Consider the following 115,343-nt stretch of genomic DNA (forward strand, 5'->3'; position numbering starts at 1 on the left):
TTTCCCGTTAATAAAGTAGCTCTACTCGGTCCACAGATCGAATTCGTTACATAAGCCTTGTTAAAACGGATACCTGCTGTTGCGATTCTGTCAATATTTGGCGTATGTCCCAAGGTAGAACCATAGGCACCAATTGTCTGGTACGAATGATCGTCCGAAATGATAATAACAATATTTGGCTTTTGTTGAGCAAAAGCGAGCACCTTCGCTACACAGAGAACTATTAATAATGCGGTCTTCTTCATGAATTGTAAAAGAATTAGTTTTGGTTGAATTTCAAATATACAGAAACGATTTAAAACAGCAATTTGAAGAAATGCTGTAACGAAAAAATCACAGCAACAAACTTTACCCCTTAAAAGAATTTAGAAAATGCATAATTTCGCAGTTCATAGAAAAAACAATGAAAAGTAAACACTTTCAAACACTTATCCTGCTATTAATTTTTGTTAATATCTCCAATGCACAGGAGAAAATGTATAAAATTCAATTTGCTCTCCATATGGGCGGAGTTGCAGAGGCAGAATCTGTAGCAGATCTTTATTCCACTCGCGACTTCCTACGAGTAGAAAATAAATTTATGGATAAAACAGTTCAGATATCTGACTTTAACAAACACAAAGCCTATACATTAGATTACGATAATGAAAACTATTATGAGGAGGAGCTGTTATCAGGAAAATTAACTGTCACTGATACTGAAGACCCCATCTCAACAGCTGATCTACAGGTTGAATTTATAACAGGAGAATCCAAATCAATTGCAGGCTACAACTGTAACAAAGCCATCATCACACTTCCAATTGAAACAGAAGAAGGAAATCCAATTATTGAAGTCTGGTATACGAAAGCTCTCCCAAAAATGTACTGGGGAGAATATGGTTATTTAGAGAAGATCCCCGGCGCGGCATTATCCATATCAGCCTATGAAATGGGAATTCAAGCTTTTAAAGTTACAGCATCAGAAATAAATCCTTCATTATTTGAAATCCCTGCTGATTTTGAACTTATCGAAAAAGCTGAAGAACAATTCACATTTGAACCTACTCAATTAGATGAAAACAGAGTATCCTATTTTGACGAAAACACCGGATACATTGGTATCTCCGATGAGGATGGCAATCAAGTTACACCTGCTAAATATAGCATTATTCACGAATACATTGCAGGATATGCCGTAGCTGTAGATTCTAATAATAGCTATGGTCTATTAAATCTTGAAGGCAAAGAAGTTATCCCATGTCAATATGAACACTTAGCAAGAACGGAAGATGGTCCATTATTATTTTCAAAAAATGACCAATACGGATTTATGGATACGAATGCTCATATCATTATTCCTGCATTATACAGCTATGCCCGTGAATTCGACAATGAACATGCCATCGTAACAACAAAAACTGGATCAGGTGTCATTGACAGGACTGGGAAGATAATCATTCCTACTAAATTTGAACTCATTCACGAATTTCAAAATGGAACAGCTGTCATATCAGAAGAAGAACTATATTACCTAGTTGACCATCAGGAGAAAAAACTTAGTGCAGCTTTCGAATTTATAACAAACGGTGGGGAGAATCTCTGGCTTTGTATGCAGACCGAAAAATATGGATTCATTGATTTAAAAGGCAAACCTGTCACGCCCATTAAATATCAGTACGCAGCTCCGTTCGATTCTGGGTTATCTTTAGTCTCAGAAAATGGAGAAGATTTTTTTTATATCGACCATAAAGGAAAATTCGTCCAAAAGATGGAAACAGAATAATAATAATAAAATGAGGCAATTACTTGTCTCATTTTTGTTTTAGCTCAGGTTTCTGTTTCTTTGCATTAAAAATATAACATGGAAAAATTGAGCTTTAAGATTGCAACATTACACCGGGGCAGATATATGTTGCTCATGATGCTATTTGTCCTAGCTCTTGTTTACATCGTATCGAGACTGCCTTTATCCGAAGTAGTAAAAATAATGGGCTCCTTATTTTCATTGCCTCTTGTCTTGTATATTGCCGTAAAATGCTCAAGAAAACCAACAGTTTGGACTATTGATAATGAATCTCTAACAATAGAAGATCCCACTTCTCATAAAATCATACCGCTCAATACCATAGACTATGTGCGTAATTTAAGACGATCGGGAGGCAATCTTATCATCATTAAATTAAAAACCGGAGCGCACGTCAGAGCTTGGAGAAATAAGTTATTCGAATCGGAAGATGATCTCAAGAATCTCTGTCAATCACTAAAAGACATTAAAATAGAATATTACGACATGTAACAAATACATAAAAAGAGAAAGATTGTAACTAAAGTTACAATCTTTCTCTTTTTTCTTCCTTTACTTTGTGTCACATTAGGATTGATTATTATGTATGAAATTATTCAAAAACCATGGCCTTGGTATATATCAGGTCCATTGATTGCCCTTATCATGTTTTTATTACTAAAACAGGGCAAAGATTTTGGGATGTCCAATAATTTAAGAACAATGTGTTCAATAGCAGGGGCAGGTAAAACAAGCTCTTTTTTCCGGTTTGACTGGAAATCACAGATTTGGAATCTATTAGTAGTACTAGGCACTATAATCGGGGGATTCATAGCGCATTTCTATCTAAGTGATGGGAGCACACCTGATATTAACAGCAAAAGTGTCCTTGACCTTCAATCGTTAGGTATTATAGAAAATCTACAAGGATATATGCCCGACCGTCTGTTTCTATTTGATGGCTCACTTTTTCAATTTTTACTCTTAAGCATTGGTGGCTTATTAATCGGTTTTGGGACCCGTTATGCTGGAGGATGCTCGTCAGGACATGCCATCTCCGGATTGAGCAACTTTCAATTGCCCTCATTGATTGCCGTTATCGGTTTTTTTATTGGCGGGATCATCATGGTTCAATTTATATTCCCACTTATTTTCTAAATCCTTATGAAACAGTTAAAATTTATATTAATTGGAATACTCTTTGGTATCATCATGTATAAGTCAGAGGCCGCTTCCTGGTACCGCATATATGAAATGTTCCAATTCAGATCATTTCACATGTATGGAATAATTGGTACAGCTTTAACCACAGCAATTATAATTGTACAAATAATCAAACGTAAGAATATCAAAGATACGAGTGGCCAAGATATTCAATTCATAGATAAAAACAGGAGTATCACACGCTACCTTCTTGGAGGAACAATCTTTGGGTTAGGCTGGGCGCTCACCGGCGCATGTCCCGGACCAATGTTTACACTCCTAGGAGCAGGATATTGGACGATGGGAATTGTACTGGTATTTGCACTCCTGGGAACGTGGTTATATGGCCTTTTAAGAAATAAGTTACCTCATTAAACACTAACAAATGATCACAGTTCAACAAGCATTTTCTGGAATTTTTGAGAAAGAATTGATCGTAGAAATCGAACAAGTTGCCATCGTCAAAAAATTTAAAGCAGGCGAAGTAATCATAGACATTGGTCAGTATATTAAATTTATGCCACTTCTATTAGATGGCGTCATCAAGATTATTCGAGAAGACAAAAAAGAAGGTGAACTGTTATTATACTTTTTAGAAAAAGGAGATACTTGCGCCATGTCTATAGCTTGTTGTGTTGGGGCAAAAAAAAGTGAAATCAGAGCAATTGCTGATACCGACACTATAGTTGCTATGATACCCAATCAATATCTAGATGGCTGGATGGGGCATTATAAATCCTGGAGAAATTTTATTTTGGAGAGCTACTCCAATCGACTCAATGAGATGCTAACAACCGTCGACAACATCGCTTTTTTGCAAATGGACGTTCGGATCATGAACTACTTAAAAGAAAAAGCAACAATCATTCAATCACAAGACATTGACATCACACACCAAGTAATTGCCAATGACCTCAATACATCTCGTGTAGTGGTATCGCGCATATTAAAATCATTAGAAAACCAAGGGAGGATTCTATTGCAAAGGAATAATATCCGGCTACTTTAATGAATAAAATAAAACACTCAAAGGTAACTTATGTTACCTTTTATGATTTAATAAGGCCATACCTTTGAAAAAAAAGGAATAATATGATGGAATTATCACTCATTCTCGGATACACATTAGCAATAGCTGTAGGTCTCACAATGGGTATTATGGGCAGTGGCGGCAGTATTTTAACACTACCTATATTTGTTTACTTATTTCATATAGAGCCCATCCAGGCACTTGATTATTCTTTATTTACCATTAGCATAATATCACTAATAGGCTCCATTGGACACGTGTACAAAAAAGAAATTGATTTTAAAACAACAACATTATTTATTCTTCCATCGCTGCTAGCGGTGTACATTACGAAGCAATATATACTTCCAAATATTCCCAATAGTATCCCTATCAATCAGAGTACTATCTCGAAAGATCAGATTATTATGAGTTTCTTTTCAGTACTGATTTTAGTCTCGGCATTTGTAATGCTTAAAAGAAATAATAATAATAATAATAATAATAATTCTGGAAGAGTACGCAATACTATAGCTCATTTAATAACCATCGGATTTATCACTGGATTATTAACTGGATTGGTGGGGGCCGGAGGAGGATTTATCATCGTACCCGCACTCGTATTATTAATGAAAATTAACATTAAACAAGCCACGGCGGCATCCCTATTCATTATTACCATTAACGCCACATTCGGTCTACTCAGCAATTTCAGACACTTAGATCAAATCAATTGGGCAATATTAATTATCTTTACAGGAATCACACTGATTGGATTGATGATTGGATTCCAATTGAAAACGAAATTAAAGCCAGAAAATTTAAAAGTAGTATTTGGATACTTTCTTGGAGCAATAGGCATTGCCATAGCAGGTACCGAAATCAGTCAGTTTATAAATTTATAAAGAAATAAATTATGTTTTTCCAACACATTTTCGAATCATCATTAGCACATGCAAGTTACCTTATTGGCTGTCAAGCCAAAGGCGTAGCAATTGTGATAGATCCTAAAAGAGATGTAGACACATACCTATCAATTGCAGAAAAAAACAATTTAAAAATAACTCATATCGCAGAAACCCACATTCATGCCGACTATCTTTCGGGATCATTAGAATTAGCATCGCTAACAGGAGCTCAACTCTATCTATCTGATGAAGGAGGGCCAGAGTGGCAGTATGATTTTGATCATATCGGGTTAAAGCATCAAGATGAAATAAAATTAGGGAATCTTATTTTCAAAGTACTACATACACCAGGACATACGCCTGAAAGTATCAGTTTCCTATTAACCGATACTCCAGCAACGAGCGAACCCGTCATGTTATTTACAGGAGATTTTGTCTTCGTTGGCGATGTGGGTCGTCCAGATCTATTAGAAAATGCGGCAGGACTTATTGGCACAAAAGAAATTGGAGCACATCAAATGTTCGAATCCTTGAAAATATTTGCCAACCTTCCCGAATTCGTCCAAGTATGGCCTGCACATGGAGCAGGATCAGCGTGTGGAAAAGCTTTAGGCGCAGTCCCAAGTACAACTATCGGATATGAAAAAGTAAGAAACTGGGCATTACAATTTGGAAATAATGAAGTGGGGTTTGTAGAAGAACTGTTAAGTGGGCAGCCAGAACCACCAAAGTATTTTGCAATGATGAAAAAACTCAACAAAATCAAGCGTCCATTATTAACATCCGTACCCAATTACAAAGAATTAGAGACGAATGAATTTGTATCGCATTATCAAAATAATGTAACAGTTATTGATACACGCCATAAAATAGAGTTTGCAAAAGGATTTATCCCAAATAGCATTAACATTCAAAATAACAAAGCATTCAGCAATTGGGCTGGCTGGATATTAGATTATAATAACCCTTTTATACTCATTGTTTCAAAAGACCAATTAGAAGACGTTACACGAAAACTAATGCGCATAGGTATTGATCAGGCGATTGGTTTTATCACTCCCGAAACAATAACGACACTTGGCTTACCTCTTGAAAAGCAGAAAATTATTGATTTCGAAGAAATGAATAATGCTTTAAATAATCCTAATGCACAAATTCTAGATGTTCGCAATGAGAATGAATTTAAAACTGCACATCTTCCAAATGCAACACATTTATTCGTGGGAACTTTAACCGAAAATCTTCATAAAATTGACACCAACAAAGAACTTTATTTACACTGTCAGTCAGGAGATCGTGCTACTATAGCCACTTCACTCCTTTATAGAGCAGGGATAAAAAAGATTAAAAATTATAGTGGTTCCATGAAAGATTGGAAAGAAAAGAATGGCCAGCTTATTAAATAGAAAAAGCGGATTAATCCGCTTTTTCTATTTTTAAAGACTACGTTCAGGGATCTTGAAGTATGTAAGGACATTCGTCTTATTATCAACAATATCGCCCTTTTTATTTGTGCCCAATTTATGATTAACCACTGAAATATATTGATAATTATCAGCGTCAGATTCATAAATCGTGACAGTTGCAAACGTAGCACCCAAATCATCACTTTGAAGATACGTTTGTAGGCTTGTAAAATCTTTTTTTTGCAAATTCTGTTCGAGTATCTGCTTATCTTGGATATAAGCAATTTGTTTTTCCAGTTCCCTTTTTCTCATCCATTCATTACCCCTCTCAGAAAAAGGTTCAGTTGTCTTACCCGAAAAGGCTAATACCATAGGATAGATAATAATGGTAGCCGCCTCAATACCCCATAAAATCCACAAAGGCCAGCCACTCACAACATTTTTCTGTAGAGAAAAAGTTCCAACTGCATTTAATTCTTGAATCCCGCTAAAGGTATCCGTTGGGTGAAATAGAAAGTATAAAAAACCATCCAAATTAAAGGAAGACTTCACCCATATATCGCCTCCCATTGTACCTTCCGCATTAAACATCAAAGAAACAAATAAGCACCATTGCGCATAACAGGCAACTAAAGTACAGACCAAAGTAAGCAAAAGTGCAATCATCCTGTTCCTAACTTTTCCTATCTTTAGAAGAACATCAATGACATAAAATAAACCATATGCTAATCCAAATGTGATTAAAAAATTGAAATACACAAGTGGTATAAACCATTGCAAAGCAATATAAACAATAGCTAAAATAACAGAAGCACATAATCCAGCAACAATAGCAAATAGGACTCCCCCAATCGGAGCTTTTCCTGAAGATTTATAATAGGTTTCCTCCATATAAATTTGATTATATATATATCTAAAATAACAATTGAAAGATGTAAAAACAACCCTTTATCAAACAAATATTACAAAACAGCACTTCTTTAAGTTCCACAAATTCCTAATCATTTTTGTAAATTTGGACCATGAATTTGAAATACCTCTACACATTAATCGTAGGATTGTTCGTCTTTCAGACAGCAACAGCACAACGAAAAGGCTATTGGCAACAGACCGTAGATTATAAAATGAACATTGATGTGAATGAGAAGACATATCAATATGACGGAAATATGCAATTGAAATACAGTAATAATTCAGGACAATCACTCAAAAAAGTGTATTTCCACCTGTATTTCAACGCCTTTCAACCAGGATCAATGATGGACAACAGACTGGCAAACATTGCCGATCCAGACAAAAGAATGACCACTAATCTTGGAACAAAAGATAAACCCAAATACCAGAGCCGTATTGCTACATTAACAGCAAAACAAATTGGTTATCAAAAAATAAAATCATTAACGATGAATGGTAACAACACCAATTTCAAAGTTGATGGTACCATTTTAGAAGTGACCCTTCCTAATGAAATTGAAGACGGCGAAACCGCAATATTTGAGATGAACTGGGAAGCCCAAGTCCCTGAACAAATCAGAAGATCGGGACGCAATTCTAAAGAAGGAGTCGCCTTATCCATGGCGCAATGGTATCCTAAAATGGCACATTTTGATGAATTTGGATGGCACTTAGATGAGTATATTGGACGCGAATTTATCGCCCCATTTGGAGACTTTGATATCACCATCAATATCAACAAAAATTATATTCTAGGCGCATCCGGTGTTTTACAAAACCCTACAGAAGTAAAAGGCTATGTTGGAAAACCAAGGATTAAAGCAAAAGATAATAAAGTCCAATGGCACTATGTTGCTAAAAACATCCATGACTTTGTTTGGGCTGCAGATCCAAAATTTGTTGTTGACTCCGCGAAGAGCAACCAAGGAGTGCATGTTTATACAGTATATATTCCAGAAAGCGATTCTGTCAAAACAAATTGGAAAACAGCACTTGGATTAGCAACAGAGTTTTTTGATTTCAATTCTAAGACATTTGGAGCTTACCCTTGGCCAAATTATACCATTATCCAAGGAGGAGATGGAGGAATGGAATATGGAACTGCAACGTTGGTTACAGGTGGCCGTAATTTAAAAAGCCTAGTTGGTGTCATCTTCCACGAAGCAGCCCACTCGTGGTACCAGCACTTATTTGGCATTAATGAAACCGTAGACGAATGGTTTGACGAAGGTTTCACTTCTTATGTAGAAGAACTTGCCATGCAAAATCTATTTGAAAAACGTGGAGCCATTGAAGCTAACCCATCAATAGAAGCTTATCGTGCATATTACAAACTAGCTTTATCAGGAAAAGAAGAACCTGCAAGCCTACTTGCCGATTATTACAACACCAACTATGCATACAGTAATGAAGCTTACAACAAAGGCCAGGTACTAGCAGTACAGTTGGGTTATATTATCGGTAAAGATAACTTGGACAAAACATTTTTAGAATTCTATAAACAATGGAAATTCAAACATCCAACACCGAATGATTTTAAAAGAATTGCAGAAAATATATCAGGAATCAATCTGAAATGGTACTTCAACCTCTTTATAAACACAACTCGTAAGATTGATTATGCAATCAAAACGGTTACCGATAAAGAAATTATCTTACAGAACAAATCCGACTTTGCAATGCCTATTGATCTATTAGTAACATATGAAGATGGCACAAAAGAACTTTTCTATATCCCATTACGTGAAATGAGAGGCGAAAAGCCATCGGAAAACTTCAAGATATACGAAGGTATTAAAAGAACAACATTGGAAGACTGGAACTGGACACAGCCATCCTATGAGATCAATTTAACAAAAAAACCAGCAAAAGTAATCATTGATCCATCGCTACGCTTAGCAGATATTGAATCCAACGACAATATCTGGGAAAAGAAATAACATAAAAATAAGAGGCCGGTTAATAAACCGGCCTCTTATTTTTATGTTAATCTTCCCGACTTCCATCATCAGCCATGCGCACAATCTTCGGAGAGAAACTCGCGATAATATCTACCAGATCTTCTTGCGCAGCCATCACCTCGTGAATATTTTTATAAGCCATTGGTGCTTCATCCAATCCGGCACCGATTAAAGTGATACCATTATCCGACAACATGGATTTTAGATCTTTACGGGCTATGGTTTTTATAGCTTTCGTACGACTCATCAAACGTCCAGCACCATGAGAAGCCGAATGAATTGCCTCCTCTTTTCCTTTCCCTCGTACTAAGAAACCTGGAGTGGCCATCGATCCAGGAATAATACCCAGCACCCCTTTCGCGGCAGGAGTTGCTCCCTTCCGATGCACAATCACCTCCTCGCCTTGGTGTAACTCCTTCCATGCAAAATTATGATGATTTTCGATCATCGCCAATCGCTCTGCACCTAATGCCCTACCGATTTTCTCATGTATTACCTCGTGGCAAGCCGAAGCATAATCACCAGCAAGATTCATCGCTAACCAATACTCTTGCCCTTCCGCAGTATCTAAACTCATATAAGCCAAATTCTGAGCTTCATAAGGTAAAGAACAAAGCTTTTTAGCCAATTTAGTATAATGATCGGCAATAGTTGCGCCCAATCCCCTAGATCCCGAGTGCGTCAATAAAGCCACATATCGACCTTTCTCAATACCAAGTGTACGATCTGTTTCTTTAAACTCCATGACCCCAAATTCAACAAAGTGATTTCCCCCACCAGAAGAGCCTAACTGCGTCCAAGCCTTATCCTTTAATTGACGAATAAAATCATTCGCTTCAAAAGCTTTATTCGCTAATACAGCGTGGTCAACACGTTCATGTTTTAAATAACCATGTCCAGCACCAAATTTGGTATTATCCATAATCACTTTCTTATATAAATCATGATGCAGATAAAGATGCTCTTCGGGTACATCAAAAATTGACAATGCCATTCGACAACCGATATCAACACCCACACCATAAGGAATGACAGCATGATGAGTAGCCAATACCCCACCAATTGGCAAACCATATCCTTGATGCGCATCGGGCATTAATGCTCCTGCAACTGCAACAGGAAGCTTCATCGCTAGATCCATCTGGCGCAATGCCCCCTCTTCAATCTGTGACTCACCATAAATAGTGTATTGTTGTTTCCCCTCCTTTAAAGAAATCGTAGCTTTAGCTACTTCATCAACATTTAAAAGTGCTGACGCTAGCGACTTGAATAGCCCATCCTCCAAATAGCTATCCGGAGTGGCCAATACTTCTGCAAACTTCAACAACATCTCTTCACGGGTAAACCCTAATCTCTTTTTATTAATTTTCAATGCTTCACCTAAAGCAAAATTCTCTTCATAGCCTAAAGCAATTAAGTCATTGCCATTTATTCTTTTATTTTCCATCATGATCTTACTCAAATCCATTGTACTGAAACCATTGCTTACAGATTGACAATCTTTCACATCGGTTATTCATTTCTCTTAAGCAAGGAACAGCACCTCTTTACCGCTGTCCCCTGCACCTCTTTATTTATACCTCCGTTTTACGCTAAAATAAAACGATAACTCTATCATTTCACAAACAGCTGCTTCAGCTGATCCACAATCTGACCATTACCCGAAACCGAAATATTGTTTATTTTTTCTGCAATCTTCTCCACATATTCCATCTCTTTCAATTTAAACAACATCGCGTTATCTTCCATTAATTTCGCTGTATTCAACAAGCTTCTTGTAGAAGCAGTTTCTTCACGCCGCGTGATGATATTGGCTTGAGCTTTTTTTTCCGCGACCAGTACCTGATTCATTATCTCTCGGATATCGCCTGGCAAGATGATATCTTTAACACCGGCATGAAATACCTTGACACCCAGCAATTCAACCTGTGAAGCAGTCTCCTCTAGCACATGTGCGTTGATTGCAGATTTATTGTCCATCAGTTCATCCAAAGTCATTCGACCTATATAAGAACGTAATGCCAATTGCATCAACATATACAACTGCTTCTCAAAATCTTTGTTTTCAAGCATTGCTTTCAGTACATCCACAACTTGGTACTGTATCGAAAAATTAATCCTAATCTGCGCCTTGTCTTTAGTCAAAATCTCTTGACCAGCAATATCCATAGTCGTCAATCGTATATCTACTTTTGAAATACTGATGGATGTCGCATTTTTCCACCAGTAATATGTACCCGCTTCCAATATCTTTGAAAATGCTCCATTAAGAAATAGTAAACCTTTTTCCGAAGGCTCCAACTTAAACTGCCGTACGTAGTAAGCCAGCGTCTGCTTCTCCAACAGTTGCTTATGTACTGTCGTTCCTATTTCTATATCAGTAATATCCTCCTTTTGAAAATGATAGGTTAATAAACCCTTCCAGAAAACATGCCTGCCCGCTGCTAGTACCTGCTTATAGTTGTTGTTAACAAAAACCAGACAGATCTCATTATCGGAAACTTCCACCAATTCCACATGCTCCGAAAAACCTGCAAGCTGCATCAATACATCGACATCCAAGCTACCTGGAAAAGGCTTCGACAAATCATATAATTCCAGTTTTTCACCAAAACCTAGCCAGTATTTTCCAGCAGGCACTACGCGGATATAACGATTTTTTTTAACAACTAATCCCAATTGATTGATATCTATACTTACTCTTTTCATTTCTAATTTTATTTTTTATTATACTCTTCCCCAACACAAAACACTGTGTTTTATCAGAATATACTATTGTTCTAACATTTTCTCGCGATCAAAAAGATCATCCTATTATTTATAAACGCTTCGATTCCTGTTTATTGAATATGACCGGAATATAAAAGTGGGCTAAAAGAAAAATAAAATGATGACAGCTTATCCCTAAATAAAATACAGCCCATTCCTGTATTACTTTTAAGTATTCCACTATCCTCAACCCTATTGTTGCCTTTAGAACCTATTTTATACTACAAAGACCCCATTCAATTGTCTGCCCTTTTCACAAAAAGAGAAAACCAAACGAGAGACGAAGCGCTTATTAAGTGGAAACTTTTTTAAAGAAAGTTTAAACTTGAACATGGAACTTTCGTTCCTCCAACCGATGGACACACTTTTGAGATGTGCGTGGGATTCGAACCCACCTTTTTGTTGTACTCTACCCCCTGAGTTACTCCGTTCGAGATGGAGGTAGGATTCGAACCTACGACCCCAACATGAGACAATAGTAGTTTTTTAAGTCAGCATATTATTTTCAACTGAAATAATACTACCCTGCTATACAGAAACAGGAGACGAGGACTTTAAAATAATCCACTATGTCATACACCTTTTCAGGTATATATCTTAAAAGCTATTCGCTTAATTTCTCAAAGAACTATTTGTCTTGATCGACATTACAAATGTGCACACCTAATCACGCAACCTTACTGCGTAGCAAAAAATACTTTTAAAAAACAATACAAAAAATACATATATAACTGAAAATCAAATTTATAAATTTGAATATATATAAAAAAAATCTTAACAAAAAACTTCATGCGCAAATACATTGCGCAGTAAAAATGAATTTTGTACATTTAACTTTGTAAAATTTCATCAAAAAGAAGATGTCCACCAATAAACTTGCATTAATACGCTACAAAACCATAGACAGTTGTTTATGTCAACGTCATCGCAAATGGACGTTAGAAGATCTCATTGAAAAAGTATCCAATGCCCTTTACGAACTGGAAGGTATCCATAATGGGATAAGTAAAAGAACGATTCAAGGAGACATACAGCTTATGCGTAGCAATAAGTTAGGATATAATGCTCCAATCATTGTGACAGATCGGAAATTTTACAGCTATAGTGATCCAAAATATAGCATCAGTAATTCACCCATCACCTCCTTAGATATGAAGAAGATGAAAGAAGCCGTGGATTTACTCAAGCATCTTAATGGATTTTCTTATTTTGACGAGATGAGTGATATGATCTTACGTTTAGAAAATACACTCATTAAATCCGTAGGAATTCAAAAACCTGTCGTGCAAATGGAAAGTAATAAGCTACTGAAAGGTTTGAACTGGATCAGTACCTTACATCATGCCATCCTCGAAGAAATACCTTTACTTATCACCTACAAATCATTTAAGTCGCTTGCACCAACGCAAGATGTTTATTACCCATACCTTTTAAAAGAATACCGAAATAGGTGGTTTTTAATCTGTAAACCAAAAAAAGGAAAATTATTACTCAACCTTGCCCTTGATCGTATTGTAGATATTGATGAAATGGCAAAAAATGGTTTCATAGCCTATGATGGAATTGATTTCGATCGTTACTTTGCCGATACAATCGGCGTAACAAAAAGCCACAAAGACCGAGGGCAAAAAGTAATTTTAAAAATTGACAGTTTCAATGCTCCTTATGTAGAGACCAAACCATTACACAGCTCTCAACAGATCATCGATAAAAATAATGATGGTAGTATCATGATTCGTCTTGATGTCGTTTTAAACTTTGAACTGGAACGAGAAATATTGGGCTTTGGCGAGAATATAGAGGTTATTGCTCCCCGTAATCTACGCGATCGGATCAAAAGAAGAGTTCATAAAAACATGCAACAGTATACCAAAGAAATAGAATAAATCCATTTAAATATGGATTTTCCTTTACCTTTGCCTTCATATAAAACGTACCCATGATCTACTTTCACATTCCATTCTGTAAGCAAGCCTGTCATTACTGTGACTTTCACTTCAGCACGTCACTGAAATATAAAGACGAAATGCTCAGCATGCTATACAAGGAAGTGGAACTTAGAGCTGATTATCTGGAATACAAAAATATTCAGTCCATTTACTTTGGCGGTGGCACCCCCTCTATACTAGAAGCGGAAGATATCTCCAGACTGATTGACAAAGTATCGCAGCATTTCGAGATTGACACCAATGTTGAGATTACCTTAGAAGCTAATCCCGACGATCTTAAGCGAGAAAAAGTAGCGAAACTGCGGCAAACAGAAATCAATCGTTTTAGTATCGGCATTCAATCATTTTTTGAAGAAGATCTAAGATGGATGAACCGGGCACACAATCAAGAAGAAGCCGAATCCTGTATTATGCGGGTTCAAGATGCTGGATTCGAAAATATAACCTGTGACCTGATCTATGGCTTTCCATTATTAACCGATGAAAAGTGGAAAATGAATATGCAAAAGCTACTGGATTTTCAGATTCCACATATCTCATCCTACTCGATGACTGTAGAAAAGAAAACAGCGCTCGATCATATGATCAAAACAGGAAAAGCAACAGCAATAGATAGCGATCAAGCGGCTGATCAAATGTTGATGCTGATTGATCGATTAACAACTGCAGGATTTGAACAATATGAAATTTCCAATTTTGCTAAAAATGGGATGTATGCAAAGCATAATACGAACTATTGGAAAGGAAAGCATTATTTAGGTATAGGTCCATCTGCACATTCATTTAATGGTACATCACGTTCATGGAATATCGCGAATAATGCCAAATATATACACGATATCTCCCAAGGAGTACTTCCTTTGGAAACTGAAGAATTATCAGCCTTAGATCGTATCAATGAATATACGATGACCTCACTAAGGACGATGTGGGGTATTAATCTCACAATAGTGGAAGATAAATTCGGAGCAGAGGTCAAAAAACAATTATTGAACAATGCTGAAGAGTTCATCTACAACAAGCAGTTAACTCAAGTGGAAAATCAACTGACCCTTACAGATACAGGAAAACTCATGGCCGATCACATTATGTCAGAACTGTTTATTGTAGACTAGATGATCAAAGTTCGATCATATTTCTCATAATCACCTTACTTCAATAATTTAGAAGAATAAAGATATTTCATAATAATTGCAGTAGCACCAGCATGCTGCTGCACAAAACATTTTGCTTGTTTCCCGGAATATTCTCTTTTTACACTATCCTGCAGACATGTAAACACTTTATACAGTTCTTCCCGATTTTGAATTGAAAACCCAGCGCCTTGCTCAATCAGATCTTTAGCCTCTTGAAATTTATGATATTTAGGACCAAATATAACGGGAATACCATAAGTAGCAGCCTCTAATGTATTATGAATACCAATTCCAAAGCCTCCGCCGATATAACTCATCTTTCCATAACCATATAGCGACGACAACATGCCAATATTATCAATAATCAACACTTGAGCATGTGCTACTCTTTCATCAGCATACGAAACATATTTAGAGAATTGTAAAGCATCAGGAAATAACGCTAAAATTGCCCTTATATGAGTATCATGAATTTCATGTGGAGCCAATATCAGCTTCCACTTCGGAAATTCCAACATTAAATCTTTTAATAACTGCTCATCTTCTTGCCAAGTACTACCCGCAACCAAAACTGGATATTCTGCGACAAATTGCGTAACCTCATCGATCTGTTTTCTCTGCTTAGGCAATTCAACTACACGATCAAATCGCGTATCCCCTGTTAACCCAACATTTCTAAATCCATGCTCTTTCAATAAATGAACACTTTCTTCATTCTGCATGAAAAAATAAGTCACAGCACTCAATATCTCTCGAAAAAAACCGCCATAAGGCTGGAAGAAAATTTGATCAGGCCTGAAAATGGCAGAAATCATCAATAATGGTATCTGTCTATTTTTCAGCTCAGAAAAATAATGATACCAATACTCATATTTTGTAAAAACTACAAACTCAGGATTAATCAGATCAATAAACAGTTTTGCATTTTTTGCTATATCCTCAGGTAAATAAAAAACGTAATCTGCTAAATTTGTATTTTTACGAACTTCATATCCCGAGGGAGAATAAAAAGTAATAACAATTTTTTTTAAGGGGAAATCTTTTTTTATCCCTTCCAAAACAGCCCTTCCCTGCTCAAATTCACCCAAAGAAGCAAAATGAAACCAGATGTGATTTTGACCCGTTTCAACCGTTTGATTCATGCGTGCATACCAGTCCCTACGCCCCTCTACCCAAAGCTTTGCTTTCGGATGAAAAGGCGCTATTAAGCGTAATAAAAGCCCATAAAGATGGATTCCTAAAGAATAAAGAAGACGCATGTTCGTAAAATAATACTTATATTCGTCAAAGATATTAAACCCGTTTCTAATTGTTGGAAATAAGTAGAAAATAAGGCTGGGAAACGAATTTTAATAACCGAAGTGGTGAGATTAAAAAAACGATGACATATTATCGATAGGTATCAACTGAGCATTTAGATCACAAAGACTTTACATATTATAACTATAAACAATGAGCAAAATACTTGTAACAGGCGGAACAGGATATATTGGTTCGCATACAGTTGTTGAATTACATAATGCAGGCTATACACCGGTTATCGTTGACAACTTATCTAATTCTAGCATCAAAATGTTAGATCAAATTGAAAAAATCATCGGTATAAAGCCTGAGTTTCATCAGTTTGATCTATGTGATGACACCAAAGTTTTAGAATTTGTTAAAAACAATCCAGATATCAACGGTATCATTCATTTTGCGGCATCTAAAGCAGTAGGTGAGTCCGTTCAGAATCCATTAAAATATTATCACAACAACTTCTTTTCCCTAATCAATCTTTTAGAAGCTTATCGTGAAAAGCCGATAAACTTTGTCTTCTCTTCCAGTTGTACAGTTTATGGAGAACCTGATTACTTACCTGTTGACGAGGCTGCCCCAGTAAAAAAAGCAACTTCTCCATATGGTAACACCAAACAGATTGCAGAAGAAATATTAGAAGAAACTGCAAATGCATATGACAATTTTAATATTATTGCATTACGTTATTTCAATCCTGTAGGAGCACATGAGTCAGCATTAATTGGCGAATTACCATTAGGAGTTCCTCAAAATCTTCTCCCATTCATTACCCAAACAGCTATAGGAAAACGCGATAAATTGACTGTTTTTGGAAATGACTTCGATACAAAGGACGGTTTCTGTGTACGTGACTTTATCCATGTTGTAGATTTAGCAAAAGCACACGTTGCAGCAATCAAATTATTGGAAAAAGGAAATCCTAAAGGAAAGTACGATGTATTTAATGTAGGCACAGGAAATGGATATTCTGTTTTAGAAGCTATAAAAGCTTTTGAAGAAGCTTCAGGCCAAAAACTAAACTATGTCGTAGGACCACGTCGTGAAGGCGATATCGTCAAGGTATATGGCGATGTCACAAAATCAACCAATGAGTTAAATTGGAAAGCACAATTAGGCATCTTCGAAATGATGGATAGCGCTTGGAAGTGGGAGAAATACCTGCAGGAAAATCCAATCGATTAAAAAAATAAAAGGAGTTAACGTTTAGTGTTAACTCCTTTTATTTTTTATCCATAAACAGATATTTGACTTTGAAAGTGGAGATCACCTATGACAGCGCTACGATTTTAAATTCGAAGACAATACGGTGTAACGGTCTTCCCCTATTTTCTTCTTCAATCTCTGTTTAGCTTTCTTCACAGCATCCTCAGTCACGCCCAATAAATTAGATATCTCGTTATTTTTTAAGCCTAACTTACCTAAAAATATGAATCTCAGATTTGATTCAGTCAATTCTGGAAATTTTCTAAGGATATCATTGTAAAAAAGCGGATACTCCTTCACAAAAGCTTCCTTAAATAAACTCCATTTATCTTCAGTCATTAAATGGGATTCCAACAATGCTTGTAGTTGCCCCCTTTCATTCTCAATAACAGAAAAAGAAGTTTGTTTTACAGTTTCTATTTCATCTTTCAAATTAGCGATATACTCATTCTTCTCTTTTAGATATATAGTAAAAGAAGATAAATTATTATTTGCTTCCATTAGCTTTTGGTCAGACAAATACTTTTCCATCTGCAGGCCTAATACACGCCTCTCATAGATAATTCTACGCACCTTCAGTTTTCTGTTAAAAAGAAAATACAAACTTATCGATAACGCCAATAATAATACAACAACAATACTATACGCTCTCTTTTTAAACAATTCTTTCTCGAATTGTTCTTTGCCCAGTTCTATTCTATGAATATATTTCTGTTTATCCGCCAGCCATTTTAATTGTTGCAGTTTCTCATCGCTATTCCACAGCTGTAAGCTATCATTAATCTGAATCAGTCTCCTCCTGGCTAAAAGTTCGCTATGGTCATCCTGCCGCTTTACAGCAATTTGTAAACTAACTTCCGTAATCTCCTTTTCAGATTTTTTCAGATACACTTTTTGAGTAGCGTAATTACTAGCTCGCTTGATCGCGTTCTCAGCGAGGTCTAATTTACCCTGATCGACATAAATCCGAGCCAATAAGATATAAGCGTACATGGTATTCTGATTACTACTATTGCGCTCAGAATAAACAAGGTCTTCCAATACTAAATCGACTGCTTTTCCGAAATCCCCTTTCCCCCGATAAATGAGTGCCTGATTACCAAGTGCCTTACCCAATCGAACTTCGTCACCATTAAGTTTAGACAGTGACTCCACTTCTTTAAAATAACGAAATGCTGTTACAGTATCTGCCAATTTCAGATATGCCGTACCTAATGCATCAAGGATACTTCCCATTTCTCTGGATTGAGGTGCTGCATGTTTACGGGCAAGATTTAGATATTCCATATTAGCCTCAGCATCACCGATACTACCAAAAAAATAAGCCATATTACGTAGGGAAATATCAGGATTAGGAAGTTTTTTCAGAGATATCTGAGGCAGTAAGTCGCGTAGACCTAAGAAAACTGGAAATGCGTCCGTATAATTATGCAAATCATACAGATAAAACCCATAATTGACTTTTGTCCAAAATTCAAGTTCTTTATCTTTGCTATTTTTTGCTTTTTTTATCGCAGTTAAATACAGATTTGTACTTCTAGCATTGGCCGAATCATAAACATTGGCAAATCCTCTTGCAAGCATATTATCGTATGCAATGAGCAAGGACTCATCATCATATATCTTCGAATAAGAAATGATAGGCTTTAAAAAATTTTTTAAAGCAATAGTATCAGTCCCAAAATCCCGCTCTTGTTTGATTAAATATTCAATCCGACTCTTACTGGAAAACAAATCCTCAAGCTTAATAGAATCCGCAAAAGCCGTATTCGCAAAAACTAACGTACAGAAAAATATATTTAGCAGTTTCAAATCAATGGAAGATTATTAGGATGTAGGTATTTATCTACAAATATAAATAATTTTAGATGTAGTACGTCAAGAAGGTCTATTAAAATAATGTTATTAAAATTTTGATTTTATAGTAACATCAGGATGAACAATTAACCAACCGCTTTTTAAGGAAGGGCATACATCGTCGTTACTAATTTTAAAAATCATTAATTTTCACCTATCTTTAAATCATGTCAATTCATCAAGATCCCGAATTAAAAAAAGCTGTACTTAACCTTCCCTTAAAGGAAAAAGACAAGTTATTACTCCGATTGATTAGTAAAGATAAAATGCTAATCAAACAACTACATTTTCAGCTTTTAGAAGATGAATCTGACTTAGAACAGCGCATTGAACATCTGAGAAAACAGCTACAGAAACTTTTTGACATAGGTGAATCACAAGTGTACAATACGCCAAGTATGAGTAATTTCGTAGGATTAAGCAAATTGGTAAAACAAGCCAGCGGCATGGTTAACGAGCACGAAAAAATTACAAAAGATAAATTGAGTGAAGTAGAATTTCGTATTTACATTTTAGAAAGAGCCATCATGATGTACCCATCGTTATTTGGTTCATCTTACCAATCTGCCGCACATAAACTTCAAAAATATATAGCTGGCAGAATAAAACATGCTGTGTCAAAATATGAAAAAATTCATGAGGACCATCAGTTTGACTATAGAGAGCATTTCCAAGAAATACTTGATGCAGCAAATGCTACAGCATTAAAAGACTATATAAAAGTATTAAATGTAAATACAAACTTATAATACAGTTTTACAACACCGTCCAGTACCAATGACAATGTGACCTTACTAATTTTTTTGGTTATTTATAGCAGATAGCAAAAGCTTATTTTGTAACAACCCATCATTTTAACTAAATTCGCAATATTCCAAATTAGTGAACGCGTGGGAATTAAAGAAATTATAGAAAAATACGGTCAAAGTGAGTTGACACAAACTTTGACAAAAGCGATACAAGCTAAAAATCCAAAAGTCCATTTAAGAGGCCTTATCGGTTCATCTGATGCCGTTGTTGCAGTAGCGAGTTATACCCTACAAGAACGCCCCTACCTCTTTATCCTTCCAACACATGAAGATGCATCTTATTTCTTAAGTGATCTGGAAAGCCTTCTGGATAAACAGGTATTATTTTTTCCCGCCTCCTACCGTAAACCTTTTGATTTTACACAACTTGATGCAACACATGTTTTACAACGCGCAGAAACATTAAATGTACTAAATCATACTTCCGAATTACCAAAAATGGTTGTTACATACCCAGAAGCAATTGCTGAAAAGGTAATTAATAGAAGTGATCTGGAGAAAAACACGTTAGAAATAACCGAAAACACCAAATTAAGTATAGACTTTATCAATGAGTTTCTATTTGAATACGATTTCGACCGTGTAGATTTTGTTTACGAGCCTGGACAGTACGCCATTCGAGGAGGAATTGTCGATATATTCTCTTTCTCTAATGATCTTCCCTACCGAATAGAATTTTTTGGAGATGACATTGAAAGCATTCGAACATTTGAGATTGAATCCCAACTGTCTGTATCAAAAATTCATAAAGTAACCATCGTCCCCAATGTGCAGGCTAAATTCTTAAGTGCGCAAAATATTTCCCTTTTGGAGTATATTGACAAAGATGCAGTTGTTTGGATAAAAGATGTTCAGTTCACATTGGATACGATAAAAGATGGAAATAAAAAAGCAACCGAGTTTTGGAATGCTTTATCAGAAAAAGAAAAGAAAGACAATTCAGAGTGGATAAATCCCGCCTATGGATTCTCTGACGAAAAGAATTTCAATGCACTCCTTTTTGATTTCCCAATCGTCGAATTCGGAAAACAATTCTTCTATAAAGCCGAAACGACAATCAAATTTGATATCCACCCACAACCCTCATTCAATAAAGATTTCAATCTATTGATCCATAATTTTAAAGAGAATGAGAAAAATAAAATCGAAAATTTAATCTTCTCAGATTCGCCTAAACAAATAGAGCGGATATATAAAATCTTAGAAGATCTCGACAAAACAGTTACCTTTATTCCTGTCCATAAAGGATTCAGAGAAGGATTTAGGGACGATGATGTCAAATTAGCCTGCTATACAGATCATCAAATTTTTGATCGATATTATAAGTACAAGCGAAAAAAAGGTTATGAAAAAAGTCAGGCCATCACGTTAAAAGATCTGCGAGATCTTAAACCAGGTGATTATATTACCCATATCGACCATGGTGTCGGAAAGTATGCTGGACTTGAGAAAGTGGAAGTCAATGGCAAATCTCAGGAAATGATCCGATTGAGTTATGCTGACAATGACCTTCTGTACGTAAACATCAACTCCTTAAATCGGATTTCCAAGTATTCAGGAAAAGAAGGTTCTATTCCAAAAATGAATAAACTGGGAACAGATGTATGGGACAAGCTAAAGAAAACCACAAAGAAAAAAGTCAAGGACATTGCCCGAGACTTGATCATGCTCTATGCGAAACGTAAAGCACAGACCGGTACGGCCTTTAGTCCGGATTCTTATTTACAGAATGAGCTGGAAGCTTCTTTTATTTATGAAGACACACCAGATCAAGAAAAAGCTACTGCAGATGTAAAACGTGATATGGAATCGCCACATCCGATGGACCGTCTAGTATGTGGTGATGTTGGTTTTGGAAAAACGGAAATTGCTATACGAGCAGCATTTAAAGCTGTTGCAGACAGCAAGCAGGTTGCAGTACTTGTACCAACAACGATTCTTGCACATCAGCATTACCGAACTTTTACTGAACGCCTCAAAGATCTACCGTGTACCATAGATTATATCAATAGATTTAAAACAGCAAAACAAATTAAAGAAACATTGGCAAAATTAGCTGAGGGGAAAATTGATATTATCATCGGTACTCATCGCCTAGTAAGTAAGGATGTTAAATTTAAAGATCTGGGCTTGATGATCATTGATGAAGAACAAAAATTTGGAGTCTCCGTTAAAGAAAAATTAAAACTATTACGTGCCAATGTCGATTCACTGACATTAACCGCAACCCCTATACCCCGTACATTACACTTTTCGCTGATGGGGGCGCGAGATTTGAGTTTAATCAACACGCCACCCCCCAATCGTCAACCTGTTCAAACAGAATTGCATGTATTCAATGAAACATTGATACAGGAAGCAGTATCCTTTGAACTGGAACGCGGTGGACAAGTGTTCTTTATTCACAACCGTGTTGCCGATCTTAAGCAACTAGGTGCTATGATTCAAAAATTAGTCCCTAATGCACGCGTAGGTATAGCGCATGGACAGCTTGAAGGTGATGATCTCGAAGATGTTATGCTTAAGTTTATCAATCACGATTTTGATGTATTGGTTGCCACAACCATTATCGAAGCCGGATTGGATATTCCCAATGCCAATACCATCATCATTAACCATGCGCATATGTTTGGTCTAAGCGATCTTCATCAGATGCGTGGACGTGTAGGTCGCTCAAATAAAAAATCATTCTGTTACCTACTTAGCCCTCCATTATCGACACTTACTCCAGAGGCTTATAAACGATTATCAGCAATCGAAGAGTTTTCAGAATTAGGGGCAGGATTTAATGTCGCTATGCGCGATCTTGATATTCGTGGCTCAGGAAATTTATTAGGTGGAGAACAATCTGGGTTTATTGCCGAAATTGGTTTTGAGATGTATCATAAAATTCTTGATGAAGCAATTCAGGAATTAAAAGAAGACGAATTCTCAGATGTCTTTGCCGATGATAAAGACCACAAATATGTCTCCTTTACGCAGATCGACACCGATATGGAAGTATTGATACCTGATGAATATGTAACCAATATTAGTGAGCGATATAACCTATATACGGAAATATCGAAACTCGAAAATGAAGACCAACTGACAGATTTCGCAGTATCATTAGAAGACCGATTCGGTCCGATACCACATGAAGTCTTTGAATTGTTTAATACTTTACGCCTACAATGGTTTGGAAAGCAGATTGGATTTGAAAAAATATCCTACAAGAAAAACACTTTAAAAGGATATTTCGTTAACAATCCAAAATCAACTTATTTCGAATCGGATCAATTTGGAAGAGTGCTTGCTTTTGTTCAGCAGCACCCAGAGATTAGTAATTTAAAAGAAATCAAAAAGCAACTTAGGCTGGCTTTAAGTAATGTGAATAGTATTAGTTATGCTTTAAAGCTTTTAAAAGAAATGGTATAATAGCATTTGCCATATGAGTACACGATCTAAAAAAAGGTATCTATCATTAAATAGAAACCTTTTTTTTGATTATTGATTACAAAACAGATGTACCATCATCTGTTTTCACCTGTATTACGGTCAATTCCTTACCAAATTTCGCGAAATATTCTGGTGAGATCTTCTCGATAAGTGCGGCAACAAAATTATTTTTCACAAGATTAATCGTGCAGCCACCAAAACCACCCCCCATTTGTCTTGCCCCCAGCACCTCAGGAAACTGTTTGATAAAATCCACCAAATAATCTGACTCAGCACAGCTCACTTCATATTCTTGACTCAAACCATGATGTGACTCCAATAGATTTTGTCCTAATGCTTTTAAATTACCAGCTTTCAGATGCTCACATGCCTCATGCACGCGTTCGCTTTCTTCAACGACAAAACGTGTTTTTGTATATACTTCAGCATCTCTATCTTTCACCATTTCATCCAACATCGAAACCGACACATCACGCATATTGACAACCTCAGGATATTTTTCCTTAACCCAATCAATAGCTTGCTTGCATTGTTCCACACGCTTGTTATACGCAGTATCTCCTAATGCATGTTTTACATTTGTATTCAGTAAAATGATTGTATAACCATCCAATATCAGAGGAACATATTCATATTCTAAAGAACGGCAATCGAGCTTTAATACCTGATCCTTTTTACCAAACGTAGAAGCAAACTGATCCATAATACCGCATTTTACTCCTGCATAAGTATGCTCGGCTAATTGTCCAATTTTTGGAATCTCCAAACGTGGAATATTTAACTCAAAAAGCTCACTTAAAGCTAAAGTCGTAGCACATTCTACAGCGGCAGAAGAAGATAGACCTGCTCCTAAGGGAACATCACCATCGATATAAAGATTAAATCCACCAACCAATAAACCCCTTTTCTGGATTTGATCAACAACCCCCAAGATATAGTTGGGCCAATGTAAATCTGTTGGTGCAATAGCATTTAAACTGATCTCGTAGACGGCCTTGTAATCTTCGGCATATAAAGAGATCAACTCATCATCTCTTTTAGATACAGCAATATATACCGCTTTATCGATAGCCGCTGGCAGCACAAACCCGTCATTATAATCGGTATGCTCTCCTATGATATTAATTCTACCTGGGGACCGTACAATAATAGGCTCAGCTTGAAAAATGGATGTAAATTTATTCTGTATAGATTCTTTAGTAATCATAAATTAAACGTTTTTATAATGAGTCGTTGAGCAGTTTCTTAATTGTTGAGCTGCAAATTCAGGCGTAATATCACGCTGTGGATTTGCCAGCATTTCATAACCTACCATAAATTTCTTAACCGTAGCAGAACGTAACAATGGTGGGTAAAAATGCATATGCCAGTGCCATTCCGGAAAGTCTCCACTATTCACCGGAGCTTGATGCATACCCGCAGAATAAGGAAATGATGTATTAAATAAGTTGTCGTAGCGTGTTGTCAACAATTTCAAAATTGAGGCCAGCTGTTCTTTCTCCTGATCTGTGAAAGCTAATATATTCTGTACAGGTCTTTTACTTACGATCATCGTCTCATACGGCCATGATGCCCAAAATGGAACTAACGCAACAAAACTGTCATTCTCTTCTATAATACGTTCATTTTTTCTCAATTCTGCTTGAACATATGCACTTAGCATGGTAACACCATGATTGTCAAAATATGTCTTTTGATTTTTCGACTCCTTCTGAAGTTCCACAGGAACATGATTTTGTGACCATATCTGACCATGTGGATGCGGGTTGCTACACCCCATTATAGCACCCTTATTTTCAAATATTTGAATATACTTTATCCACTCATGTTCAGCCAAAGCAGCAAACTCCTTTTGCCAAACATCTACTACCGCTTTGATTGCCGGAACTGACATTTCTGGAAGTGTCAGATCATGTCGTGGAGAAAAGGCGATAACTTTACAAATACCTTTTTCAGATTCCGCAATAAAAAGCTCATCTTCATTGATATCTGCCGTAGGCGTATCCTTCAAAAGTGCAGAAAAATCATTTACAAATACAAAACTCTCTTTATAATCGGGATTAACATCTCCATCAGCCCGTTCGTTCGTCGGACACAAATAACACTTCGGGTCGTATGATGGTCGTTGTTCTTGATTGTCATCTTCGACTTGTCCTTGCCATGGCCTTTTACTTCGATGTGGAGAAACGAGCACACGTTCACCAGTAAGTATATTCAACCGGGTATGAGGATCCGAATTAATTTCGAATGTTTGTTGCATGGTCTAATTTTTATTTCATAATTTTTGATCGTTAAAGATAGTAATTAGACTGTTAAGAAAATGACAATGACAATAAAAAAATAAGCACTCGATTGAGTGCTTATTTTTTTATTGTCATCAGCTAACATGTAGGAGAAGCATATTTAAATACCACATCCCTTATAAATGTTATTCTTTAATTATACGCGTGCTTTCGGATCATTCCCTTTTATAAGTTCAAAAATGGTGATCTCAGGCAATATTCCTACTCGACCCGGGTAACCTAAGAATCCATAGCCCACATTTACATAAAGTTGCTTATTGTTTTTTTCTCTATATAACCCGGCCCATTCTTTATACACATACTTTGCAGGACTCCATTGAACATTCTTAAGCCGAACACCAAACTGCATACCGTGTGTGTGCCCCGCGAACATGACGTCGATATCTGTATCTAGCACCTGAGCCCGCCAGTGCGAAGGATCGTGGGAAAGAAGTAATTTAACAGACTGTTCTTCTGTACCCAACAAAGCTTTTTGCAAATCGCCGTGCTTAGGGAATCGGCCGGTACCCCAGTTCTGTACACCAACAATAGCCAATTCTTCATTGTTAACTTTCAAAATCCGATTCTCATCATTCAAAAGATCCCAGCCCATTACTTTATGTGTCTCAATCAAGTCCTGAAGATTTTTTCTTTTAGCCGCTGAATCCTCTTTCCCAAAATAATAATCACCATAATCATGATTTCCTAAACTTGAGAACACACCTAAATCAGCCTTTACCCTTGAAAATATATCTTGATAATCGCGCATTTCTGAAGCGACATTATTAACTAAATCACCAGTAAAAAAAATAGCATCTGGTTTTTCATTCAGTAATAAGTCAACTCCACCATTTACGGCTTTTCTATTATAAAAAGAACCCGAATGCACATCAGAAATTTGTCCAATCTTCATCCCGTGAAAAGCTGCCGGCAAATTTGGCAAGTATAACTTTTGACGACGCACACGATAATCATACGCTCCCGAAATAATTCCCCAGCTTAAAGGCACCAATGGCGACGCACCAACCAAAATCCCCGCCTTTGTTAAGAAATCTGACCTTGTGATCCCTTTAACTGGCTCTTCAGCTATTGGCATTTCCAACACATTGACCGCTTGTTTGATCGTTTTTTTCGGGGTCAACAGTCTCGTTAGCCAAAGTCCTCCTCTCCTCAAATCATCCAGAATGAGAACAAAGAAAAAGAAGAATTTAGAAGCTGCTGTGAGAAAAAAAGCTACTAAAAAAACGGAACGAACTAGTAGTGGAATATTAAATTTAAAGGAAATGATAACTCCTAGAGAAAGCAAAATTGAATAACCCCACCAAAGAATCCCAAAAGTTTTAGTCTTTGCAAACTTGATCTTTGTTGCCTTTAATGCAAAAAAGATATAAAAGTCCAATAGAAGAAGTACAATTACATTTACTATTAACATCGTATTTTTAAGTTAGTATTAAGCATTCAAAGCCAAGTGCTTCAATGCTTCAATCCACTTAGGATCACCGTTTAGACTTTCAACCAATTGAACCTCTTCACCTCCCAAATGCTTAAACTCATTAGCATATTCCACGCCAATTTCATCTATTGTTTCAATACAATCGGCAACAAATGCTGGACTAAATACCAATAATTTCTTCTTGCCTTTTTGTGCCAAGTCCTCTAATAAACTTGACGTATAAGGTTGAATCCAAGGTTCTTTGCCTAATCTCGATTGAAAACAGATGCTATATTGTTCCTTTTCAAGACCTAATTCTTGCGCAATTGCTCTTGTAGTTGCATGACATTGTGACAGATAACAAAAAGAATTGACCGTATTTTTACACGAATCACAACCATCTTCCGGACAACTTAACTGCCTGGTTGGATCAACTTTCCCCAATTGACGTACAGGAAGCCCGTGATAACTAAATACAATATGGTCAAAATGAGCAATATCATGCTGTCTTGCATGATCTGCAAAGGTTTCAATCATGAGTGGCTCTTGACAATAACTACTTACAAAACTCATATTCGGTAAATAATTCCATTTACGAATCAGTTCCATCACGCGGTCAATAACAGATCCACTGGTCGCAGATGCATATTGCGGAAATAAAGGAATAACACGAATCGAATCCAGAAGCATTCCCTCCATATTTTTCAAAGCATTTTCAATAGAAGGATTCTGGTAACGCATGGCCAATTCGACATGATAATCCTCCCCTAAAGACTTCTGCAAGAGATCACGCTGTATAATGCTGTAATGCATCAAAGGAGAACCTGTTTCCTTATCCCAGATTGTTTCATAAATTTTAGCAGACTTCGGAGCGCGCGTAGGAGCTATGATTCCCCTAACTAAAAGTGTTCTATTGATATATGGAATATCAATTACCCTTCCGTCCATTAAAAATTCTGTTAAATATTTTCTTACATCTGATGTGGCAGGACTATCCGGAGTCCCCAGTTGAACTAATAAAATTCCTTTGGTAGCTTTCTTACTCATTTGAAACAAAAGTATGAAAATTAGATCGTAGATATTGCTATCTACGACAATATGAAATATTTATGACGCGTAATTGTGAGGTTATATTGCTTCTAAGTAAGCTTTGACTTCTTTCATCAGCCACATAGGTGTTGAGGTCGCTCCACAAATACCCACACGATCGCCTTCTTTGAAAACTGTTACATCAATCTCTCCAACTTCTGAAACAAAATAAGTATCAGGATTTTCTTTTAAGCAAACTTCAAAAAGAACTTTACCATTGGAAGATTTTTTACCCGAAACAAAAACAATTTTGTCATACATCTTGGCGAAGTGTACCAGATCTTCGTAACGATTAGAAACTTGGCGACAAATTGTATCGTTTGCTTTTACTTCATAGCCTCTCTTAATCAACTCATCTTTGATCTGATAAAACTTATCTACACTCTTCGTCGTTTGGCTATAAAGTGTAAAGGATGCTGGCAAGTCGGCATCATCCAGCTCAGCAATATCCTGAAAAACTAAAGCTTCATCATTAGTTTGTCCCTGCAAACCAACAACCTCAGCATGGCCATGCTTCCCAAAGATGAGGATCTTCTCATCCTGATCAAAAGAAGTTTTAATTCTATTTTGCAACTTAAGAACAACGGGGCACGATGCATCAATTAGCGTAATATTATTCTCTAGAGCGATCTTATAAGTTTCTGGAGCTTCACCATGTGCACGGATAAGGACTTTTTCATGTTGTAAAGTGGGAAGAACATCATGAGCAATGATCCGCAAACCCTTTGCTTTTAGTCGAGCAACTTCTTCATCATTATGTACAATATCGCCTAGACAGTACAAATAACCATCTTCCTCAAGAATTTCCTCAGCCATGTCTATTGCATAGACTACACCAAAGCAAAAACCGGAATCCTTATCAATATCAACTGTTAGATTTAATGCCATAATAGTACAAAGTTAATCATTTCTAGACACGCAAAGAAAATACTTTTTATCAAAGAAAAAGTTACATAAAAATAGTCGTAATGATAATATAATATGCTTATCTTTCAGTTATTGGTGGAAATCATTACTTTTGCAAAAAAAATAACATTAATGGCAACTAACAGAACTTTTACGATGATCAAACCAGATGCAGTAGCAAATGGTCACATCGGCGCTATTTTGAATGATATTATTGCTGGTGGTTTCAAAATCGTAGCAATGAAATATATTCAATTGACTACAGAAACAGCGGGTGCTTTTTACGCAGTACACAGCGCGCGTCCTTTCTACGGAGAATTAGTAAACTTTATGACTTCAGGTCCTATTGTTGCTGTTATCTTGGAGAAAGAAAATGCAATTGAAGATTTCCGTACTTTAATCGGTGCTACTAACCCTGCTGAAGCTGCAGAAGGTACCATCCGTAACAAATATGCAAAATCTATCGATGCTAATGCGGTTCATGGTTCTGATTCAGATGAAAACGCTCAAATCGAAGGTGCATTTTTCTTTTCTCAATTCGAGAGATTTTAGTCTTAATCAAATCATATAAAAAAGGCTTGCAATAGTATTATTGCAAGCCTTTTTTATATCTAAAAATCTCGTTTCCCAAGATACTCATTCTCTTTAGCCGTCATCAACGTTTTATCTTCGGGTTTTTTATCATGGTATCCACATAAATGTAATACGCCATGCATAATCACGCGCTGTAACTCATCTCTACTATCAACTTTAAATTTAGCAGCATTTTCTGTAATACGCTCAACACTGATAAATATATCACCAGCAATCACATCATCATCTTCCGAGGAGTCAAAAGTAACAACATCTGTATAAGTATCATGATTCAAATACTGCTTATTAATTTCCAATAAATAAGCATCTGAACATAAGATAAAGCTTAGTTCACCAACACGCTTAAATCCTTCAGCCTTGATTGTATCCACAATCCACTGACGAATTTTTGCCTTTTCCTTTAATTTAAAATCAATATCTTCTACAAAGAATAGAATATCTTTTAATGCCATATTAAAATGCTTTAGTTTCCATATATGTCTGCAAGATCAAGGTTGCTGATATGGTATCCACAATACCCTTTTCTTGTCTTTTATTTTTTTTCTTACAGCTTTGAGCGATAACAGCAGCGGCCATTTTTGACGTAAACCGTTCGTCTATTTCAATAATAGGGATCAAAGGGTATGTTTTCTTTAACCGTCTTGCAAATCCTAAAATATGAATCGCAGACTCCGAATTCGTCCCGTCCATTTGCAAAGGCTTGCCCAATACAAACGTCTCCACCTGCTCTGTTTTAAAATAATCTTCTAAGAACTCCCAAATTTTATCCGGATGCACCGTCGTTAATGCTGTTGCAATTATTTGCATCGGATCTGTCACTGCAATACCGATCCTTTTTGTTCCATAATCAAAAGCCATTAATCTCATAACGATGCCTATTTTAAATATTTTGACAAAAATACGATTCTGTTTCTGTAAAATAGATTCCCTATTGATCAAAAAAAATCTATAAATTTGCTAGACTTTAAATTAAAATGAATGAAATACACCATATTAATTGGGCTTTTCTTAATTACTGTAAGTATAAAAGCAAATGCTCAAGATTACCAGGCGCTTATTCTAAAAGATCGCCAAGAAAAAGCTTTGAGTCTCTCCAAGTCAAAATTCGGTCCTTTACCGGCAGACCAGGTACAGTTTTTAGATTATTTCCCAGTAGATAAAGCATACCAAGTGACGGCGGACGTTACCTTATTAATAGGAGAAGAAACGTTCAAAATGCCCACTTACGATGGAACTAGCAACCCCTATAAACGTTATGCTATTTTAAATTTCACTTTAAACAATAAACCCTATCAACTGACAGTTTATCAAAGTGCGGCGCTATTTCAAAATCCACAATACAAAAACCACCTCTTTCTACCCTTTTTAGATTTAACAAACGGTCAGGAAAGCTATAGTGGTGGACGTTATATTGATTTATCAACGGAGGACATCATAAATGGCAAAGCAACTATAGATTTTAATACCGCTTACAACCCTTACTGTGCGTACAGCAATGGCTATCGCTGCCCTGTACCACCTCAAGAAAACATTTTAGAGACAAAGATTATGGCAGGAGAAAAAGCTTTTCATAAACAAAAAAACGAAAGACCAGTAGATATTCAGGCAGGACAAAATTTTAGCGCAGATGATCTTAAGATCATCAATAATGGTACAGAAACAGAAAAATTACGTGTGCTACAAATTACAAATGAGAAAGATCTGACTGTATTAACGACCACTTCTGTTGACCTTAAATTTGATGACCCATCGATCGCAATCTTAGAAAAAAGAATGTTTAGCACAGTCCAAGATCCAGAGCATGCTGGCGTTGGCATCGCGGCCCCGCAAATAGGAATAAATAAAAACTTAATTGTTGTACAACGATTTGATAAAGTAGGTGAACCTTTTGAAAGTTACATTAACCCTAAAATTATTTGGCGATCAAAATTCATCAGAAAGGGAGTTGAAGGATGCTTATCAATACCTGATCGTCGGGAAGAGGTACTTCGCAGTAATACCATCCGCTTACAATATATTAGTAAAGAAGGCAAAATAAAGGAGGAAAATATTGAGGGGTTTACTGCCGTTATTTTTCAGCATGAAGTAGACCATTTATATGGAATACTTTACCCAGACCGTGTGGAAGAGGCTCAAAAAGAAGAATTTGAACCCCTAAGTGATAAAATGCAGTTTTATATTAAGCCAAATACGTTACGCCCTTAATAAAAAAATGGATCGCTATGGATGTTATTAAAAATATCCATAGCGATCCATTGTTACTTGAGCATCACCGATTGGCATACAATCATAAATTTCTCCTTTACCATCGAGATCTGCTTGATAAAAGAAAAATATTTTGCAAAATGAATTAATTCAATAGCTATGACTTATTATCCCTAGCTATTAATTCAAACGATCTAAGTCCTGTTAGAAAAGGCAATGACCCTATAGCAACAAATACATTTCCTACCACCTGTATTTGGTAAAGCGTAAACAAATGACCTCCCTTCATGGCAGTTGAAACAACTTACTATCTAATAGGGATCATCTTATAATTTCCTTAAGTTTTTATAGTGTGATAATAGAGGGTTTGTAGAGGGTTCATAGAGGTAAAGCTCTATAAATCCTCTACAAACCCTGCCTTTAGGCTATTAAATATTCCTACTAAAATCTAACAAGATTCAAAGGTGTCTCTCATAAGATTCCCAGCAAATCTATATGTCTATCTAAGGGAGGTAATGCGTCCAAAACTTAAGACAAAAAAAAAGAGCATAAAATCTATTTATGCTCTTTTTTCAATCTTCATCGCATCAAAGCTACTGATTGAAAATAGATATTTTTTAATGTGACAAGGTAGGTAGCCTAACGGGCGATCATCTTGATTTCAAATAAAGTATTCCAAAGTTTTCCAGTGACAAACAATCTTTTACCTGCTTGATCATAGGCGATACCATTCAACTCATTATCGTATTGTGCATGCTGATAGATCCCAACTAAATTAATTCGACCTTCTACGATTCCAGTTTCAGGATTTATAATAGCAATAATATCCTTTTCATATACATTCGCATACACTTTACCATCAATATACTCCAGTTCATTTAGAAAATTCACCTGACCATTTTCGTCATAAACATCAACAGAACTCATTTCTTGCTGTGTATTCGGATCTAAAAAATATAATTTATTGGATCCATCAGACTTAATTAATCTTTTGCCATCGTAGGTTAAGCCCCAACCTTCTTTACTATCCTTATAAGGAAAAGTTTTCTCCAGTTCAAAACTTGATTTATTAAGAACAAAACCTTCCATATTTTTCCATGTCAACATCACGATTTTATCTCCCATGATGGTCATTCCTTCACCAAAATATTTTTCTGAATCAAACTCTTTTTTCTGTAGCACTTTACCCGTTTTTAAGTCAACGCGTCTCAAGGAGGTAAGTGTACCTCCGCCACTACCTGTTGACTCATACAAAAACCCATTTTCATATTGTAACCCTTGGGTAAATGCTGTCGTATCATGTGGAAATTTATTGACAATTTCGAACCCATATTCTTTTGGAGCTGGTGGTACAATAGTGATGTATGCGTTTGCACTATCAATACTTGTTCCTTGATATACCTTTGCAGAAATATTGCGTGTACCCAAGGCTAAGTTCTTACTGTCTACCTGCACTGCAGAAGTATCTTTTCCAGAAGCAACCATCTTATCATCGATATAATATACAACCGAGTCCAGATCAGGTGAATTAAATTTGAGCTGAAATTGAATTGGATCACCTAGCTGAATTGATTGGCTAGCATCGGGTTTAGCAAACTCCAGTTTACCTGACTTCTTCGTTTTACAGGCACTTAAACCAAGTACTAAACCTAAGAGGATATAGGTTGTTTTTTTCATATTAAATCTACTTTTATTCATTCCAAAACGCATCTTTGATGTGTTCTAATTGTATGTTATCTTTATCTGTGATGAGAACTGATATAATGTCAAAGCGAATTTCTCCAGTCACATCATATTTTTTCAAATATACATCTGCAGCTCTTGTCAATTTTCGTTTCTTCTGCCAGTCAACAAACTCAAACGGTTCTCCGTAATCAAGCTTACGACGAGTTTTTACCTCAACAAAAACTAAAATACCGGCATCTCTGACTATCAAATCTACTTCTAAATTCTTATATCGCCAATTTCTTAACAAAATTTCACACCCTAAATCCTGCAGAAATTTTTCCGCATAAGACTCTCCTAATTTGCCGAATTCAAGATGCTTGGCCATACTTTACTTGACTACGGTATTTCCGAGTAATCCTCCTAACATCTTCTCGGCATCTTTAAGTTTTTGATATTTGAAAATTAAAACTTCGACATTCGCGTCATCCTTTTCCGTCTTTAGCTCTTCACGGATCTTGACCATTTCACGGGTTATTTTACGTTTTTTGATACGGTAAATCGAAGTGACAACAAGCACTTTTAAATGCTCATATTCTTGAGTTACATAGATTTTACGTTTATCATCATTCCAGTTTTCACTCAGATTGTACTTGGACGCAACACAGTTAATAGCAAGCTCAGCAACAGCAGCGTCTTGATTAGAGTAAAACTGCTTAGCCTCCGGTATTTCAAATTTTTCAACCGCCTCACGATAAACATTTAAGATAAAAGCTGCGGCCTTGTCCTCAAAATTGACATCAGCGATATTACTTAGTAAAACCCCTGCTACTGGTATATCTCCGTCCCCTTCCCAGGTCGCCAGATAGTCGCCATAATTGATAAGAATCCGTATAATTTCACGTTCTTGAAGTATTTCTGAAGTAATCTGCTGCGCAGATGTCTCTGGTGCCAGCGGCGCGGCACCACCTCTTTCTTCATCGGTCATGAAAAAATCTGCAGGAGGTCCATCCATTGGTGGAGCCCCTGCCCCCATAACCGGAGTACTCTTCTTACCGAAATCCTTATCTGCTTTCTTAGATTTTGAAATTCGGATCTTATTTAATTCTGAAAGTAAGATTCGCTCTTCAATATCCAATAAATTACTGCACTCCCGTATAAAAACTGAAACTTTAATTTCATCCGGAATCAATGCGATACTCTCAACGACATCACGGATCACCTCTGCCCTTTTTATCGGATCATTATTGGTATCGCGAAGTAAAATTCTAGTTTTATAAAAAATAAAATCTTGTTGATTCTCTTTGATATAGGACTTAAATACGGAAGAACCATAAGTCTTTACATACGAATCGGGATCATTACCATCTGGGAAAAGCAAAATCTTAACATTCAAACCTTCCTCCAGCAACATATCCGTTCCCCGAAGAGAAGCTTTAATTCCAGCTTCATCTCCATCATAAAGAATTGTTACATTTTTTGTGAAGCGCGCAATAAGTCGAATCTGTGCTGTCGTCAATGATGTACCTGATGAAGATACCACATTTTCTACACCTGCTTGATGGGTAGATATTACATCTGCATATCCTTCTACCAAATAGCAGTTATCCTCCTCCATGATTGCTTTTTTCGCAAAATTGAGTCCATAAAGCACATCTGACTTATGGTAGATATCGCTCTCTGGTGAGTTTACATATTTGGGAACTTTCTTATCTGTCTTTAATGTCCTTCCTCCGAAACCGATTACTCTTCCAGTCAAATTATGGATAGGAAACATAACACGTCCGCGGAAACGATCGTATAAGCTTTTATCATCGCGCTCGATCGCGAGCCCAATTTCCTTCAGATAGTCAGGATGAAAACCCGCTTTGGTCGCTGCATCAACAAGTGCAGTCCAATTATCGGGGGAATAGCCCAATTCAAATTTTTTAATGATATCTTCCCGATAGCCACGTTCCTTAAAGTAGTGCAGGCCAATAACCTGCCCCATCTCTGTGGTCCACATTTCATCTTTGAAAAATTTACTGGCCCATGCACTCAACACATATAAACTTTCTCTCTTATCTTGAGCCGCTAACTGTGCTGGCGAGCGTTCAACCTCTTCAACCTCTATACTGTATTTATTAGCGAGGTATTTAATGCCTTCCGGATAAGAAAATTTCTCCAGTTCCATCACGAACTTCAACGAATCTCCTCCAACCCCGCATCCAAAACATTTATAGATTCCTTTGGAAACAGAAACGTGAAAAGATGGCGTCTTCTCATGATGAAAAGGACAGTTACCAATAAGCGATGTACCCCTCTTTTTCAAGTCTACAAAATCACCTACAACCTCCTCTATTCGAGCAGCATCCAACACCTTATCTATTATCTCTTGCTTGATCAATTTCGTATCCTTTTATAATCAGTAAATTTAATAAATATATAAGCAATTACAACATCAAATTCATCGGCATTCCTGCTATCCAAACTAAATATTTTACTATTTTTGCAATACCATAAGAATGCTGAAATAGAAAGCTATGTCATTTAATATCAAAAAAATCTGTTGTATCGGTGCTGGATATGTAGGCGGACCGACGATGTCTGTTGTTGCTCAACAATGTCCTCATATCCAAATCACCATTGTTGATGTCAATGTCGAACGTATTGCGGCCTGGAATGACGAAAATTTGGATAACCTTCCGGTCTACGAACCAGGGCTAACACAGATTGTCGCTGAGGCAAGAGGTCGTAATCTATTTTTCTCTACTGATGTCGATAAAGCTGTAGATGAAGCAGATATGATTTTTATTTCTGTCAATACCCCTACCAAAAACTACGGAAAAGGAAAAGGGATGGCTGCTGATCTCAAATACATTGAATTATGTGCGAGACAAATTGCTTCTGTTGCAAAAACAGATAAGATTATTGTCGAAAAATCTACTTTACCTGTGCGTACTGCAGCAGCATTAAAAAGTATTCTCGACCATACAGGCAATGGTGTTAATTTTCATATCCTATCCAATCCAGAATTTTTAGCCGAAGGTACTGCTATTCAAGACTTATTAGCCCCGGACCGCGTGTTAATTGGTGGAGAAAATCAAGAAGCAATTGATACGCTCGTAAAAATTTACCAAAATTGGGTTCCTGACACTAACATTTTGACGACTAACTTATGGTCTTCGGAATTATCTAAATTGACGGCAAATGCCTTTTTGGCACAACGCGTTTCATCGATAAATTCGATCTCTGAACTCTGCGAAAAAACAGGTGCCAATGTGGATGAAGTTTCTAAAGCAATTGGCATGGATACCCGTATTGGTTCAAAATTTTTAAAGGCATCTGTTGGGTTTGGCGGTTCCTGTTTTCAAAAGGATATTTTAAACCTTGTGTATATTGCAAGAAGTTATGGTCTGAATGAAGTCGCAGATTATTGGGATCAGGTCATCATCATGAATGATCACCAAAAACAGCGCTTTGCAGATAATATCATCCAAACTTTGTACAATACAGTATCAGGAAAGAAAATTACATTCTTGGGATGGGCTTTTAAAAAGGATACAAATGACACTAGAGAATCTGCAGCTATTTACGTTGCTGATTACTTATTAAGTGAACAAGCTGAAATCACGATATACGACCCTAAAGTCACAGCCGAACGTATCTACGCTGATCTCGATTATTTAAATACAAGAAGTCCTGAAGAAAATAGAGCACTTGTAAAGGTCGTAAATGATCCCATTCAGGCATGCCAAGACGCCCATGCTATTGCTGTGTTAACGGAATGGGATAAGTTTAAAAACTATGACTGGTACACCATAAAACACCAAATGAAACGACCCGCTTTTATATTTGATGGCAGAAAACTGTTAAACAGAAAGTACCTGGAAGATCTAGGATTTAAATATTATGCTATCGGCGAATAAGTCTATGCATTTCTGTAATAAAAAAAGGGTTGTTTTCAAACAACCCTTTTTTATTTACCAATTTTTTATGTATTGGGTTCGAGAGAAGTCCGAATATTATTTATTTGATTCGTATATAAATGAACATCGGACTTTAATAGTGCCTGTAAAGCCTTTTAAAAGAATAGAAGAAGAAAGTGGAAAAGGCCTACAGGACTTTTTATCTTTAGCTGGACATCATCTGATATATTTCGCTCATGTAAGTGGATTCTGACAGTGCATCCGAAAAATCATTCCATTCGGTTTCATTAAAAACAAAAACAATTTCTGGACAAGGTGTATCAATCAATACGCGCATATCACCATCAGGAAAGCTAAAATAGTTCCCTTTCACATTACTTCTCATCGTTGCGGAAACAAAGGACTCAAACTGAAGATAACCTAAACTTAATAGGAAAGAGTCTTGCCAGATATAAAATGTTTTACACTTCGTGCAATAACTGATATGAGATTTGCCTTTATGGCTGAGAACGACTGATTGACACATATGATTCGCTTTTATTTAAAACATGATACCTTGTGTGTATTTAGACTAATTATAAATAATAATCAAATGTAAAGATTAATTCCGAATCTGACGAATAAAAAAACAAAAAAAGGAGCAAAAATAATTTTGCTCCTTTTTTTTGTTTTTTTATGTGTTTAATTCAAGCCACGCTTAATTAACAAATATTTCGGATCTGGCTCCGCTCCTCTGAATATTTTGTACATCTGAGCAGGATCTCCTGTACCACCTTTTTCTAAGATATTACGGCGGAATGAATCTGCTGTTGGCTGATCATACAATGACTTTTCTTTAAAAGCTGCAAAAGCATCCGAATCCAATACTTCGGACCAGATATACGCATAATATCCTGCAGAATATCCTCCTTCAAAAATATGTTTAAAATAAGTACTTCTATAACGCGGAATAATAGCATCAATCAAACCTATTTTCTTCATTGATTCCTTTTCAAAGGCATTGATATCACCTTTTATAGGAGTAGTCGCAGCATGATAATTCATATCTAACAAAGAAGCTGCAAGGTATTCAACAGTTGCAAAGCCTTGATTAAACGTACCTGCTTTCTCCATTTTAGCAATTAAAGAATCTGGAATTGCTTCTTTAGTTTTATAATGCTTAGCATATTCTTTCAATACCGCGGCGTCTGCTGCCCAGTTTTCCATAATCTGAGATGGAAGCTCTACAAAATCTCTAGAAACGGACGTTCCGGCTAAGCTTTTATATTTTACATTTGATAATAAACCATGTAAGGCATGTCCAAATTCATGAAACAAAGTACTCGCTTCATCAAAAGTTAATAATGCCGGTTGGTCACCAACAGGTTTTGTGAAATTACAAACGATCGAGATTACAGGTGCATTACGTTTTCCCTCTTTCTTACTTTGATTACGGTAAGATGTCATCCAAGCACCGCTACTTTTCGAAGCGCGAGGAAAGAAATCGGCATATAATAATCCTAAGTGAGAACCATCTTTGTCCTTAACTTCATATACCTCAACATCCTTATGGTATACTGGCACATTATTTAAAGCAACAAAAGTTAATCCATATAATTTATTAGCAACAGCAAATGCGCCTTCTCGCACAGTCGGTAAACTAAAGTACGGTTTGATTTCATCCTCGTTTAATGCAAATCTATTCTTACGGATAATTTCAGTATAGTAACTCCAGTCATAAGGCGCTACTTCAAAATTTCCACCTTCAGCTTTAATTTCTTTATTAATATCAGTCGCTTCGCCTTTTGCTTTATTAAGAGCAGGTGTCCATAGTTTGTTTAATAATGCATATACATTAGTAGGATTTTTGGCCATTGACTCTTCCAATACATAAGCTGCGTATGACGGATATCCTAGTAACTTAGCTTTTTCTAAACGTAGGTTAGCTATTTTTCTAAGGACTTCCTTATTATCATTTGCGTTATCGTTATTACCACGCATTTGATATGCTTCCCAAATTTGCTTTCTTAAATCTCTGTTTTTAGCATATTGCAAGAATGGCATAACAGAAGGATTCTGCAAAGTAAATAACCATTTCCCATCTTTTCCTTTAGCTTTTGCTTCTTCCGCGGCCGCAGATTTCAATGATTCTGGTAAACCATCTAATTGGTTTGCACTATCAATAATCAATTCAAATGCGTTAGTTTCGGCCAATACATTCTGTCCAAAATCAACAGTTAACCCTGCTAATTCGGAATTGATTTTTTTTAATTTAGTTTTATCAACATCTTTTAAATTTGCCCCTGAACGCACAAAATTCTTATAAGTATCCTCTAATAGTTTAAGATCCTCAGCATCCAATCCCAATGATGATTTCTTATCCCAAACTGTTTTAATACGATTGAATAATTTGCTATTCATTGAGATCTCATCGTAATGACCCGTTAATATAGGAGCCATTTCTTTATCTAATGCATTAATACTATCATTTGTATTAGCCTTGCTTAAATTATCAAATACACGCGAAACGTTACCTAGTAAACTTCCTGCATTTTCGATTGCTAAAATTGTATTCTCAAAAGTAGGTTCTTCTGTATTATTTACAATTGTATCAATTTCTAAATTATGAACTTTAATAGCTTCTTCATAAGCTGGTTTGAAATGTTCGTCTTTGATTTTATCAAATGGAGGAACATTAAATGGAGTATCATATGCTAATAATAGCGGATTATCTGTCATTTGTTTCTTTTCCTCGCAACCAACAAAGGCAGTTGCCACAATTAAAAAAAATGGCAAAAGTCGTTTTTTCTTCATTATATATCTTTTTATTCTCGCAATAATTTGGGCAAAGTTACAAATATTTGTGTAAGTAATACTTTTTAGAAAGATCAAAATAAGTATTGTATATTTATCACAATATTGTAATAACCAGAAAAGTACTGAAACTATTTTATAATTTTGTTGTCTCATAGCATAAATCTTCATTAATGAATAATATCAATCATTTTTTCTTGTACTGCGCAGGTGTACATGAAGAGACATTAAAAAAATATCCGCAAGAACATAATAAGTATGTGGCTATTGGTGCTACTATTTTCTTCACGGGTCTTTTTGCCTCCCTTTCTGGTGGCTATGCTATGTATTTTGTTTTTAGTGGAACCTATCTGGATTGGCTTTTAGCAATTGTATTTGGTATCATATGGGGTCTAATGATCTTCAATATGGACCGTTATATTGTATTGAGTATTAATAAATCGAAAACAGGTGGCTTTCAATTCTTACAGGCTTTACCGCGGATATTACTTGCCATATTAATTGGTATCGTTATTTCAAGACCTTTGGAGCTTAAAATTTTCGACAAAGAAATAAGAGAAAATTTAAAGACAACCTATATTGCCAATGAACGGGCTAAGATAGACAGTCTAAATATTATTTTTAACAAAAAATATACCCTTGATCTTACTCAACTTAAATCACTTACCACAGAAAGGGATTCCCTTGATGCAAGAATCAAAGCCGATCGACAAAAGCTCAACTTTGAAATCTTCGGTAATAAAACAACCGAAACATCTGGTGTAGTAGGATACGGACCATATGCAAAACGAAAAGAACTTGAATTAGAAAAATCAACAGTATATCTTGACAGTTTACGTAGCTCAATTATAGCTAAAGAGCGCTTAATACTTGACAAACAAAAAGCGGAAGGTATATTAAATCAAAAAGGGCTTTCAAATGCCAGTTTGGATAGCGCTGTTAATCTGGCTGGATTTGCTGATCGAAATTCAGCCCTTGGAAACCTTAAGTTTAAAGCTAACGGACAAGTGGATGAAGCAACTGCAAATGCGGTTACTTTCATCGGATTACTTTTTATTTTCCTTGAGTGTTTACCGGTATTCGTTAAGCTTCTTTCAGGAAGAGATGCTTATGATAAGGCGATCTACAATCAACGCATAATCGATGAATATGAATCGGATGCTTATACCGTTACGGAGAAAGCTGCTATAGACCATTTAAAGGATGCTTCTATCGATATATCGATCAATAAAAGGCTTAAGAAAATGAACGAAGAAATAGAAGAAGAGGTTTAATCCTCTTCTTCTATTTCTTCATCCAAATATTTGGAATCAATTTGCTTATTTGCCTTAGCACCTAATTTCTTCAGATTCTCCACGCGCTTAATCACATTACCAGCGCCGAAAGATAGTTTTTTAGAAGCATCTTCATGGCTTTTCAATGCTTTTTGCAATTGTGCCTGTACTTGATCCATATCTGTTAAAAATCCGTGGAATTTGTCATAAAGTGCTCCGGCTTCCTTGGCAATTTCAATAACATTACGTGTCTGTCTTTCTTGTTTCCAGATACTAGCTATGGTACGTAAGGTTGCTAAAAGCGTAGATGGGCTTACAATTACGACCTTTCTATCCCATGCATCACTAAAAAGATCTGGTTTTTCGGAAACCGACATACTCAAAGCAGATTCTATCGGCATAAAGAGTAAGACAAAATCTGGAGATTCAATACCATACAATTCATGATAATTTTTTGCAGAAAGGTCTTTGACATGATTTTCCACAGATAAAATATGCTGTCTTGCGAACACTGCACGATCGATATCATCTTCTGCATTTACCCAACGCTCGTAAGCTATCAAAGAAACTTTTGAATCGACAATTAGATGTTTATTTTCGGGCAAATCAATAATGGCATCGGGTTGCATTCGTCTCCCATCAATATCTGTAAATGATGCCTGCAATCTAAATTCACGATCCTTCACAAGCCCCGAGCGTTCCAGAACACGTTCTAAGATTACCTCGCCCCAATTTCCCTGTTTCTTTGCGTCACCTTTAAGAGCACGCGTCAAGTTGGTCGCTTCATCCTTAATCCGCAAACTTTGCTCCATCAGCTGTTGCACCACACCTTTCAAAGAGTTTCTTTCTGCGGCTTCCTGCGAATAAGTTTTATCCACTTTCTCTTCAAAAAGTTTGATTTTTTCTTTTAAAGGATCTAAGATCAATCCAATGGACTTCGAATTGGTTTCTGTAAATCGAAGTGTCTTTTCTTCTAAAATTTTATTGGCAATGACCTGAAACTCGGTATTAAATTGGCTTTTAATAGCAGCAATCTCCACTTTCTGCTCCTGAAACTTATCTTGCTGCGCCTCATAAAAAGAACGTGTGCTCTCTAAAGAACGTTCAACGATCAGTACATGCTCCCGTTCTTTTTCCAGTTCATCACGCAACATCGCCCGCTCTTGCAATAAACTCTGTTCACGTTGCTGCACTTTTGCCAGTTCTATTGCCATTAATTCCTTCTCCTGTCTCCACTGATTATCATCTTGATGTGAATCCTTCTTTTTCAAAGAAATTACAATTAGAACAACTAATAAAATGATAACGATAATAATATACACTGTTTCCATAAATTCACTTAACTAAATAAAAAATGGTCTTTTCAGACCATTAAAACTACTGTAACTTTTGATGAGTTCGCCACCAAAGGTCAGGCATTTCACCTGTAACAGCCATCTGATAGTCCTCATATCGACAAGGAACTAGATGATACCTTTCATTAACAGAACGTGACCCAAAATATGGAACTTGCATCCACCAGCGATCTGATTTTTTACTTTTAACAAATACCAATTCATGTTCCTCATTTTCCAGGGTCGTTCTATAGATAATATAAGACGATTTTGGTAATAAAGGGGTATCTTGCTTACGGTTATAAAAGCCATCTATAAAGCACCAGATCATCTGGGATACCAACATGGCTGTTTGCTGCATGGGATCATAAGATGGGTTAAATTCATAGAACCCGATTGAAGAACATTTATCTGACATCCCTGCGTAACGTGCAATCTGGCAGGCTTCATCGCCAAATAAACCATTTGGCATTGCATTCGCATTGCCCGAAGCTTCAGAAGCACGGATAGCTCCAATATCAAAACTAACCATATCAGCGGCTCGCACCAGCGGTTCAGATTGATCCATTCGACCGGCTATTGCCCCGAGCCTAGTAGCATTGAAGAATAACTTATCGTACATATTCAGCGATTCTTTACTTACCAAATAGGTCTGATATGCAATATTATTTAAATTAAATAAGTAATCGGGTTCGTGCAGAATAATATGGTTCAAATATGATCTTGAATCCAGTGCAACCTGTTCACCACTTTCCTGGTTCAGATCAAATCGACCATCTATTACGGCCACTTCCACCTTTTGCCCCAGATTTTGATAGCCTAAGTATTGTGCGTAGGTCAGATCCTGACCACCACCAATTATTATAGGAAGGATATCATCGGCTAATAATTCTTCAACAACTGCTCTAAGTGCTGCGTAAGTATCTTTTATCGTTGCCCCCTCTTTAATATTACCGAGATCAACAGCGTTGATTGCATAATCCCCTTGGTAAAGCTGATACAAATGTTTTCTTATCGCATCAGGAGATTTTGCACAGCCCTGATTATTAACAGCAGCACGATCTTCTTCTACGCCAATTATAGCCAATTGTGGCTTATCGTCTTTATCCCAAGTCGGAAATTGATTGTCATAAAAACGAACAACATTGCCAAGTTGCGAACGAAAAAATCCTTCTTCAGGAAATAGCTTTAGGGTAACAATCGGACTAAAAAAAACGGATAATGACATATGATGAATTTGTATTGACGGTAATCAAAAATTAAAACCTTGCCTTAGACAAATATCCATTTATTAACTTACTTTTGAAAACATTATTTTTAACGTTATCTTTAACATGTGATATTAATAACAGGAGGAACCGGATTTTTAGGGGCTACATTGATCAAGCAATTGATCGATTTAGGAATTGATGTGATAGCTACGAAACGCTCAAACTCGATAATTCCAGAACAGCTATTATCATCGTCTTTAATCCAATGGATTGACGCTGATATTTGTAACTACTTTGATCTTGAAGAAGCATTCCAAAATATCACTGAGGTGTACCACTGTGCCGCTGTCGTATCTTACCAAAAACAAGATGCGGCGAACATGAAAAAAGTAAATGTTGAAGGGACCGCTTATGTTGTCAACCTTTGTCTAGCACATCAGGCCAGACTTGTTCATGTCAGTTCTGTTGCTGCATTAGGATCCAGTAAAAATCAAGCTCCTGTTAGTGAAAAAGACTATTGGGAATATGAGTCTTCGTTATCCAACTACGCAATTTCAAAATATGAAAGTGAAATGGAAGTTTGGAGAGGTATTGCAGAAGGTTTAAATGCTGTTATCGTAAATCCATCTGTTATCATTGGAGCTTCCTCTGGTGCAAAAGGTTCCGGTGCGATATTTTCATTAATCAAAAAAGGATTAAAATATTACCCAACAGGTACAGTTGGTGTGGTTGATGTCGAAGATGTGGCTTCCATTATGCGCAATCTAATGGCACTAAAAAATATATCAGGAGAACGTTTTATTATCAATAATGTGAACCTCAGCAATAAAGAACTACTGGAGAAGGCAAGTGCCTTGATGGGTAAAGCAGCTCCTAAAATAGCAGTCCCCCCTGCTGTACTCATGATCGCAGCTACGCTAGCGACTGCAGTTGCATCAATAAAAAAGGAAAAATCGACACTTACAAAAGATAGTGCTAGGGCGTCTAGCGAGAAGCTAGCCTATACAGATGCAAAATTACAACAAGCATTAGCTTTTGAATATAAATCTTTAGAAACGACCTTAAAAGAGATAGCTGTACGCTATAATTGACAATAAATAATCTAATCCTAAACTCAAACTAAACCGTGAAAAATTATTACATCATTGATTTTGACAGTACCTTTACGCAAGTAGAGGCTTTGGACGAATTAGCAAAAATTTCGCTAGAACATCATCCTGACAGGGAAAAGATATATCTTGAAATTGAACGCTACACCAATCTTGCAATGGAGGGTAAACTTTCATTTCGTGAAGCATTAGCTGGTCGTGTCCAATTACTACAAGCAAATAAAAGTCATCTCGACAAACTTATTACACACCTGAAAAAGAAAGTCTCTACTTCATTCTCAAGAAATAGAGAGTTTTTCAAAAAAAATTCGGACACCGCTTGGATTGTATCTGGAGGATTTAAAGAGTTCATTACGCCAGTTGTTATTCCTTACAATATCAAAAAGGAAAATATCTACGCGAACACCTTTATATTTGATGAGCATGATAATATCATCGGATTTGACGAATCAAATCCTTTATCAGATGAAGGCGGTAAAGTAAAATTACTACAGGAATTAAAAATAGATGGTACTATTTACGGCATTGGTGATGGGTATTCTGATTTTCAATTAAAAGAATCTGGGCTTATTGAGAAATTCTTTGCATTTACTGAAAATATTTCCAGAAAAACAGTCACTGAAAAAGCGGATTTTATTACACCTAGTTTTGATGAATTTCTATATGTCAATAATTTACCCCGCGCTATTTCCTACCCTAAAAATCGGATTCTTTGTCTGATCGTCGGAGAGGTTCCTGAAATTGCTTCTCATATATTAAAAAGAGATGGATTTTCTGTGCGCACGAAAGACACTTTTGAAGAAAAGTATACAAAAGACGTCGGCATGCTTTTACTTGGAAAAGATATCTCTGTTTCTGAAGATCAATTATCCCGTGCCGATAAGCTCAAAACGATTGGCGTTTTAGGTGATGCAAAAAATCATCTTAACAAAGATATTTGCAATGCAAAAGGCATTGTTGTTTTTGATGACAAAAAAGACAAAAAGAGAAACGCCGAATTTATTCCGAGAAGAATGGCCGACTTCATTAATAATGGAGATACCTACATGAGTCGCAATTTTCCAAATCTATTGCTTCCTAAAGTAAAAGATGTTACACGTTTACTTCATATTCATAAAAATGTACCTGGTATCATGGCGCAGATTAATCTTGTCTATGCTCAAAATGATATCAATATCATTTCTCAATTTCTGATGACTAAGGCTGATATAGGTTATGCTGTCACGGATATCAAAGGTGAATATGACCGGGATTTAATCAAACAACTTAAAAAAGTTCAGAATACCATAAAATTTCGAATTTTATATTAAAATAAAAGCGGGAACTTATACTTCCCGCTTTTATTTTAATAATAATATATTGTTTTTGGTGTCACACAGACATCCAAAGGAATATCGTGAGGATCGATATCCTCGATTATCGCTATAGGTTCAAAAAATGAAAGACCGACCTTTTGAACATCAGGTCTGCATAAAGATAAAAAGCGATCGTAATAACCTTTTCCATATCCAATCCGATTCCCAGCCTTATCTGAAATTAATAAGGGAACCATTACCATGTCAATACTCTTTTCGTCAACATAAACTCCTTCTACAGGTTCGAGTATGCCCCATTGATTATGAGCTAATGCCAACTTATCATCATAAAGATAATGACTCATCACATTAGACTGTAAATTCGATTTGGAGATAACAATCTGAATCTCCGGAAACTTATCCTGCAAATATGAAATGAGTAGCAGCGTATTAGGTTCATGAAATTTCAGTATTGGCAAAAAGACATGACAAAATTTCACGTTTTGCCATTCCAAACGCTTTAAATTTTCTAACAGACCCAAATTTAGATCAATCTCTTCCGACGGAGCTAATTGCGATCTTAAATGCCGATAATATGTCCTGAGTTCATTTTTGGTCATCATAATAGAAAAAAAAACGGCCTTGCAGCTGGGTGCTAACAAGACCGAATAATCAACCTAAACCTAAATCTTAATATTATTTAACACGCTCGATGTAATCACCTGTTTGCGTATCAATTCTTACTTTATCTCCTTGATTAATAAAAAGAGGTACTTTAATTTCAACTCCAGTTTCCACTGTTGCATTTTTTAATGCATTTGTTGAAGTATCTCCCTTTACTGCAGGCTCTGTGTATGTTATTTCTAATTCAACACTTTTAGGAGCATGCGCCATAATTGCTTCATCACTTTCAAATGCTACAATTACGTTCATACCCTCTTTCAAGAATCGTGCCGAAGTTCCAAACAAGAACTTAGGGATATTAAACTGTTCGTAAGTGGTATTGTCCATTACAACGAAAAAGTCTCCCTCCTCATATAAATATTGATAATCGTTTGTTTCAACACGAGCAATCTCAACACTTTCGTCAACTCGAAAACGGTATTCTACTAATTTACCAGTTTTCACATTACGCATTCTCGCTTGATAGAAAGCACGTAAATTACCTGGTGTACGATGTATAAATTCCTCAACAGCGACTAACTCACCGTTGAATCTTAAAACATTTCCTGACTTAACGTCTGATGCTTTTGCCATGATTTAAACTTTTATAATTATTTTCTGAGTCACAAAACTACAAAATCTAATCTTTTAATAAAAATCTAATAATTATCAACTTTTATAATCGGAAATAGACAGGGTCTGGTCACAAAAATTATGTTCCTTCTCTTGGTTGGAGCAAATGATAAACAATCGATCTGCACGCTTTGTTTTATCAACCAATTCTAAGTACCATCCTTCACCAGCGGTATCCAAATTACTAGTTGGTTCATCCAATAACACGAAAGCAGAATCACTGCAACAAGCTAAAGCCAATTTGACACGTTGCTTCATTCCTGATGAAAAAAATTTCAGTTCTTTGTCTATTGCATTTTCCAGACCTAATAATTGTACAACCTCAGGTTCACTATATCCGCTTAGATAATTCTTAAATTTAAAATGAAATTGTATTTGCTCTCGTAACGTAAATTCTTCTATTAATTCTACATAGGGCGTAGCGAGCGAAAGATATTGAAAAACAGACTCAACATCCACTGCTTTATCACTCATTTCATAATAAATACTTCCAGCAGAAGGCGCTAAACTTCCCGAAAGCACTTTTAACAAAGTGGACTTTCCTGAACCATTAGGTCCAAGTATGGCGTATGACTTTCCGGATTCAAACTCATATGTAATGTGTTTAAAAATCCATTCCCGATTATAACGCCGACCTACATCTGTTAAAATAATTTTCAAATGATCTAAAATTAGACAGCCCTTTGATTAAATCCTTTAATAACACCTCGATTAGAGTTGCGGATAAAACCTAATATCTCGTCACGAATTTCAGTTGCCTGAAATTCAGCCTCAATGATCGCCGCCGCTTTTGTTAAATTTCTATTTTGAACAAATAGAACACGATAAATATTTTGAATTTCAGCAATTTGCTCTTCTGAGAAACCTCTTCTCCTTAATCCAACAGAGTTTATACCTGCATAAGAAATAGGCTCACGTGCCGCTTTGATAAACGGAGGTACATCTTTTCTTACTAATGTACCACCTGTCACGAAAGCATGTGATCCAATGGTACAGAATTGGTGAACTGCTACCATACCTGCCAAAACTACATAATCTCCTACGGTAATATGTCCCGCTAGTGTACTGCTATTTGAAAATATGCAGTAATCACCGATTGTACAATCGTGTGCAATATGACTATACGCCTGAATAAGGCAATTTTTTCCAATTACTGTTTTAAATTTATCTTTTGTTCCTCTATTGATAGTAACGCATTCGCGAATAGTAGTATTATCCCCAATCTCAGCAGTTGTAATTTCACCGTCGAACTTCAAATCTTGAGGTTCACCTGAAATAACTGCTCCTGGATAAATTTTACAATTTTTACCAATACGTGCCCCATCCATAATTGTCACATTGGAACCGATCCACGTTCCCTCCCCAATAACTACATCCCTATGGATAGTAGCAAATGGTTCTACAACAACATTTTGAGCAATCTTTGCTTCTGGATGTATATAAGCTAACGGCTGTATCATCTCTACTATTATTTTACTTTCACAATCTGAGCCATTAACTCAGCTTCGCAAACAACTTTTTCACCTACCATAGCTACACCTTTCATTTTAGCAATACCTCTGCGGATAGGTTCCGTCAAATCGCATCTAAAAATAATCGTGTCACCTGGACTTACCTGCACTTTAAATCGTGCGTTTTCAATTTTTAAAAATAACGTCAACCAGTTCTCCGGGTCAGGAACAGTATTCAATACTAGAATACCTCCGGTCTGTGCCATCGCTTCAATTTGCAATACCCCAGGGAAAATTGGCGCCCCAGGAAAATGCCCCATGAACAAGTCTTCATTCATTGTAACATTTTTCAGGCCAACTACATGATTTTCTGTTAATTCTAATATTTTATCAACCATTAACATCGGTTGACGGTGAGGTAAAATCTTCATAATCTGCACTGTATCATACACAGGAGTCATATTCGGATCGTACACCTTAATCTTTTTTGTATTTTTATCCTTGCGGATTTGCTCTTTGATTTTCTTTGCAAAAGCAACGTTAGCGGCATGACCTGGTCTTGCTGCCATAACATGTCCTTTCAGTGGTCGACCTACTAAAGCTAAGTCACCAACCATATCTAATAACTTGTGACGTGCAGGCTCATTTTGATGACGAAGCTGAATATTGCTCAAGATACCTTCTTTTGCAACAGTAACATCATCACGGTTGAACAAATGTGATAATTTCTTCAATTCCTCAGGAGATGTTTCTTTATCAACGATAACGATCGCATTGCTTAAATCGCCACCTTTGATCAAACCATTATCAACCAACATTTCTAATTCATGTAAAAAACAGAAAGTTCTTGACGAAGATATTTCTTTTGAAAAATCTTCAATGGTATTAATAGCAGCATGCTGACTTCCTAATACAGGCGAATTAAAATCAATCATACACGTTAAACGGTAACCATCTAGTGGCATTGCCATGATTTCTACCTTACGTTCAGACTCTATATAATGTATGGCATGCTGAATTTCAAAATAATCACGATCAGCTTCTAACTCTTCGAAACCAGCTTCCTCAAATTTATCAATAAATATTGCTGAACTACCATCTAAAATAGGTACTTCGGGTCCATCAATTTCAATTAATACGTTATCAATCTGTAAACCTACCAGAGCAGCCATTAAGTGTTCAATAGTACTCACACTTGCCCCATTTTGAGAAATCGTTGTACCTCTCGATGTATCTGTGACATTATCAGCATCAACCAGTATTTCTGGCTGACCTTCCAAATCAATTCTTTTAAACTTATACCAATGATTTTCAGGAGCTTGCTTTATTGTCATAGATACAGTTTTACCTGTATGTAAACCGACTCCAGATATGACCACATCTTGCTTGATGGTTCTTTGTTTTACATTCATTTCTAACATATATTTAATCAAAAACGACCAAAAGGTTCTTTTAAGATTTCAAATTTTCCTTTAATAATCGCTCCAACTCCCTGACACGTTTTTCAAGATCAGGTAATTTCGCATAAATGACTTGCGATCTCATATTGGATTGAAAACCCAATACAGGGCTCCCCGCCCACTTTTTATTCGCTTCGGTAATCGATCTATTGATTCCGGCTTGAGCCTGTACCTGACTTTTGTCAGCAACAGTAATATGGCCTACAATACCAACCTGGCCACCCAAAATTACGTTTTCACCGATCTTACTACTTCCAGAAACACCCGTTTGAGCGGCAATTACAGTATTCTTTCCTAATTCTACATTATGGGCTATTTGAATCAAGTTGTCCAGTTTAACACCTTTATGTAATATTGTAGATCCCATTGTAGCACGGTCAATAACCGTATTGGCACCAATTTCGATATCGTCTTCAATAATCACATTACCAATTTGAGGAACCTTAGCATAGGTACCATCATCCTGCGGAGCAAATCCAAAACCATCAGAACCAATTACAGTTCCAGAATGCACAGTAACATTATTTCCCAGCACACAATCTTGGTATATCTTAACGCCAGGAAATAAGGTCGTATTGTCACCTATAATCACATCATCACCAATATAAACCTGCGGGTAAATTTTAACATTTTTACCGATTTTTCCACCTTTGCCAATATAGACAAAAGCTCCGATATAACCATCCTCACCGATGGTAGTAGTATCATGTATATATGACGGTTCTTCTCTGCCTTTTCTATCCAGGCGAACTTCATTATAGATGTTCAATAATGTAGAAAATGCCGTATAAGCATTTTTTACGCGGATCAACGTTAAAGTTGATTTGGGGGCTGATAATAATTGTTGATCTTCATTAACAATTACAATAGAGGCATTAGTCTCATATAAAAATTGCTCATATTTAGGGTTCGATAGAAATGAAAGATCCCCTAAAGAAGCTTCTTCTATTTTCGCTAAATTTGAAACTTCTACATCAGGATTCCCCTCTATCGATCCATTTAATAAGGATGCTATTTGTTGAGCAGTAAATTGCATGCTACAAAGCTATGTTTTTTTATTATATTTTAATTATTTTTTAGCTGGAATTGCTATATATCCAAGCTCTTTGGGATAACACAGTACAAACTTCTGCACTTTTTTTGCTAACGCCTCTAAATTCGACAAATCTGATGCTTCAGCAATATCGCTAATCTCACCTGTCTTCATCAATATCTTAATCGGGTCATTGTGGCTATCATAAGCACTGTTCTGAATCTCCTGGGTGAAAACGTAATATTGCAATTCGTCATCACTTACCTGAAAATATTCTTTAACGCGACGATAAACCTCATCCATCAATTCTTTTGAGAAAGGCATATTACTCATAATGGTCCGATACAATTCACGGCTCATCAATTTCTGACACATCATACGCAAAATAGAATCTTCATGATGGGCCCATGTCTTAATACCAGACATAATATCAGTATCATCCAAAAGTGTAAACCAGTCCAAGTGTAAAGCATCTTCTAAAAAATTGTTCTTATCAATTTTTTGAGTCAAAAACCAGTTAAATGCTGGTGTCGCAAACAATGTGTTGCCACTACTTGCTAATTGCTTTGCCCGTTGCAGTATTTTGATTAATAACTGTTCTGCTCCCACTACGGTTTTATGGAGATATACCTGCCAATACATTAATCGACGCGCTATTAAAAACTTTTCAACCGAGTAAATTCCTTTTTCTTCTATAACGATCTGATCATCAACCACAGCTAACATAGCTATAATTCGATCATATGAAATAACGCCTTCTGATACTCCTGTGAAAAAGCTGTCTCTATTTAGATAATCCATTCTGTCAGCATCCAATTGACTGGAAACTAACTGATGGAAAAATTTTCGGTGATATTTATTATTAAAAATAGTAATGGCCAGATCAAGCTTTCCTCCGAACTCATTATTGATACGGTCCATTAAAAGAGAAGATAGTAATTCATGCGAAACCCCATCTATAATCGTATGTTCTAAAGAATGAGAAAAGGGACCATGGCCAATATCATGCAGCAAAATAGCCGCAAGTGCCGCCTCTTTCTCTTCCTCACTAATATCGACACCTTTACCTTTTAGCGTATCAATCGCCAACGACATCAAGTGCATAGCCCCTATCGCATGTTGAAAGCGGGTATGCAGCGCTCCAGGATACACCAAATGGGTCATACTGACTTGCTTAATATAGCGAAGTCGTTGCAGATAAGGATGCTGTATAAGCTCAAAAATCAATCCCGATGGAATGGAAACAAATCCATAGACAGGATCATTTAATATTTTTTTCTTATTCAATTTATGAATGCATTTCTTCTAACATATAGCGCTAAAACAATAGCTAACTTTAATTGTTCATCAAATGAGTTAAAGATGAGCCAGTTTATTTTCCTGTCCTAGGAGTTAAATTATAAATACAAATATAATTAGTTTAAGTGGTTAACAAGTGTTAAAAATAATAGGTAAAGCTCCTTTTTTATTTAAGTTCGTATAGTTTAAATGAAAATATCAAAAAAAGTGATTATTACTCCAGCTACCTAAACACTAAAACAATTGGAATTTAATCGATTTTGATTATAGCAAATATTACAATATGCAAAAAACACATATACTTTGGGCTGATGATGAAATTGATTTTTTAAAACCTCATATACTCTTATTAGAAGAAAGAGGCTATAAAGTCAAAACAGTAAATAATGGAAATGATGCGGTGGATGCTTTTAAAGAAGGTGTTTTCGACCTAGTATTTTTAGATGAAAATATGCCGGGTTTAACAGGTTTAGAGACATTAGCAATCTTAAAATCCATTAATCCTACCGTACCTACTGTACTGGTCACAAAAAATGAAGAAGAACATGTCATGGAGGATGCCATAGGCTCTAAAATTGACGATTATCTTATAAAACCCGTTAACCCGAAGCAAATTCTCCTGACTATCAAAAAACTGACGGAAAACAAGAGACTTGTTAACGAGAAAACATCGATGGCATATCAACAGGACTTTAGAAACCTTGGTATGGTATTAAATGATGATCTGAATTATCAACAATGGTCCGAGGCATATAAAAAGCTGATCTATTGGGAGCTTTCGCTCGAGAAACTCGAAGATGCGGGCATGCATGAAATCTTGACAATGCAAAAATCGGAAGCAAATGTTCAATTCTGCAAATTTATCGAAAAGAATTACTTGAATTGGATGAAAGCTCCAGATCAAGCTCCAATACTTTCGCATCAATTATTTAAGAAAAAGGTATTTCCGCAATTAACGGAAGATAAACCTACATTTTTCTTTTTAATTGACAATTTGCGTTACGATCAATGGAAAGTGATCAACGAAGTAATCACCGATTATTTTAGACTAGAGGAAGAAGATACTTACTACAGTATTTTACCGACCGCGACTCAATATGCCCGAAATGCGATTTTCAGTGGACTGACGCCTTTAGAAATGGAAAAGCGATTTCCAAAAATGTGGCAGAACGATGAAGATGAAGGTGGTAAAAATTTATATGAAGACAAATTTTTAGAAGACCAAATCCAGCGTGTCTACCGGAAGCCTATAAAACACTCCTACACAAAGGTCTTAACCTTAGATCAGGGGAAAGATGTCGTGGACAATCTGAGCAATTTAATCCAGAACAATCTGAATATATTAGTCTACAACTTTGTCGATATGCTTTCGCATGCAAGAACAGATATGGCTATGATTCGCGAGTTGGCAAACAATGAAGCGGCTTATCGTTCTTTAACCCTTTCTTGGTTTGAACACTCGCCCTTATTTGAAGCCTTGAAATGGCTGTCCCAGCGTAATGTTCGCGTGATCATCACAACAGATCATGGAACAATTAAAGTAAAAAAACCGAGCAAGATTGTTGGGGATCGTAATACAAATACCAATTTACGCTATAAACAGGGTAAGAATCTAAATTTTATTGACAAGGACGTCTTCTTAATTAAGAATCCACATGACGCTCAATTACCAAAGTTGCACATGAGCTCCTGCTTTGTCTTTGCAAAAGAGGATTCATACTTCGTATACCCGAACAATTACAATCAATTTGTCAATTATTTTAATGAAACTTTTCAGCATGGGGGTATTTCATTGGAAGAAATGATTATTCCTTTCGCTACTTATACTTCCAAATAAGTAATTTTGCAGCATGATAATCGAAGTCAATCAACTTTCAGAATTAGATCATGCTGCAGAACTACTTTTAAAGTCTTTTCCTGATGATCGTGTATTTCTCTTTTACGGTCATATGGGTGCGGGAAAAACAACCTTTATAAAAGCACTTTGCAAAGCATTGCAAGTACAAGACAACACCTCAAGTCCCACATTTTCAATTGTAAATGAATATAGCGCACCACAGGGCACAATTTTTCATTTCGACTTTTACAGAATAAAAGAAGAAGAAGAGGCCTATGACTTTGGCTATGAGGATTATTTTTATTCTGGAAATTATTGTTTTATCGAATGGCCGAATAAAATCCCAAACTTACTGCCTGATGATGCAAAAACAATTAAAATTGAGATTACATCACCTACAAGTCGAAAAATAATTATAAAATAGTTGCGCCCCATGCAACCTTTCCTAAATATCTTACGTCTTCCTAATATAAACTGATTAAATTTTGGAAAACGTAAGTATAGATTCAACATGGAAAAAATGTCTCACTGGAGATAGAAAAGCTCAGTACCATCTATATCAATTTTTTTCTAAAAAAATGTTTGTTGTTTGCTTACGCTATGCAAAAGACAGCTTAGAAGCGGAGGATATACTGCAAATCGGATTTGTAAAAGTCTTCACTAAAGGACACCTGTTTTCAGAAAATGGGTCTCTCGAAGGCTGGATACGAAGAATTATGGTCAATACGGCTATTGAAATACAGCGAAAAAACAAAATTGCTTATGTAGAGTCTCTCGATAACGACATTATTCATGAAATTCCGAATAACAACGCTACCGATCAGATACATTACAAAGATTTAATGTCAATCGTTCATCAATTACCCATTGGTTATCGTACAGTCTTTAATCTCTATGCTGTAGAAGGCTATACACACAAAGAAATTGCCGAAATGCTCAATATAAGTGAGGGAAATTCAAAATCGCAGTTATCAAGAGCAAGGCAGTGGCTGAAAACAAGATTATTAAAAATTGAGGCATTTACGTTATGAAAAATGAAGAAATCGACAAATTATTCCGCGATCATATTGACAAACTTGATATACAGCCTAGCGCTGATATCTGGAATAAAATAGAAGCGGATCTTGATGAACAGAAAATTGTACCAATCAAGAAAAAAATAAAGTGGTTAAAACCGCTTGTTAGCATCGCCGCGACCCTCATTTGTATTGGGATTTTTAGTCTATTGGTCATGAAGCAGTCAGCAAGCACCGTGGAAACCACAAACATTGTTAATCGGAAAAAAGATACAGCTACCCAAAAAGAACAAAAGGAGCCAGTAGAAGATTTGATAGAAACTAAAGAAGAGCCTGTCCAATTTGCCGTCAAAACTGTAGCCGAAAAAACTCAGGATACGCAAACTGATTATCAAATAAAATCAATGCCACCGAAAATTGCACAGATCAATGAAGCGGTAGCGCTTAAAAAACTAAAAATAACAGCAGAACAACCGATGCTAGTAGTTGTGGATTCACAAGCACAAATAGCACATGCAATGGAATACATCCCGATCAAACCCATTATTGAAAACCCGGACGAAGAAGAAAGTATGATGGCTTCAACCAGCGAAAGCAAACAGAATGTTGTTACTAAGGTGCTCAACATTTTGAGCAAAACCATCAATCAAGGGAATAGTTCAGAAGTTCAGTTCAGCAATGATGACGAGGGAACATTACAGATTGATCTACTTAATAGTCTCGTTAAAAATAAAAAAAGAAAAAAGTAAAACCTAAATAAACTCTTTCCATATGAAAAAATATTTTCTATCGTTCGCAATCATCGGTATCCTAACATCCTGCCTTCTAGTAAAAGCATATGCACAACAGGACAGCACTAAAAAAATTAATATTTCAACAAGCATTTTAGGCAAAGAAGACAGTGATAAAATTGATGACAAAAACACACCTGCTGTTTCAAAGTATCCAAAAATATTTGGTGGTATTACTTTTTCTCGCATAGATTGGGGATTTTCAAGGTTAATTAATGATGGTAGCTTTACATTAAATGAGAATAACGAATTTTTAGAATATAAAAAAGCCTCAAACTTTGGTTTTGATATTGCTCAATTTGGCCTTAGGTTCAATGATCGATTCAAAACGTATATATCGACAGGTTTTGAATGGAACTATCTGAGATTGAAACATAATGTTTTGCTGGATCAGGACGCTACTCCTTTGGACTATTCCTACCCGGATGACATCACTTACAAGAAGAATGTATTTACATCAACCTACCTACGCGTTCCGTTAACATTTGAATTCAGAAGTAAAAGGTTTAAAAATGGTGAGCGTGCGAAACTTGCTGTCGGCGCAATGACCGGAATTTTAATAAAAGGTAGTCAACGTTTAAAAAGTAATGAACAGGGCAGCCAAAAATTTAAAGATAATTACAATTTGGCCAGCTTCCAGTATGGTGCCTTTGCGCGACTCGGATATGATTCAATGGGCGTTTTTGTCAAATATTATTTCAATGATATGTTCGAAAATAGTCCTGATCAACAGGGTTTAAATAATTTTACTTTTGGCCTGACGCTAGGTTTTTAGGGTAGAATAATATTAAAATGCTTAATTTTAAGCCGAATTATAACATTCGGCTTTTTTTATTTTGCAAAATATGTCACAATCTTCTTGTCAGTATGTTCCCTTTGATAAAGAGGTCCTTGGACTTCCTTACATCCATCTTGAAAATCTTAGTTTTTCATTTTTAGAAAATTCGGAAAGTTTAGCCGTACAGCAAGCAAATATAGGAATCCAAGAAGGTAAAATCACGGCTATTATCGGAGAATCTGGCAGTGGGAAAAGTACATTACTTCGTCTCATCTATGGTCTATTAGAGCCATTAACCGGTGAAGTTCGTTACAAAGGCTGGTTAGTTCCAACAAGAAAAGATAAACTTATCCCAGGGCATCAAGACATGAAGCTGGTTTCCCAGGGTTTTGATGACTTAAACACATTTGCAAATGTTTGGGATAATGTCGCTTCCCAATTGCCAAATACAAATATCGAAGCCAAACAAACTAAAACTGCTGCAATCCTGAAAAGACTGCGGATTGATCATCTTGCAAAGAAAAGAATTGCTGACATCAGCGGTGGAGAAAAACAACGTGTTGCGATCTGCAGAGCATTGGTAAATGATCCACAAGTACTATTGATGGACGAACCCTTCAATCAGGTTGATGCCTCTTTCCGAGACACATTGCAACAAGACATCAAACAAATTGTGGTCGAGACGGGCCTTACGATCATACTTGTTTCCCATGATCCGACAGAAGTATTGGCACTGGCCGACGATCTTATTGTAATGAAAGATGGTAAGATATTGGATCAAGGCCATCCACGGGAACTTTACGAAAGACCAACTAATCCATACACAGCACTTTTATTAGCTAAAAGCAATATTCTGAGTAGCACAGATGCGAAATTGCTTCAAATACAAAGTGATACAACCGTCATCATTCATCAAGAATGGGTATCTATAACGGCATCGGAGACAACGCATGATTTCACATTAACCGATATCCGCTTTAGAGGTTTTTATTATGAATTAGTAATTACAAATAATGCCTTACAACTACATGCCATCAGTACGACTCCTGTTTCAATCCAAATAGGACAACCTGTAACCGTCAAGATCGCGCAATATATCAGTCTTTAAGTAAAAGACGATCAATAAGAGCAATCAATTGATCAAACTCTTTTTTCTCATACCCAAGGGACTGGTAAATAACATTGCCCTGGGCATCGAGTACGACATTGCGTGGAATACCTTGGTCTGCAAATAAACCAAATACATTTCTTTTCAAGTCCGGATAAAATGGTAGGGAATATTTGTGTTCGGCAACAAAGGGATCAATTTTATTCCAATCCTGCTCACGCGCCAGTACCATTAATTCAAATTTGGGGTTATCTTTATATTTTTCCCATATTTCCTTCTGCAAGCGAGGCAATTCCTCTCGACATGGAGGGCACCAGGTTGCGAAGAAATTAAGCAACACTACTTTTCCTTTCAGATCGGAACTGGCAATAGAAGTTCCATCTTTCTTAGGAACTGCAAATGCAGGACTTGCTGCATTTAGAGGCACTTTCCACCCTCCATCAGAGGTTTGTGCTTCGGCTATTAAAAACAAAAAACTAAAAATAAGTCCTAAAATATGTTTCATTTCAATAATATATTATAAATGATTTACCCAATCTACAAAACTATCTAACCAAGCTACTGAACTTGTCTTATTAATCAAACCAAAACCGTGCCCCCCCTCCTCATAAGTCAATAGCTTATTTTTAACATGAGCTTTATCCAGTGCTTTGATCATCACATAACTGTTTTCAATCGGAACCGCTTTATCATCCTTTGCGTGAACAAAAAATACAGGACAAAGATCTGAGGTCACATGCTGTTCAGATGAAAATTTGGCAATCTGCTCTGGAGATGGATTCTCTCCGAGAAGGTTGATTCTAGAACCATTGTGCGTAATAGCGTCAGTCATGGAGATAACGGGATAAATCAATCCGGCAAAATCGGGCGCTAAAGATAACTGTGACGGATTAGAAATGAAACCACGTTTTGAACTGATAAGCAAAGTAGATGCAAGGTGCCCTCCTGCTGAAAAACCGATAACTCCGACTTTATGCAATAAAGGAAAACCACTACGGATGAACTGCATAACACGCTGCGCATCTTGTATTGGTCCAATGCTCTTATCGACCATGATATTGGGCGAAGGTAATCGATATTTAAGAACAAAAGCCGTAAAACCAGCTTTGTTCAACTCTTTTGCAACATCGTGTCCTTCATGATCCATAGCAATATGTGCATAACCACCGCCTGGAATAATCAACACACCCATACTCTTATCTAAAGCTGCATTTGGCTTGTAAACAAATATTTCTGGAATATTTCGATTGTATCTGGCCGTATCTGTATTGATAGAATTTGGGATCTTGTCATTATATAAGGCAAACTTTTCTTGCGCTGTTGCTTGAAAAACAACTGAAAAAAGAATAATCATTAAAGTAAGTTTCATGAATTACAAATTGGTCACTATAATTAAATCCAGATCTTTGGCTGTCATTTCAAATTTTGAAGCAATATCCTTATTGGTCAATATTCCCTGGTATAAGTAGGTTGCACTTCTAATTCCTGCACTTTTCCAAATGACATTTTTGACACCTCCCTGCTCAGCAATATCAAGTAGTATTGGTGTAAAAATATTTGTTAATGCATAGGTTGCAGATCTCGCCACCCGAGAAGCAATATTAGGGACACAATAATGAATGACATCATATTTTCTAAAGGTCGGTGTATCATGTGATGTGATATTTGAAGTTTCAAAACATCCCCCTTGATCAATGCTTACATCTATAATAACAGAATTAGGTTTCATTTCTGAAACCGTTTCTTCAGAAATGACACAAGGAGTTCTCCCATTTTTTGAGCGTAAAGCACCGATGACCACGTCGCAGGTTTTCACAGCTTTGTTCAAAATTGTAGGTTGGATAATAGAAGTGTATACCCGACTTCCTAGATTATTCTGGAGACGTCTTAATTTATAAATGGAATTATCAAAAACTTTCACTTGTGCACCCAGTGCAATAGCTGTCCTTGCCGCATATTCTCCAACTGTTCCGGCACCAATAATGACCATTTCTGTCGGCGGAACACCTGTAATACCTCCCAACATTAAACCTTTACCACCAAAACTATTGCTTAAATATTCAGAAGCGATTAAAGTTGAAGTAGCACCAACAATTTCTCCCATTGCTCGGACTACTGCCAAACAGCCCCCCTCATCGCGCAGATATTCGAAAGATAAAGCAGTAATTTTTTTTTGAATAAGTGCTCTCAGAACAGGTAGCTCTAATAATGAAGGCTGTAGTGAAGACATCAATATCTGATTTTGCTTCATCATTCCAACTTCCTCAAAAGTGGGTGCGCATATTTTCACAATACAATCCGCTTGATAAACTTCCTCAGCAGATGAGACAATACGAGCACCTTGTTCACTGTAATGATGATCCAAAAAATTAGATCCTAAACCGGCACCGGTTTCCATAATAACTTCATGGCCATTTTCTACCAAAAGACCGACTGACAGTGGTGTCAAACAAATCCTTCTCTCCTGAAATGCAATTTCCTTGGGTATACCAATAAACAATCTTTTTTCCCTAGAAGCAGTCGCTGATAAAGTCTCTTGTGGCTGTATCATTGCTTGACTTGCCAATTTACTTAAGTCACTCATTTATTTTCATGCATTACTTTTTAAATTTACTACTTTTATTTAAGCTAAGCAAAAGAAATTAAGCACTTATATGCCTACCTGTTTAGAAAAAAAGTTACATTTGTCCAACTAAGCACTAAAACAAAACTATGTTTAATAAACTTAATATTGTTCCACGTTGGATTATTTTTGTATTAGATATCTTTACGGCAATATTTGCCTTTACCTTGGCAAATATCATCTATTACAGTTTTGATTTTGCTTTCATAAATACATCTGAATTTGCGATCAGACTGATTTATGCAATGGGTGTCACAGCAACTTCCTTTTATTTATTTAAGATGCACACGGGCATTATACGCTATACCAGTGCTGTTGATTCCATTCGAATTCTTACAGCAATTGTATTTGCAGTACTTGTTTTCTTCGTTATCAAAACGGTATTACTCGCAACTGGAGATCAACACACTCTACCTGGCTCACTCATTATTTTATATGCCTTATTTTGTTTCTTATTGCTCACGACATACAGAACATTTATTAAAATATTCTTTGTTTATACAAAAAATATAAGAAGTGACAGACGCAATACGTTGATCTACGGCGCTGGCGACCTTGGTATTGCCGTTAAAAGAACGTTAGATCACGATACCCGTTCCAAAAATGCCATTGTCGGTTATCTAGATGACAATGAACAAAAAATAGGAAAAGTAATTGATGGAATTAAAATTTTTGACCCGAAGAAACTAGGACAGGTTATTATCAATCTGAACATTGAAGAGGTCATCATTGCTTCTCACAATATCCCCTTAGAATCTAAAAATGATATCATTGACATCTGCCTTGAGAAGAAGGTGACCATATTGACTTTACCTTCTGTCAAGAAAATCATGAATGGGGAGTTAAATCCAAATCAGATTCAAAAAATAAAAATTGAAGACCTCCTTGAACGAGCTCCAATAAAGATAAGCAATGACAACATTTTATATCAGTTAAAAGGCAAGCGTGTTCTGGTAACTGGTGCTGCTGGTTCTATTGGAAGTGAAATCGCGAGGCAGTTGGGCAAATTTGAACCACAGATGATTATTTTGTGCGATCAAGCAGAATCACCTTTGCATAACTTACAGCTGGATTTACAGGACGAGTTTCCATTACAGGTTTATCATTCATTTATTGGTGACGTACGTAGTATTGACCGTATGAAGCTCATGTTTGAAACTTTCAAACCGCATTATGTTTATCATGCTGCAGCTTACAAGCATGTTCCGATGATGGAGAACCATCCTTTAGAGGCAGTACACACAAATGTTGTTGGCACTAAAAATATCGCAAATCTTGCGGTTGAATATGGTGCGGAAAAATTCGTGTTTGTGTCAACAGACAAAGCGGTAAACCCGACAAATATAATGGGTGCAACGAAAAGGATTGCTGAGATATATGTTCAATCCTTCAACCACTTTTTACAAAGTAATGAGCATGTCAATGCTAAAACCAAGTTTATTACGACGCGCTTTGGTAATGTATTAGGCTCAAATGGCTCTGTTATACCCCGTTTTCGAGATCAAATTGAAAAAGGAGGTCCCGTAACCGTTACACATCCCGAAATAACGAGGTATTTTATGACAATTCCAGAGGCCTGCCAATTGGTATTAGAGGCTGGATCGATGGGAGAAGGTGGTGAGATTTTCGTTTTTGACATGGGCAAATCTGTTAAAATCATCGAATTAGCGAATAAAATGATCAAACTTTCTGGTTTTATTCCAAATCAAGATATCGAAATTAAGTTCACAGGCTTACGTCCCGGAGAAAAACTTTACGAGGAGCTTCTGAATGATTTAGAGAACACAATGCCAACGCATCATAAAAAAATTATGATTGCAAAAGTTCGGGAAAACGATTTTCAACAGGTTAATCATCACCTTGAGAACTTAGTAACCGGTATTAAACAGCAAAATAAGCATAATGTTGTTTTAGAAATGAAAAGGATTGTGCCAGAATTTAAAAGCCAAAATTCAATCTACGAACAGATAGATAAAGAAATTGAGGCAGAGAAAGACTTAATTAATAGAGTTTAACGTTTATTATAATTACAAAAGCTTGCATATTTACCGTAAAATTGTATTTTTGCAATCTATATTTTTTCATTGAATCATAATGTCTAAAAATCAAAACCAAAATAACGCTGGACAAGCGAATAAACCTTCACAAGGTTCATCTTTTCAGGACAATCAAAAAAGCATCACTTTTATCGTCGGTGGTATTTTTGTGTTAATTATATTGTATTTTGGATATCAAAAACTTTATCTACAACCGAGAGCTGAGAAAGCAGCGAACGAAATATTTAAAGCTGAAGAATATGCTGCAATAGATTCATTACAAAATCGTGCTATTGAAGGAGACGGTTCTTTTGCAGGATTTAAAGAAATTGCAGATGAATATTCAAATACAAAATCTGCAAACATTGCGAATGCATACCTAGGTGGCTTATATTTACGTCAAGGAAAGTATAATGAAGCGATCGAAGCTTTAGAAAATTATTCGGCAACCGGAAGTCCAATTCTAGACCCATTGGTTACTGGATTGAAAGGTGACGTACATTCAGAATTGAAAGATTATAAAAAAGCAGCTGGATTTTACAAAGAAGCAGCTGATAAATCGGCTAACTCGTATACGACTCCATTATTTTTGAAAAAATTAGGTTTAGTTTACGAAGCTCAGAATGAGTTCAAGCAAGCTGAAGAAACGTATAAAAAAATAAAGACTGATTTCCCTGAAAGTCAAGAAGCAGCTATGATCGATGGTCTTATCGGTCGTGTTCAAGCGCATTTGTAGAATTGACTCAAAGCATAAAAAAAGGTTGCCCAAAGGCAGCCTTTTTTTATGCTATATATTTCTCATATGAGCTATTATTACAGCTAAAATACGTTGCAATAACGTCACTCCAATTATAATTGAAATAACTACAAAGCATTTCCTGGAAACAATTCCCAATGCATAAATTTACGTTGATATGAGCGCAATTATATTGTGTTTCTAAGCAAATTTATCTAAGTTTGTTCTACATATGGCAAGTAGTATTAAAAATTTATCGGACTTTTCACACATTACAGTTGCAAACGCAAATCCTTTTAAATTTGGAATTGTTGTTGCACAATGGAATGCGGAAATAACTGGGGCTCTTTTAAATGGTGCAATTTCTGGTCTAGAAAAGCATGGAGCACAAGAAGAAAATATAAAAATCATCGAAGTACCGGGTAGTTTTGAATTAATAACGGGTGCAGATATTTTGTTACGCGATGATTCATTTGATGCAATCATTTGCTTAGGCTGTGTGATTCAAGGAGAAACACGTCATTTTGATTTCATCTGTGACGCGGTTGCCAATGGCATCAGTAACGTCGCATTAAAATACAACAAGCCTGTTATTTTTGGGGTATTGACAACTGACAATCAACAGCAAGCATTGGACAGAGCGGGTGGCAAGCATGGGAATAAAGGTGAAGAAGCAGCAATCACTGCTATTCAGATGGCACATATTAGTGCGCAGTATTAATATGTCTTTTTTTTAATTTAAAAAAATAAGAGCTCTAAACACGAGAGCCAGACAAAAGCTATTCAGATCAAAACTTGGCTAGCGAAAAGCAAACAAGAATAAGATAATATTGTTATCACTATAGTATTTAATCGACTTCAGTGTCTTGTATAAGATATTGAAGTCGATTTTATCTTTTATAAAGATCTATATTTTATATAATGAAGACTATACTAAAAATTGCTTTCTTATACATCATCATGCAAATGAATGCTGTCTTGGGAATAGCACAAGAAAGTAATATACAAATGAAGCTGGAATCCTCCATAGGAGGAATTGAAAACTGGCAGAATACTAAATTTCTCTTATTCTCCTGCACAGGGAATGATAATGCGAATCTGCTTAACAGCTCTTCCGACAGATCACTATTATGGAATAGAGAAACTGGAGAATGCCGCTTTGAAGGACAATCAACAAAAAATGAGAAGCTGGTTTATTTATTCAATTTCAAACGCAAGCAGCCCCTTAAACTCTTTGTTAATGCTGTTGAGATTAAAACCATAGAGACGGCTCTGCAACGCGACATTCAGCAACAGGTCAATGAAGACCTAAAGCTCTTGTTATTGCCGTTAATAACAGAATTAAAAGGTATAAACTTCACTGATATAAAAGTAAAACTTTTGAATAATGAGAAATTGTTGAGCACGTTTGTTAGCTATGATGGGAGTTTCTATGACGGTCCTATAAAAGGAAATTTACTCATCAATGAAAATACAGGTGAAATAAAAGCTTTTGAAAACACAATAAGTTTAGTCAATTATCAGGTTGATCAATATAAAGACGCAGGTTCTGGCCTAAAGCTTCCAACTTCGTTTATCGCACTAAACAATAAAAAGAAAAGCTGTACATTTACAACTGTTTCTACATTCGAACACGTAGAAGCTTCAAAATTTACTGAATTATAATATGATTAACTGGATTCCTCTTAATAGTTTAGACCAACTACAGGAAATATTGGGTAGTGAGCAGGTCACTGCAATTTTTAAACACAGTACTACCTGTGGCATTAGCGGCATGGCTAAGAAAAACTTTGAACGCTTTGCTAATTTAACAGATAAGTCTTACGATGTTTATTATTTAGATTTATTAGCTTTCCGAGAAATTTCGAATCAGATCGCTTCCATTTGGCATATCGAACATCAGTCGCCGCAGCTTTTGATTATAAAAGGCAAAGCATGTCTTTTCAATGCATCGCACGGAGATATTGATTTCGATGATCTTGTCACTTATATAAAATAGAAAAAGCTACTAAGTAGCTTTTTCTATTTTATATGTATTTATTTACTTTGTCCATCATCTTCCCACCAATCTTCTTTCAAATCATCAATCTCACGACGGTCTCTTTTAGTGGGTCTGCCAGCTCCCCGATCTCGTGTTAAAATTGGAGCATGGAATGCCGATTTATAAGCGGTTGTCTCCTCTTCCGGAGTTTGATCTTCATAAAACTGTACGGCCGTCTTCGCATCAACTCTTCTTTCAAGAAGTCCTAGAACTTTTACGATCTTACGTTCGATTCCTTTTTGAACCTGATAGATATCCCCTACTTTAACAACGTAGGAAGGCTTAATATTCTGCCCGTTCAATTTTACCCGCCCAGCCTTACAGGCCTCAGTAGCCAGACTACGTGTTTTAAAAAGACGTATTGACCACAAATATTTATCGATTCGAAGTTTTTCAGTTTCTGTTGCCATTTGTACAAAAATAGTCATATTGACTTAAAATCTGCTCATTATCCATTATAAATTGAACAAATTTTAACATATTTGTCTTCAATAAAAAGAACTGATAATTTTTGAATTATAAAAGATGCCTGAACAATTAAAAAAACTTATCGAAGATGCCTGGGAGGATAGACAACTTCTAGAATATAAAGAATATGCGGAAGCAATTCGTACTGTGATCTTAAAACTTGATGCTGGTGAATTGAGAGTCGCTGAGCCAATCGGTACAAGATGGCATGTTAATGACTGGATAAAAAAAGCTGTAATCTTATATTTCCCGATCCGTGAAATGAGTGAGTCTTCTGCAGGTCCATTCGTTTACTACGATAAAATGAAATTAAAGACGAACTACAAAGAAATTGGTGTTCGTGTTGTACCTGGAGCATCTGCTCGTTTAGGTGCATATCTAGCTAAAGGTGTAATTTTGATGCCTTCGTATGTCAATATCGGAGCATATGTTGGTGAAGGCACTATGGTCGATACTTGGGCTACTGTGGGTTCATGCGCACAGATTGGCAAAAATGTTCACTTAAGTGGCGGTGTAGGTATTGGTGGTGTATTAGAGCCGGTACAAGCTGCTCCGGTTATTATCGAAGACAATGTTTTTGTTGGTTCTAGAGCAATCGTTGTAGAAGGTATCCGTGTTGAAACTGAGGCTGTTTTAGGTGCTAATGTGGTATTAACGGCATCCACTAAAATTATTGATGTATCGGGCCCTGAGCCAGTAGAATACAAAGGTTATGTACCTGCTCGTTCGGTTGTTATTCCTGGTTCTTACACAAAAAAATTCCCTGCTGGTGAATATCAAGTTCCTTGTGCACTTATCATTGGTAAACGTAAAGAGTCTACAGACAAGAAAACATCTTTAAATGATGCTTTACGTGATCACAACGTAGCTGTATAATTTTCTAATTAAAATAAAAAATGAGTCAATTTGTAGATAGAAACGATATTAATCAAGCTTTAGAAGTTCTCAAAAATGGCGGTTTGATTTTATACCCAACAGATACGATCTGGGGTATTGGTTGCGATGCCACAAATCCTGAGGCTGTGGAGAAGGTTTTTCAGTTAAAAGGAAGAGCAAAGGAAAAAAGCCTTATTATTCTACTACATAATGACAATCAATTGGCAAGTTACGTTACTGAAATTCCAGAAGTAGCTTACCAATTGATTGAATACACAGAGAAACCACTAACTATCGTGTACTCTGGAGCTAAAAACTTAGCTCCAAATGTTATTGCAGAAGATGGTTCAATCGGAATTCGTATTGTTAATCACGACTTTTGTCAACAGCTTTTACAACGTTTTAGAAAACCGTTGGTATCTACTTCTGCGAATATTAGTGGCGAAGATTCACCAAAATGTTTTGATGATATCTCTGAAGAGATTAAAAATCAAGTGGATTATGTTGTTCAGTTTGGACAACATACTAAAAGTGACGGGAAGTCATCAAGTGTGATGAAGTTAGATTCTAGCGGGAAGTTTGAATTTCTACGAAAATAAGATCATTATGAAAAAATTACTATTACTTGTTGCTTTAGCCTTTGGTATTTCTTGGAACGGTCAAGCTCAACAAAAAGAAATTATTCCTGCAGAAATTGGTGTACAATATGGTAAAAAAGTGGATAAGTCCAATGCTATTACAGTTGACAAACTGGAAAAATCATTAGAAAAATCACCTAAATTCACCGGTAAAGTCACTGGAAAAGTTGTTCAGGTCTGCACAAAAAAAGGGTGCTTCTTGACACTTCAAAGAACGGGTGACAAAGAGCCAATTACAGTACGCTTTACCGATTACAGCTATTTTGTACCTGCTGATTTGGTTGGTAAAAATGTGATTGTAGATGGTTATGCAAAAGTAAAAGATACGACAAACGAAATCACTTTTGTTGCTGATGGCGTATTAGTTGTTAAATAGATCGTTTAATAAATTAGAGGAGGTCATTTTCATTAACGAAAATTGACCTCTTTTTAATTTTAGCATTTATTAAATAAGCTTGATACATTTGTACAAGATGAAAATGATCAAAACTACCCCTGCGCAATCCATCAATTTAAAAGGTCGCATCATGACATTTGACCGTCCCGTCATCATGGGAATTTTAAATGTTACTCCGGACTCCTTTTTTGATGGTGGGCAAAATAATAAGAATATTGAACAAATACTGATCAAGACTCAGGCCCTTTTAAATGCTGGAGCCGACATCATTGATATCGGTGCATATTCCTCTCGACCTGGAGCCACGTTAATTACTTCACAGGAGGAACTAGATCGAGCACTACCTGCTGTCCACGCTATTTCAAACACATTTCCTGATGCGATACTTTCAATAGATACATTCCGTGCCGATGTTGCTGCGGCCTGCGTACATGCCGGCGTACATATGATCAATGACGTCTCGGGAGGTACAATTGATCCGGAAATGTTCCCGACAGTTGCAAAATTGCAAGTGCCTTATATCTTGATGCACATGCGTGGCATTCCCGAAAATATGCAACAATTAACTGCTTATCAGGATATCGTCACAGATGTCGCTACATATTTTGGTGAGAAGATTGCTACATTAAGAAAATTGGGCGTCAAAGATATTATACTGGATCCGGGTTATGGTTTTGCAAAAACAATTGAACAAAACTACGAGTTGCTTTATCGGGTAGATGAACTTCACTATTATGGGCTTCCTATACTTGGTGGTATATCCCGAAAGTCAATGATCTATAAAAAACTTGGTCTAACTCCACAAGAAGCGCTAAATGGAACAACAGTTCTCAATACACTTCTCCTGACTAAGGGTGTACAGTTACTTCGTGTGCATGATGTCAAAGAAGCCAAACAGATTGTCGATCTATTATTTCAATAGTAAATTGATTAGAAAATAAAAAGGAGCCGATCAGCTCCTTTTTATTTTCTAATATCTTTTCAAAAATCTATAAAACATCCATCAGCTTTTCAAAAGCCATTCCACGGGATGCTTTCAGTAATATTGTTGCATGCGAAATCGGATTGCTCAATAAAGCGGCTTTCGCATCACTTGTTGTTTCGAAAAATTCTCCACCTACATCTTGATGCTCATAAAATGCTTTACCGACAAAGATCAAACGCGCTCCAGAAATGGTTTTCGCCAATTCCACCACTTTTTTATGCTCATGAGAAGATTCTTCACCTAATTCAAACATATCTCCCAGTATAACAACTTTATGAGTAGCCTCAATGATACGCATATTTGTTAATGCCGCTTCCATACTCGTTGCATTAGCATTATAATAATCACAGATCACTGTATTACGATCTGTCTTTGTTATCTGAGAACGGTTATTTGTTGGTTTATATTCTGAAATAGCGTTATTGATAAGGGCAAGAGGCACATGAAAATAATGTCCAAGAGCTATCGCCGCCAAAAAATTCTCCGTATTATAAGAACCTGCTAACTGCGTATCGGCATGAAAGATCTCTTCAGATTGTTGAAGATGCCATTCAATCTGTAATAATGGATCAGCTTTAATCAGGCTTCCAATAATAGCGTTTGACTCGGAAAAACCATATTTAACCACTTTATCAATATGCCGTTGCTCAGCCATTTCTTTAAGAAAAGGATTATCTCCCTGTAAAAATAACGTTCCTTGATTAGCTTCCAACCAGTCATAGAGTTCACCTTTTGTTTTCTTTACCCCTTCAAAGGAACCAAATCCCTCTAAATGTGCTTTACCTACATTTGAAATCAGACCATGAGTGGGTTCGGCAATCCTACATAAAAAATCAATTTCACCAATATGATTAGCACCCATTTCGATGATTGCCATTTCAATACTATGGTCTATCGCCAACAAAGTCAATGGAACACCAATATGATTATTTAAATTTCCTTTTGTAGCATAAGTTTTATATTTTTTGGACAAAACGGCATGCAGCAACTCTTTCGTCGTTGTCTTACCATTAGTGCCCGTTACACCAATAAAAGGAATATTCAATTGTTTACGGTGAACATGTGCTAACGCTTGGAGAGTTTCTAAAGCATCTTCTACAAGTATAAATCGATCATCTTTTTTATACTTCTCTTCGTCAATGACGACATAAGCAGCACCCGAAATCAAGGCTTGCTCCGCAAATTCATTGCCATTGAAATTTGATCCCTTTAAAGCAAAAAAAATCGAATCAGGTAGAATATTTCGTGTATCCGTGGATACACTGGGGTGTTGTTTGAATAAGTTATACAGTGCTTGCAGTTCCATTCTTAAAAACTTTTACTTGATTACCTCAATAGTAGCAATCATCAAACAAATATAATAATTTAGAGTTCTATAAATCAGCACAAAAATTTCAAATAATCCGTAATCCCAATCAACGTAGACTATTGAGTTTATTACAGCATAAACATGCGCATACTCAAAAGAATGGAGATCCAAATAATTACATGTATGATGTATTGTGGGACTACTTTGTAAATATATGGGAATGTCAACTGATTCCTTGTAATTTATGCTGATATAACAGTGAAAATGAGGATGTCGAAAAGATCCAGATGAATTGACACAATTATAGTACGCAACCGCAAGACAATAGCTGATCATGCTTTCTGTTTTTACCATTAGGCACAAAATGCTAGTATAAATCTAATCAATCTCTGAAAACGTTTGCGTAAAAATAAGATGCTGATTTTGCTCTACCTATTATTATAAGCATTAACTTTAAAATATATCTATTATAATTCTTCGACACATACAGCACTGATCCAGTTGCATAAAGATGATCATATAGATTCATAAAGTTACAGTAACAACAAACTTATATTTCTATTATCAAAATAGAAAGAATAGAGTAAACCAAATATGAACAATAATAAACCAACAAAGTACCGCTGGAGTGTTTGTGCTCTCCTATTTTTTGCCACCACTATAAATTATTTAGATAGACAAGTCTTATCCTTAACATGGAAAGATTTTATAAGCCCTGAATTTCATTGGACAAACAATGACTACGGTAATATAACAGCACTTTTCTCAATCTTTTATGCCGTAAGTATGCTTTTTGCAGGTCGGTTTGTCGATTGGATGGATACAAAAAAAGGCTTTCTTTGGGCGATCGGCATTTGGTCAGTTGGTGCTATTATTCATGCTTTTTGTGGTATCGCTACTGCGGGCCAGTTAACAGGTAACTGGTTTCTAAATTTTGAGGAGTCTAAAGCAGTAATTGGAACAATTAATGATGTCGGTTTAGTAATCAGTACGAGTGTTACCCTATTTATTTTTGCCCGCTTTGTATTAGCAATAGGTGAAGCTGGAAACTTTCCTGCCGCCATAAAGGCAACTGCAGAGTACTTTCCGAAAAAGGACCGGGCTTTAGCGACCAGTATATTTAATGCCGGTGCAACTATTGGTGCACTGGTGGCCCCCATCACGATCCCAACAATTGCAAAGTATTATGGATGGGAAATGTCTTTTATTATTATTGGTGCTTTGGGTTTTGTGTGGATGGGATTTTGGGTATTCATGTACAAAAAACCAGAAGAGCACCCTAAGGTTAATGAAAGTGAGCTACGCTATATTCTGCAGGATTCAGCTCATCATACCGAAGAACAAAAATCTAATGAGAAATTAAAAGTATCTTTTTTGGAGTGTTTTAAACATAGACAAACTTGGGCTTTTGCCTTTGGAAAATTTATGACAGACGGTGTCTGGTGGTTTTTCCTATTTTGGATGCCAGCCTATTTAAGTGCTGTTTATAATATAAAATCATCTGATACAGAAGGACAATTAGCAATTTTTGTTTTATACATCATTACTTTATTCTCAATCTACGGAGGTTATCTTCCAACCCTATTTGTCGAAAAAAAGGGCATGAATCCATATGAAGGTCGAATGAAAGCGATGTTAATTTTCGCATTTATTCCTTTGATCGTTTTATTTGCACAGCCCTTAGGTTATATCTCCTATTGGGTTCCTGTCATTTTTATTGGAATTGCTGGTGCTGCACACCAATCCTGGTCTGCAAATATCTTTTCTACTGTTGGAGACATGTTTCCGAAAAAAGCTATTGCCACTATTACCGGTATCGGAGGATTGGCAGGAGGCTTAGGAGCCTTTATTATTAATAAAATATCAGGTGTTCTTTTTGACTATGCTAAAGAAACTCAGCTGAAATTCATGGGATTTGAAGGTGAACCAGCTGGATATTTCATTATCTTCTCATTTTGTGCGGTCGCTTATCTTATTGCGTGGGCAGGAATGAAAGCGTTAGTTCCTAAAATGAAAATTGTAGAATTATAATAAATAACACAAACAGTGGAATCAACATCGAAGGAAACTCCGTAACTTCAACGTTAGAATATTATTTACAGGAAGGGATATTCTATCCCTCCTGTATTTTTTTCGGTCTGGAATAAGTCTACCAACACGAACTCCATACAGATCTTAAATTGACCATGTATCAAGCACACAGCTGCTCATTAATTTTCTCTCAAAATAGCAGCAAGCCATCTTATATTTAATAGCGAGATAAAATAGTGAGATTATCCGAATACTGTTGTAAACAAGTATGATCTGAGTGATGATATTGCAAAAAAACCGCAAGTATTTTCATACTTACGGTCAACATATTACATAAACATTGAAACTATCTATTATTGGGCACGCTGTTTTTCTTCATTATCCGTGCTCTTTTTCTTAGCCACATTTTTCAAATTTCCAAACTTATAAGAGTAGGTTAAACGTGCCACTCTTCGGTCCTGATTCTGTCGGATCTTTGTATTGAAAGATGAGAAATTAGTTGATAGGTTTTGATTACTGGTATTAAATACATCGGAGACTGCGAGTTTAAGCGAACTTCTTTTGTCTTTAAAGTTTTTAGTAAAGCCAATTTGTGCATCCCAACGACTTTCCAATTTATAAATGTTATAAGTAAAAGGTGAAAAGTAGCGCAGATTCATCTCTGCAGACAATGAAGGTGACAGCTTAAATGTACTCATTGAATTCACCTGAAAAAGGAAACTTGAATTGTTAACCACCGCTCCTGCAATAGCTCCGTCAAAATTCATGTATACAGCCGTGATATTGTTGTAGGAAGACCAGAACTTTGCAATCTGAACTGGCATACTTAAATTCAAAAATGCCGAATTATTTTTTCCTAGATTTTCACGCGTTACCCAAGTTGTTTTCTTAATTGAATCTTGGCCCATACTTTCCACGATAGCATCGGTCTGCGCATTGTAACCTAATGTAACCGTATATTTCTTATATAAAGTATAATTCAAATTCAACTCATTTGCATACTGTGGATTTAAGTAAGGATTACCACGCTCAGAAGTGTACTTATCGATAAAGTAATCAAAAGGATTGAGTTGTCGATAATTAGGTCTTGTAATCTTACGTGAATATCCCAAAGAGAAAATATGATTTTCATGCGCATCGTAACTCAAATTAGCTGATGGGAATAGATCAAAGTAATTACGTTTAACCTGTTTATTTTCTGTAATGGAGTGTCCATCAGACAGTGTATATTCCCCTCTTAAACCGGCCTTAATACCCCATTTACCAATCTGGTTATCATAATCAAAGTAACCTGCGGCAATTTGCTCTTTATAAACAAAATGATTTGATCTATTGACGATATTTGTCCAGACATTATCCAGTTGCTCTTCAAACAGAAGATTATTATCAGATTTCACATTTGAATACTTCACGCCGGTTTCTATATTCGAGGTTTTATTCAGCGGTTGATTATAATCCAGTTTTGCGACGTAGATATCGATCCCTATTGGCATCTCACTTCGCAATAGTTCTGGATCACGTATCAATTGATCGTTTTGATTAAACAATCTATTATCATAATCAGCCTTTTTACTATTTTTGAATTTACTCCAATCTAAATCCAGTACCAATTTTTTACCTGTCGAGTCGATCTTAAACTCATTATTGAAATTAAGTGAATAACGATTAAAACCCTCTTTGAACTGTGTCATAGAGATCAACGTCGAATCAATTGTCGTTAAAGGTCCAATGAGAGATTTACTATCATTATCATTAAGCTCCACATTATTGCTTCCGTTAAATTGTAAAGACATCACATTCCGATCGGAAGTTTTCTGCTCTATGCCAAATTTGTATGTATGCGTACGATCTTTAATATGCAGATTTGATTTTTGATCAAATAAAGTCTCGATGCCGTCATTAGAAATGATACGCTCTATATTTAGTCTGTTGACATATTTATCATCACTATAAGAATAAGATCCAAAATAGGTTGTATTATTCTTTTTGTAATTTAAAGATAAGGCCGAATTACCTCTAAACTTCTGTCCTAATCCTGCTGTGGCAGAGAAATTACCATTAAATCCCTCCATCTTATTTTTTTTCATCACGATATTGATCGTTCCCACGGCACCTTCTGCATCGTCCCTCGCACTACGTGATTTGATTACTTCAACAGATTTGATCTGATTTCCATCAGTACTTTTCAAAAGCGTGGTCAATTGTTCTCCAGTCATATAAGTTTGTCGGCCGTCAATAGTAACCTTTACTCCAGACTGCCCCATTAACTGCAGATTATTGTCGTTGTCCAAGCTAACCCCAGGAGCACGCTGTACGATATCGAGTCCATTATTACCCGCAGCTAAAGGCGAATTCTCGACATTTAAAATCAATTTCCCCTGTTTATTTTCGACTAATGGCCTTTTGCCTTCGATCGTCACCTCAGCTAAGGCATTTGTACTGGGACTCAATTTCAAATCTGCAATCTGTTGCTGTGTTTTATTAAAAGCAATTACTGCAGATCGGGATACACTGTACCCGATCATTCTTGCTTCCACATAATAAGATCCTGCAGCAACATTTTCAAAAGCATATTGCCCATCTTCTTTCGTAATTGCTGTTTTTAAGATAATATCATTAGTACTATTGATCAGATAGGCTGTAACTGCGCCCATGGGTTCATTTTTTTCATTTACGATCTTACCCGATATTCCAATAGCAGCCCAAAGCAGTTGGCTACTGATTGCAAATAAGATTGTTAATAATAGTTTCATTTTCATTGTATTGTTTAGGTTGTTATATTCAAAATAGGTGTAATGAATAATTAGTATGCGGTTATCGTATAATGTTACAGTTTGCGAGTTTTATTAAAATAATAGGTGCTAAGCACCTATTATTTATTTTTTCTTTCCTTTTGTTTCAACCACCACACCAGTAGGAGAAATACTGATAATGGTATCTTTTCTGCTCACTACAGTATCTACAGTTACCACATTTTCATCCGTCTCATCTTCCGCTTCAGGTGCAAATTCAGATTTTTCAGGTAGAGCACATTTCAAACCCAGATTTGTCATTACCCATTCCGTTTCTTTAATGTCATCATTTTCATAACGCTCATAGCATTCCCAGTAAGATATATCTGCATAATTGCGCTCTAAATCCCTGTTCAGCATTACTTTTCCACCAACTGGAAGGTAGATCGTAACATTCACTTTTTGATCTCTATACAATTCTTTCTCACCTAATTTAAAGTGACTATCAAAAATAATGTTCGCGCTATCCTGAACGGCTTTATAATTAATTGCAGACGCACGTTTAGTCGCCAAATTATAATTAGCTCCTTTTGCCGAATACTCATATTTGATATAAGGCATTTGCGTTGAATCTATCCTTTCAAATCGAATTCGGATATCATCCTGAAGATATTCGGATAAGTTAGTACCTCTGATTTTTAGATTTGAGCGGCCGTGATCTCCATTTATTTTAATGACACGCACATCACGGGCATTGATACGATAGATAGATCTTGGAGCTAAAGGTTTTTCTTCTACGATCATACTTTCTTCTCTAAAATCTTTAGCCACCGAACCTGCATAATAGATAATACTACCTAAAGAAATTAACCATACTAGAAATAAAGAAGTCGTTAAGTAATTATTCATCGGCTTGCGGTCAAACAACAAGCGAATAATGAGGTAAAATAAACCTGCAAATGGAATTGCAATAGCCAAGAATGCTGCCGTTAATGCCCATGGAGCCTGCAGAGGATCGATTAAATTTAATGGTTCAATAATCCCGCGGTCCGTTACGCCTGCTATACCCAAGCTAAAAAAGATCAAGGCAATTAACAGCGATATTAAACTTAAGCCTATTGAAAAAGCAACGATCAGACCGATCACTTTTGCAAAGATTTTAATGATCTCTCCAAATGCTGTTCCAGCATTTTCTACACCTCTATTGAATGTATTGCCGGCACCAGAAAAATTCTCTTTTAGACCGCTCAATTCCTCTTCAAAACTTCGTTTAAAATTCTGGATATTAGGCGACTCTCCGCGCATTTCCATACGATCTGCTCTGGTAATTGCGATTGGCATTACAATCCACAAGATAATATACACCAGAAATCCTGAACCGAAGATTACAACGAATAACACAAATAAAAGTCTAATCCATCGAGCCTCTATGCCAAAATAATGTCCCAGACCACTACACACACCACTGATTACCTTATCTTCTGGATCACGCATCAACTTTTTACCCGTACGAAAAGTGCTGTATGCCTGATTTGTTTTTTGATCTGAATACTGTTGATCCGTATCGTTGATCTCAAAATCACTCACACTTCCCATCTGTGCGATGACGGCATTGACATCATCCATATTCAGTACTTCTTTGATTCCGAGTTGAATCTTCTCTGTAAACATCTCTGCAATACGATTTTCGATATCTTCCAAAATCTCTTTGCTGTCTTCCGAACTTCCGAAATGCTTTTTAATATCAATCATATAATTGCGCAACACATCATATGCGTCCTCTTCTATATGAAAAACGATACTATTTATATTGATAATTATAGTCTTGTTCATGGTATTTATAGGTTATATTGATTTGTCAATTGTATTAATTCTGTCCGCTAGAGATGTCTCCACTGCAAAAACCAGTTCTTTCCATGTAACATCCAATCGCTCAAGAACCTGGATTCCTTCTGCTGTGATTTCATAATATTTACGTGGAGGACCAGAAGTTGATTCCTTCCATATATAACTCAGCAAACCGTTATTTTTAAGCCTCGTCAACAAAGGATATAAAGTTCCCTCTACAACCAAGAGCTGTGCTTTTTTCAGTTCGCTGATGATATCCGATGCATATATTTCCCCTCGGGAAATAATAGAAAGAATACAATATTCCAGTATTCCTTTCCGCATCTGTATTTGTGTATTTTCAGCTATCATAACAATACAAAGATATATGTTTTATTATGTACTATGCAATACATAGTACTATATAAATTTCAAAAATAAAATTAAAACACTGTAAATCAGGTAAATAATTTTTATATACGTCTAAATACATTATTTCACTTTTCTTATATTTATCACTATTTTAGCACGAAAATTGATTATAAGGAGTGCATGATAAGATTATTATTAGATTATAAGTGGGTAATGCTTTGGGCTGTAGTGGTTATAGCACTGTGTTGTATGCCAGGACAAAGTTTTGAAAAAGTTCCTTCCTATCCAGGGATGGACAAGCTCGTTCACGCAGGTATGTTTTTCGTATTTTGTACGTTAATTTATAATGGTGTATTGGTTCAGTTCAAAGGTCGCCCTACAAAATGGCTTCCCGTTATTGTTGTAAGTATTTTAGGTATCCTTTTCGCATTACTGACTGAAGCATTGCAATTATATATATTCACCTATAGATCTGGCGATTGGTGGGATCTCTTTGCAGATAGTGTAGGCATTGGTATGTCGGGTTTTGCTTACTTGCTTTTTTACGTGAGACGTAAAAAGTAACAGATCAAATATTTAACATTCTAGATCAGATACTGTTTAGAAATTAACTGTGAAGTAGTTATCTGAAGTATGCTAAGCCCTCGCTAAGGTCAGAACAGAAATCCGGCAACCCGCCGCAATAAGTTTTTCCGCGGCGGCGGTTAATGTAGCTCCTGTGGTCAGTACATCATCTACCAAGAGCACATGTTTATCTGCTAAAATAGTTTCATCTGGACAAAAAAACACATCTTGAACGTTGTCGTATCGTTCCAATCTTGATTTTTTAGTTTGACTTGTCCCTTCGCCAACTCGCGTTAATCCATGTTCCAAAACGGGTTTTGACAATGCAATACCAAGACCTTTTGCTAAATAAAAGGATTGATTATACCCCCTTTTCTTCAACTTCTTTTTATGCAAAGGAACGGGCACAATGACATCAACATCCTGAAAAGTATGACTGTTAGACAGCGTCTCACCATATTTCCTTCCAAGGAAATATGCAAGTTGAGGTTGATTGGCATATTTGATTTGATAAAGTATCCGCTCTACCCGCGAGTCCTGCCGTAACAGAAATAGAGCCGATGCATGTTCAAAATGAAATTTTCCCCACAATTGGCGCGCAACTTGATTATTAAGATCTAAATGAAAATCTGTGATAGGTAAATGAAATAGACAAGAAGTACAGATATACCTTTCTTGACTAACTAAAACATGGCCACAGCCTGCACAAATTTTTGGGAAAAATAAGGCTACAAAGTCTGATAAATAAAGAAATAATTGGTTTCTCATTTTTGATTATGCCTATACTAACTTAAGTAAATTTGTTCTATTTACAATTAAAATTATAAATAAAACAAATTTATCACAGTCTCTATCATCAATTAGTATATTGAGAAGAGGTATAGTCTAATCCCTTATTATTAAGCTTCTTGAGCTTCTTTATCTTTAATTGCTAACTGACCACAAGCGGCGTCAATATCTTTACCACGGCTTCTACGAACATTTGTTATAATACCTTGATTTTTCAGATAATTGGCAAATACCTCAATCTTATCGGCATCGGCATTGACAAAACTTGCTAAAGAAATAGGATTGTATTCAATAATATTAACCTTACAAGGAACATTTTTACAAAATCTTGCTAACTCTTTAGCATCCTCGAGCTCATCATTAAAATTATCAAAAACGATGTATTCAAAGGTTATTGGGCTTTTTGTCTTCGCATAAAAATACTTCAATGCATCTGCTAATGCTTCTAATGTATTTTGCTCATTGATGGGCATAATCTCATTACGCTTCTTATCATTTGCGGCATGTAAAGACAATGCTAAATTAAATCGGACTTCGTCATCCCCTAATTTTTTAATCATTTTAGCAATACCAGCGGTAGAAACTGTGATCCGTTTTGCCGCCATATTCAATCCATCTGGCGAGGTAATACGCTCTACCGACTTCATCATATTCGCATAGTTCAAGAGTGGTTCACCCATCCCCATATAAACAATGTTGGTCAATGGTTGCTGATATTTCTCTTCGGCTTGTTTTGCGATCAAAACAACTTGATCATAAATTTCATCTGCATTCAGATTACGTTTACGATCCATATAACCCGTGGCACAAAATTTACAGGTCAAACTACATCCAACTTGAGAGCTCACACAAGCAGTCATACGTTCTGGAGCAGGGATTAATACACCCTCAATCACATTTCCATCATACAAAGTAAAACTACTTTTGATCGTTCTATCAGAACTGACCTGTGATTGTTTGACTTTAACAGCACGAATAACAAAATTCTCTTTTAGCTTTTCCCGTAAAGGTTTACTTAGGTTGCTCATCAAATCAAAATCCACACAGGATTTTGCCCAAATCCATTCGTAAATTTGCTTTGCACGGAACCCTTGCTCACCCATTTCAGTAAGCTTCTCTTTAATCTGATCTATAGACAGACTACGAATATCAATTATTTTACTTTTCTCAGTCACAGCGCAAAGGTAAGGTTATTTCTACAAAAAACTTATTTTTATAATGTCATAAAAATCAGAACTCGCTGAATTATAAATTATTACTTGCGATCAAAGGGATACAAATGCTAACGGAGCCAACATCGTTCTTGACCAACTTTTAAAAAAATTCTTCTTAACTAAATGAAAAACAAGTTTATAATGCGTTCATACGAGATTTAGATAACAGATAAAATATACATTCCCGCTCGAATGGATGCAAAACTTTTCCTAGTTTTGAATCATCAGTTTTGATCAACTTCAAAAGAAGTATCAGAATATAATACCTTAAGCTCACGCTACAGATGGAAATACAGAAACTCGAACAGAAGCATTATCCCGATGTTGCCCGCATTTACCAGCAGGCAATCGATGCAGGAAACATCACTTTAGCGACAAAAACTAGTTCTTGGAAAGATTGGGATAAAGATCATCTCGAAAATATGCGCTTTGTTGCCATTGAGAACAATACTATAATCGGTTGGGTAGCATTATCTCCTGTACTACAGCGAACAGGCTATCATGGTGTAACCGAATTAAGTATTTATATCGATCAGGATCATCAAGGCAAAGGAATTGGCAAAGTATTGATGCAACATATTATTGACACTTCTGAAAACGCGGGCATTTGGACGATCATGTCCTTTATTTTTCCTGAAAATGATAAAAGTATCTTGTTGCACAAAAAATTCGGATTTAAATTATTAGGCACGCAGCAAAAAGTTGCCCAGCTAAACGGAATTTGGATGGACAACTGCATTTTAGAGCGGCGGTCAGCACTAGTATAAACGTAGAGCCCCATTTTTCTAATAAAAATGGGGCTCTTGCACAATAGATTACTATTTATTATCCATGTATGGCTTCTTTCGTTCCATACGATTGGATCAAATTTCCTTCAAATTCCAACCACTCTTTCCAACGCTTATCGACATCGACATCCGTTGAGAATTGACGTGCGAAATTAAGAAACGTTGTATAGTGATTTGCCTCAGAAACCATTAGATCATGATAAAACTTCGCTAATTCCTCATCCTTTATATTTTGAGACAATACTCTAAAGCGTTCACAGCTTCGAGCTTCAATCATGGCTGCAAATAACAAACGATCTATAAAAGCCATGTTACGGGAACCGTCCTTTTTATTGAATTTCATCAGTTGTCCCACGTAATCATCTTTACGTTCTTTACCCAACGTATAGCCTCTTTCTTTAATAATATCAATGACCATTTGGAAATGTTGCATTTCTTCAATAGCAATCGCTGTCAATTCATGCACCAATTCTTCATGTTCCGAATTGTACATAATTAATGAAATAGCATTTGAAGCTGCCTTTTGCTCGCACCAAGCATGATCAGTCAGAATCTCTTCTAAATTTCCTTCTGCAATATTTGCCCACCTCGGATCCGTTAACAATTTCAATCCTAACATTTTGTCCTCTCTATTTTTAAAACACAAAGTTAAGCATATCTCTCCGATATAAAAATGTTGAATACTACTTTAACCAAGGTCTTATTATCCCTTATTAAGGGCAGCTCTAACCTGAGGAGCGATCTTTGTTCCAAAAACCTCAATTGCTTTCATCATATCAATATGATTTGGTGCACCAACATCCATATGTGCAGAAAAGCGCGTCAAACCTAAAGATTCCTGTATTTTTAAGATTTTATCTACAGCATAGTCCGCATCTCCAATAATTAAATGACCATGTGATGAACGTCCAAAGTCATATTGAGTCCGTTGGTATGGTGGCCATCCACGATCGCCGCCTATGCGGTTCATTTGTGCTGCATAAATAGGATAGTAAGCATCTGCAACTTGTTGTGAATGATCCCCAAAAAGAGCATGCATATGTACACCTACCTGAAAATTAGCCATATCATGACCGTTATCGGCATAAGCTTGTTGGTACATTTCTACCAGTGGCTTAAAAGCTTCGTACGTTCCTCCAATAATAGCAAACATAACGGGTAAACCTAATTTCCCAGCGCGAATAACAGATGAAGTTGTACCTCCTACCGCAACCCAAATTGGTAATTTAGGTTGAACAGGTCTTGGAAAGATCTGTTGATTTACTAATGTAGGACGAAATTTACCTGTCCAATTAATCGTATCCTGATTATTTAGTTTGACCAATAGGTCCAATTTTTCTTCAAATAATGCTCCATAATCATTTAAATTATAACCAAACAAAGGGAATGATTCAATAAATGATCCTCTTCCTGCCATAATCTCCGCACGTCCATTTGATAAAACATCAACTGTCGCGAAGTCTTGAAAAAGTTTAACAGGATCTGCAGAACTTAACACGGAAACTGCACTCCCTAATTTTATATTTTTAGTAACAGAAGCGGCTGCCGCTAATATAATTTCTGGAGCTGAAACAGCATAGTCCGGACGGTGATGCTCACCCATTCCAAAAAAATCCAGCCCTACTTCATCCATCAATTTTATTTGTTCAATAATCTGATGTAACTTTTCCTGTGAAGATTGTATTTGCCCTGTTTTGGGATCAATATGCAAATCGCCAAACATTCCTATTCCTAATTCCATATTATTCTTTTTTTAAGATTAAACAAACTTATCGATTTTCTATCTCTTAAAAATTGATCTACAACAAGAAAAAACTAGAAAATACTTTTTTGAAAACATGATGACAGTACAGCCATCAAACTAAAAGAAAATGAGCGTACATGTTCAACAATCAACTACAAATAAATCCAGAAGCTAACTGAATAATACTACCATGCCTTTAAAGAAGATCGCAGAACAATCTTTGTGGATCCATCTAAGCGACAACACTTAAAAAAATGAATAAGCATAGCCATTGTATAAGTCATTTTTTAGACAGATTACTTTAATGCAAAATGCTTTACTGTTGCTTTTACGACATCTGCCACATGACCATCAAAATGATGATTCCCCTTCATATAAATAGTTTCTAAATTTTTTAACCGAATATTCTTAATCGGGAAACTCACTCCATCTTCACCAAGCAAAATAGCCGTTCTAACATTGACCATTTTATTGATCTCGGCAACAACATCCATACTTCTTTTAACCTCGCTCCTCCCAAACAGGTCTGAAACATGAATCTCCAAATCAGTAGAAGTTGATGGTTCCAGAAGTGCCACAGCCTGCAATCGCTCCTTCCATTCTGCGGTTAATTTATTAACCAAAAAAGGAATAACATCCGCACCAAAGGAATATCCGACAAAATAAACGAGGTGATTCTTTTTACCTACCAATAATTTTTCAAGAGTGCTGCTTAGTTCCTTCGCAATCTGATCTGCGGATTTCTTATCCCAAAAAAAGCTCTTCGAGTTTACAGCACCTACTGTATATCCCTGTTTCCCCAAGAGCTCGCAGTAACTTGTTGAAAAACTATTAAGACCACCATCACCACTTAGATAAAGGACAATAGGGCTATTTGCATTACTGTTCCAAATCTTAAGCGGGATATCTTTCTGCTGTCCCATTACTGTTAATTTTAACAAAAACAAGAGGATAAATAACCCTAATTTATTGCGTACCATCTGTATCCTATTCATTATCTGGCTTCATTATTTTAGACAAAGCTTGAGGCAACTGTAATAGGTCAAAATCATTGCCAAAAATTAAATACTTATTTTCCCAGATCGTCGCATACTTTTCTTTAAAATCTCTCAAACTCTGATAGTGTTTAAAAGAGCCCACTTTGTCGGCTGCAAATTTCATAATCTGCTCTGCAGGGTTATCTGGAGATTCAATACCGCTCATCGGTACCATTCCCAGATTGATATATTTAGCACCTTTTTTCCGGGCATAATCAACCAGATTTATAATTAGAGCATCCATACATCCTCCGGGAGCATGCTCCACTTTACGGATAAGATCATACGTACACTCCCCTTCAGTAAAATCTGGTATAATATTCAAAAAGGCGACAATCTTATTTTGATCATCTTTTACCGCTATAACATCTTGTTCAGCAATTGTTGCTGCCTCAAACTGTCCTTGCGAAAAGATCATTTCTTTCTTATCGAACACCGTAAGCCATTCATCAGAAACAGCCTTCAGTTCAGCTACAATCGCATCCGAATGCGGGGCGGTTAGCAAAACAGTCGCATACCCTTTTTTTTCTAAGCTATTTAAAGAGTTTCGAAGCGATTTTCTATTCTTACCTTCTAAAGAAAATGATGCAACATCCATCAAGGCCTCCTGCCCTATAATGATCTTCCGTTTTCGAAGCTCCAGAAAATAAGGCAAGCTGTTTTCATCAACGCGGTAATACACGGACTTTAACCCCAAAGAGGTACAATAAAGTTCGAACTCTGCAATTACTTCATCTTTATCGTCAAATGCACATACAGGTTCATCTAAAACAATCGCGAAAGCCTGACTGATACGGTAAGAGACAAAACCATCTGTCCGCTCAGAAAAATACAATTGTTTATCTGGAGCAATTTTGAAATAATCCATCGGCGACCCTCCATACAATTTGAGTAAACGCTTCGCCTTATCCAGCACGTTCTGCTCATGATCTTCTTCATGAATAATCCTAGGACACAAGAAAGTATAGATCAACAACATCCATGAAAATAGACCCAGAAAGTGTGTAATATTCAAAAACTCCTGACCAAAAGTTGTTAACGGGTTGAGTTCGTCATTAAATAACAAAAAACTCTGCATGGTATGATATATAGACTGCTGCCAGGTAAAATCAACGCCAAAATGCTTTTTGTCAATCACATAAAAACAGACAAACCCAAACAAACACACCCCTGTCAAGGCAATGAAAAAGGTCGCAAATCCGATACGCATCCAATTTTTATTGGTCTTAATCCGGTACTGCTTTTGGTTCGTAACCAGTAAAACAATAATAAACAAGGACACCAATGCTTCTTCATAATCTAGTGCCTTACCAATATGTCCCAGTAAGGATAGAAAAGAAAATATGAGAGCAATCCAAAAAGCCGATCTGTAGCCCTTAATCAGATAAGCGGCACTGACCATCAACCCAAGTCCTAAAACCAATACCATCAACTTAGATGCATGCATCGCTTCGATAGGAAGGTAATATTTTTCAAGCCGCATCCGCTCCACCAATGGCGGGGTTGCTACCGAGATGAGGTTGATGATCCCTAAAAAGAAAATGGCAATGGCGGGTAAAATTCGTGCAATGATCTGCCTTCCACGCCAGATAAAAGAAAAAACTCCAAAAATTAAGGGCAACCAAAATTCAAATGACCGATAGATAATTGTCAGCCCTAAGCCTTCTTCTTTACTATAACCATAAGAAGTAAAGATATATAACATCGTAAATTCTACAGCGCCTAAGCCTCTCAAAAAGGGAGAGACCATCATCAGGACGACTGTAATGGTATAGGCCACAGCTGCAGCTTCAAACGAAACATGTGTCTGCAGCGCATACATGCTAATAAATGCATGGGCAATACCACAGAACTCAATAGCGACAGAAACCAGAATGGTCATCCATAGATATCCTTTGTGAATATGTGCCGAAAACAGCTCATGAATATTACCGATCAGCTTCGGAAATTTAATCTCCAGCCATCTATACAATCCATTTTTTACTCTAATCGACCAGAAAAACAGAAAGGATAAACCGAGTAACAAACCAAGTACCACCAAAGATATCCAGGCATTATCAAAGTTTTTATGATCAAAAACAGTATACAGAATAATAGGGACGCCAATAATAAAAACAGTCAATAACCCGACATACCCATATATGGCGCCTGATTGATGAATTTTGGTCGAGTTAAGTTGTTTCTTTCGTAACTGCGAAGTGGTATAGGCCAATGAACTGACCCCTCCGGCCGGAAGGAATACACTCAGTAGATTCCTTTTTAAAAAGAGTTCAACCGCATCCCATAGATTCAGTTTCAATCCGATAGATCGGAAACTAAAAATATACATCACTCCTTGTAACAAAATATATAATAAAGTGATTCCAAACCCAACTATTAACCAATTAAAATCTGCTGAAGCCAGCTGGGGACCTATGGAGGCTATTTCTTTACGTTCGCTTCTAAAAAAAACAAAGGCCAACAATACAATAAAAATAGCCAATAGCTCCTTCCAGTACGTTTTTGGAGACAGCTTTTGGATACCACTTAGCAATGATTTCTTCATATGAGTATGCTATTTTACCTATGATAAATATAACGAGTATTTACTCTCTTTAAATAAATAAATTGTGACCATTGTTTTAAACGTAGATAAATTTATCTCCATATCACAACAGATAGCCTGATAACGGCAAGAATCAAATTGTAGAAAAAAATGTATTCAACACCATGCTTTTATTATCCTTTTGAGCTAAGTTTCTTTTTGTAAATAATATTACAAGATGAAAAACAAGCAATTGAAAATATAATGAATAGAGTATTGTGCTTTTTGCGTAAATTTCCATCGATGGAAAAACAAGAAATTCTTTTTATAGGTTTAGTCTGGCCGGAACCAAGTTCTTCTGCGGCTGGATTTCGTATGGTACAGCTACTAAAAAGTTTTCAAAAAAATGATAACACCATCACCTTTGCAAGTGCCGCATCTAAATCTCCATATAGTGCCGATCTAGTCGCTATGGGTATTAATGAAGTGGAGATCAAACTCAATGATGCTAGCTTCAATGATTTCGTTCGAGATCTTAAACCTCATATTGTTGTTTTTGATCGCTTTATGACCGAGGAGCAATACAGCTGGCGAGTAGCACAAGAGTGTCCAGATGCTGTCAGAATACTCGATACCGAAGATTTACACTTCTTAAGACACGCCCGCCAGTCCAATGCTAAAAATGGCGAACAGTTTGATCAAACCTTATTGTATTCCGATATTGCGAAACGGGAAGTTGCCGCAATCTTACGCTCGGATATCTCGCTCATTATCTCCGAACTTGAGATGCAATTATTGACGAATCAGTTTGCGATCAATCCATCCATCCTCTATTACCTACCCTTTTTGGAAGAAGAAATTGATGAAGCATGTATAGCGAGCTGGAAGACTTATGAAAACCGTGCTGACTTTATGTTTATCGGCAACTTTATACATGAGCCGAATTGGAACACCGTCCAGTATTTAAAAACCGAAATTTGGCCCTTGCTCAGGAAGCAGCTTCCTAAAGTAAGTCTGAATATCTACGGTGCCTATCCAAGTCAAAAGGTACTTCAACTTAACAACCCTAAGGAACGATTCTTTGTTCATGGAAGAGCAGACCATGCTCAAGATACCATGTCCAGACACCGTGTCCTATTAGCTCCTATTCAATTTGGTGCCGGTGTTAAAGGTAAATTTATAGATGCTATGCAAACAGGAACCCCCTCCGTTACAACAACTATTGGAGCTGAAGCAATGTCGGGAGACCTGCCATGGAACGGGTTTATCGCAAATGAACCGCAACTATTTGTTGAAAAAGCAATCGAACTATATAACAATAAAACAATCTGGTTAGAAGCACAGCAAAGCGGTATCACCATCATTAATCAGCGCTATTCACGCACGAGGTTTGAAGACGATTTTCTAATGACCATCCGTTTCATCAAAGCACAGCTTCAGGCCCATCGACAACAGAATTTTATGGGACAGCTGCTGCTCCACCATTCTTTATTAAGCACGAAATACTTATCCTTGTGGATCGCTGAAAAGAATAAGAAATAAGCTTATTTAAGCCCTTCCCACCATTTATCATATCGTTTATCTAGCTGTTGCAAATAAACAATCTCCCCCATTTTGGGTGTTAACACAGGAATATCTGCTTCTTCCGCATACTTACTGACTAGAGAAAGCGGTTCCTTCCAGTCGTGCAGTGCCAATGCAAACTTGCCAGAATGTACTGGTAGAAAATGTTTAGCCTGAAGATCAACAACCTCCTTTAAAAGTTCGTCGGGCATGGAATGGATATAACGCCATGTTTCATTATACTGACCGTTTTCCAGGATCGCTAAATCAAAAGGGCCATATTTATCGCCGATAGTCTTAAAATGTTTCCCATAGCCGCTGTCTCCACCTAAAAACAGCTTATACTTTTCTGTTTGTAAAACAAATGATGCCCAAAGTGTTGTATTACGCTTAAACTTTCTTCCTGAAAAATGACGTGCAGGTGTCGCTACTATTTTAAACTCCTTTTCAAAAGATGTCTCATCATACCAGTCCAATTCCGTAACCTTATTTTCAGCAAATCCCCATCGCTCGAAATGGGCGCCAACGCCAAGACCACAGATCACATTTTTAATTTTTGAACGTAACTGTATCATGGTTTTATAGTCCAGATGATCATAATGATCATGGCTAATTAACAAAAGATCAATCGGCGGAAAATCATCAGCCTGATAAACATAAGATAGATTGAAAGGCTTATTGCTCCCTGGAACAGGAGAAGCATTATCCGAAAAGACGGGATCTACAACAATGATCTTACCGTCAATCTTCAGGAGATAAGAAGAGTGTCCAAACCAGATAAGCAAATCAGCATCGGGTAAATTTTTAAGATCCTGCTTCATAACCGGAAGTGGCATCTTAGGGCTTCGAATAGCACGATCTTTAAATAAAAAAGCATACATCGCTCCGATAAAGCTCTCGCCCTCTTTCAATGATGGAGTATGTTCCAAATTTTGAAATTGCGAATCCCTAAAATTCGGAGACTTCATAACACGTTCCAGACGTGTTCCGGTGATTTTTCCTCCAAAAAGAGGCCTCATTAAATAAACATTACCCATTACAATTAATATAATTACACTAGCAAGAACTATCTTTAAACGTTTACCGATCTTCATTTCAACCAAACTTAGATAAATTTGTATTATTTACTGTTATTATTAAATGACACGATACAAATTCATTTACTGGAAACTTCCTTATTTGAAGTCATGATCGTGATCCACTTATAAATCCAGCTACCACGATCTAGAATGATGATAAAGCGGAAATATAGAATCTGAAATTCAATCTTTGACTTGATATCATGAATAAAATCCCACAGCATATTAAACGGATAACCCTACATTATACTTTATCTCGAAATCATAAGATTATTTTTTTACAAAAAGCTGACAGTTAAAAAGTGTTAATATGGTGTAACATGTCGTTCTTGATACTACTTTTACTGCAAATATGAGAGCGCTGTATTTACTGGTCCTGATCTTCAATTTATTCCTATTACAGGGAGATGGAATTGTTTTGACCAACAGTCATTTTCATAGTGGCACAGGCTCTGTTTCTTCCTTCCTAGGTAAGTCTCCTGAAACAAAAATAAAAAGTTCACATATCCATTCTATCTTCAGTAAAGCGTTAAATGAACGCACATATGAAATGACAGAAGATGATGTCGAAGATGAACTTGTTTTTGAATCGCATACGATTACTGTTTTCAAAAACATTGCTTTGCTCAGTTATGCACTGGCACTAATTTTTGTTCTTAAAAATTTAAAGAACCTCCTATCGGTTTTTAAGACACAGCATTTTACTTCTACAAACAAATACATTTTACAGCGCGTCCTTCGCCTGTGATATCTCCCACTCTTCAGCATTAAAAAAATAGCTTAAATAGGCATGATAGCATGGTATATTTTCCAATCGCTATCTGTACTGTTGTTTAGCATTGTGTTCTGAAGAGCCTCTTCCGTCCTGGAATATTACCCAATTTATTACAATATATTAATAACTATTTCATCCATGAAAAGAATTAGCACAGGCATGCTTATAGGTCTGTATGCCTTATTGGTCCTAACAAGCTGTTCCCAAAAAAAAGAAGAAAAGATTGAGAACGTCCAGTATCAAGTAACCAATCCAATATTAATTGATACCACCCTCTCTAAAAACTATGTCTCACAGATTCAATCTATCCGTAATATCGAGATCCGAGGTCTCGAAAAAGGATACTTACAACAGATTTATGTCGATGAAGGCCAGACAGTAAAAGCGGGTCAGCTTTTATTTAAAATAATGCCTAAATTCTACGAAGCTGAGTATCTCAAAACGCAGGCACAAGTTAAAGCGGAAGAAATAGAACTTGAAAATACGAAAGCATTAGCAGATAAGAACATCGTTTCTAAAAATGAATTGGTGCTGGCACAAGCGAAAGTTGATCAGGCCAAAGCAGAAATGTCATTGGCAAAACTTCATGTAACGGCAACCGAGATTCGGGCTCCTTTCGCAGGAACTATCAACCGGATTCCCTTGAAACTTGGTAGTTTGGTCGATGAAGGTGAACTTCTTACCAGTTTATCCGACAACAGTCAGGTGTATGCTTATTTTAATGTATCGGAATCTGAATACCTCGACTACCAGACGAATACGGAAAATAGAGCCAACAATGAAGTGAATTTACTTCTTGCAAACAATCAGTTACTGAAATACAAAGGAAAAGTAGAAACCATAGAGAGTGAATTTAATAATGAAACAGGAAGTATTGCTTTTAGGGCACGCTTTCCTAATCCAGATAAACTTCTTAGAAACGGTGAGACAGGGCGCGTACAAATGCTTGTACCGCTGAAACATGCCTTGATAATCCCACAAAAAGCTACTTACGAGATTCAGGATAAAACCTATGTCTTTGTCATTGACAAAAATGGAGTTGTTAAATCTAGAAACATCACCATTAGCAATGACCTTCCTGATCTGTATGTTATCTCTTCGGGACTAGCGCCCACAGATAAAATATTGATTGATGGCGTTCAGAAGGTTAAAGATGACGATAAGATAAAATTCGAATTTGTATCGCCACAGGAGGTTATGTCCCATTTGCAAATACACGCTCAATAATTCACCTCTAAAAAATTAACGATGTTTAATAAATTCATTCATAGACCAGTTCTGTCCATCGTCATTTCCTTGATTATTGTGTTTCTTGGAATATTGTCGATGCTCAAACTGCCCATCACGCAATTTCCGTCCATCTCTCCACCTAAAGTAAACATAACGGCGGAGTATCCCGGAGCAAATGGCGAGCTGATGGTAAAATCGGTATTGATCCCCCTAGAGCGTGCGATCAATGGTGTACCCGGCATGAAATACATTACCTCAGATGCAGGTAATGACGGAGAGGCTTCTATTCAGGTTATTTTCAACCTGGGAACAGATCCCAATCTCGCTGCGGTCAATGTACAAAATAGGGTTTCCTCTGTTATCAATAAATTACCGCCTTTAGTCGTTCGAGAAGGTGTAAAAATAACCCGTGAAGAGTCTAACATGCTCGTCTACGTCAATTTATTCAGTAAGGACCCCAAAGCCGATCAAAACTTCCTCTTCAACTACGGTGATATCAATATCCTATCCGAGCTGAAACGGATTGATGGTGTTGGAGTTGCCGACATTCTAGGTAACAGAGAATATGCCATGCGTATCTGGTTAAAACCAGATCGCATGCTCGCTTACAAAATATCTGCTGATGAAGTATTAAAAGCACTTGATGAACAAAGTTTAGAAGCTTCTCCTGGTAAAACGGGCGAAAGCTCTGGAAAGAGATCACAAGCTTTTGAATATGTACTCAAATATCCAGGTCGATTCAATACCAAAGAGGGTTATGAAAACATCATTCTGAAATCAAATCCTAGCGGTGAAGTACTGCGTGTAAAAGATGTTGCTGATGTCGAATTTGGAAGCTCGATGTATGATATCTATTCTACGCTAAATGGTAGACCTTCCGCAGCTATTGTTATTAAACAGTCTTATGGAAGTAATGCGAATGATGTTATTAAAAACATAAAAAGCAAATTAGCAGAAATTAAAGAAACGAGCTTTCCAAAAGGCATGGATTACGAGATCAGTTATGATGTTTCCAAATTTCTTGATGCATCAATTGAAAAGGTCATCCATACCCTTCTTGAGGCCTTCGTCCTCGTTGGTATTGTGGTATTTCTCTTTTTAGGAGATTGGAGGTCTACCCTTATTCCTGCCATGGCAGTTCCAGTTTCTTTGATCGGCACATTTGCGTTTATGTCCATGTTTGGAATTACCCTCAATCTCATTACCCTATTTGCACTGGTCATGGCTATTGGGGTTGTGGTCGATGATGCCATTGTTGTCATTGAGGCTGTACACGCCAAGATGGAGGAAAAAAATCTGTCACCTCTCAAAGCGACGGAAGAAGCGATGCATGAGATAAGCGGGGCTATCGTAGCGATCACACTTGTTATGGCGGCAGTATTTATTCCAGTAGCATTCATGTCAGGACCTGTTGGTATCTTTTACAAGCAGTTCTCCATTACCATGGCCACAGCCATTATTTTATCTGGTGTGGTTGCGCTAACACTTACACCTGCGCTTTGCGCCATGATCCTAAAAAATGAACATGGACATCCAAAGAAAAAAACGCCATTAAATAGGTTCTTGACAAGCTTCAATAATCTTTTCACAAAAGGAGCTAATCGTTACCAAGATCTACTTCGTAAGATCGTTAATAAAAGATTGGTCACATTCGTACTCTTGGCAGCATTTTGTTCTGCGATCTTCTTTTTAAACAATAGCCTACCTTCTGGCTTCATTCCAAATGAAGATCAAGGCATGTTTTATGCCATTATTCAAACTCCTCCGGGGTCTACTCTAGAACGTACCAATCAAATTGCCGAAAAACTTCAGGCAATAGGTATGGGGATTGAAGGTGTAAAATCGATTTCTTCTCTGGCGGGTTATGAAATTCTAACTGAAGGTACCGGAGCTAATACTGGAACCTGTCTGATCAACTTAAAGAGTTGGGAAGACCGTAAAAACTCTGTTCAGGACGTGATGCACGAACTCGAAGAAAAGTCAAAAGATATTACCGGAGCTACGATTGAATTTTTTGGACCTCCGGCAGTACCCGGATACGGTGCCGCAGGTGGATTTGAATTGCGCCTTTTGGATAAAGCAGGTTCTGGTGACTTCAAAAAAATGGAAACCGTAAGTAAAGATCTTGTAAAAGAATTGAGTAAACGCCCCGCTCTGGCATCTGTCTTTACCTTTTACAGCGCTAGTTTCCCTCAGTTTATGTTGCATATCGACAACGAAAAAGCCGAACAAAAAGGAGTTACGATCGACAATGCGATGAGTACACTGTCCACATTGGTAGGAAGTAATTACGAAACCAGTTTTATCAAATATGATCGGCAGTATAAGGTCATGGTACAGGCATTGCCGCAATATCGCGCACAGCCGGATGATATCCTGAAACTGTATGTGAAAAATAATCGGGATGAGATGGTTCCATATGCGGCATTTATGACATTGGAAAAAGTATATGGTCTTTCCGAAATTACAAGACACAACATGTACAACTCTTCAGAGATCAGCGGTTCTGCGGCCCCTGGATATAGCAGTGGTGAGGCGATTAAGGCTGTTACTGAAGTAGCCAAAGCATCCCTTCCAAGAGGATACGGTATCGAATGGGCAGGGATTTCAAAAGATGAAGTTTCCCGCGGAAACGAAGCGGTCTATATCTTTCTGATCTGTCTTACTTTCGTTTACATGATCTTAGCAGCGCAGTACGAAAGCTTTGTCTTGCCACTTGCAGTTGTACTTTCTTTACCTGCCGGTATTTTTGGCGCATACTTCTTACTGAAAGTATTAGGTCTTGAAAACAACATTTATGCGCAGGTAGCCATGGTTATGCTCATTGGTTTGCTCGGTAAGAATGCGGTACTGATCATTGAATTTGCGGTACAAAAGCACAATGCCGGCAGTTCGGTTCTTGCTGCGGCAATCGAGGGAGCTGGGGTGCGATTCCGTCCGATCTTGATGACATCCTTTGCATTTATTGCGGGTCTTATTCCGCTGGTATTTGCTACAGGACCTGGAGCTATTGGAAATAAAACCATAGGAAGTGCTGCCGCCGGCGGTATGCTCATAGGAACCGTATTTGGTCTACTCATCATACCTGGACTATACTATATTTTCGGAAAAATTGCGTCGAAAAGTAAATTAACGTCTTACGAAGACGAGAATCCATTATCAGAAGAAATCGATCACAATGTATAATATTAAGATAAGAAAGTGGATCGGAATAGCCGTTATGTGCTTTATAGTCGCAAGCTGTAAAGTACCCGCTATTCCAATTGTAAAAGAGAACAAGGTACTTCCTGTAGCGTTTAATGACTCGACAGCTTCATCTCAAGACAGTTCAAACATGATTGTTACGCCATGGCGTGACTTCTTTTCAGATCATTACCTGAGCAGTCTGATTGATACAGCTTTGAAAAACAATCAGGAGCTTATGATCACTTTGCAAGAGATAGAAATTTCGAAGAGCGAAGTTCGGTTTAAACAGGGACAATTACTTCCTACTGTTGAAGCGAGAATCGGAAGCGGTGTCGAAAAAGTTGGACGCTATACAAGTCAGGGTGCAGGGGATGCGAGTACTGATATCGCACCCGGAAAGAAATTCCCTGATCCGCTCATGAATTATGAAGCTGCTCTTACCGGAAACTGGGAAATAGACATCTGGGGTAAATTGCATGATCAAAAAAAGGCCGCCATAGCCCGCTACCTCTCCACGATGGAAGGGAAAAACTTTGTTTTGACAAATTTAGTTGCTGAAGTGGCCAACAGCTACTACGAGTTACTTGCTTTAGATAACCAACTCGACGTCGTACAAGAAACTATCAAGCTCCAAAAAAGTGCATTAGAGGTTATCCAAGCACAAAAAGAGGCCGCAAGATCAACCGAACTTGCGGTTCAGAAATTCAAAGCTGAAATGCTCAATTCGCAAAGCTTAGCGTACGAGATCAAGCAGGATATTCAGGAAACTGAAAATAGGGTTAATCTTTTATTGGGACGATTTGCGCAAAAGATCCCACGGGATAAGAACAGCTTTCTAACGATGATATCACCTGCAGTTCATAGTGGTATTCCTTCCCAGTTATTAGCCAATAGAGCAGATATCAGAAAAGCAGAATTGGATCTAGCGGCTGCAAAATTGGATGTTAAAGTTGCCCGTGCAGAATTCTATCCATCGTTTAACATTTCTGCAACATTAGGTTTAGAGGCCTTTAAACCCTCCTATTTTGTAAAAATGCCGGAGTCTATGTTATACTCGCTTGCTGGAGAACTTGCCATGCCTTTGATCAATAAAAATGGTATTAAAGCTGAATTTAGCAAGGCTAGTGCACTGCAGCTACAAGCGATGTATAACTATCAGCAGACGATATTAAGTGCTTATGCCGAGGTTTCGAACCATCTTTCCAAGATCAGCAATCTGCAAAAAAGCTATGATCTTAAATCACAGCAGGTAGACGCTTTAACAAAATCAAACGATATCTCTAATGATTTGTTTAAGTCTGCCCGAGTTGATTATTTCGAAGTACTGATGACCCAGAGAGATGCATTAGAAGCAAAGTTAGAGCTGATTAAAACAAAAAAAGATCAGTTGAATACTGTCGCAAATACCTACCGTGACCTTGGCGGGGGGTGGAAATAAGAAGAATACTTAAGGTAAAAAAGCAGACATTAAGGGGCTTACAGTTAATCTGTAGGCCCTTTTGCTTTATAGTTTTTTATCATGAAATTAAGAGCCACTTCTCTTCTCCAACTACGACGCTGTTTTATTGTGCTTCAGCCATAATTTTTAAAACTTTAAAAGCAAAAAACAGTTTATAGTAGAAACTATTGATTAAATTCAATAAAGGTTTAGAAAAAGTTAATTTACTAATACTAACGCTATGTGGAAGAAATACAATATAAACATCATCTTTTTTGCTTTGATCTTTACAGGTTGTAAAAGCACTAAGAATGATGCGGACATCCTCTATTACGGAGGTCCCATCTTAACGATGGAAGACGGTAATCCTCAAGTGGAAGCACTTGCTATTAAGGATGGGAAAATTCTTTTTGCAGGTACGAAGAAAGAAGCCATGAATTATGCTGGTTCTAAAACCGCTGAAGTAGACTTAGAAAACAAAACGTTAATGCCCGGATTTATTGATGCACATAGTCATGTTACTTCGCGAGCAGGCATGTCTCAGGCTGTTGACCTTTCTCCAACTCCTTACGGTACTGTAAACAGTATTGCAGAACTGCAGACCACACTTAAAGATTATATCAAAAAACATCAGCTGGATCCAACTACTCCAGTGATGGGGAATGGATATGACGACGCGATTATTAGTGAGCATAGACATCCGACACGTGCTGAACTGGATGCTGTAAGTACAACAAATCCCATAATCGTGATTCACACTTCAGGGCATGCCAGCGTTATCAATACGGCTATGTTCAAGTTACTACAGATTCCTGAAGATGCTAAAGATCCGCAGGGAGGACATTACGGACGCGATCCAAAAACCCATCGTCTAAATGGGAAATTGGAAGAAAATGCCAGTTTCACGGCACTAATAAAGTTAACTTCAATGCTACCAAAACCGACCGAAACAGATGGTTTATCACAGTCCCTTAAAGATTTTTTAGCGGCACAGGATGAATGGTTTAGTTATGGACAAACCACGATATGTGATGGTCGAACTATGGGTGTAGGACTTACCTTACTTCGAGAAGCAGCGGCCAAGAAGCTAATAAAGGCAGATATCGTTTATTTTCCTGATTTTGAAGCCAACAAAAAGGAGTGGGAATCATTTTTACCACATTACATGAAATATGAAAATAACCTCAAATTTGGAGGTTTCAAATTTTCGGATGACGGCTCTCCACAAGGTAAAACAGCTTGGTTGACACAACCCTACTTAGTTCCTCCTGAAGGACAAAACAAAGATTATAAAGGCTTCCCAATTTTTACGGATGAAGTTCTTTATGAAGATTTAAAAACGATTTTCTCAAAAAACATCACCGCTCAGCTACATGTGAACGGCGATGCCGCTATTGATCAGGCACTGCGTGTAATAGGAAAATTAAAAGAAGAAGGTATTTATAAACCGGAAATCCGTGCCACGCTCATTCATGTGCAAAATAGCAGACCTGACCATATTGCCAAAATTAAAGAAGTGGGTGTCATACCTTCATACTTCTCTGGGCATGTTTATTTATGGGGTGATTGGCATTATAGCAGTGTCTTCGGGCCTGAAAGAGCTGCTTTTATAAGTCCTGCAAACGCTGCAAAAAATGCTGGGATCACATTTACCATCCACCACGATGCTCCTGTCACGCCACCGGATCTGATAACAGGTGTGTATTCTGCTGTCAATAGAATAACACGATCGGGTATGGTACTGGGTGCAGATCAACGTATTCCGGTTATCGATGCGCTAAAAGCGATCACCATCAATGCCGCTTATCAATACCATGAAGAGGATATAAAGGGTTCATTAAAAGAAGGAAAACTTGCAGATCTTGTGATATTAAATAAAGATCCATTAACCATTGATCCGAAAGAATTACGCTCTGTTCAGGTCTTAGAAACAATCAAGGAAGGTAAGACGGTTTATAAAAGATAAACATTCAGTAAGGATCTGTATAAAAAAGATAAAGAGAATATGTAAGGTAAAAAATCTCTTTAGCTTTTATCTTACATAACCTAAAACTCCAATGTTTTATCTCCATACTCATTTTAAAAATGACGTTAAATATCCAACGCGAACTATAATCGTAAACGGAACCCGCAACTATAAAACCTACCAGTAAATTTATTGCGAAATAATAATAAAATAAACATTTTGATCAGTTCTCTGTTTTCTCTAAATAAAACATAAACCAACAAATTATGCCTGATTTCAACCTGAACCGTAGAAAATTTATTCAAGGTGCTACTGCTGTTTTAACTTTATCTGCTCTTCAAGCAAAAGGGGTTTCCTCTACAAGTACACTTAAAAATATGCGGGTCGGATTGATTGGAGCCGGTTGGTACGGGAAAAGCGATCTATTTAGACTCATGCAGGTACGAGATATTGATGTTGTAGCAGTCTGTGATGTGGACAGCAAACATCTGGCAGAAGCTGGAAAATTGATCAGTGAACGCCAAATATCCAGAAAAGTACCAAAACTTTACAGTGATTACAGAGCAATGCTCGACGCACATAAACTGGATCTGGTACTCATCGGAACTCCCGATCACTGGCATGCGCAACAAGCTATCGACACCATAAGTTCTGGTGCACATCTTTATCTCCAAAAACCCATTAGTATTGATGTTCTTGAAGGCGAAGCGATACTGAGCACAGCAAGAAAACACAATAAAAAAGTACAGGTAGGTACACAGAGAAGAAGTACAGCCCACCTTATAGATGCTAAAAACAGAATCATAGATCAAGGACTGCTTGGTAAAATATCACATGTCGAGATGTGCTGTTATTATCATATGCGTAAAAATGGAAATCCTCCAGTAGAACCTGTCCCTGACTTTCTGGATTATGAAATGTGGACAGGCCCGGCTCCATTGCGTCCTTATGATGGTTTACCACATGGTGGCTGGTGGCGCACTTTCATGGAGTATGGTAATGGCATTACCGGCGATATGGGTATGCATATGTTCGACACTGTTCGTTGGCTTTTAGGACTTAAATGGCCAGAAAAGATTACTTCAACAGGCGGTATATTTGTGCAAAAAGGCGGAAAATCCAATATTGCGGATACACAGACTGCTATATTTGAATATCCTGACTTAAATTGCGTTTGGCAGATGCGGTCCTGGGGAACTCCTGCAGATCCAGAATACCCTTGGGCATTTGTTATCTATGGAGAAAAAGGTACTTTAAAAGGCAGTGTCATGAAATATGAGTTTATTCCGGTTGGTAAAGGAGAGCGTATTGCGATGGATGTGATTTATGAGAAAGAAAAATTTCCAGCAGATCTCAATGAACCCAGAATCGAACTGCACACCGCTCCTGCTACCCGCCAACATATGCTGAATCTTTTATCTGCGATTGAAAATGACCATCTCCCTATTGCTGATATTGAAGAAGGACATATCTCAACGGCAAGTTGTATTCTGGCCAATCTATCCATGTTATTGAACAGACCATTGGTCTACGACCCTATTAAAAAAATATGCATTGATGATCCTGAAGCAACCAAATTATTAAGAAGACCTTATCGGGCACCTTGGAAACATCCGTTTTTGGGATAATTAGAGAAATCTAATCACTGGAGGTCTATAGATTTTTTGATCTGTTTGTTAGATTCTATTAAAATTGAATCTACGTTCGTATAATTGTTTTCTTTGAAAAATTTGTTATTATTTATCAAATCTTTTTGAATTAATTCGTAATATTCAACAGGAATTCCTTTAGCTACAAACTCTTTTTCACTTAAGTTGAAAACCATTTTGTTGTCTTTTACAGCAAGATTTTCATAAAGCACAATCGAAAGCTTTTTTAGCAAAGCATTTTGTTCTGGAGTTCTTAAACTATCAGGCGTCTGTTGAGCATAATGGTAATCAGGTCTAAAATATGGCTCTTTCTCTTTAGTGATTTCTTTACTTTTTACTGTATTATTACTATTCCGACAAGAAAATAATATGAATACCATAATAGGAACAATAATAAATCTCTTCATCTTAACAAGATAGCAATTTTATATAGCATTGATCATTAACTCCTCCAAATCACTAGCAATAGTTTCAAAGGTAATTAAGTATCTGATAAATAAGATTATAAGAAAAACAGGCGAAAAAAATATCCTTGCCTTCTATATTGGTTTTAAAAATATAGAAAGCAAGGATTACTAAGGTAATCGGTTCCTGATTAACTTAAAAGATGTAGGATACCCCTGTTCTGATATATAGCGATGGGTTGTGTCCGGTAAAGTCTTTCATTGCCAGAGATGGTCCTGCAAGAAAATTCACCTGAAAACCGCTTTCTTTGATCTGCTGACGGATTCCCCAAAATACAGCACCCCCAAAAAGAAAGTTTTCGTTACTCGACTGCTCCAAATTATTAAGAGGAAAAAGGTCAGAAAAAGCAGTCGCTCCGATAAAGGAAGCACTATTGCCCTTTATATTTTTACCTTTTTCGTTTCTACGGTCAATATTATAGTAAAATTTATAATCTACCGATATTCCAGCTCTAAATTGCAAGGCAAAGTCATCTACATAATAAGTAGAAGATATTCCTACTGCCCCCTCTATTGTTGATTTATTAGCAATGGGCATTTCTTTTGAATAGTTTATTCCTGTCGTAAACACATTTAGATTTACCCTGTCCAAAGACTGTACAAGTTTACTCTGAGCATTAGTTACTATAAAAGTGAACAACGATACAACTGTCAATATATAAATCTTCATAAATATTAATTTTTCGCTATTTTTTATTTTTAACAAGTACTCCTGTTTTCCATTGACCATTTAATTTCCCAGCGCCAAAAATGGCACCTGATATTATCTTTGGATTTTTTGATGGTGCACCACCAACACTTGTATTATTACCATTTGATTTGATACTAACAATTGCAGTCTGAACCTCTTTCAATTCAATAATTGCTCCTCGGGATGTTTTTCTCTTTTCTAGAAGTGGAACAGTAACTAAGCTATTATTTTGCGGTATAACAAAGCTAAAATTATTTTTACTAACCATCGGATCTATTTTAGTTTTCATATAATTAGTAATTTTGCTCACTAATTGGTTTTTCTGCTGATTCAGAATATTAGAATAAAAAGATTCTGGACTTTCAAGCAGATTTTCTATTTGACCTCTTAAGTTGAAAGGGAGATCAGGTAATCTTAAAACATCAGTAAGTCTGTACAGATCAAAGTAATCATCATCCAGACTAACATTGCCAATAGTTTTTAAATATGGATTTACCCCATTATCAATAGGATCTGGAGCTTTCCCTTGATTAAGGAACGCATCATTTAAGTGAGGAAGATCAAAATCTAATACGAGATTAACAAAACCAGCCCTTAGATCATCGTAATTTTGTAATGTTCTCCAACCAAACCATAAGCTCTTTTTATGGTCGATCCTTACTACTGTTTTCATGTACGAGAAAATAACGAAATTCTTTGATTTTATCTGTACCACTAATCGATCTTTTTTACCAAAATTATTTAAGACTTCACCATTTTTATCTGTGAATTCTTTTGTAATAGCATTTGAAAAACTTACCCCATCAAATACATCTGGAATATTATAATTATTTGCACTTGATCTAAACATTGGAGTTGCCCCTCCCGACAACATACTATTTTTATCAGCATCTAACTCGTTTTCTTCCGTATCTTCTATACCATCTTTAAAAAAAACTCCTTCAGCCAGACGATAGATATTCAACTTTTCATTTACTAACACTGCTTTGCTCAAATCCGGTTTATTGACATAAAGGATCTCAGGGACTGCTGCATCATCTTCCTGTTGTAATTTATTACGAAGTGTAATGTCTTTTTCGATAAAATGAGCTACTTTTTGAAAATCTTCATTTTTAGCATAAAAAGTACCAACGTTAGTGATTTTATATGTGATGTCGGCAACTGTTACCTCTCCATTTTCATTGAATATTGATGCTCCTGCAGCATCTTCAACCAACGTCATTACTGGAGTATTAAAATCAGCATCATCGCTACTTCTAAATTTAATAGAATCTCTTTTAAAAGTGTCAAAATAATTATTAAGTTCAACTGCAGAAGAAAATATCTTTCTTTTCTCATTTAGCGTCAACTCTTCTTGCTTTTCCCCAGACAAGAATTTTTCCTTCCCACAAGACCCCAGGGTAATAGCCAAAGCCAATAACGCAAACTTTATCTTCATAATATCTTTATTTAATTGTAAGTTTGCGCAAAGTAAACTATATTCTTTCATATATGCAAAAATTAATCTTATTTATAATTTTATTCCTCTGTATAACTTCTTGTGATAAATCAGAAGATGCACAACCGCAAATAGAAAAAGTAGTGATTACCTACATGGCTGGGAATAACAGTTTACGACAAGATATTGAAAATGCAATCATTCGGATGGAAGAAGGGTATACAAAAAAGGAGAATCAGAAGCTACTTGTTTATGTCAAAACAGATCGACATAAGTCGCATTTAATAGATATAAATAGTAAAGGGGATGGTAAAAGTGATACCTTAAAAACTTATTATGATATGAATTCGTCTTCTCCAAATACTTTAAAAAACGTTATCAATGAAGTAAAAAAATTACACAAAGCAAAAACATATTCACTCGTAATGTCTTCTCATGGCACATCTTGGTTTCCCGAAAATGATATAAAATTTAGGTCATTCGGACAGGATGAAGGAAAAGAACTTTCAATAAAAGATCTACGAATTGCTCTATCAGATATTAAATTAGATTTTATATTATTCGATGCATGCTACATGTCAAGTATAGAAGTACTTTATGAATTGAAAAATAGCGCAAAATATATAATTGCCTCACCATCAGAAGTTATTTCTTTCGGATTTCCTTATGAAAAGGTAGCAAATCTATTCTTTGAAAATGAAGAAGGGCTTATTAAGATCTGTAAAGAATATATATCCTTTTATGATAAACAGCATGGTAGGTTTCAATCCGCAAATGTTGCAATGATCAAAACCGAAGCTCTTAACCAAGTCATTGATGATCTTAAAAGAATTTTAATAAAAAATTCTAATAAAGATCTAAGAATAGATAACGTTCAGCAGTTAGTCTTTGACGATAATGTCGACTACGAGGCCTATGATCTATTAAGCTTTATAAAAACTAATTTTAATGCAGATGAAGTAAAGTCATTCAAAAAAAAACTAGATGAAAGTCTCTCCTATATAGGCAATACACCCTCATTTAATGGTAAAACTGTCAATGATTTTTGCGGTATAAGTATTTACTATCCACAAAAGAACAGAACCAATCTGTTATACAATTCATATTATACTACTTATTCTTTTTACAGAGACAGTGGTATAAAAATATTATATGGGAAATTAATAGGTTTGTAAGGAATAGTATCCTAATATGACTCACCTCGACCTTAGAAAGGATTCAATGAATTAACTAAAAAAAAATCGATTAAAATGTAATTAGCTGTACTAGAACTTAATTTGCTATATTTTTATTCATTGCTTTTATTAACTTTTCTTTCATTAAAAGTTCATACTCATATGAAGACTGTATGTCGACAGTATACATTAACAGATCATCATACAGGTTTTTATACTTTTCTTTTGAATAAGCTATTTTAAATGTTTCAATGGTCGCCGGAGGAACAAGTTTTACCAGCTCATTCCCAAGAACTGCACCTGCCATCATAGCGCTCCCCACTAATAATCTATCGCCTAATGGAGTTTCCTGCTCATCAATCACTATCTGATTACCATATATATTCTTTCCAGTATTATTTACTGTGTTTGTATACTTTGGATCAGCGATTACGTCAACAGCCGATTGTGCAATATGCCGAAAAACGGGAACATTTTTCTTTTTATCAAATTTAATTTTTAAGGACTTAAGGGACTCTGGCTTAATTGCATTGATCCCTTTATCAGTCATTATCTCAACCTGATCGGGTGTAGCTTTTTGCAAAATACCTTTGATAATTCCATCAGATGTCTTAGCTATAACTTTATAAACTGAAATCTCCCGCTCTCCAACTAGCTTAGCATTTTGTGCTCTTACTGACATTACGGAGAAAAAAAATAGACTTATAAGTACTAAATATTTTTTCATTCGATAAATATAAGCTTATTTAATATGATGGCAATATTTATTTGGTCACTGTATAATCCTATAATACCCTTTAAAATTAAATCCCTGATAACAATCAAATATAAGTTTGGCAACTTACGCTATTTTTTGCCAAACTTATAACACAATCCCGCTCACAAAACTATTCCATTAAATAATTCCAACTTCCATGAATATCTTTTATCTCCCAAGATTCAACTTTAGTTTTATAATTATTAAAATGAGTTGTATCCCATTTGGTGATGTGATATCCCCTGCAGAGCTTGCAATAGTAAGCTCTCTTGCAAGCATATTTTCCCATCCGATGTTTGATACGCTTTCCGTCCGTCTTGTTTCTAATCCGTGATTTGAATTTAAATTGGAGCATTGCCCCCTGTGCTTCGATCATTGATGGAAATCCAACTTTTCCAGTTGCACGGCATTTCCATCTTCTCCCCTTTAATGTTTCCATAATCCGTTATTTTAAAACGTTTATATTTCAGTAAATTATTCCTTTTCAATAGGCACCTGAAGCATGACCCAGCCCTTGATACGTCTAGCAATTTTTGCTGATACCTCAAAATCGACCTTCCCTTCGAAAGGAACTTTCAGTACAATCCGAAGCCTTCCCCCTTTTAAGAGATTGCAAGATTGAATCATATCGGCAGCTACTGCATGATAGCGGCCTATCTTCTGTACAAATCCATTTGTGTCACGTACCACTTCATTTAAGCTCCGTTGCTCACAGGCAATACGCTCACCCATATCCGTCTTTAGGTAAAGCTGTACGATCGGCGTATTATTATTGTTTTCAAATGCAAATAGACCTAGTTCGGAATACATAATTTTTTGAGTGAGAAATCTGTTGTTGAGTAAAAATTCCTCCTGCTCTGGATCGATTGATTTTACACGAGAAAGATCTATTTCTTCCGTTAGATCCGTTTCCTTTTCAGCCCCCTCTGCCACAGTAATTTCTTCGGCCTCATTTTCAATCGATGACATGCTTTGTAACTGTTCATTTAGATTTGAAATCTTTAGATCCCGATGCAGTACCATCCGCTCTAATTCAAGAATAGAGCACCTCCTTTTATGATCGAGAGCAACAAAAAAACAGCTGGTATACAAGATATTCAAGAACAGGACACCGCCAAAAATCACCAATAGCGGAAGCCAGAGCCACTCATCCTTCGGTATAGCCACAGGTCTAATCACCCCAAATAAAAATAGTGTAGGCAGTAAACAGCAAGTGAAAAGTTGGGTAGCAAAACGTTTTTGTGGATTCAGTAACCAGTTCTGCTTTCTATCAAGTACGATGATCAATGCCCGGATATAAAAGAAAGCTAGGAATACGATCAATACATAAAACAGATAGCTGACAACGACCGAGGTGTTTTCAAGCCAGGCAGCAGCAGCCCCAAGGTAACCCAGATACCAGCATACACCGCCAAAGGCAAAAGAAGCAATACATAACCAAATAAAATCTGGATAATGCACGTATACTTCCGTACCCTTGGGATACATGATCAATTGGCTACTTTTCATAATTAATAGTTTTAATAGCACACTGCCCCATAGCTGCTAAATTATTAAACAGCTATGATATCAGTGTATTATGAAATTTCTTGTTAGTAAGAATTTTTCGTTATCTAAATTTAGCCAATATTTCGATAAGCAGTATACTTAATTAGGAAAACGTAGCAAACCTATTCATCAGAAAGTGGCAATAAGTATCTTAAATCAAAAAAATAACTCCCTTCGTTGTTGTAATTCCGGTTCTTATTGGGAAAAGAAGACTCTTAATGTAAAAAATATGCTCCTATTGAAATATATATAACATTTAGACATAATAGCTGTGTTTATGGGTAATTTTAATTCACAATAAACAAATGATATAAATCGCTGCATATGAGAATAATAAACAAAAATTTCAGCTTGTTCAGTCGCAATTATATACTTATCATACTAGCAGTCTTAGTCACATTGTATGGACTTTTTTTAGCATCAACATTCTATTTACAGGTCTACAGTATTGGCATCCTTGTTTTGCTGATTCCTTGTTTGGAGATTCGCAGTCATCAGGTCGTGATGCAACTTTTCTTTATTTTTTTTATCTGCATGATGATCAGCAGTATTTCAGTTTTTGATCGTCTGCCCTATAAGTTGCTATTGGTTTCACAGCCGTTTTGGAAAGCTTTACAATACGGAATAGCCTTAGCTTTAGGTCTATGTAGTCTTGCATATTTGTTATTTTATAAAAATACAAACCTGATCAAGATCTGCTGTATTCAATTTCCGATCATGATTATTACCTGCACCTGGTATATACGTATGATCCTGATCTTGAATAACTGTCAACATATACCAAATGCAAAATCGGTACACATTCCAGCAGTCGTGATCCAAAAATGCCCAGCCTGTTGTGATATTCATGAACTATGGTTTTCATTCCATCTTGACGGTAAAGATCACCATGTTTCTATGGATGTCAATCCCAGATTGCATGAGCGCAGCAAAGAAGGTGATACACTTATACTGCAGGTGCACCCAGGTACATACGGCTGGCCTTGGTACCATAAAGATATCAAAAGGAGGTATAAATGATCGTAAGTCTACAGTCCCTTACAATACAGGTAGAAACCCTCGAACGTCTACACGCGAAGGAAATACCATCTCGGTTATATTCCATTTCAGTAGCCTGTTCCGATAATTTTTCTGAGTCCTTGCACGCCTATCGTCAGGCGGGTAGCGTCGATACCGGTCGTCAGGCGGTACGCTTATACCACACGCAATTACTTCGTCTGCACCAGAAACTCAATGGCTTCTGTTTGGATCGAAATATAGAAGATCGCAGTGCTTTATCAGCCCTAGAAGAACTGCTCGAGCGGATTGAATTTCTGTTTAAAAACGATATCGATCCCAGTACAGCGCTTCCTAGTCATTATCGCAACAAGATCAGGACATATGTCGATAATCATATCCAAAGCATATTTGACAGATTAGCAAATAAGCAGATCCCTCAGGTATACCTGGACGAAATCCTTTCCGCGATTAACAGTCTTTTTGAAGAAGGTAAGATCCCTTATATCCAATATCGGCACCAAGATTATATCATCCAGTTTGTGGATGCACTGCACCAACTGGCCAAAGACGACCGCAACAATAAAAACTGGCAATTTCGCTTTTTGGTATTGATGATCAACTTCAATTTTAACCATATGGGATTTTTCAACCGCTGGAAAGAAATGTATATGGACGATCCATCGTTTATGGAGGGGATGTTGCGCTTTCCCAAACATTTCTCCTGTATTCGGGGCTTTGCTTACAATAACAATAGCACCAGTTTACTCAAACTGATGTGCGAATATGTACAAACAGAAACCAGCCGGACAAACAATTTAGCTTTAGATCAAACAGAACAATACCTCCATAGCAACTTGAATGGCAAAGAACTTAAGATCTGGATGCATCTCTGTGTCAAAGCCAAAATCACGCAATCACCAGAAAAAAAAGAAGTTGCCAGTGAATTTTCTAAATTGGTTAAAACCAGAGAAGGAACATTACTATCTCCCCATAGCCTGACCAAAATGGATAAAAGTGCCGAATATGATGCAGCGGTCAGCGTACAACGAAGATTAAAAGCGATGCTGAAGGAATTGGACGATAGTTTTCCAGATTTAAACAGATAAGTATAAAAAAGTAGGGGTATACCCCCATTACCCCTACACCAACCGGTCAGCTAATCCTTAAAAACAAGCTCCAGCTGTCTGTAGAGCTGATTATAAAATACAGGGTAAAAAGCCCCGTTTCCTACACACTACCCCTCTACCCCACTTTAAATACCATTTGAGCCCTATATCGGGTATAGAATACCCTATTCACTGCCCCTACGCAACGCCATTATCCGATTTATCTTTGTTTTGAAGCGTACGAATAAGCAGAAGCTGACGCTTAAACAGGTCGCCCCGTCACAACGGGGAGTAAAGGACAGTGGCGCCCTGTTTTTAAAAATAAATAGTAAAACGCCTGCTATAAATAGTAACGGTTAGGAAATAAATAGTAAAACAGCATAAATAAATAATTGATGCTATGGACACTAATAAAAACATCAATATAATATATGGGCTACTACGGATAGTGATGCTCCTTTTTTGGATCTATGTCGGTATAGACAAAGTATGGCAGCTCAATGCTTTTAAGATCGCACTAACACAGCAGCCCATTATCAGCTATTTTGCACCTGTACTTTTCTGGTTACTGCCGGTATTAGAAGTAAGTCTAGGCTTATTGTTAGCATTTCCATCACAGAAAGTACAGTCTTGGGGCTGGAAAGCTTCAATCCTACTTATTTCAGTCTTTACAGTCTATATCGCGTTAGGTGTATTAAATGTATATGAGCAGAAACCATGCATGTGCAGCAGCTTTTTGAGCAACGTCTCTTGGAACACACATCTCGTGATCAACAGCGTTATCCTAGCTTTATCGATACTTGGATGGGTAATAAATAAATCTTCCATTAAACACACGCAAAAGACAGGCTTAGATGGTAAAACCAGCATTGCGCTACTACTGATCGGCTTTCTTGCCATTGGTTCCTATACCTACAATAGTGCAACCCGTATCCGAACAATAAATCATTGGCATACACCAGACAGCCTCTATGATCAAGAGCATAATACCGTCATGAGCCCCTTAAAAGGCTTACTGGCGTCCACATATGATTGGTACTTAGAACCGTACCGACAATTTTTTACCAAAGGTTTGCAGGCCGGTACAATTACTAACCCGTTATTGGTCTGCAATACAGAAAGGAGGATAGCAGTATGCTAACCAAATTTTTAAACAATTATGGCTACATGATATTAGGAGGAGCCATGATTTTCGGTTTTTCAGCATTTAAAAGTGCTGAGGTTTATTCAGGGAAAAAATTAAGCCCTGTAATGGTTTATTTTCATGGTGATGTAACCGACCCAGCTGAGGTTGCGGACGAATCACTTTGGACAACTACGCCAAATGAAGGTAGTTGTAACAATGTAAATCAGCAAGCTTGTTCACAAGAAGTAGATGAGCTTGATCTAAATTCAAATGACGAAATAAATCCGTCGAAAATTCAACTTGGAGCTACTTCTACTCCACAAGGCTATATCCCAACTAGAACAGGCGGGACGAGCACATCACTTTTCAAACCTATCAATAAAGGAGCTACTCCCTAAAAGAATAGGTAAATAGAAGCGGCCCATCTGGGCCGCTCCTTATTTTGGGTTTTGTGGCATTCCCGTCTCTGCTATAATATCCATAGGTAACGGCAATGCAAATCTATTTTCGTTAGCTTTTAACATATAATCCTTTCCGGCTATACTCCTTTTTATACTAATATCAGCCCCTTCCTTATTCAATCGCTTGATATCAATCCACCTCAATCCTCTAAATACCAATTCCTTTCTTCTCTCATTTAATATGACCTGCAATACAGCCTTAGTATCTTCTAACATTATTGGTATAAATGTTCCTGTACTAAAACGGCTCTGCAACAATTTATTTAGATCCAACAGTGCGTCACTTGCACGTCCTGCTCTTGCCAGGCATTCTGACCGTGTCAACAGCATTTCATCCGTTGCAATACCTGCAAATAATACTGATCCGGAAGAATAACTTCCAACGAAAGACATATAGTCATCTGACATACTTTTAAAGTAAGCCTTTTTTCTTAAATCATTTTCATTATAAGAACGATACAATAAAGTATCAACTAAAGTTGAATTCTGAGCAATCAGACCGTTAGGACTCATTTCCATATAACTATCTGTTTCATGATTAAACTGTGAAAATGAATACTGCTTACTCCAATCTACATGAGACTGATCATTAAAATCGAGTAGACCGTTCTTTTGTAAAAGATATAAATCAGCATATTTCAATGCTTCATCGTACTTGCGCATAGAAAGAAAAGTACGTGCCAGCATACCGTTAGCACTTATTTTACTCGGTCGCATCACATGACTTGTATTATTGGGCAGCAACCGTTCTCCTTCTATTAAATCTGCTATTATCCGATCGTAACATTGTTGAACAGAGGCTCTAGATGAGAGTTCATTAAAATCCGAGGAGCCCCGCAGTACAATACCCAGTTCATTAACAGCTGTATTAGGGTCATAAGCTTTCGCAAAGGTCCATACCAAACTGAGATATTGAACTGACCTAAAAAACAAAGCAGTTCCCTTTATGTTATCGTACATGATTCCATTTTCGGGTTTTCTTTCAATTTTCTTAAGCTCATCAAGTACCAGATTGCAATTATATACTGTTAAATAAGCTCGGTCCCAATCATTTCCATACGTGTACTCATAGTTGTCCCATAGATAAAACTTTCGCCAATCTTCACTCATTGCATTAAATGTACCTGCAGTCAAAAAATAATTATCAGAAGCCGCCTCGCCCATTGCACAGATATTGCTATTGATGTAATTGGATCCATCCAATATCTTCTGTAAACTTTCTAAATTGTTGGGTACAACAAAAGTACCGTTTGATTTAACATCAAGATATTTATTGCATGAAGCAAGCAGGGACAATAATATTATTGCGTTAAAAATCATTAATCGGTTCATCTTCTATATTATTATGGTTAATAATCTACTTTAAATCCAATGGAGTAAACAGCCTGAGGAGATAATTTATAGGGGAACTCAGGATCTATCCCCAATTGGTTGGAGGTCCACAGGACACCCAGATTAGACGCATTGAAATATAACATCATTTTAGACTTTCGGCTATTGATAGTAATTTCTCTGTTCCAGCCAAGAGAGATATATTCCAAACGCAAATGATCAGCTTTCAGAATATTGATATCTGCGCCTTGATAGAATGAATCTGAACCGGATAATACAGGATAATTCATTTTGGGAACATTTGTACGCTGCTCATCTCCCACCTGCTTCCACCGATGTTCAAAATCAGGATAAGCCTGTCCCCGTTGGAATAAACTGGCATATGATGTAACAGGCTTACGGAAATAATAGTCACCCATATAGCTCATGTTAAAAGATACTTCCATATTCTTCCATGAAACGGTATTTATTATATTGCCAAAAAGTTGAGGTTTTGCAGAGCCAACAAACACGATACTATTGTTATCTTCAGGACGTAAAGAAATTGAGTTTCTGATCGCCGAATAATTTGTACTTGCGATACCATCCAACAGTCCTTGTCCTCTCCCTTCTGCATCAAGCCCCATCCATTTGAAACCTCCGAGTCCATTTAACGGATAGTCCACCATCGGTGTAATTTCACTTCCGTCCGTCATCAGGTTTAACAGACTATTTCCATTGGCATTAAAATATTTAGTGGTTTTATTCTTGTTTATACTCAACAGTACCCGCGATGACCATTTTACAGTTCTATCTATATTCAGGGTATTCAAAGACATGTCCAATCCTTTTCCCTGCATAGAAGCAACATTCTTGGTTATAGTACGCTGATAGCCCCAAGCGGTGTAGTCGTAATCTGTGAGGCCATAAAGATCTTTACCCGTTTTGAGGTACCAGTCCATTGAACCATTAATTCTTCTATTGAATAACGCAAAATCAATTCCCACGTTAAATGTTGCAATTTTCTCCCATCGCAGTGAAGGATCATTCAGTGAAGCAATAACCACTGTCGGAAAACGGGTATAAGGATCCACTGCAACCGTACCAACAGGATCACGTGTTTTTCGAAGGTCTACATTCCCACTGGTACCATAAGTTGTCCTCAGTTTTAGCTGGTCCACAGTATGATTAATATGTTTAAAAAATTGTTCCTTACCCAGATCCCAAAAGATGCCCGTGGACCAAAGAGGTGACCACTTATCATTTGTTGAAGCACCAAACACATTTGCACCGTCCTTTCGAAAACTTCCTGAAAGACCATACCTATCTTGCCACGTATAACTAAAATTAGCATATACAGAGACAAATCTATTATTACTGTATTCGTAAGTAGGTGCTCCTGTTATTGTCCTGCTTGTATTGGTAGGAACGATTTTAAATCGGGTCACATAATCGACCGGATTGGACATCAACGGATCATCATAATATCCATATGAAGTTGACGCATTCCCTTCAATCTTATTTTCGCGTATTTCTGCCCCGATCACACCGACAATTCGGTGCTTATTTATTATCTTATTAACATTTATCTGTGACCGCAAGGTATAAGATGTCCCATTGGAGGTATTATTGCCCAAAATTCCGCCCACAGGAACATTGTATTTAACAGTTCCCGTCTGTTGGTTTACTTCACTGTACTGATTAATGGCTCTTCTAGCAAGATAACTATGCTCATCATCCAGATTTCTTTTGTCTATTCGCTGATTTTGGTACTGACCTGTCAGATTTAACGCTAAAAATGAGGATAATCTGTATCGAATTGCCAATGTGGAAAATAGCTCCCGCAACTTGGCATTACTTGTAGCATGTTTATAATCAGATAAGGGATAATATGACCAGTCCAGATAGCCTTTATGATAATTTTGATCCAAAAACAATTTTCTGTATTCTTTTTCAAGAGGAACCTCCTCTGCATCGGGTCCATAAAAACTCAGGTAAGGTACAGTCTTACTATTATAAGTAAGCGTGCTCAATGCAGGTTTTCCAGACTCCGAATGCTGGTCGGTTAAAAGTAACGAAACATCAACCTGAAGCCGGTCTGTTGGTCTGAAACTATTATTCATCTGAACATTTAATTTCTTGTTCAGCGCTTCAAGTTCCGTTGATTTATGCGTATAACCTAAGCCAAATCCATAACTATACAATTGATTCCCACCATTTACGTTCAAAGCATATTGCTGAACAATTGGGTTAGAGAGAAAACTGTTGCTATAATGCTGTGTTCCATTTTGTCTTTTATAATAATCTGTCCACCTTAGTGAATCACTTTCTGTGATAAGCCCTCTGCTTCTTTTGTCCAGAAGATCCACATATGGAGTTACTGCTATATACTTAGTTGTATTTAAAGCATTTTTATAATAACCATTTTGATACAGCATCTTTTCAATGTCCATAAAAGTGCTATTGTCTACTGTGTAAAGGCTCTGGTAATCAGGTTTATTTTCAATGGAAAAGGTCGAATTAAAAGTTGTTCTCGTACTCCCGTCCCGCGATGCCCCCTTCTTAGTTGTAATAACAATAACACCATTTCCAGCTCGAGCTCCCCAGATAGAGCTAGCTGCCGCATCTTTGAGAATAGAGATCTGTTCGATACTGTTCGGATCGATGTTATCCATATTACCCTCATAAATAAACCCATCCAATACGATTAAAGGATCCAAACTACCATTGATTGTGCTGAGGCCACGGACAGAAATATTCAATTTATTAAGATCGGAATTTTGAACCGGCTTATTGTCATATCGAAAAGCCGGAACGATATTACGGAGCCGCTGTAAGATATTTGTTCCTGTCTGTTGATTGAGCATTTTGTTCGATACTACATCCACAGATCCTGTCAATTCATTCGGTTTAAGACTTTGATAACCGGTATTCACTACCGCCTCTTCTAAATACTGATCAAGCCTTTCCAAGAAAAGTTCATTTGATTTTTTGAAATAATCGGATGGTATGGTCCTTCCTTTATAACCTACAAAACTTACGACTAAGGAATCTACATTTTTAAATAGTGATAAAGCTATCTGCCCCTTAAGGTCAGACTTTGCCAGGAATACGCCTCCTTTGGCCCTGAAAGTAACACCGATCAAAATTTCACTACTTTCTTGATCTCTCACCGACCCATATTCGCTGGAATTATTCTTTTGGGCCATGGAAAGATTTGTCAACAAAGTAAGCATCAACACAATTATACTATATACCGATTTCATATTAAGCGTTATTTAAGTGAATAGATATATGGGAACTCCCTTTTCTCTCTTACGCGCGTCAACACTATTCCCCGTTCCTTAAGAAATGCTACTTTTTGGCTTTCCGTCCAATTAATAAAACCTTTGGGCAAAGTGATATCAATCTTGAAAGATTCTTTCGAAAATTTATACATTGGAAGATCCAGATAACAGAATAGATTTCGCAGGAAAAAGTCAATCGGGACATTCTGGTACACACTTTCTTCGTCCAGCTCCTGAATCCGGATTATTCTCATTTTCCCTTTTGTCTGAATCTTATTTATTGCTGTGTTAAAAGAAATCTGATAAAGGGCTGCCGTATCTGTTTTACGCTGTACCCCCACTTCGAAATATCGCATGAAATCTTGCCTGGCAAACTTTTTAGCTCGATCTTCGGAGATAACAGCATTCTTGTATAATTGGTACCAATACGTATTTTCAGATGAAGTTGTGAAAAGCTTCTGTTTAAAATTTTGCCCAAGCTGTGGATCAAAAACATAATCATTCCAGGAGAAACCGTCCAGCTCCTCCATAAAAAGATAGCTTAGAAAGTTTTGTAATGATAAATTTCCCATCTGCATCAAGGAGTTTTCATTAGGATGGCTTATCCCGGGGCCGACCGGTAGATAATGTGGTCTCTTCTTCGAAAGGGATGAACTATAACTTAAACCCACTGTATCTGTTATCACATCATTATAATCTCTCGATAAATTGACATATGAACCGATATGTTCGAATGGATTACTATTTTCATAAAGTACTCTGTTTAAGTTTCTGTCGGTAAGCGCTCCACCGGTAGTTGCTAAAAACTTTCCATCGCCGCTTAATATCGCCTGCGAGGGAAGCGTGTTATGTTCAAACAACCTCGTAAACACGGTGTCATCCAATAGTGTAGCCAAGCGGGGCGTATAGTTAAAATCTTCTCTATATTTTTTAAAACGATTTTTAATTCGCTCAGGTGTATCCCTATTTCGCTTACTATTGACCATGATGATTTCGACCTTACCCTTAAATCGATCCTGTATCAGCTCCATATTTGGTATACCTTCTATACAGGCCGCGCATCCCGTAGACCAAAAATCCAATATGATCAACTTTCCTTTCAGATCTGAAAACTTGATTGTTTTCTTTTTACCATCAAAATAGTTTAGTTCCAATGTTTGGTTCCAAACAGCATCGGGGATCTTGTCTCCGGGCTTTAGCGCCATAAGATGAGATAACCCATCAGCCCCGCTGTCCTTGCGGGGCGTCTGAGCTGATAAACTAAACATAGAAACCATCAGGACTAATAGCGAATAAGTTCTGATGCTCTTCAATTCCATTAAAAAACAATCAAGAAGATTGAAAAACATAAGGACTAGTAAAGAATAAATCCTTATATTCCTCAATGCGTTGAAAGAAATACCCATCAATTTTCGAAACTCATAAACAACCCACTCACTGCCAGTATCGTGAACACTACTTAACATGTTATTTAACAGGAGTTTTAAGCGATTTACAGGGCTATTAAAGCAAAAGCACATCTTAACCCAGC

Annotated in this window: 100 protein-coding genes (2 of these 100 cut by a window edge); 49 read left to right on the forward strand and 51 right to left on the reverse strand. The window is 36.7% G+C overall.

Going from position 1 to position 115,343, the window contains the following annotated elements; genetic code table 11:
* Positions 1-245 carry the 5' portion of a sulfatase gene (locus JAZ75_RS05390; protein ID WP_132843518.1) on the reverse strand. 1,276 nt of this gene lie to the left of the window's left edge, so 245 of the gene's 1,521 nt are visible here — the first part of the coding sequence; the start codon lies at positions 243-245; the stop codon falls past the left edge of the window.
* 158 nt (positions 246-403) lie between these two features.
* Here JAZ75_RS05390 and JAZ75_RS05395 point away from each other — a divergent pair, with 158 nt between their 5' ends.
* From JAZ75_RS05395 to JAZ75_RS05425, 7 genes are all read left to right on the forward strand, one after another.
* Positions 404-1,765: a WG repeat-containing protein gene (locus JAZ75_RS05395; RefSeq protein WP_208700466.1), complete on the forward strand. Its 1,362-nt coding sequence runs from the start codon at positions 404-406 to the stop codon at positions 1,763-1,765.
* Between the two features lie 78 nt (positions 1,766-1,843).
* On the forward strand, positions 1,844-2,278 hold the full coding sequence (locus JAZ75_RS05400) for a hypothetical protein (protein ID WP_208700468.1): 435 nt from the start codon (positions 1,844-1,846) through the stop codon (positions 2,276-2,278).
* Positions 2,279-2,368: 90 nt separating this feature from the next.
* Positions 2,369-2,923 (forward strand): YeeE/YedE family protein, encoded by a 555-nt coding sequence (locus JAZ75_RS05405; protein ID WP_021192209.1) that lies wholly within the window; start codon positions 2,369-2,371, stop codon positions 2,921-2,923.
* Between the two features lie 6 nt (positions 2,924-2,929).
* The gene (locus tag JAZ75_RS05410; RefSeq protein WP_021192210.1) at positions 2,930-3,343 is read left to right on the forward strand and encodes a DUF6691 family protein; all 414 of its coding nucleotides are present in this window, start codon (positions 2,930-2,932) and stop codon (positions 3,341-3,343) included.
* A gap of 10 nt (positions 3,344-3,353) precedes the next feature.
* Positions 3,354-3,977, forward strand: a complete 624-nt coding sequence (locus tag JAZ75_RS05415) for a Crp/Fnr family transcriptional regulator (protein ID WP_021192211.1) — start codon at positions 3,354-3,356, stop codon at positions 3,975-3,977.
* An 83-nt stretch (positions 3,978-4,060) separates the two neighbouring features.
* Entirely contained in the window at positions 4,061-4,882 is an 822-nt protein-coding gene (locus tag JAZ75_RS05420; protein ID WP_208700470.1) for a sulfite exporter TauE/SafE family protein, read from the forward strand.
* Positions 4,883-4,893: 11 nt separating this feature from the next.
* Complete coding sequence (locus JAZ75_RS05425; protein WP_208700472.1) at positions 4,894-6,291, forward strand: MBL fold metallo-hydrolase; 1,398 nt, start codon at positions 4,894-4,896, stop codon at positions 6,289-6,291.
* Between the two features lie 30 nt (positions 6,292-6,321).
* Here JAZ75_RS05425 and JAZ75_RS05430 read toward each other — a convergent pair whose 3' ends face one another.
* Positions 6,322-7,182 carry a hypothetical protein gene (locus JAZ75_RS05430; RefSeq protein ID WP_208700474.1) on the reverse strand — a complete coding sequence of 287 codons (861 nt, stop codon included), beginning with the start codon at positions 7,180-7,182 and terminating at the stop codon, positions 6,322-6,324.
* Positions 7,183-7,313: 131 nt separating this feature from the next.
* Here JAZ75_RS05430 and JAZ75_RS05435 point away from each other — a divergent pair, with 131 nt between their 5' ends.
* The gene (locus JAZ75_RS05435) at positions 7,314-9,185 is read left to right on the forward strand and encodes a M1 family metallopeptidase (protein ID WP_208700475.1); all 1,872 of its coding nucleotides are present in this window, start codon (positions 7,314-7,316) and stop codon (positions 9,183-9,185) included.
* 46 nt (positions 9,186-9,231) lie between these two features.
* Here the strand turns inward: JAZ75_RS05435 and JAZ75_RS05440 are convergent, their stop codons facing one another.
* Entirely contained in the window at positions 9,232-10,653 is a 1,422-nt protein-coding gene (locus tag JAZ75_RS05440; RefSeq protein ID WP_197086419.1) for an RtcB family protein, read from the reverse strand.
* 167 nt (positions 10,654-10,820) lie between these two features.
* Positions 10,821-11,915 carry a slipin family protein gene (locus tag JAZ75_RS05445; protein WP_021187999.1) on the reverse strand — a complete coding sequence of 365 codons (1,095 nt, stop codon included), beginning with the start codon at positions 11,913-11,915 and terminating at the stop codon, positions 10,821-10,823.
* A gap of 920 nt (positions 11,916-12,835) precedes the next feature.
* On the opposite strand from JAZ75_RS05445, the gene JAZ75_RS05450 reads away from it, so the two are divergent.
* Complete coding sequence (locus tag JAZ75_RS05450; RefSeq protein ID WP_132771601.1) at positions 12,836-13,861, forward strand: helix-turn-helix transcriptional regulator; 1,026 nt, start codon at positions 12,836-12,838, stop codon at positions 13,859-13,861.
* A gap of 53 nt (positions 13,862-13,914) precedes the next feature.
* On the forward strand, positions 13,915-15,039 hold the full coding sequence (gene hemW, locus JAZ75_RS05455) for a radical SAM family heme chaperone HemW (protein ID WP_208700478.1): 1,125 nt from the start codon (positions 13,915-13,917) through the stop codon (positions 15,037-15,039).
* Between the two features lie 35 nt (positions 15,040-15,074).
* Here hemW and JAZ75_RS05460 read toward each other — a convergent pair whose 3' ends face one another.
* Positions 15,075-16,319: a 3-deoxy-D-manno-octulosonic acid transferase gene (locus JAZ75_RS05460; protein WP_208700480.1), complete on the reverse strand. Its 1,245-nt coding sequence runs from the start codon at positions 16,317-16,319 to the stop codon at positions 15,075-15,077.
* 193 nt (positions 16,320-16,512) lie between these two features.
* Here JAZ75_RS05460 and galE point away from each other — a divergent pair, with 193 nt between their 5' ends.
* On the forward strand, positions 16,513-17,541 hold the full coding sequence (gene galE / locus JAZ75_RS05465; RefSeq protein ID WP_021187996.1) for a UDP-glucose 4-epimerase GalE: 1,029 nt from the start codon (positions 16,513-16,515) through the stop codon (positions 17,539-17,541).
* A 96-nt stretch (positions 17,542-17,637) separates the two neighbouring features.
* On the opposite strand, the gene JAZ75_RS05470 is transcribed toward galE, so the two are convergent.
* The gene (locus JAZ75_RS05470; RefSeq protein ID WP_208700482.1) at positions 17,638-19,374 is read right to left on the reverse strand and encodes a hypothetical protein; all 1,737 of its coding nucleotides are present in this window, start codon (positions 19,372-19,374) and stop codon (positions 17,638-17,640) included.
* Positions 19,375-19,586: 212 nt separating this feature from the next.
* Between JAZ75_RS05470 and JAZ75_RS05475 the strand changes: the two genes are divergently transcribed.
* Together JAZ75_RS05475 and mfd are read left to right on the forward strand one after the other, a co-directional pair.
* A complete protein-coding gene (locus JAZ75_RS05475) occupies positions 19,587-20,168 on the forward strand; it encodes a hypothetical protein (RefSeq protein ID WP_021187994.1) in 582 nt (193 codons plus the stop codon).
* 141 nt (positions 20,169-20,309) lie between these two features.
* Positions 20,310-23,645: a transcription-repair coupling factor gene (gene mfd, locus JAZ75_RS05480; protein WP_132771605.1), complete on the forward strand. Its 3,336-nt coding sequence runs from the start codon at positions 20,310-20,312 to the stop codon at positions 23,643-23,645.
* 76 nt (positions 23,646-23,721) lie between these two features.
* Here the strand turns inward: mfd and galK are convergent, their stop codons facing one another.
* The 5 genes from galK to JAZ75_RS05505 all read right to left on the reverse strand — a co-directional run bounded on the left by galK (position 23,722) and on the right by JAZ75_RS05505 (position 29,357).
* Complete coding sequence (gene galK, locus JAZ75_RS05485; RefSeq protein WP_232789363.1) at positions 23,722-24,873, reverse strand: galactokinase; 1,152 nt, start codon at positions 24,871-24,873, stop codon at positions 23,722-23,724.
* 3 nt (positions 24,874-24,876) lie between these two features.
* Positions 24,877-25,926, reverse strand: a complete 1,050-nt coding sequence (locus tag JAZ75_RS05490; protein ID WP_183916324.1) for a UDP-glucose--hexose-1-phosphate uridylyltransferase — start codon at positions 25,924-25,926, stop codon at positions 24,877-24,879.
* 179 nt (positions 25,927-26,105) lie between these two features.
* Positions 26,106-27,380: a metallophosphoesterase gene (locus tag JAZ75_RS05495; protein WP_132843503.1), complete on the reverse strand. Its 1,275-nt coding sequence runs from the start codon at positions 27,378-27,380 to the stop codon at positions 26,106-26,108.
* Between the two features lie 18 nt (positions 27,381-27,398).
* Positions 27,399-28,427, reverse strand: coding sequence for a ferrochelatase (gene hemH / locus JAZ75_RS05500; protein ID WP_208700484.1), 1,029 nt, complete (start codon positions 28,425-28,427; stop codon positions 27,399-27,401).
* A gap of 81 nt (positions 28,428-28,508) precedes the next feature.
* Positions 28,509-29,357 (reverse strand): 4-hydroxy-3-methylbut-2-enyl diphosphate reductase, encoded by an 849-nt coding sequence (locus JAZ75_RS05505; protein ID WP_168127916.1) that lies wholly within the window; start codon positions 29,355-29,357, stop codon positions 28,509-28,511.
* A gap of 150 nt (positions 29,358-29,507) precedes the next feature.
* On the opposite strand from JAZ75_RS05505, the gene JAZ75_RS05510 reads away from it, so the two are divergent.
* The gene (locus tag JAZ75_RS05510; RefSeq protein WP_132771610.1) at positions 29,508-29,927 is read left to right on the forward strand and encodes a nucleoside-diphosphate kinase; all 420 of its coding nucleotides are present in this window, start codon (positions 29,508-29,510) and stop codon (positions 29,925-29,927) included.
* 59 nt (positions 29,928-29,986) lie between these two features.
* On the opposite strand, the gene ybeY is transcribed toward JAZ75_RS05510, so the two are convergent.
* Together ybeY and ruvX are read right to left on the reverse strand one after the other, a co-directional pair.
* Positions 29,987-30,421: an rRNA maturation RNase YbeY gene (gene ybeY, locus JAZ75_RS05515; RefSeq protein WP_021187988.1), complete on the reverse strand. Its 435-nt coding sequence runs from the start codon at positions 30,419-30,421 to the stop codon at positions 29,987-29,989.
* Position 30,422: 1 nt separating this feature from the next.
* On the reverse strand, positions 30,423-30,836 hold the full coding sequence (ruvX, locus tag JAZ75_RS05520; RefSeq protein WP_208700486.1) for a Holliday junction resolvase RuvX: 414 nt from the start codon (positions 30,834-30,836) through the stop codon (positions 30,423-30,425).
* Positions 30,837-30,947: 111 nt separating this feature from the next.
* On the opposite strand from ruvX, the gene def reads away from it, so the two are divergent.
* Positions 30,948-32,174 (forward strand): peptide deformylase, encoded by a 1,227-nt coding sequence (gene def / locus JAZ75_RS05525; RefSeq protein ID WP_165902449.1) that lies wholly within the window; start codon positions 30,948-30,950, stop codon positions 32,172-32,174.
* 639 nt (positions 32,175-32,813) lie between these two features.
* Here def and JAZ75_RS05530 read toward each other — a convergent pair.
* From JAZ75_RS05530 to dnaG, 3 genes are read right to left on the reverse strand one after another with little or no spacing between them, the layout of a single operon-like run.
* Entirely contained in the window at positions 32,814-33,851 is a 1,038-nt protein-coding gene (locus JAZ75_RS05530) for a glutaminyl-peptide cyclotransferase (RefSeq protein WP_183916328.1), read from the reverse strand.
* 13 nt (positions 33,852-33,864) lie between these two features.
* Complete coding sequence (locus JAZ75_RS05535; protein ID WP_132771615.1) at positions 33,865-34,227, reverse strand: YraN family protein; 363 nt, start codon at positions 34,225-34,227, stop codon at positions 33,865-33,867.
* 3 nt (positions 34,228-34,230) lie between these two features.
* Positions 34,231-36,225, reverse strand: coding sequence for a DNA primase (dnaG, locus tag JAZ75_RS05540; protein WP_208700488.1), 1,995 nt, complete (start codon positions 36,223-36,225; stop codon positions 34,231-34,233).
* A gap of 136 nt (positions 36,226-36,361) precedes the next feature.
* On the opposite strand from dnaG, the gene JAZ75_RS05545 reads away from it, so the two are divergent.
* Positions 36,362-37,747 carry a nucleotide sugar dehydrogenase gene (locus JAZ75_RS05545; protein WP_208700490.1) on the forward strand — a complete coding sequence of 462 codons (1,386 nt, stop codon included), beginning with the start codon at positions 36,362-36,364 and terminating at the stop codon, positions 37,745-37,747.
* 205 nt (positions 37,748-37,952) lie between these two features.
* Here the strand turns inward: JAZ75_RS05545 and JAZ75_RS05550 are convergent, their stop codons facing one another.
* Both JAZ75_RS05550 and JAZ75_RS05555 read right to left on the reverse strand, forming a co-directional pair.
* Positions 37,953-38,273: a hypothetical protein gene (locus JAZ75_RS05550; RefSeq protein WP_031286983.1), complete on the reverse strand. Its 321-nt coding sequence runs from the start codon at positions 38,271-38,273 to the stop codon at positions 37,953-37,955.
* 155 nt (positions 38,274-38,428) lie between these two features.
* Positions 38,429-40,540 (reverse strand): M3 family metallopeptidase, encoded by a 2,112-nt coding sequence (locus JAZ75_RS05555; RefSeq protein WP_208700492.1) that lies wholly within the window; start codon positions 40,538-40,540, stop codon positions 38,429-38,431.
* A 173-nt stretch (positions 40,541-40,713) separates the two neighbouring features.
* Here JAZ75_RS05555 and JAZ75_RS05560 point away from each other — a divergent pair, with 173 nt between their 5' ends.
* Positions 40,714-41,814, forward strand: a complete 1,101-nt coding sequence (locus tag JAZ75_RS05560; RefSeq protein WP_208700494.1) for a DUF4407 domain-containing protein — start codon at positions 40,714-40,716, stop codon at positions 41,812-41,814.
* On the opposite strand, the gene rmuC is transcribed toward JAZ75_RS05560, so the two are convergent.
* Together rmuC and JAZ75_RS05570 are read right to left on the reverse strand one after the other, a co-directional pair.
* Entirely contained in the window at positions 41,811-43,145 is a 1,335-nt protein-coding gene (rmuC, locus tag JAZ75_RS05565; RefSeq protein ID WP_021191859.1) for a DNA recombination protein RmuC, read from the reverse strand. The genes JAZ75_RS05560 and rmuC overlap by 4 nt on opposite strands.
* Positions 43,146-43,191: 46 nt before the next feature.
* A complete protein-coding gene (locus JAZ75_RS05570; protein ID WP_208700496.1) occupies positions 43,192-44,376 on the reverse strand; it encodes a formimidoylglutamase in 1,185 nt (394 codons plus the stop codon).
* A gap of 108 nt (positions 44,377-44,484) precedes the next feature.
* Between JAZ75_RS05570 and JAZ75_RS05575 the strand changes: the two genes are divergently transcribed.
* Positions 44,485-45,450 carry an NAD-dependent epimerase/dehydratase family protein gene (locus JAZ75_RS05575; protein ID WP_208700498.1) on the forward strand — a complete coding sequence of 322 codons (966 nt, stop codon included), beginning with the start codon at positions 44,485-44,487 and terminating at the stop codon, positions 45,448-45,450.
* Between the two features lie 35 nt (positions 45,451-45,485).
* Positions 45,486-46,778, forward strand: coding sequence for an HAD-IB family phosphatase (locus JAZ75_RS05580; protein WP_021191862.1), 1,293 nt, complete (start codon positions 45,486-45,488; stop codon positions 46,776-46,778).
* Positions 46,779-46,813: 35 nt separating this feature from the next.
* On the opposite strand, the gene JAZ75_RS05585 is transcribed toward JAZ75_RS05580, so the two are convergent.
* From JAZ75_RS05585 to JAZ75_RS05615, 7 genes are all read right to left on the reverse strand, one after another.
* Positions 46,814-47,386 (reverse strand): 5-formyltetrahydrofolate cyclo-ligase, encoded by a 573-nt coding sequence (locus JAZ75_RS05585; RefSeq protein WP_232789364.1) that lies wholly within the window; start codon positions 47,384-47,386, stop codon positions 46,814-46,816.
* A 73-nt stretch (positions 47,387-47,459) separates the two neighbouring features.
* Positions 47,460-48,020, reverse strand: a complete 561-nt coding sequence (efp, locus tag JAZ75_RS05590) for an elongation factor P (RefSeq protein WP_021191864.1) — start codon at positions 48,018-48,020, stop codon at positions 47,460-47,462.
* A 75-nt stretch (positions 48,021-48,095) separates the two neighbouring features.
* Positions 48,096-48,719 carry an ATP-binding cassette domain-containing protein gene (locus tag JAZ75_RS05595; RefSeq protein WP_208700500.1) on the reverse strand — a complete coding sequence of 208 codons (624 nt, stop codon included), beginning with the start codon at positions 48,717-48,719 and terminating at the stop codon, positions 48,096-48,098.
* An 11-nt stretch (positions 48,720-48,730) separates the two neighbouring features.
* A complete protein-coding gene (gene lpxA, locus JAZ75_RS05600) occupies positions 48,731-49,519 on the reverse strand; it encodes an acyl-ACP--UDP-N-acetylglucosamine O-acyltransferase (protein WP_021191865.1) in 789 nt (262 codons plus the stop codon).
* Between the two features lie 8 nt (positions 49,520-49,527).
* Complete coding sequence (locus JAZ75_RS05605; protein ID WP_183916341.1) at positions 49,528-50,922, reverse strand: bifunctional UDP-3-O-[3-hydroxymyristoyl] N-acetylglucosamine deacetylase/3-hydroxyacyl-ACP dehydratase; 1,395 nt, start codon at positions 50,920-50,922, stop codon at positions 49,528-49,530.
* Between the two features lie 40 nt (positions 50,923-50,962).
* The gene (lpxD, locus tag JAZ75_RS05610; RefSeq protein ID WP_208700502.1) at positions 50,963-52,006 is read right to left on the reverse strand and encodes a UDP-3-O-(3-hydroxymyristoyl)glucosamine N-acyltransferase; all 1,044 of its coding nucleotides are present in this window, start codon (positions 52,004-52,006) and stop codon (positions 50,963-50,965) included.
* 33 nt (positions 52,007-52,039) lie between these two features.
* On the reverse strand, positions 52,040-53,290 hold the full coding sequence (locus JAZ75_RS05615) for an HD domain-containing protein (RefSeq protein ID WP_168127920.1): 1,251 nt from the start codon (positions 53,288-53,290) through the stop codon (positions 52,040-52,042).
* A 295-nt stretch (positions 53,291-53,585) separates the two neighbouring features.
* Between JAZ75_RS05615 and JAZ75_RS05620 the strand changes: the two genes are divergently transcribed.
* The 6 genes from JAZ75_RS05620 to JAZ75_RS05645 all read left to right on the forward strand — a co-directional run bounded on the left by JAZ75_RS05620 (position 53,586) and on the right by JAZ75_RS05645 (position 58,832).
* The gene (locus JAZ75_RS05620; protein WP_021191867.1) at positions 53,586-55,139 is read left to right on the forward strand and encodes a bifunctional response regulator/alkaline phosphatase family protein; all 1,554 of its coding nucleotides are present in this window, start codon (positions 53,586-53,588) and stop codon (positions 55,137-55,139) included.
* Between the two features lie 13 nt (positions 55,140-55,152).
* On the forward strand, positions 55,153-55,563 hold the full coding sequence (gene tsaE, locus JAZ75_RS05625) for a tRNA (adenosine(37)-N6)-threonylcarbamoyltransferase complex ATPase subunit type 1 TsaE (protein ID WP_208700504.1): 411 nt from the start codon (positions 55,153-55,155) through the stop codon (positions 55,561-55,563).
* A gap of 154 nt (positions 55,564-55,717) precedes the next feature.
* A complete protein-coding gene (locus JAZ75_RS05630; protein WP_232789365.1) occupies positions 55,718-56,170 on the forward strand; it encodes an RNA polymerase sigma factor in 453 nt (150 codons plus the stop codon).
* Complete coding sequence (locus tag JAZ75_RS05635; RefSeq protein ID WP_208700506.1) at positions 56,167-56,904, forward strand: hypothetical protein; 738 nt, start codon at positions 56,167-56,169, stop codon at positions 56,902-56,904. The genes JAZ75_RS05630 and JAZ75_RS05635 overlap by 4 nt, the downstream gene beginning before the upstream one ends.
* Positions 56,905-56,926: 22 nt before the next feature.
* A complete protein-coding gene (locus tag JAZ75_RS05640) occupies positions 56,927-57,721 on the forward strand; it encodes an outer membrane beta-barrel protein (RefSeq protein ID WP_021191871.1) in 795 nt (264 codons plus the stop codon).
* A 70-nt stretch (positions 57,722-57,791) separates the two neighbouring features.
* Positions 57,792-58,832 (forward strand): ABC transporter ATP-binding protein, encoded by a 1,041-nt coding sequence (locus JAZ75_RS05645; protein ID WP_232789366.1) that lies wholly within the window; start codon positions 57,792-57,794, stop codon positions 58,830-58,832.
* Here JAZ75_RS05645 and JAZ75_RS05650 read toward each other — a convergent pair.
* Genes JAZ75_RS05650 through JAZ75_RS05660 form a run of 3 tightly spaced genes read right to left on the reverse strand, consistent with a single transcriptional unit; the run spans position 58,822 to position 61,416 of the window.
* Complete coding sequence (locus tag JAZ75_RS05650) at positions 58,822-59,337, reverse strand: TlpA family protein disulfide reductase (protein ID WP_168127923.1); 516 nt, start codon at positions 59,335-59,337, stop codon at positions 58,822-58,824. The two genes, JAZ75_RS05645 and JAZ75_RS05650, sit on opposite strands and share 11 nt — an antisense overlap.
* A 12-nt stretch (positions 59,338-59,349) precedes the next feature.
* A complete protein-coding gene (locus tag JAZ75_RS05655) occupies positions 59,350-60,201 on the reverse strand; it encodes an alpha/beta hydrolase (RefSeq protein WP_208700510.1) in 852 nt (283 codons plus the stop codon).
* A 3-nt stretch (positions 60,202-60,204) separates the two neighbouring features.
* Entirely contained in the window at positions 60,205-61,416 is a 1,212-nt protein-coding gene (locus JAZ75_RS05660) for an alanine dehydrogenase (protein ID WP_021191874.1), read from the reverse strand.
* A 128-nt stretch (positions 61,417-61,544) separates the two neighbouring features.
* Between JAZ75_RS05660 and JAZ75_RS05665 the strand changes: the two genes are divergently transcribed.
* From JAZ75_RS05665 to ytxJ, 5 genes are all read left to right on the forward strand, one after another.
* Positions 61,545-63,470 carry a polysaccharide biosynthesis protein gene (locus JAZ75_RS05665; RefSeq protein ID WP_208700512.1) on the forward strand — a complete coding sequence of 642 codons (1,926 nt, stop codon included), beginning with the start codon at positions 61,545-61,547 and terminating at the stop codon, positions 63,468-63,470.
* 79 nt (positions 63,471-63,549) lie between these two features.
* The gene (locus JAZ75_RS05670; RefSeq protein ID WP_132843478.1) at positions 63,550-64,227 is read left to right on the forward strand and encodes a tetratricopeptide repeat protein; all 678 of its coding nucleotides are present in this window, start codon (positions 63,550-63,552) and stop codon (positions 64,225-64,227) included.
* Positions 64,228-64,459: 232 nt separating this feature from the next.
* Positions 64,460-64,948: a 6,7-dimethyl-8-ribityllumazine synthase gene (gene ribH / locus JAZ75_RS05675; RefSeq protein WP_021191877.1), complete on the forward strand. Its 489-nt coding sequence runs from the start codon at positions 64,460-64,462 to the stop codon at positions 64,946-64,948.
* A 200-nt stretch (positions 64,949-65,148) separates the two neighbouring features.
* Complete coding sequence (locus tag JAZ75_RS05680; protein WP_208700514.1) at positions 65,149-65,892, forward strand: hypothetical protein; 744 nt, start codon at positions 65,149-65,151, stop codon at positions 65,890-65,892.
* A gap of 1 nt (position 65,893) precedes the next feature.
* On the forward strand, positions 65,894-66,226 hold the full coding sequence (gene ytxJ, locus JAZ75_RS05685; RefSeq protein WP_132771630.1) for a bacillithiol system redox-active protein YtxJ: 333 nt from the start codon (positions 65,894-65,896) through the stop codon (positions 66,224-66,226).
* 38 nt (positions 66,227-66,264) lie between these two features.
* On the opposite strand, the gene JAZ75_RS05690 is transcribed toward ytxJ, so the two are convergent.
* Entirely contained in the window at positions 66,265-66,678 is a 414-nt protein-coding gene (locus JAZ75_RS05690; RefSeq protein ID WP_021191880.1) for an RNA-binding S4 domain-containing protein, read from the reverse strand.
* A gap of 115 nt (positions 66,679-66,793) precedes the next feature.
* On the opposite strand from JAZ75_RS05690, the gene JAZ75_RS05695 reads away from it, so the two are divergent.
* From JAZ75_RS05695 to folP, 4 genes are all read left to right on the forward strand, one after another.
* Positions 66,794-67,612: a 2,3,4,5-tetrahydropyridine-2,6-dicarboxylate N-succinyltransferase gene (locus JAZ75_RS05695; RefSeq protein WP_132771631.1), complete on the forward strand. Its 819-nt coding sequence runs from the start codon at positions 66,794-66,796 to the stop codon at positions 67,610-67,612.
* Positions 67,613-67,632: 20 nt separating this feature from the next.
* Positions 67,633-68,211 carry an L-threonylcarbamoyladenylate synthase gene (locus JAZ75_RS05700; RefSeq protein WP_208700516.1) on the forward strand — a complete coding sequence of 193 codons (579 nt, stop codon included), beginning with the start codon at positions 67,633-67,635 and terminating at the stop codon, positions 68,209-68,211.
* A gap of 7 nt (positions 68,212-68,218) precedes the next feature.
* The gene (locus tag JAZ75_RS05705) at positions 68,219-68,626 is read left to right on the forward strand and encodes a DUF4920 domain-containing protein (RefSeq protein WP_208700518.1); all 408 of its coding nucleotides are present in this window, start codon (positions 68,219-68,221) and stop codon (positions 68,624-68,626) included.
* Positions 68,627-68,723: 97 nt separating this feature from the next.
* Entirely contained in the window at positions 68,724-69,569 is an 846-nt protein-coding gene (folP, locus tag JAZ75_RS05710) for a dihydropteroate synthase (protein ID WP_208700521.1), read from the forward strand.
* A gap of 67 nt (positions 69,570-69,636) precedes the next feature.
* On the opposite strand, the gene JAZ75_RS05715 is transcribed toward folP, so the two are convergent.
* A complete protein-coding gene (locus JAZ75_RS05715; protein WP_208700523.1) occupies positions 69,637-70,938 on the reverse strand; it encodes a UDP-N-acetylmuramoyl-tripeptide--D-alanyl-D-alanine ligase in 1,302 nt (433 codons plus the stop codon).
* 597 nt (positions 70,939-71,535) lie between these two features.
* Here JAZ75_RS05715 and JAZ75_RS05720 point away from each other — a divergent pair.
* Positions 71,536-72,972: an MFS transporter gene (locus JAZ75_RS05720; RefSeq protein WP_132771636.1), complete on the forward strand. Its 1,437-nt coding sequence runs from the start codon at positions 71,536-71,538 to the stop codon at positions 72,970-72,972.
* A gap of 353 nt (positions 72,973-73,325) precedes the next feature.
* Here the strand turns inward: JAZ75_RS05720 and JAZ75_RS05725 are convergent, their stop codons facing one another.
* The 3 genes from JAZ75_RS05725 to JAZ75_RS05735 form a co-directional block, all read right to left on the reverse strand.
* Positions 73,326-75,725 carry a TonB-dependent receptor domain-containing protein gene (locus JAZ75_RS05725; RefSeq protein WP_232789367.1) on the reverse strand — a complete coding sequence of 800 codons (2,400 nt, stop codon included), beginning with the start codon at positions 75,723-75,725 and terminating at the stop codon, positions 73,326-73,328.
* A gap of 123 nt (positions 75,726-75,848) precedes the next feature.
* A complete protein-coding gene (locus JAZ75_RS05730; protein ID WP_208700527.1) occupies positions 75,849-77,537 on the reverse strand; it encodes a PspC domain-containing protein in 1,689 nt (562 codons plus the stop codon).
* A 12-nt stretch (positions 77,538-77,549) separates the two neighbouring features.
* On the reverse strand, positions 77,550-77,903 hold the full coding sequence (locus JAZ75_RS05735; RefSeq protein ID WP_132771639.1) for a PadR family transcriptional regulator: 354 nt from the start codon (positions 77,901-77,903) through the stop codon (positions 77,550-77,552).
* Positions 77,904-78,083: 180 nt separating this feature from the next.
* Here JAZ75_RS05735 and JAZ75_RS05740 point away from each other — a divergent pair, with 180 nt between their 5' ends.
* On the forward strand, positions 78,084-78,467 hold the full coding sequence (locus tag JAZ75_RS05740) for a VanZ family protein (RefSeq protein ID WP_132771640.1): 384 nt from the start codon (positions 78,084-78,086) through the stop codon (positions 78,465-78,467).
* Between the two features lie 72 nt (positions 78,468-78,539).
* Here JAZ75_RS05740 and JAZ75_RS05745 read toward each other — a convergent pair whose 3' ends face one another.
* Entirely contained in the window at positions 78,540-79,235 is a 696-nt protein-coding gene (locus JAZ75_RS05745; RefSeq protein ID WP_208700529.1) for a ComF family protein, read from the reverse strand.
* A 131-nt stretch (positions 79,236-79,366) separates the two neighbouring features.
* A complete protein-coding gene (gene rlmN, locus JAZ75_RS05750) occupies positions 79,367-80,431 on the reverse strand; it encodes a 23S rRNA (adenine(2503)-C(2))-methyltransferase RlmN (protein ID WP_021189386.1) in 1,065 nt (354 codons plus the stop codon).
* 323 nt (positions 80,432-80,754) lie between these two features.
* On the opposite strand from rlmN, the gene JAZ75_RS05755 reads away from it, so the two are divergent.
* A complete protein-coding gene (locus JAZ75_RS05755) occupies positions 80,755-81,237 on the forward strand; it encodes a GNAT family N-acetyltransferase (protein ID WP_208700531.1) in 483 nt (160 codons plus the stop codon).
* Positions 81,238-81,295: 58 nt separating this feature from the next.
* On the opposite strand, the gene JAZ75_RS05760 is transcribed toward JAZ75_RS05755, so the two are convergent.
* From JAZ75_RS05760 to JAZ75_RS05775, 4 genes are all read right to left on the reverse strand, one after another.
* On the reverse strand, positions 81,296-81,877 hold the full coding sequence (locus JAZ75_RS05760) for a tRNA-(ms[2]io[6]A)-hydroxylase (protein WP_021189384.1): 582 nt from the start codon (positions 81,875-81,877) through the stop codon (positions 81,296-81,298).
* 84 nt (positions 81,878-81,961) lie between these two features.
* Positions 81,962-82,999, reverse strand: coding sequence for an LLM class flavin-dependent oxidoreductase (locus JAZ75_RS05765; RefSeq protein ID WP_208700533.1), 1,038 nt, complete (start codon positions 82,997-82,999; stop codon positions 81,962-81,964).
* Positions 83,000-83,298: 299 nt separating this feature from the next.
* On the reverse strand, positions 83,299-83,925 hold the full coding sequence (locus JAZ75_RS05770; protein WP_207898642.1) for an AcvB/VirJ family lysyl-phosphatidylglycerol hydrolase: 627 nt from the start codon (positions 83,923-83,925) through the stop codon (positions 83,299-83,301).
* Positions 83,926-83,989: 64 nt separating this feature from the next.
* Entirely contained in the window at positions 83,990-86,584 is a 2,595-nt protein-coding gene (locus JAZ75_RS05775; protein WP_208700535.1) for a phosphatidylglycerol lysyltransferase domain-containing protein, read from the reverse strand.
* A gap of 282 nt (positions 86,585-86,866) precedes the next feature.
* Between JAZ75_RS05775 and JAZ75_RS05780 the strand changes: the two genes are divergently transcribed.
* The gene (locus JAZ75_RS05780; protein ID WP_208700537.1) at positions 86,867-88,105 is read left to right on the forward strand and encodes a glycosyltransferase; all 1,239 of its coding nucleotides are present in this window, start codon (positions 86,867-86,869) and stop codon (positions 88,103-88,105) included.
* A 2-nt stretch (positions 88,106-88,107) separates the two neighbouring features.
* On the opposite strand, the gene JAZ75_RS05785 is transcribed toward JAZ75_RS05780, so the two are convergent.
* Positions 88,108-89,220 carry an MBL fold metallo-hydrolase gene (locus JAZ75_RS05785; protein ID WP_208700539.1) on the reverse strand — a complete coding sequence of 371 codons (1,113 nt, stop codon included), beginning with the start codon at positions 89,218-89,220 and terminating at the stop codon, positions 88,108-88,110.
* A 337-nt stretch (positions 89,221-89,557) separates the two neighbouring features.
* On the opposite strand from JAZ75_RS05785, the gene JAZ75_RS05790 reads away from it, so the two are divergent.
* The 6 genes from JAZ75_RS05790 to JAZ75_RS05815 all read left to right on the forward strand — a co-directional run bounded on the left by JAZ75_RS05790 (position 89,558) and on the right by JAZ75_RS05815 (position 99,428).
* A complete protein-coding gene (locus JAZ75_RS05790; protein WP_208700541.1) occupies positions 89,558-89,953 on the forward strand; it encodes a hypothetical protein in 396 nt (131 codons plus the stop codon).
* Positions 89,954-90,118: 165 nt separating this feature from the next.
* Positions 90,119-91,207: an efflux RND transporter periplasmic adaptor subunit gene (locus JAZ75_RS05795; RefSeq protein WP_208700543.1), complete on the forward strand. Its 1,089-nt coding sequence runs from the start codon at positions 90,119-90,121 to the stop codon at positions 91,205-91,207.
* 21 nt (positions 91,208-91,228) lie between these two features.
* Positions 91,229-94,396: an efflux RND transporter permease subunit gene (locus JAZ75_RS05800; RefSeq protein WP_208700545.1), complete on the forward strand. Its 3,168-nt coding sequence runs from the start codon at positions 91,229-91,231 to the stop codon at positions 94,394-94,396.
* Positions 94,389-95,834, forward strand: a complete 1,446-nt coding sequence (locus JAZ75_RS05805) for a TolC family protein (RefSeq protein WP_208700547.1) — start codon at positions 94,389-94,391, stop codon at positions 95,832-95,834. The genes JAZ75_RS05800 and JAZ75_RS05805 overlap by 8 nt, the downstream gene beginning before the upstream one ends.
* Before the next feature lie 241 nt (positions 95,835-96,075).
* Positions 96,076-97,800 (forward strand): amidohydrolase, encoded by a 1,725-nt coding sequence (locus JAZ75_RS05810; protein ID WP_208700549.1) that lies wholly within the window; start codon positions 96,076-96,078, stop codon positions 97,798-97,800.
* 266 nt (positions 97,801-98,066) lie between these two features.
* Complete coding sequence (locus JAZ75_RS05815; protein WP_208700551.1) at positions 98,067-99,428, forward strand: Gfo/Idh/MocA family protein; 1,362 nt, start codon at positions 98,067-98,069, stop codon at positions 99,426-99,428.
* Positions 99,429-99,442: 14 nt separating this feature from the next.
* Here JAZ75_RS05815 and JAZ75_RS05820 read toward each other — a convergent pair whose 3' ends face one another.
* The 3 genes from JAZ75_RS05820 to JAZ75_RS05830 all read right to left on the reverse strand — a co-directional run bounded on the left by JAZ75_RS05820 (position 99,443) and on the right by JAZ75_RS05830 (position 102,093).
* On the reverse strand, positions 99,443-99,856 hold the full coding sequence (locus JAZ75_RS05820) for a hypothetical protein (protein WP_208700553.1): 414 nt from the start codon (positions 99,854-99,856) through the stop codon (positions 99,443-99,445).
* Between the two features lie 193 nt (positions 99,857-100,049).
* Entirely contained in the window at positions 100,050-100,583 is a 534-nt protein-coding gene (locus JAZ75_RS05825) for a hypothetical protein (RefSeq protein WP_208700554.1), read from the reverse strand.
* Between the two features lie 16 nt (positions 100,584-100,599).
* Positions 100,600-102,093: a hypothetical protein gene (locus tag JAZ75_RS05830; RefSeq protein WP_208700556.1), complete on the reverse strand. Its 1,494-nt coding sequence runs from the start codon at positions 102,091-102,093 to the stop codon at positions 100,600-100,602.
* 2 nt (positions 102,094-102,095) lie between these two features.
* On the opposite strand from JAZ75_RS05830, the gene JAZ75_RS05835 reads away from it, so the two are divergent.
* Entirely contained in the window at positions 102,096-103,217 is a 1,122-nt protein-coding gene (locus JAZ75_RS05835; RefSeq protein WP_208700557.1) for a clostripain-related cysteine peptidase, read from the forward strand.
* Between the two features lie 97 nt (positions 103,218-103,314).
* On the opposite strand, the gene JAZ75_RS05840 is transcribed toward JAZ75_RS05835, so the two are convergent.
* The 3 genes from JAZ75_RS05840 to JAZ75_RS05850 all read right to left on the reverse strand — a co-directional run bounded on the left by JAZ75_RS05840 (position 103,315) and on the right by JAZ75_RS05850 (position 105,483).
* Positions 103,315-103,944: a hypothetical protein gene (locus JAZ75_RS05840; protein ID WP_208700560.1), complete on the reverse strand. Its 630-nt coding sequence runs from the start codon at positions 103,942-103,944 to the stop codon at positions 103,315-103,317.
* 160 nt (positions 103,945-104,104) lie between these two features.
* Complete coding sequence (locus JAZ75_RS05845) at positions 104,105-104,413, reverse strand: hypothetical protein (protein ID WP_208700561.1); 309 nt, start codon at positions 104,411-104,413, stop codon at positions 104,105-104,107.
* Between the two features lie 35 nt (positions 104,414-104,448).
* The gene (locus tag JAZ75_RS05850; RefSeq protein ID WP_208700563.1) at positions 104,449-105,483 is read right to left on the reverse strand and encodes a hypothetical protein; all 1,035 of its coding nucleotides are present in this window, start codon (positions 105,481-105,483) and stop codon (positions 104,449-104,451) included.
* 363 nt (positions 105,484-105,846) lie between these two features.
* On the opposite strand from JAZ75_RS05850, the gene JAZ75_RS05855 reads away from it, so the two are divergent.
* The 4 genes from JAZ75_RS05855 (at position 105,847) to JAZ75_RS05870 (ending at position 109,151) form a co-directional block, all read left to right on the forward strand.
* Positions 105,847-106,542 (forward strand): hypothetical protein, encoded by a 696-nt coding sequence (locus tag JAZ75_RS05855; protein WP_208700565.1) that lies wholly within the window; start codon positions 105,847-105,849, stop codon positions 106,540-106,542.
* Complete coding sequence (locus JAZ75_RS05860; protein ID WP_208700567.1) at positions 106,539-107,627, forward strand: hypothetical protein; 1,089 nt, start codon at positions 106,539-106,541, stop codon at positions 107,625-107,627. The genes JAZ75_RS05855 and JAZ75_RS05860 overlap by 4 nt, the downstream gene beginning before the upstream one ends.
* Positions 107,628-108,027: 400 nt before the next feature.
* Positions 108,028-108,768, forward strand: a complete 741-nt coding sequence (locus tag JAZ75_RS05865) for a MauE/DoxX family redox-associated membrane protein (RefSeq protein WP_208700569.1) — start codon at positions 108,028-108,030, stop codon at positions 108,766-108,768.
* 26 nt (positions 108,769-108,794) lie between these two features.
* Entirely contained in the window at positions 108,795-109,151 is a 357-nt protein-coding gene (locus JAZ75_RS05870) for a hypothetical protein (protein ID WP_208700571.1), read from the forward strand.
* 39 nt (positions 109,152-109,190) lie between these two features.
* Here JAZ75_RS05870 and JAZ75_RS05875 read toward each other — a convergent pair whose 3' ends face one another.
* The 3 genes in view from JAZ75_RS05875 to JAZ75_RS05885 are tightly spaced (at most 17 nt apart) and all read right to left on the reverse strand, a layout consistent with a single transcriptional unit that may run on beyond the window.
* Positions 109,191-110,546 carry a RagB/SusD family nutrient uptake outer membrane protein gene (locus tag JAZ75_RS05875; protein WP_208700573.1) on the reverse strand — a complete coding sequence of 452 codons (1,356 nt, stop codon included), beginning with the start codon at positions 110,544-110,546 and terminating at the stop codon, positions 109,191-109,193.
* A gap of 17 nt (positions 110,547-110,563) precedes the next feature.
* Positions 110,564-113,791 (reverse strand): SusC/RagA family TonB-linked outer membrane protein, encoded by a 3,228-nt coding sequence (locus tag JAZ75_RS05880; protein ID WP_208700575.1) that lies wholly within the window; start codon positions 113,789-113,791, stop codon positions 110,564-110,566.
* 8 nt (positions 113,792-113,799) lie between these two features.
* Positions 113,800-115,343, reverse strand: the 3' portion of a protein-coding gene (locus JAZ75_RS05885; protein ID WP_208700578.1) for a TlpA family protein disulfide reductase. Its footprint extends 991 nt past the window's final position; 1,544 of the gene's 2,535 nt are visible here — the last part of the coding sequence; its start codon lies beyond the right edge, outside the window; its stop codon occupies positions 113,800-113,802.

This window comes from Sphingobacterium sp. UDSM-2020 (assembly GCF_016132525.1).
GTDB lineage: Bacteria > Bacteroidota > Bacteroidia > Sphingobacteriales > Sphingobacteriaceae > Sphingobacterium > Sphingobacterium anhuiense.

Coding starts and splice junctions, on each gene's coding strand:
- JAZ75_RS05395 (WP_208700466.1), top strand. CDS start 404: ATGAAAAGTAAACACTTTCAAACACTTATCCTGCTATTAATTTTTGTT.
- JAZ75_RS05400 (WP_208700468.1), top strand. CDS start 1,844: ATGGAAAAATTGAGCTTTAAGATTGCAACATTACACCGGGGCAGATAT.
- JAZ75_RS05405 (WP_021192209.1), top strand. CDS start 2,369: ATGTATGAAATTATTCAAAAACCATGGCCTTGGTATATATCAGGTCCA.
- JAZ75_RS05410 (WP_021192210.1), top strand. CDS start 2,930: ATGAAACAGTTAAAATTTATATTAATTGGAATACTCTTTGGTATCATC.
- JAZ75_RS05415 (WP_021192211.1), top strand. CDS start 3,354: ATGATCACAGTTCAACAAGCATTTTCTGGAATTTTTGAGAAAGAATTG.
- JAZ75_RS05420 (WP_208700470.1), top strand. CDS start 4,061: ATGATGGAATTATCACTCATTCTCGGATACACATTAGCAATAGCTGTA.
- JAZ75_RS05425 (WP_208700472.1), top strand. CDS start 4,894: ATGTTTTTCCAACACATTTTCGAATCATCATTAGCACATGCAAGTTAC.
- JAZ75_RS05430 (WP_208700474.1), bottom strand. CDS start 7,182: ATGGAGGAAACCTATTATAAATCTTCAGGAAAAGCTCCGATTGGGGGA.
- JAZ75_RS05435 (WP_208700475.1), top strand. CDS start 7,314: ATGAATTTGAAATACCTCTACACATTAATCGTAGGATTGTTCGTCTTT.
- JAZ75_RS05440 (WP_197086419.1), bottom strand. CDS start 10,653: ATGGAAAATAAAAGAATAAATGGCAATGACTTAATTGCTTTAGGCTAT.
- JAZ75_RS05445 (WP_021187999.1), bottom strand. CDS start 11,915: ATGAAAAGAGTAAGTATAGATATCAATCAATTGGGATTAGTTGTTAAA.
- JAZ75_RS05450 (WP_132771601.1), top strand. CDS start 12,836: ATGTCCACCAATAAACTTGCATTAATACGCTACAAAACCATAGACAGT.
- hemW (WP_208700478.1), top strand. CDS start 13,915: ATGATCTACTTTCACATTCCATTCTGTAAGCAAGCCTGTCATTACTGT.
- JAZ75_RS05460 (WP_208700480.1), bottom strand. CDS start 16,319: ATGCGTCTTCTTTATTCTTTAGGAATCCATCTTTATGGGCTTTTATTA.
- galE (WP_021187996.1), top strand. CDS start 16,513: ATGAGCAAAATACTTGTAACAGGCGGAACAGGATATATTGGTTCGCAT.
- JAZ75_RS05475 (WP_021187994.1), top strand. CDS start 19,587: ATGTCAATTCATCAAGATCCCGAATTAAAAAAAGCTGTACTTAACCTT.
- galK (WP_232789363.1), bottom strand. CDS start 24,873: ATGATTACTAAAGAATCTATACAGAATAAATTTACATCCATTTTTCAA.
- JAZ75_RS05490 (WP_183916324.1), bottom strand. CDS start 25,926: ATGCAACAAACATTCGAAATTAATTCGGATCCTCATACCCGGTTGAAT.
- JAZ75_RS05495 (WP_132843503.1), bottom strand. CDS start 27,380: ATGTTAATAGTAAATGTAATTGTACTTCTTCTATTGGACTTTTATATC.
- hemH (WP_208700484.1), bottom strand. CDS start 28,427: ATGAGTAAGAAAGCTACCAAAGGAATTTTATTAGTTCAACTGGGGACT.
- JAZ75_RS05505 (WP_168127916.1), bottom strand. CDS start 29,357: ATGGCATTAAATCTAACAGTTGATATTGATAAGGATTCCGGTTTTTGC.
- JAZ75_RS05510 (WP_132771610.1), top strand. CDS start 29,508: ATGGCAACTAACAGAACTTTTACGATGATCAAACCAGATGCAGTAGCA.
- ybeY (WP_021187988.1), bottom strand. CDS start 30,421: ATGGCATTAAAAGATATTCTATTCTTTGTAGAAGATATTGATTTTAAA.
- ruvX (WP_208700486.1), bottom strand. CDS start 30,836: ATGAGATTAATGGCTTTTGATTATGGAACAAAAAGGATCGGTATTGCA.
- def (WP_165902449.1), top strand. CDS start 30,948: ATGAAATACACCATATTAATTGGGCTTTTCTTAATTACTGTAAGTATA.
- JAZ75_RS05530 (WP_183916328.1), bottom strand. CDS start 33,851: ATGAAAAAAACAACCTATATCCTCTTAGGTTTAGTACTTGGTTTAAGT.
- JAZ75_RS05535 (WP_132771615.1), bottom strand. CDS start 34,227: ATGGCCAAGCATCTTGAATTCGGCAAATTAGGAGAGTCTTATGCGGAA.
- JAZ75_RS05545 (WP_208700490.1), top strand. CDS start 36,362: ATGTCATTTAATATCAAAAAAATCTGTTGTATCGGTGCTGGATATGTA.
- JAZ75_RS05550 (WP_031286983.1), bottom strand. CDS start 38,273: ATGTGTCAATCAGTCGTTCTCAGCCATAAAGGCAAATCTCATATCAGT.
- JAZ75_RS05555 (WP_208700492.1), bottom strand. CDS start 40,540: ATGAAGAAAAAACGACTTTTGCCATTTTTTTTAATTGTGGCAACTGCC.
- JAZ75_RS05560 (WP_208700494.1), top strand. CDS start 40,714: ATGAATAATATCAATCATTTTTTCTTGTACTGCGCAGGTGTACATGAA.
- rmuC (WP_021191859.1), bottom strand. CDS start 43,145: ATGGAAACAGTGTATATTATTATCGTTATCATTTTATTAGTTGTTCTA.
- JAZ75_RS05570 (WP_208700496.1), bottom strand. CDS start 44,376: ATGTCATTATCCGTTTTTTTTAGTCCGATTGTTACCCTAAAGCTATTT.
- JAZ75_RS05585 (WP_232789364.1), bottom strand. CDS start 47,386: ATGATGACCAAAAATGAACTCAGGACATATTATCGGCATTTAAGATCG.
- efp (WP_021191864.1), bottom strand. CDS start 48,020: ATGGCAAAAGCATCAGACGTTAAGTCAGGAAATGTTTTAAGATTCAAC.
- lpxA (WP_021191865.1), bottom strand. CDS start 49,519: ATGATACAGCCGTTAGCTTATATACATCCAGAAGCAAAGATTGCTCAA.
- JAZ75_RS05605 (WP_183916341.1), bottom strand. CDS start 50,922: ATGAATGTAAAACAAAGAACCATCAAGCAAGATGTGGTCATATCTGGA.
- lpxD (WP_208700502.1), bottom strand. CDS start 52,006: ATGCAATTTACTGCTCAACAAATAGCATCCTTATTAAATGGATCGATA.
- JAZ75_RS05620 (WP_021191867.1), top strand. CDS start 53,586: ATGCAAAAAACACATATACTTTGGGCTGATGATGAAATTGATTTTTTA.
- tsaE (WP_208700504.1), top strand. CDS start 55,153: ATGATAATCGAAGTCAATCAACTTTCAGAATTAGATCATGCTGCAGAA.
- JAZ75_RS05630 (WP_232789365.1), top strand. CDS start 55,718: ATGTTTGTTGTTTGCTTACGCTATGCAAAAGACAGCTTAGAAGCGGAG.
- JAZ75_RS05635 (WP_208700506.1), top strand. CDS start 56,167: ATGAAAAATGAAGAAATCGACAAATTATTCCGCGATCATATTGACAAA.
- JAZ75_RS05640 (WP_021191871.1), top strand. CDS start 56,927: ATGAAAAAATATTTTCTATCGTTCGCAATCATCGGTATCCTAACATCC.
- JAZ75_RS05645 (WP_232789366.1), top strand. CDS start 57,792: ATGTCACAATCTTCTTGTCAGTATGTTCCCTTTGATAAAGAGGTCCTT.
- JAZ75_RS05650 (WP_168127923.1), bottom strand. CDS start 59,337: ATGAAACATATTTTAGGACTTATTTTTAGTTTTTTGTTTTTAATAGCC.
- JAZ75_RS05655 (WP_208700510.1), bottom strand. CDS start 60,201: ATGAAACTTACTTTAATGATTATTCTTTTTTCAGTTGTTTTTCAAGCA.
- JAZ75_RS05660 (WP_021191874.1), bottom strand. CDS start 61,416: ATGAGTGACTTAAGTAAATTGGCAAGTCAAGCAATGATACAGCCACAA.
- JAZ75_RS05665 (WP_208700512.1), top strand. CDS start 61,545: ATGTTTAATAAACTTAATATTGTTCCACGTTGGATTATTTTTGTATTA.
- JAZ75_RS05670 (WP_132843478.1), top strand. CDS start 63,550: ATGTCTAAAAATCAAAACCAAAATAACGCTGGACAAGCGAATAAACCT.
- ribH (WP_021191877.1), top strand. CDS start 64,460: ATGGCAAGTAGTATTAAAAATTTATCGGACTTTTCACACATTACAGTT.
- JAZ75_RS05680 (WP_208700514.1), top strand. CDS start 65,149: ATGAAGACTATACTAAAAATTGCTTTCTTATACATCATCATGCAAATG.
- ytxJ (WP_132771630.1), top strand. CDS start 65,894: ATGATTAACTGGATTCCTCTTAATAGTTTAGACCAACTACAGGAAATA.
- JAZ75_RS05690 (WP_021191880.1), bottom strand. CDS start 66,678: ATGGCAACAGAAACTGAAAAACTTCGAATCGATAAATATTTGTGGTCA.
- JAZ75_RS05695 (WP_132771631.1), top strand. CDS start 66,794: ATGCCTGAACAATTAAAAAAACTTATCGAAGATGCCTGGGAGGATAGA.
- JAZ75_RS05700 (WP_208700516.1), top strand. CDS start 67,633: ATGAGTCAATTTGTAGATAGAAACGATATTAATCAAGCTTTAGAAGTT.
- JAZ75_RS05705 (WP_208700518.1), top strand. CDS start 68,219: ATGAAAAAATTACTATTACTTGTTGCTTTAGCCTTTGGTATTTCTTGG.
- folP (WP_208700521.1), top strand. CDS start 68,724: ATGAAAATGATCAAAACTACCCCTGCGCAATCCATCAATTTAAAAGGT.
- JAZ75_RS05715 (WP_208700523.1), bottom strand. CDS start 70,938: ATGGAACTGCAAGCACTGTATAACTTATTCAAACAACACCCCAGTGTA.
- JAZ75_RS05720 (WP_132771636.1), top strand. CDS start 71,536: ATGAACAATAATAAACCAACAAAGTACCGCTGGAGTGTTTGTGCTCTC.
- JAZ75_RS05725 (WP_232789367.1), bottom strand. CDS start 75,725: ATGAAACTATTATTAACAATCTTATTTGCAATCAGTAGCCAACTGCTT.
- JAZ75_RS05730 (WP_208700527.1), bottom strand. CDS start 77,537: ATGAACAAGACTATAATTATCAATATAAATAGTATCGTTTTTCATATA.
- JAZ75_RS05735 (WP_132771639.1), bottom strand. CDS start 77,903: ATGATAGCTGAAAATACACAAATACAGATGCGGAAAGGAATACTGGAA.
- JAZ75_RS05740 (WP_132771640.1), top strand. CDS start 78,084: ATGATAAGATTATTATTAGATTATAAGTGGGTAATGCTTTGGGCTGTA.
- JAZ75_RS05745 (WP_208700529.1), bottom strand. CDS start 79,235: ATGAGAAACCAATTATTTCTTTATTTATCAGACTTTGTAGCCTTATTT.
- JAZ75_RS05755 (WP_208700531.1), top strand. CDS start 80,755: ATGGAAATACAGAAACTCGAACAGAAGCATTATCCCGATGTTGCCCGC.
- JAZ75_RS05760 (WP_021189384.1), bottom strand. CDS start 81,877: ATGTTAGGATTGAAATTGTTAACGGATCCGAGGTGGGCAAATATTGCA.
- JAZ75_RS05765 (WP_208700533.1), bottom strand. CDS start 82,999: ATGGAATTAGGAATAGGAATGTTTGGCGATTTGCATATTGATCCCAAA.
- JAZ75_RS05770 (WP_207898642.1), bottom strand. CDS start 83,925: ATGGGACAGCAGAAAGATATCCCGCTTAAGATTTGGAACAGTAATGCA.
- JAZ75_RS05775 (WP_208700535.1), bottom strand. CDS start 86,584: ATGAAGAAATCATTGCTAAGTGGTATCCAAAAGCTGTCTCCAAAAACG.
- JAZ75_RS05780 (WP_208700537.1), top strand. CDS start 86,867: ATGGAAAAACAAGAAATTCTTTTTATAGGTTTAGTCTGGCCGGAACCA.
- JAZ75_RS05785 (WP_208700539.1), bottom strand. CDS start 89,220: ATGAAGATCGGTAAACGTTTAAAGATAGTTCTTGCTAGTGTAATTATA.
- JAZ75_RS05790 (WP_208700541.1), top strand. CDS start 89,558: ATGAGAGCGCTGTATTTACTGGTCCTGATCTTCAATTTATTCCTATTA.
- JAZ75_RS05795 (WP_208700543.1), top strand. CDS start 90,119: ATGAAAAGAATTAGCACAGGCATGCTTATAGGTCTGTATGCCTTATTG.
- JAZ75_RS05800 (WP_208700545.1), top strand. CDS start 91,229: ATGTTTAATAAATTCATTCATAGACCAGTTCTGTCCATCGTCATTTCC.
- JAZ75_RS05805 (WP_208700547.1), top strand. CDS start 94,389: ATGTATAATATTAAGATAAGAAAGTGGATCGGAATAGCCGTTATGTGC.
- JAZ75_RS05810 (WP_208700549.1), top strand. CDS start 96,076: ATGTGGAAGAAATACAATATAAACATCATCTTTTTTGCTTTGATCTTT.
- JAZ75_RS05815 (WP_208700551.1), top strand. CDS start 98,067: ATGCCTGATTTCAACCTGAACCGTAGAAAATTTATTCAAGGTGCTACT.
- JAZ75_RS05820 (WP_208700553.1), bottom strand. CDS start 99,856: ATGAAGAGATTTATTATTGTTCCTATTATGGTATTCATATTATTTTCT.
- JAZ75_RS05825 (WP_208700554.1), bottom strand. CDS start 100,583: ATGAAGATTTATATATTGACAGTTGTATCGTTGTTCACTTTTATAGTA.
- JAZ75_RS05830 (WP_208700556.1), bottom strand. CDS start 102,093: ATGAAAGAATATAGTTTACTTTGCGCAAACTTACAATTAAATAAAGAT.
- JAZ75_RS05835 (WP_208700557.1), top strand. CDS start 102,096: ATGCAAAAATTAATCTTATTTATAATTTTATTCCTCTGTATAACTTCT.
- JAZ75_RS05840 (WP_208700560.1), bottom strand. CDS start 103,944: ATGAAAAAATATTTAGTACTTATAAGTCTATTTTTTTTCTCCGTAATG.
- JAZ75_RS05845 (WP_208700561.1), bottom strand. CDS start 104,413: ATGGAAACATTAAAGGGGAGAAGATGGAAATGCCGTGCAACTGGAAAA.
- JAZ75_RS05850 (WP_208700563.1), bottom strand. CDS start 105,483: ATGAAAAGTAGCCAATTGATCATGTATCCCAAGGGTACGGAAGTATAC.
- JAZ75_RS05855 (WP_208700565.1), top strand. CDS start 105,847: ATGAGAATAATAAACAAAAATTTCAGCTTGTTCAGTCGCAATTATATA.
- JAZ75_RS05860 (WP_208700567.1), top strand. CDS start 106,539: ATGATCGTAAGTCTACAGTCCCTTACAATACAGGTAGAAACCCTCGAA.
- JAZ75_RS05865 (WP_208700569.1), top strand. CDS start 108,028: ATGGACACTAATAAAAACATCAATATAATATATGGGCTACTACGGATA.
- JAZ75_RS05870 (WP_208700571.1), top strand. CDS start 108,795: ATGATATTAGGAGGAGCCATGATTTTCGGTTTTTCAGCATTTAAAAGT.
- JAZ75_RS05875 (WP_208700573.1), bottom strand. CDS start 110,546: ATGAACCGATTAATGATTTTTAACGCAATAATATTATTGTCCCTGCTT.
- JAZ75_RS05880 (WP_208700575.1), bottom strand. CDS start 113,791: ATGAAATCGGTATATAGTATAATTGTGTTGATGCTTACTTTGTTGACA.